Source organism: Variovorax sp. PAMC 28711, assembly GCF_001577265.1.
Lineage (GTDB): Bacteria > Pseudomonadota > Gammaproteobacteria > Burkholderiales > Burkholderiaceae_C > Variovorax.
The window spans coordinates 2,452,272-2,565,958 of sequence record NZ_CP014517.1 but is presented as its reverse complement, the minus strand read 5'-3'; the positions used below and the strand labels follow the sequence as shown (position 1 = coordinate 2,565,958).

Sequence of the window (113,687 nt, the reverse complement as noted above, 5' to 3'; positions counted from 1 at the left end):
GACCTGGTCCGGCTCGGCGTGCTGCCGTGCGCAGTGGTCGCACTGGCGCTGACCGGCTGGTTCACGCACAGCCGGCTGCGCACGCTCGAAGCGGCCTTCGACGCCGAAGGCCAGGCCGTGGCGCGCCAGGTGGCGGCGATGTCGGACCTGAGCCTGTATGCCGGCGACCTGCCGGCGCTGCAGAACGTGGCCAATGCCGCGCTGCGCGGCGGGCAGGTGACCCGCGTCGAGATCAGCAACAGCGCAGGCGTCTACGTCACCGCCGGCTCGACGCCACTGCCGGTCGACCGACTGCGCATCTTCGCGGCGTCCGTCACCGTGCGCGAGGCATCGAGCGCGACCGCGTTCGCGCCGCAGGGCTCGACCGCCGGGGGCGATGCGCCGATCGGCCTGGTGCAGACCTTTCGCGACACCAGCGCCTATGCGCGCGCACGCACCCGCTCGTTGCTGGCGGGCATCGGCATCGCGCTGGTCGCGCTGCTGGCTGCGTGGGCGTCGGTGCGGCACATGGCGCGCGCAGTGGCATTGCCGCTGCGCCGCGTGTCGGACACCGTGGCAGCGCTGGAGGCCGGCAATTTCGACGCACGCTGCGATGTGGTGGGGCGCAGCGGTGAAGGCGTGGGCGGCTCGAAGCACGAAGTCGCGGTGCTGGCGCACGACATCAACCGGCTTGCCGAACGGTTGCAACGCAATCACCAGATCAGCGAAGAGCGCGTGCGCGAAGCCACCGCCGTCGCGCTGCAGCGCATGGCCGAAGCCGAGCAGGCGGCCCTCTCGCGCGCCCGCTTTTTGGCGGCCGCGAGCCACGACCTGCGCCAGCCGCTGCACGCGATGGGCCTCTTCATCGACGGCCTGCTGCCGACTGCCACGCCGACGCAGAGGCCGGCCGTGCAACGCCTGCAGGAGAGCACCGCCTTCATGGGCGTGCTGCTCGACGACCTGCTCGAAATCTCGCGCCTCGATGCGCGCGTGTTGACGCCCGCCGTCACGAACGTGTCGCTTGAAGCCCTGTTCGACCAGCTCGCTGCACAACACGGCGCACAGGCGCGCGAGACCGGCATCCATCTTCACTGGCACGACCGCGGCTTCGCGGTACGCACCGATCCGGCGCTCATGCTGCGCATCGTCGGCAACCTGGTCGCGAACGCGATCCGACATGCGCCGCCCGACGGCACCGTGCTGGTGGTCGCGCGCCGCGCTGGCATCGGCAGCGTGCGCATCGAGGTGCGCGACAACGGCGTCGGCATCGCGCCGATCCACCAGGCGAGGATCTTCGAGGAGTTCTACCAGGTGGCCAACACCGAGCGAGACCGTCGGCAGGGCTTCGGGCTCGGCCTCGCGATCTGCGCACGCATCGCTGCGCTCCTCGGCACGCGCATCGCGTTGCGCTCGGCGCTGCAGCGGGGCAGCACCTTCGGCGTGACGCTGCCGCGCGCCGAGCTGGCCGACGTCGCGCCGCCCGCGCCCGAACCACCGGCGCCGATGGCGCTCACGCAACTGCACTGCATGGTGGTGGACGACGACCCGGCCATCCTCGAGAGCACCCGAACGCTGCTCGAGCTGTGGGGCTGTACGGTGGTGTGTGCCACGGGCGGCGCGCAAGCGATCGCCCTGCTCGGCGCATCCGGCGCGCGCTGCGATGTGCTGTTGTGCGACCTGCAACTGGCCGGCGACGAGGACGGCATGACCGTGATCGACGCTGCGCGCACATTGCAGCCCGGCGCCTTGGCGGTGCTCGTCTCGGGCGCCACCGGCCCCGAGGTGCTGCAGCGCCTGCGCAAGGGCAGCGTGATGCTGCTGACCAAACCGGTGGCGCCAGCCAAGCTGCGCGCGCTGCTGTCGACACGCGGGCGCAGCGCCTGAAACGCCCGCTGCCCATGCTCGATCCGGCCGCGCTCCCGCACATCCGGCCGTTCATCGCGACACCCGCGTACGGCGGTGCGATGAGCTCGGTCTACGTGCGCAGCCTCCTCGGGCTGGTCAACCTCGCCTGGACGCACGGCTTTTCGATGCAAACGCGCTTTCTCGACGGCGACAGCTTGGTGCCGCGCGCGCGCAACCGGCTGGTCGCGGAGTTCATGGCCGACGCGCGCTGGACGCACCTGTTCTTCATCGACGCCGACATCGGCTTCGAGCCCGAGGCAGCGCTGCGGCTCTTGCTCTCCGGTCGCGACGTGGTGGCCGGCATGTATCCGCACAAGTCCGACGGCTGGCCCGCCGCAGGGCTGGCGCAGGCACTGCCCGCGGGCAGCACGCGCGAAGATTTCGAGGCGCGCCACGCCAGCTTTCCGATGAACCTCAACGACACCGCGATCGATGCGGACGGCTTCATGGAAGTGCTCGATGCGCCGACCGGCTTCATGCTGATCGCGCGCGACGTGTTCGTGCGCATGGCCGCCGCGTTTCCCTCGCTGCGCTACACGCCCGAGCGGGTGCCGCACGGCGGCGACGCCGTGCCGCACCACCGGTTCTTCGAAATGCTGGCCGAGCCCGACAACGGGCGCCACCTGTCCGAAGACTTCGCCTTTTGCCGGCGCTGGCAAAGCCTCGGCGGCCAGGTGTTCGCCGATGCGCAATCTCGCTTGCAGCACCACGGACAGCGCACCTACACGGGCGACCTGCCGCGCGCGCTGGCCCAGCGGCACGGCGTCCAGGTCGAGCGGCGTTGAGGCTGCTGCTGCTCGACCCCGGGCTCGCACAGCGCAGCGGCCACAACGCCGCGATGCTCGAAGAGTTCGCCGTGCAGGCCGCCGCCACGCCAGGCTTCACGATCGTGTGCGCCGCCTCATGGGCCGTCGATCGAGCGGCGTTCGCCGACCTCCCGTGCGAAGTGATTTCGGCTTTTCGCGTGAACGGGTACTCCGGCTTCGTGAGCGACACCGAATCGCATGAAACGCTGCTGCAAGACCTCCTCGCGACCTGTCTCGAAGACCTTGCACGCCTCGATCTCGCCGGCATCGACGGGGTGTTGATGCCGACGGCCTACCCGGTCCATCTCGCGGCCGTCGCGCGCTGGCTTGCGCACACACCCGCCGTGCGCCTGGCTTGCGGCCTCCTCATGCCACCGCGCTTCTGGGCCGGCAACGCGCGCGCCGAAGTGTGGCTGGGCGATCTGATGCGCGACACGCTGACGGCGCTTTCCGTTCGGCCCGGCACCGTGCTGTACAGCGAGTCTTCGCGCTATCGCCTCCGCGCGACCGAATTCGACACGCCCATGCTGCTGCCACCTTGGGCCGACGCGACGCTCGACTGGGTGCGCTCGCGAACGACGGCGGACGCGCGAGCCATGGACCGCACACTGCGCTTCGGCTTCTTCGGCGCGCCGACGGTTCGCAAGGGTGTGCACCCTCTCCTCGCGGTGATCGGCGGCGGCCTGCCGCACGCCACGTCGATCGTCTTTGCACTGCCCCACGGCCATGAAACGCTCGCCGCGCAGTGGAACCATCCGGCGCGCGGTGTCGGTGCAAGCACCCTGCCGCGCGGCAATCGCGCCTACCTCGCTGCGATGAGCGAGGTCGACGTGGTGCTCGCCTTCTACGACCCCACGGCGTATGCCGATCAGATGTCTGGCATCGTGGCCGAGGCCATCGCATTGGGGAAGCCTCTGCTGGTCGCCGACGGCTGCGATGCGATCACCGGGTTCCTCGCTGCGCACGCGCATGGCAGCTTCATCGCGCTGCCGTTTGGTGAGCCGGGGTTGCGCGAGGGCATCGGCATTCCTGCGGCGCGTTGGCGCGAATGCCGCCGCGCTGCGGCGGCCGCGGCGCCGGGTGTTCAGCGCTTGAAGCACATCGGGCGCTACCTCGCGACAACGTGAGTGGCGACTTCCAATATTTTCTCGATGCCTCGACATGCGTAAAGATGTTCACCCACATCGCTATTTTGTCTCCAATGCGGGGAACAATGCGGCATGGCAAAGCGATCACGAGCACTAACGGATGAGCAGTGAAAAGGACTCCACGGGCGGCGTCCCGCAACCGCGACCTGTCCCCAAGCACACCGCCTTCCTGACCGATTCATCGCCCCTCGAGGTCAGCGAACCCCCGCGCCGGTGAAACGTCCTCCGGGCGGCGACGCTTTTTGTCGTCTTGGTCTGCGTGTTGCTCCTGGCGATCAATGCGTGGTTGATCTACCAAACGCGTCGCACGGAGCTGGCGCAAATCTCCCGTGCAAATTCAAATCTGGCGCAAGCCGTGACAGCTCAGGTCGAAGGCTCGATTGCCGAAGTCGAGCATGTACTGGACAACATTGTCTTCGCGCTGGAGCGCTCTGATCTCACAACCGACTCGCTGCAAAGAATGCAACCGATGCTGGTCAGCCAGGTCGCCGCGATCAAGCAGTTGAAGGGTTTGTTCGTCTACGACGCGGCGGGTCGCTGGATCGTGAATTCCGAAGCGTCCTGGGATCCGTCGCGGAACAACGCCGATCGAAGTTACTTCGTGCACCATCGGAACAATCCAAGCGTTCGGCCATTGATCAGCGCCCCGATCGTCAGCCGCTCCTCGGGAGAATGGATTATTCCGGTCTCTCGCCGCGTGAATGACCCCGATGGCAATTTTCAAGGCGTGGTCCTCGGCACCCTCAGCGTCCGCAATCTGGGGGAATTTTTGAACAAGTTCGCCATCGGTCAGCAGGGAGCAATCGCTGTGATCCTTGCAGGCCGGATTCTTGTGCGGCGGCCCTTCAGTGAGCAAGACCTCGGAAAGCGGCTCCCCGCTTCGCCGTTGCAGACCCTTTTCGCCACCCAGCCATCAGGCACAGCAGACGCACGCTCGACCGTCGACGGTGTTCAACGCATCATCAGCTTTGAACACATGCAGAACTATCCGGTTCTGGTGACCGTTGCAGTCGGTAAAGACGAGGCTCTCGCGGACTGGGAAAGCACTTCCATCATGCAGACGGCATGGGTCATCGTGCTGTGCATGATGGTGGCCGGGGCAGGTACTTTCGTGATTCGTGCCATCCGCCTGCGGGTCCAGGCAGAAGCGGGCCTGCGCGATGCGCGCGATGCACTCACAGAAGCGAATCAACGCCTCGCGCACCTTGCGCAATACGATGAGCTGACCGGACTGCCAAACAGGCGCTACTTCGATTCAAGGCTGCACCGTGCCTTCCGCGAGGCGCAACGCGACAAGCATTCGCTGGCGATCGTCATGATCGATGTCGATCAGTTCAAGCAGTACAACGACCGGTACGGCCATGTAGAGGGTGATCACTGCCTCCAACTTGTGGCAGATGCAGTGCAATCGGTCGCGAGACGGCCGTATGACTTTGTCGCCCGCTACGGAGGCGAAGAGATGGTCATGCTTTTGCCCAAGACGGATTCAGCAGGTGCCGAGCGCGTTGCAGAAGCCGGCAGAGTGGCTGTTTTGAATCTTCGCATTCGTCATGAGGCGTCTTCGCTGGGGATGGCGTCGATCAGTCTTGGTGTCGCTTGCTTGACGCCCCAAGCCCACGACATGCCCGAGGACCTGATCAGAGTAGCCGACGCGGCTTTGTACAAGGCCAAGCGCGAGGGCAGAAACAGGGTGTGCATCGATCCTCAGCCAGGATTCGCAGCCGGTTGAGCGCGAAGCAGACGCTCGCGCCAACCACCGCTCAGAAATCCGCGCAGCCGTTCCGTTTTTCCGTGTCCACGCAATTCAAGAGATTCGGCCGCGAGCGCACACGCGACCACTCGCGTGCCAGCAGGTCCCCGCCCTGCGAGGCGCGGTCGCCGTCGAGCGGGCCGGTCGCCAGGCAGATCGGCGCCTGGCCGATGTTGCGGTCGTAGAGCCAGGTTGTCGGCAGCTCGCGCAACACATCGGGCAAGGGCCGCGAGATGGCCGCCGAGATCTGCAGTTCTCCCGGCACGACGGTGACGCGATAGCCTTCTGCGGACGTGAAGGTGCCGTTGATCGGATAGCGCCCGGGCAAGCTGAAATTGGTGGCCGGGCTGTTCAGCGCGCCGCTGAACCCAGCACCGCTGTCGCCGAGGATCAGGCCGGCCAGCGTGTACGTGAACGGCAGGTTCGGCAACCCGTAGGGCCGCATCTGGCTGGCCACCACCACGCTCGCATCGGGCTGCTGGCGGTAGATGAAGTGGTTGGCGCCCGGCGTCACGGTCACGCCGCAGAAGCCGCCGTACGCGCAGTTGTAGAAGTTCGGCAGGGGCGCCGAGCCGACGAGGCCTGCGCGGGTTTCGCCAACCCAGGTGTCGGCCCACACGCGCCACGGCGCACCGCCGAGGGTGTGGCCGCCGATGTTCTGCAGGCGCGCCGCCGTCACCAGGTCGATACCCGCCGTGCTGCTCACGTTGGCCGCCAGCGACAGGTCGCCGATCAGATTGCGCACGAACACGTTGGTGGCCGCCATCGAGCTGGCCGAATCGGTCTGCGGCGAATTGCCGGCCGCATCGAAGGTCGTGGCCGTGACCGGGCCGATGGTGAGCGCGTCGGCATCGACGTACTGGAAGGAACCGGCCGCGGTGCCGACCACCGTGCCGACGTTGTTGCCCGCATCGGTGAGCGTCACGCTGCCGGTATTGGCACGCGCGAGCAGCGCCCCGGCCGTGATCGTCGCGCCCGCCGCCTGAGTGACGTTGCCGCCCGCGAGGAGCGCGAGCCGCGGTGTCGAGAGCGTGCCGCCAAGGTTGATGCTGCCAGCGCCGCCCTGGTTCTGCAGCGTGAGCGGCGACGTGAGGGCGAGCGGTCCGACCACGTTGATGTCGCCGACCTGCGCATTGCTGCCCGCGACCACCGTGCCTGCCGTGAGCCGCGTGAACTCGTCGGCCGACACCGAGAAGCCAGCCGCGCTGGCGCCGCCGAGCGTGATCGGGTTCAAGGCCGCATCGACCGCGTTGCCCGCCGCATCGACGCCGCCCGGACGCAGGTTGAGCACGTTGCCCGCGCGCACGGTACCGCCGACGACCAGCGCATCGGTGCGGTTGTCGTTGCTCGCCCGCAGCACGACGTTGTTGTTGCCGTCGATGCGCGCCGCCGGCAGGAGCGCATTGAGCGTTCCGCCGGAAGCAGCCGCGATGACGACGCCGGCGCCGTTGCCCGCGGACTGGCCGGTCACGTCGATGTTGCCGCTCCCCTGCGCGTTGAGAAACGCGCCGTTGTAGAGCAGCACGCCGACACCCGATTCGGTTCCGCCCGCTTGGCGCAAACCATGCACAGCGATGTCGCCGTCCACGCTACGCACCGTCGCGCCGTTGATCACCACGCCGTGGCCCGGCAGGTCGGCGCCGCTCGGCACGAAGCTGCCGATGCCGGTGATCGACACCTTGCCACTGGTCGTGAAAATGCCGGCGCCGCCCGTGCCCCCCCTGACGCCTTGCAACGTCACACCGCTCTGGTTGGTGCTGGTGCCGAGGATCGTGACGTTGCCGGTCGACGTAGAGATCGCCGTGCCATCGATCAGCACCGCCGGAAACGCGTCCGAAGAAAAATTGGTTGGGCTCGTGGTGCGGCCGGTGAGCAGCACCGCGCCGCCCGCGAGCGCTTCGTTGCCGCCGGAAAAAATGCCGGGGCCGGTCTGCACATTGCCACTGCGCGTGTCGATGGTGATGCCATCCAGGCAGATGCTGCAATCCGCGCCGGGGGCGAAGGGATCGTACGGCGCCGTCCACGCGCCGTTCATCGTGACCTTGCCACCGTTCGTGTAGATGTCTCCGCTGTAGCTCACCTGCCCGCCACCCACGCCCGCCGCCGCGCCGTTGGCATCGGCATGGAAGACCACGTTGAGCGGCCCGCCTGCGCCAGCGGATGCGATGGTCGTGCCGCCGTTCGAGCGCACGCTGCGGTGCGCATCGAGGGTCAGCGTGCGCGTGCCGGTCGCCACGTTGTAGAGGATCTGCGCATCGTCCATGAAGATGTCGCCCTGGTCGGCGGCGCCGCCGCTGCCGGTGGTGATGCGCACGTCGGTGCCGGCGTTGAGCGCGGCGCTGATGTCGCCGTCCTGAATCGTGGAGTCGGTGATCGGCGCGAACGGATCGAGCGGCGCCGTCCCGGCCGCAGCGCCGTTGACGATGGTGACGTTGTACGGATCGATGAGCCAGGTGCCCGCCGTTCCCGCGGGCGCGGCCGCGTCCACCCGCGTGCCGGCAAGATCGAAATGCGGTGCCGATGTTTCGATGGCACCGCCGTTGCCGCCCGCATTGCCGCCGCGCGCGGAATAGGTTCCATGCGAACGCAGCGTGTCGTCGGACACCACGCGGATCGTTCCGCCGTTGCCGACCGGCGACAGGGCGTCAGCCCGCAGCGCGACGCCGGGTCCGACCGCGACTGCGTTGGCCCCGAGAACCTCGATGCGCCCGCCTTGCCCCTTTCCGCTGGCATCGATCAACGGTGCGCCGGCATCGTTGCCGATGGTGCCGAGTTCGATGTTCCGACCCGTGATGCTGACGCGCCCGCCTGCACCTGTCGAATTTGCGACGTTCAGCAATGCGGCCGAGGGCGTACTGTCGTCGCTGCGATAGACCCTGACGTCACCCGCCCCGCCGACGATGCCGATGGTGCCGCCTGTCGCGCTCAGTTGCGTGGTCGCGTTGCCGTCGATCCACACGGCGTACGGCCGCTGGCCTGCTTGCGTGGGATCGTTCTTGCCGTCAGCGGTGCCGAAGCCGGCGCTGCCGGCCGTGCCGCCCAGCATGAGCGAGCGCCCTTTGCCAGCGGCGATGTTGCTGTTCAAGACGCCGACGCCATTCGATGCGTTGAACTGCGCGATATCGGTGCGGGCGAGGAGCGCCTGCATTCGCTCAAGGTCCGCTCCCGCGAGCGTCAGATCGGCGCCCTGGCCGGTGATGCGCACGTCGCCACCGGTCTGCACAATGGCCGCTTGCACCAACGTGCCGGTCGCAAAACTGAGGCCGGGATTGTTCAGCGTGGCATGGGTGGACAGGCCCACGGGTTCACCGGCCACGAAGCCTCTGCTCGAACCGTTCAGCGAAATGTTGCCTGTGGTGGATCGAAGGGTGGAGCCGAGAGCCACCAGGGTGCCGGCCGCCGCGAGCCCCCCGCGGCCTTCGAGAGTGATGGTGCCGGCGTCGGTGAGAAGCGTTGTGTCCAGGGCTGTGAACACGCCCGCGCCCGATGCGATATTGCTTTCGTCGACGAGACGCGTGATGCCCTGCCCGCGCAGGCTGATGCTGCCGCTGCCGGGTCCGCAGACACCGGCCTGATGGCCACAGGCCGACAGTGTGCTTTGCAGGATCTGGATGCCGCTCTCGGTCCAGGCGCCTCCGATCTCGAGCGCTCCGCCGTGCGTGCCTGCGTAGCCGCCCACGGCATACCCCTGTTCCGGATTGTTTTGCCCGTAGAAGCGGATGTTGCCGCCGTTGCTCAACACGTTCGCACCGACGAGGTTGATGGCGCGTGCGATGGGCTGCGTCTCGCCGCCGATCATGGGATCGGTGGCCCCGGGCAGTCCCGTGTTGCGGATGTCCGTGTTGAAGTCAACGTTCAACTTGCCGGCCGTCGACCGGATCGACGAGCCCGCGCTCATGGCGATGCTGCCTGCCGAAGCGACTGTGAGCGTGGCGTCGGGCCCGGTCGTCTTCACCACGTCCGCGCCCGCAAGGAACTGGACACCGAAATTGGGCTGCCCTTTGCCGGGTCCGCGCGCGTCGCTTTCGAGCGTGACATCGGTGCCCTTTTCCAGGGCGTGACCGATGGCCGCCGCGCTGATGCGGCTGGCGATGCCGGTCGTGGGATCGATGGTCGTGGGGGTCCCGAGCGAGGCGGGGTCGATGTACAGGTCGTGCGTGCTCTTCGCAATCCATCGCCCGTTGGCCTGCCCGGCGCCGCCAGACGCGTCGATGCGTGCGCCGCCGCTCACCTGCAGCGCTTCGGCGTCCGTGACGATCAACCCGCCAGCGCCACCGCCGGCGCCGCGGGCCGACAAGCTGCCACCGAGGTAGAAGCCCGTGCCGGAGGACGATTGACCTTCGACGTCCCCCGGCAATGCAACTTTGCCATTCGACACAAGCGCGATCGAACCGCCAGCGCCATCGGCCGTGGCATCGGCCCGCAGCGTGCTGTCCGCAGACAGCGTCAGCTGATTGGCGGCGAACTGGGCCAAGCCGGCGCCCCGCGTGGTGGCCTGGATGGTGCCCCCCCCCGCCGGGCCGCTCGCATCGAGCGTGGCACCACCGAGTTCGAGGTTCGTGCCCGTCAGCGCGATGCTTCCGCCGCGGGTGCCGGGCAGCGTGCCGGTCGCATCGAGCGTTCCGCCAACGCGCACGATGTTCGTGTCCGCCGCCGACAGCAGGATTTCGCCATTGCGCGATTCGAGCGAGCGCGCCTGCAGGGTGCCGCTCTGGTTCACGACCTGTTGCACCACTTCTGAAGCACCGACCATCACGATGCGCCCACCATCGGCGATGAGCGTGCCGGTGTTCATGAGCTGGGCCGTGGTCGAATCGTCGCCGGCCTTCGACTTCGCAATCTCGAAAGTCGTCAGTCCGCCCTCCGGGACTTTGAAAGCGGTGAGTCCGTCGCCGTCGAAATCGATCGTGACCTTGCTGGCCGAAACCATGCCGATGGAGCCGCGCGCGACATTGATGTTGCCGTCGTTGCGCACGATGGCGCCGACCAGGGCCACCGTGCCACCTGAAGCGGCAGCGATCGACGCGCCGGCCGCCACCCGCACGCTCGCGGTGCTGCCCGCATCCGCGCCCTCGAAGGCAAAGCTGCTGCCCTTGCCCAGGGGCACATCGGCGCCGCCACCCATGAAGTTGCTGTTGCTGATGGCCAGCGTCGAGGCCACCAGTCCGCCGACACTCACCTGCGAGCCGTTGGCGAACGTCACGCCTGCCGGATTGACCAGGAACACATGACCGTTGGCGGTGAGCTGCCCGGCAATGGTGGAGGCTTGCGCGCCCGTCACGCGATTGAGCAGCACGCTGGTGGCGCCAGGCTGCGCAATGTTCACCCGGTCCAGTGCACCGATGGAAAAGGTCTGCCAATTGAGGATGGCGCGATTCGACGTCTGGTCGATGCGCATGGCCAGCCCGCCGTTCGCGAGCGCAGTGGGCGCGCGCACGGTGACCGCTCCGCCGTTCAGGGGCGTGGTGGGAACGGTCGGCAGGATCTGCGCGCCGGCAGGCGCCATGCCGATGCAGGCCAGCGACAGCGCCAATGGCCGCAGCCGCCAGTGCGATCGCTGCGGCGCGGAAACGGACGACGAGGAGGCATTCATACGGAACTTTCCTGCAGCGGTAGTCGAGACCATGGTCAGAAACTCTTCTGTGCCTGCACGTAGAGGCGCGGGTTGCGGCCACCGCCGTCGCTTTGCGCGGGACGCGTGCCGTCGCGCCAGGCCACCGTGGCGTTGATCGAAAAGTTGCCGGGCCGCGACCATGACAGGCCCACGCCGTAGCCACGCAGGCTGATGCCGTTGGCCTCGTCGAACAGCGTCGGGGCGCGCGAGCGTTTGCCGCGAGAAGCGTCGTAGAACAGGAAAGGCGTGAGCTCGTTGTTGAACGACCAGCGCCACTCGACGGTGCCGATCAACCCCTGGTCGACCAGCGCCTCGCTCGACGAGTAGGCACGCACCGCGCGCGCGCCGCCGAGCGACAGCTTTTCCGACGCATCGAGGTTCTTGCTGGCCCACTGGCCGCCCAACGACAGATAGAGCGAGTGGCTCGGGACGACCGCCTGCAGGCGCGACAGCTGAAAGCTCAACTTGCTGAAGCCGCCTTCGGTGCGGTGGCCGGTGACGGCCTGGTCGAACGCAAGACTCTGGGCGTCCCGAATCGCGAGCGAGCCGTGGTACAGCGTGCCGGAGCTGGCCCAGTAGCCGCCACCGAGCAGGTCGTCGCGCCGCTCCCAGGTCCAGCCCAGACCCACGCCGTTCACCCGCTTGCGCGACTCGAAATCGACCGCGTCCATCGAGTCGGTGAGGTCCTTCGCATCGGCACTGAGCCGCAGCAAGAGGTTCTGCTGGCGCTGACGGATCAGCGGGTAGTTCAGGGAAAAATCGAGCACATTGGCCTTGCCTTGCGCGCCGAGCTCCTCGAACTCGCCCCCCAGCTCGTAGCTCACGCGCGAGATGCCGACGCCTGCGCGCAAGCCGCTGGTGCCGATGGGCGCTTCGTAAGCGAGCCGACCGAACTGCAACGCATTGCCGTTCGAGACCATCACGCGCGCATCGAGGTTGTCGCCGATGCCGAAGGGGCTGAGCCAACGCGCAGTGCCGCCGATCCGGTAGCGGCCCGACTCTTTCGTGCCGTGGTTGTCGGCCTCGGCCGCGAAGCTGAAGCGCGGCGTGGCCACGACTTCCACGGAGAGATCGGTCGTGCCCGTCTGCGTGCCTTCCTGAAGACCCGACGACACGCGCACGCCGGGCTGGTCGGACAGCAGCAGCATCGCGCGCTCGTACACCGGCGCGTTGACGGCGTCACCCCGTTGCAGCGGAGAGAGGAAGCCGCGCACACGCGCTTCACTGAGCGGGGCATCCGGCGCCACGGTCACGTCGACCTTGCCGAGCCGGCCTTCGATCACGCTGATCTCGACGATGCCATCGCGCACGGTCTGCACCGGCACGATGGCGGTCGCCAGGAAGAAGCCGCGCGCCCGGTACTGCGCGGTGATGGCCTGTGCCAGGGCTTCGAGGTCGCCGAGCGTGACGTCGCGCCCGATGTAGGGTTGCGTGATGGCTTTCAGGTCATCGCTCGGGAGCGCCTGCGCGCCGTTCAGGCGCAAGTCGTTCAGGCGAAAGGCGCTGGCCGCCAGCGCCGGTGCGACGGGCAAGGACTGGCTGGCGGCCTGTGCGATCGGGCGCCCGCAACTGTCGCAAGGGGCCTGCGTGGGCGCCAGCGTGGTGACAGGCTCCGCGGTCTGCGCGCGCGCGCCCAGGGCGAGCAGGGCAGCGGCCATGAGCGCAGCCGTGGCGGTGGGGGAAGGGGGGTGCATCTTCATGATCCGACCGTGAGGCGCCAATTGCCGATGAGGTTGAACGGGGCCCAGAAAAACGGGTGTGCCATCTTGGGGTCCTTCAGCACGGCGAGCTGCCCGGCCTGCATGGCACGCTGGATGTCGCGGCCCTTCGACAACTCGCTGTACAGCGTGCGCATGAGCGCCTCGGTGGCGTCGTCGGAAACGGGCCATAGCGACGAGATCAGGCTCGACGTGCCCGCCGATAAAAACGAGCGTGTGAAGCCCAGTACTTCGTCGCCCTGCGCGATCTTGCCGAGCCCCGATTCGCAGGCCGACAAGGTGACCAGCGCCGTGCTTTGCATCGACATGCCGATGATTTCGTGCGCCTCCAGGAAGTTCTGCTTGCCGCCTTCGTTGGCCAGCAGGATGCGCGAGTAGAGCGGGTCGATCTGGTCGGCTTCCGCATGCGCGGCGACGTGCATCAGCGGGTTGCGCGCCGCCGCTTCGCGAAACTGTGTCTTGGTGGCGGTGGCCCCCATGTAGACGGTGCTGCGCGGGAAGAGACGGGCGATCTCCTTGACCTCGGTTTCGGCGCCGGGCAGGTCGTACTTGTCCTCGATGCGCGGATTGCCGAAAGCGGTGAGCGAGCCGTCGACGCGCGGCGAGCGCTGCGCCAACTGCACCGCGATGCTCATCGACGGCGCGACCGATACCGGGTGCGTCTCGATCACATAGCGACCGTCCAGGCGCAGCGCCTGGAACGGCAGGTAATGCAGCGGGCCGTGCGGCACGATGATCAGCCGCTGGCCCGGCTGCAGCCTGAGCGGTCCGAGCAGGGCCGCACCGAGCTTGTCGGCATTGGCAATGGCGCTGCGACGGCCGCGCACCACCGAATTGCGAAAGCCCTCGACCAGCTCGTTGAGCTCGTCGCGCTTGACCGGGATGCTGTTGCTCTGGATGTCGGTCGGGCTCACGATCCACACCTGCAGGCGCTCGGGCAGCGAATGGAACTGCACCACGCGCTCGTCGGCCTTGAGCGTGCGCTGCAAGGTGGCGAGGTCGACCGTGGCGGCAGCCTCGTCGCTCACCCTGGCGCGGCCGCGAACCGCGTCGAGCAACGCGCGCGAACGGCTGCGCTCGCTCACCTCGAAAGCCTGCCGCGCATCGCCCACGTCGCTGTAGACGCCCACGCCGCGCTCGAACACCGACTGCAGATCGGAGAAGAGGCCCATCTTGAATTCTTCGCTGCGAAAGCGCGCGCGCACCGCGTCCACGCCACCGAGTGCACGGCCCACGGCTTCGGCTGCGGCCTGCTTCTGGCCCAATGCGAGTTCGCTTCGCGCGACGCCGTCCCAGGCCCAGAGCTGGTAGTAGGCGGAGTCGGTGCCGACCTGGCGCGCCGTCAGCTGGCGGTACAGGTCGCGTGCTTCTGTCGGCTTGTCTTCGGCCAGCAGCAAGCGGGCGCGCGTGCGATCGAGTTGCGCGGCGAGCGACGCATCCCTGGGCGGCGGCAGCGTGCCCATCAGCTGGCGGGCACGCGCTGCATCGCCCGACTCGATCAGCGCGTTGACGAGCGACGAGGTGACCAGCGGCGCGTAGCGCTCGGAGCTGTTCGCCAACGCCTTGTCGTAGCTGATGACGGCGCCGGAATAGTCGCCCCGCCGGGTCTGCACATCGCCGATCACCTTGTTGACCGGGCCGACCACGAGCTTCGGATCGCGCGCCGGATGGCGCAACGCCTCGCGCGCGAATTCCTCGGCCTTCTCGAGCTGGCCGGAGTAGCTGTAGACGATGGCGAGGTCGCGGTTCGCCATCGCGAGGAGATTGGGGTCGCGCGTCGCGTTGGCCAGGTGCAGCGCCTTGCTGGCCGCGCGCACGCTCTGCCGGAATTCGCCGGCTTCTGCGAGAGCCACGGCCTGGCTGCAGTACTGGTAGCCCGACAACTTGACCGTGTCCTGCGCATAGCGCACCGCGCCGTCGTTGGTGAGCGCCAGCAGCGTGTCGGTGTCGGCGAGCCGGGCCTGCTCCTGCTTGCTGGCCGCAGCTTCGGCATCGGGTGCCGGCTGCGCCGACGCATGAATGCAAACGAAAGCGACGAACCCCAGTGCGCCGGCGATCCACGGGCGCACCTTGCGCGCCCGCCCGAACCTCGAAAACCGTTCCATTCGATCCCCTCGCTGCCCGTCGGGCCCGTCTCACCGGGCCCCGACGCCGCGAACGTGCGCGCCTCTCAGACCTCGTCAGGAAAGTCTAGGAGGGGGGTATCGGCGCGGCTATTCGCAAGAAGGTCTAGCGCAAATGGTCTACGGCCGGGCGAGTGGGCCGCGCGGCGCCTTCACGGCCCAATGGCTCGGCCCATTCAGTTGGTGGTCGGAATCATCGAAGACCAGTTGGCTGAAGCCCGATCCGCCGAACTCCCGGGTTTGAAGCCGGTCAGTGCGGCGGGGTTGCGGTGGCCGGCGGGATCGGCGCTGGCGCCGTGCCATGCGGGGGCGTGACCTTCGGTCTCACCGTGGGCGAGGTTGGCCTGTGCGAACACGCTGGTGTCGCTCATGTCGTTGGCACAGGCAGCAACCAAACCGACCACCATGGACGCCGCAAAACGAGACCCCGCATAAAGATCATCTGGACGATGGGCTTCGCTCGAACACGAGTTCCGATGTGAACGGGCCGCGCGGGTCACAGCGCAGGGGAATGGTTTCCCCCTTAACGCTGGTGACGCCCGAACCTACCACCTTGCCAGGTACATCTCGCACCACATACTTCTCGTTCGGCAACACATGGTTGTCCGTCGCTCGGCGATGGATGAATTTCTTCCAGCAAAGGCTCAGGTCGTAGTTGTCGCCGTTGTCGTAGCCCGCGTTGGCGTATTGCTTCTCGGTCGTGCGAGCGGCGCAGCCACCCAGCAGGATTGCGAGCATTGCGATTGTTGCCGTCGAACGAAGCGAGCGCGGCATGGGTTGAGCGCCCGGCATCAGTAGTCCGCCTTGCCGTCCTTGCGCTCGCCCCACCATGGGCGGTTCGTTTGCTTGCCGTACGTGACCGCTCGACCGCGCCGGGCCGCGTCGGTCACCGAATAGTCAGGCGAAGGTAGCACCAGGGCGGCGCGCGCTGCCTCCGGGTCCCGGCTGGACAGATACAGCACCGGATGCTTGCGCTCGTGGCAGGCGAAGGCGGCCATCAGCAGCGAGTAGTTCACCGTCGATGCACCGAGGTCGCCTAGCAGCGAGCTCATGTCCAGCATGTTTTGCACGAGATCCAGGTTGGGCATCAGCGAATGCAGCGCGGCCGTGGTGTCCGACAAGCGTGCGGCGGCTTCACGCGAACCCCTGCCGCTGTCGCGCATCACCGTGCCGACCGTCTTCGGATCGATGCCGGCAGCGGCGCAGACCTGCTCGGCCGCTTCGCGCAGGGCGGCGATGCGCTTGCGCTCCTGGAGGTAGCTCGGCTTGGCATCGTCGTTCTTGACTGTCACGGGCGCCGTGAAGTAGGCCAGTGGCTTGCGCCCGCTTTCGTAGGCCGGATGGCCCACGATCAATTGAACGCCCGATTCGTTGGGTTGTTCATCCTTGGGTCGGCTGAGTGCATCCGAACTGGTGAGCCAGACGGCCTTGGCCTCGGGCGTGGCGATCAGGCTCCAGGCGGCTGCCAGGCCGTTCCAGCCGGACAGGCCGGGGGCGGAGGTCAGGGTGGGTTTGGAGACGTTGCCGTAGGACAGGTAGGCATAGTTCCAGATCTTTTGCACCTCCTGTGGCGTGAGGCTCTCGGGGAGGGCGGTCACGACCTGCAAGCCTTTCATCTTCACGCCGTTCCACAAGAACATGTGATAGCCCTCAACGGTCTGGTTGAAGTAGCTCACGGGCAGGGAGTAGCTTTCGGCAAGATCAGACGTATAGCGGTTCGCGTAGGTATAGAGCTTGTCAGTAGCAGGGGCCGTTGCTCGAAATGACTTCGGAGGTAAATCCTCCGGCTCAAGCGCCAGCAGTTGGTCGAGAAACCAATCCGCCGGATAACCGATGTGCCGCAGCGGCGTGATCACGTTGCCCGCGATCAGTTGCGCTGCCGCGCCTTGCGGCCAGCCCCCATTGCGCAGCAGGGGATCGGCGGCTGTTGGCGCCGGGCGCGGCCCCATGGCCGCGGCCTGCTGGTTCAGGCCCAAAAAATCAAGCAGTCCCATCGTGGCTCCCAGCATCAAAGTGCGACGTGTGTTCATCAATGAATATCCGCAATGAAATTGCTCTTTCGCTTGTCGACGATCTGAGGGGCGTTGGCGGCCATATGCTTCATGTCGTAGGTGCGGAAGAGTTGATGGCCGTTGAAGAAGCCTTTGTCTGGATACTCATTGAATCGAGGATCGAGGCCAGACTGCTCTACGTACCGCCAATCTGCAAACTGCCTGAATTTCTTGAGGTCCTCGCCCGTGATCTCCGAAGGATTGACCCACCCGATGGCCACGTCATAAGCGATGGCCTTGCGCGCATGCATGGTGTGGCCCACGATGGTCGAGTGGTCGGTGGCGTTGGGATTTTCTTCGAGGAATTTTCGAGTCTGGGTTTTCATGTCGCCCTCGTCCTTTCCGAGCCGGCCCGCCGCCCGCTCCATCTTCAGGCGCGCGTTGATCTCGTAGCGCAGCCCGGCCTCGGTGCTGGCGTCACCGCCACCGTCGATGCCGTGCTGCGCGCCGAACTCGCCGTTCTTGTTCACATAACCTTGTGCCGGGTCCTTGCCTTCGTCGAAATCGAAGTCGCGCCGGCCTTCGTAGCCGCCCGCACGGTCATTCGGGGTGGCCGCGCGCCGGCTCAGAGGCTCGAAGGGGTCTGGCAATTCCGGCGCATTGATGCCCACCGTCCAGCCCTTCTTCGGATCGTCGTTGATGCGCACATTGACCAGGCGCGTGGCCACGATCAGCAAGGGCGCCGTCACCGTCGTGATCACCTTGGAGAAGAAGCTCTGCCTCGGGTTGTATGACAGACGGTAGCGGGCCACCGGTGCCGGCGGGTTCCAGAAGCGTTTGCTGTGGTTGTCTTCCAGATAGTTGTACTGCTTCCAGTCGGCGCTGCCGACCTGGAAGCTGTCGCCCCCCGCCTTGGGCTGCGCCCACACGCGCACATGAAAGCGCTTGCCGGCATCGAGCGCGTCGCGCTGCGCCTTGCTGACGCCCTGCCACCCCATGCCCTGCACCGGCGAGACGCCGATCACCTGGTCATGCGGATTGCAGTACAGGAACACGCGGCCGCGGTTGTCGCGGTCTTCGCCCTGGACATAGGGGTAAGGCGCATCCGATGCCTCGCCCATGTCGTTGAGAACGAAGCGGGATTCTCCGGTCTCCGGGTCTTCGTTGCGTTGCCTGTCGTTGATTTCGTCGAGTGGCTGGTGCGCCTTGTTGAAGCGATCCACCACCGCCTGCAGGAAGTTCTTGAAGGTCTGCTGCCGGGCCTCGCTGGTCACCCCGCCGGCATCGCCTTCGAGGTTGAACCCTTCCGAGTTCGACAGCGCATCCATGCTGCTGGAGTCCAGGTTGTAGGGCGGATTGGCCAGGATGTAGGTGTCCGCCAGTGCGCCTTCGGCGATGCCGAGCATGGCCGCGCCCAGCGTGACCATGTTGCCCTGGCTGTGGCAAACCACGGTGATGGGGCAGTCCGGCTGCTTGTGGCGAATGGCCTTGATGAGTTCCTTGAGCCGGTGCGCCGCATGCGCGTAGTAGGTGCGTGGCGGGCAGGCGTACACGTCGCGCCCCTCCACTGGCAGCATGTTGGCGTAGATCCACCAGAAAAGGCGATCGTCCAGGCCCTTGCCCCACATGTAGGGCAGGGCGCTGGTGCCGTTCTGGAACGGCCCGCCGCCCCAGGCGTCGAGTTCGTTCAGGTAGATCTTGCCGGCGTATTCCTTTTTTTCGTCGACGGTGTCGGTGCCGTCCTCTCCAGCGGCCTTGTAGCCCCAGCGGAAGCGGATGACCGGCGAGCGGCCCGGGTCGGCGATGAAGTTCTTGCCGCTGACTCCGAAATCTATGTCGCCGTTCGTCAGCAATTCCGGCGCGTAGTCCACCTTGCGCAGCATGGCGCGGCTGGACTGCAGCGCCCGGTCGTAGCCAAGGCGCTTGTTGAGGCCATCGATCAATCCTTCTTCACACTGCTCGTACCACTCGCCATCGGAGTTCACGCCGTGCACGAAGATCACGAGCCCGGGGAGAAAGCCGACATGAACGTCGCTCGAGTCCATCCCGGGGAAAGTCGTTGGCGCCTGGGTATCGAGTTCCTGGTTGTTCATGTTCGGTCGTACAAGAGTTCGATCACCACGTTCTGAATGCCATCGGATTTGGCGAGGTTCGTTTCGCCTTTTTCATTGCTGACGCCCTCGATCACGCGGCCATCGTCCATCGTGATGCGGTACTTCTGGTGGGGAACGGGTTGGTCGTCGGTGGCACGGCGAATGACGTACTTGCGTTGGAATGGGGCGGCGTCCGGGTTGGCTGGAAGCGCGTGCTGCAGTCGCGCAGGCCCCGCCAACTTCCGCTGCGAGCTGAAGTAAGTAATCGTCCCCGGACACTCAAACGTGATGTCCCCGTTCTCCAGCGTCATGCTGGCGCCTTGCGCCGTCGCGATGCGGATCTTCTTCTTGGCAGCGATCTCCACCGTCTTCGTCGTGCTCGCCAGCTTGATCGGGTCTTTGGCCTGGATCTTCAACTCGTCGTGCTGCGCCTGGACGTCGATGTCGTCCTGACTGGCGATGACGCTCAGGCCGTCTGCGGCATCGGCCTTCTCGGCCCCGGCCAGCACCCCGATGGCCTGCCCGCTGTGCACACGCAGCACATCGGCCAGCGCCAGGTTCACATCACCCGCACTGCCCAGCGTCACCGTCTCCCCGGCCACCAGCTGCACATGCTGGCCGGCGACCATCGCGAGGCCTCCTTTGGCGGCCAGCGCCACGACCGCATCGGTGGTGTGCGGGACTTTGTCTTGACCTTGGCCTTTGCCGATGGCCGTGTTCTTGTCCGCCGCATCGGCGTACGCGTCATTCACCGCACGCCCCGCCACCATGCCGCTCACCGCGTGCAGCATCGCCGCGTGCGGGGCCCTGTCCTGGTCCAGGATCGAGTGCTCGGGCCGGGTGGTTCCTACATGCCCCGCCATCTGCACGGTGAGATGGGTCTTGGCGGCGTTGCTTAAAGCCTGGCCCAGTTGCTGGACTTGTTTCATCAACGCCATGCCGGCGGCCAAGTCGCCGGTGGGTTCCAGCTTCTGGCCACCACGGCCGCTGTAGCTCGCGTGGTAGGTGGTCAGGAGCACGCCCTTGCCGCCTCTGAGGGCACCGTAGCCGTCGGTTCTGAGCTCCATCCCCTGGCCGCGGAAGCTGCCGCGGTGGTTGTCGGCCTGGTGGACGAGGTGGCCCAGGTTGAGCTGGCTGTGCCCGGTGCTGGCGTGCAGCTGGATGCGAAGCTGGTGGTCGGAATCGTCGAAGACGAGTTGACTGAAGCCCGATCCACCGAATTCCCGGGTCTTGAAGCCGGTCAATGCGGCGGGGTTGCGGTGGCCTTGCGGGTCGGCGCTGGCGCCGTGCCAGGCGGGGGTGTGGCCTTCGGTCTGGCCGTGCACGAGGTTGGCCTGGCCGCTCGGTGCGCCATCGCGTGCTTGGGCGAAGACGCTGGTGTCCGCCTCGCTGCGTTGCTCGCCGCCCGGGCTGGGGGCGAGGCCGCCTTCTCCGCGGCCGTTGTAGAGAGCACCGACGACGACGGGCTGGTCGATGTCGCCGTCCACGAAGCGCACCAGCACTTCCTGGCCGATGCGCGGCAGCCACTGCCAGCCCATGCCGGGGCCGGCCTGGCGCTGGGCGACGCGGATCCAGCGGGTGGAGCGGTTGTCTTGGTGCGTCTCCCGCCCCTCCCCCTCTGCTTCGGGCCGCTGCCAGTGGAAGCGCACGCGCACGTCGCCGCGCGCGTTGCAGTAGAGCTCGTTCGCACCGTGGGGCGTGGTCTCGCCGGAGGGGCCGACCACGAGGGCGCTTTGCACGCCGTGCACCGTGGGTTTGGCGTGCAGGCGGGCACCGGCTGCGGCGACGATGGCGGGGCGCCAGGGGCGCTCCCGATGGACGGCACTGAAGCTGTTGGCGTAGCCGGTGGCTTGTGCGGTGGCAAGGGTCTGGGCGGCGGGGTGCAGGTCGCTCGGACCGGGAAGTGCTGTTGTCGTTTTTGTTGTGGATGCCAGTCCGAAGACATCGACTTCGGCGGTGACGCTCGGGATGGCGTGCGGTTGCGCATCGAAGACGAGGTGTGGCAGCAGGCCGCCCAGCTGCGCGGCGATGGCGGCTGCGGTGTCGCGCGGCAGGTTGTTGATGCCGATGTGTTCGATGCGGTCCAGCAGGAGGTCGGGCGCTGTCTTCAGGCCGAGTGCCGGGGCGTCGCTGATCTGCAGGCGGGTGCCTGCCCGCAGGGTGCGCGCGGTGCTGTGGCCCAGCAGGGTGTCGGCGCGGCTTTCTGCAGCTTGCATGAGGAGGCTGGCGTAGCGCTCGACGGTGCGGCTGTCGTTCCAGTTGCGGGCCTGGTCGCAGAGGCCCTGGATGTCGTCGTATTCAAGGCGTGGCGCACGCTCGCCGCCCACGGGCCAGCGCGCCGGTGCGCTGGCGCTGATCTGGCGTTTGGCATCGACGTGCCAGGTGCTCAGATGGACCTGGGCGACGCTCTGGCGCATGCGGCGCACGAGGGCCTGGACGGCGTCGCTGGTTTCTTGCGAGCTCTTGCGGTGGAAGCGGACCGGGGACGAGGGGTCGACGGGCTGGTGGTCGTTGGCCGAGAAGATGACGAGCTTGTGGCCCATGGGGGCGGCTTCGTCTTCTTCGATGCGCCAGCCCAGGCCTTCTTCGGCCAGGAGGCGTTGCAGGAAGTCGAAGTCGCTCTCGCGGTACTGCGTGCAGTGGGTGCGAACGGGGGCGTCTGCGAGGAAGGTGGCGACTTCGGGGGAGAAGGCGAAGGGGCCGGCGTCGGCATACGGCGTGAGGATTTGCGCGATGAGGTCGGCGACGCTGCGGTGCTGGAAGACCTGGCTGCGGCCTTGCTGGGTGCCCAGCCAGAGCCAGGGGACGAGGGTGAGGCGGTAGCGGGCGAGGCCGCCGTCGGCGCCGAGGGATTCGGCCGCGCGCACCATGCCGCTGCGACGGGTGGTGCGGCCGTCGGCCAGGACGGTGAGGAGGCTGAGGGGCTGGCCGATGAGGCTCTTGAGTTCGAGGCTGGCGTCCAGGCTCAGGCAGACGATGCGCAGTTCGAAGAGCTGGGAGAGGGTTTCGCGCTGGGTCCAGGCTTCGACGCGAAGGGACTGGAGGCTCGTGGTGCCTTGGGTGCCTTGAGAGGCGATGGGCTCGAGGCGATAGAGGCGGTTGGACTGGCTGAGGTCGGCCCACAGGGCGCGAAGGTCAAGGCCGGCCATGGGCGCTGGCTTCATGCATTTAGTACTCTCCCTGAGCTCGATCGGCGCTCTCCAGTGACATGGAGGTTGCGTCGGGGAGCGAGTCTAAACGCTCAATGCGGCTCGTGGGCCACCCGTTCGGTCACCCCCCTCAAAACTGACAGGGATGCGCCACGCAATGCACACAACCACTGCGCAAAGCGTCGCAATACCGACGATCAACTCAAGCGGGAACAGCGTCGATGTTCGCCCGGTCCCAATGCCGGTGTTTGGCAATGGCTGCAACGAAATCGTGCGCCACCTGCAGCGCGGCGGTGTTGTCGCCCATGTTGGTTGCCGGTGTGTTTGCGACGACCACGCCGGCCGGGGCGCCCGCGGCATCGTTGCCGATGCCCAATGTCGACAGCAGGCCGACGCCTTCGCCGACCGTGCAGATCGCCTTGCAGTGCTTGTAGGCCTCGAGCACGAAGTGCACGGCGTCGCCGTTGCGCGCGAGTGCAGCCACGTTCTCTGCACCGGCGGGCACGAGCACCGCATCGAACATCACCGACGGCGTGTTGGTGAAGGTCACGTCGACTTCGATCTGGCGCTTGCTCGCGCTCGTCACCGAACCGAGGCGCAGGCCGACCACCTTGCACTGTGCGCCGGCGGCTTCGATCGCCTCACGGATCGGCTTGAGCGATGCGGAGTCGACGCCATCGGCCACGAGGATCGCGACCTTGCGCGTCTTGATCGAACCGTCACCGGTGCCGACCATGCTGAGCGCGGGCGATTCCGACACCGCCATCGTGATGCGGTGATCGCGAAAGCCCGAACGGCCTGCCGCAGCCTTCGCATCGGGTGCGTGGATACCCAGCGGCTCGGCCACGCGGCGCGCGAGTTTCTCGTCGACGTGCGCCAGGTTGTCGACCATGCGCTGGCGAATCGCCGGCACTTCGAGCTTGGACAGCTCGAAGCGGAAGCCCGCCACGATGTGGTCTTTTTCAGCAGCGGTCTGGCTGTTGAAGAACAGGCGTGCCTGCGTGAAGTGATCGTCGAACGACGGGCTGCGCCGGCGAATTTTCGGCGGGTCGATTTCTTCAGGAAACGACTGGAAGCCGCCGTTGCCGCCGTCGACCCGGTATTCCGAGCCGTTGCCCAGCGTATTCGGCTCGTAAGCCACCTGCCCGCGCGCGATGGTCTGCCGGTGCATGCCGTCGCGCTGGAAGTTATGGAATGGGCAGACGGCCTTGTTGATCGGCAACTCGTGGAAGTTCGCACCGCCCAGCCGCGAAATTTGCGTATCGGTGTACGAGAAGAGGCGCCCCTGCAACAAGGGATCGTTCGAGAAATCGATGCCCGGCACCACGTGGCCTGGATGGAACGCGACCTGCTCGGTCTCGGCGAAGAAGTTGTCGGGGTTGCGGTTGAGCACCATGCGGCCAATCTTCACGACCGGCACCAGTTCTTCAGGGATGAGCTTGGTCGGGTCGAGCAGGTCGAAACCGAGCGCATGCTCCTTGTCCTGCGGAATCATTTGCACGCCGAGTTCCCACTCGGGGAAGTCGCCGTTGTCGATGGCTTCCCACAGATCACGCCGGTGAAAATCGGCGTCCTTGCCGGCGATCTTCTGGGCCTCGTCCCAGGCGAGGCCGTGGATGCCGAGCTTGGGTTTCCAGTGGAACTTCACGAAGTGGCTCTCGCCGCGACTGTTGATGAAGCGGAAGGTGTGGACGCCGAAGCCTTCCATCATGCGCAGGCTGCGCGGCAGCGCGCGATCGCTCATCGCCCACATCAGCATGTGCGTCGACTCGGGCATCAGCGACGCAAAATCCCAGAAGGTGTCGTGCGCACTGGCGGCCTGCGGCATCTCGTGGTGCGGCTCCGGCTTCACGGCGTGAATCAGGTCCGGAAACTTGATCGCGTCCTGAATGAAGAACACCGGGATGTTGTTGCCGACCAGGTCGTAATTGCCTTGCTGCGTGTAGAACTTGACGGCGAAACCGCGCACGTCGCGCACCGTGTCGGCCGAACCGCGCGAGCCTGCCACGGTGGAGAAGCGCACGAACACCGGCGTCTTCACGGCCGGATCTTGCAGGAACTCGGCGCAGGTGAACTGCGACATCGACTTGTAAACCTGAAAGTAACCATGCGCGGCAGACCCGCGTGCATGCACCGCGCGCTCCGGAATGCGCTCATGGTCGAAGTGCGTGATCTTTTCGCGGAGGATGAAATCCTCCAGCAGGGTCGGCCCGCGCACGCCCGCCTTGAGCGAGTTGTGGTTGTCGGGGATCTGCAGGCCCTGGTTCGTGGTCAGGGCCGAGGCGTTGTCGACAGTGGATTCCGCGAGTTGCGCCTGCTTGGCATTGGCGCCATCGCTGGCCTTCGGGCGGCGACCGGCAGCGGCCTTGTTTTGTGGGGTCATTGGGTGGGTACGTCGGCGTCCAGAAACATGTCGAGCGCATTCACCAGCGCGATCAGGGAGACAACACCTGCCGTGAGCGCAACCGCCCATACCAGCAAATCATCGAGAGAAGCCGAACCGAGACTGCTCCATAGCGACGAAATTTCCATGATGTGCTCCCGCAGGACCGCGTTGATAAATGAAGATGCGCGGCATTTCACCTGCCACCTCGTCAATTTACGGTTTGCGGCGTCCGTGGCCCGTAGTGACGGCGCGCTCTGACGCGTGGGAGCCACGAGGGAGCTTCGGTAGGAGCGCACCGACCGGCGGATGCCGGCGCCTACGAGACAACAGGCCGCCGCCTATGCCACCCGAAAATCGGGGGCGATAGGATGGCTCGACCAAAGCGGGCATCAAAGCTGCTTGCCTCCTTGACTGGTCACCCCACCTCACCCATCGAAACGCCCAACATGCTCATCAAAATCGGCTTCGACATCGAACTCGGCGTCTCCGCCCCGACGGCATTGATCTACATGTTGCAGGTGCATCCTTCGAGGGCGCACGACATACCGGCAGGCGAAAGCATCACCATCAGCCCGCCGCTGGTGACCGACCACTACCGCGACGTGTTCGACAACCAGTGCGCGCGGGTCCATGTGCCGTTCGGCGTGAGCACGGTCCGGCTGCGAAACGAGGCGGTCGTTTTCGACAGCGGCTGGGCCGACCCGGTCGATTACGGCGCCGTCGAGCACGCCCCCGCGAATCTGCCCGTCCACACGCTTCCTTTCGTGCTGCCGAGCCGCTACTGCGAAGTCGACAGCGAACTGCTTCAATTCGCCTGGGCCAATTTCGGCAACGTGTCGCCGGGCTGGCATCGGGTGCAGGCGATCTGCGATTTCGTGCATCGCCACCTGCGCTTCGACTACCAGCGCGCTCGCGCCACGCGCACCGCGCTGGAGGGCTTCCGCGAAGGGGTCGGTGTGTGTCGCGACTTCACGCACCTGGCCATCACACTGTGCCGCTGCATGAACATTCCCGCGCGCTACGTGACCGGCTATCTCGGAGACATCGGCATTCCGCCCGTGCCCTATCCGATGGACTTCAGCGCCTGGTTCGAGGTGTACCTGGGCGACCGCTGGCACACCTTCGATGCGCGCCACAACACGCCGCGCGTCGGCCGCATCGTGATTGCCCGCGGGCGGGATGCGGCCGATGTGCCGATCACCATGGTGTTCGGCGCCAACACGCTGCAGCGCTTCGAGGTAACGACCGACGAGATCGTTCAGTAACCCGAATCAGACCCGGCTCAGGCCGCGCGCCGCTTGGTAGCAGGGGGCTTTTTTGTCGCGGGCTTGGTTTTCTTCGCGGCGGCGCGTTTGCGTGGGACAGCCGGCTTTTCCTTTTCAGGGGCCGCCGACTTGTCGGGCGACGAGCCCTTGCGCAGACTGCGCTGCAGCAATTCGGTGAGATCCAGGATCTTGGCGCCCCCGCCGTCGCTCGGCTCCATCGCCTCCGGCTTTTCGACCGACTCGGTCTGCCCGGATTCGACCTTGCGATCGACCAGCTTCATGATTTCGTCCTTGAACGAATTCTTGAACGCATTCGGATCCCAGTCGGAACTCATGTCCTCGACGAGCTGCTTCGCCATCTTGAGTTCGTTGTCCGACAGCCCGGCCTGCTTCGCCCCTTCCGCGGGCAGCGGCAAGTGCTCCCACGAGCGGATGTCGGCGCCCCAGCGCAGCAGGTTCAGCACCATGCCGGCCCCCGACGGCACGAGCGCTGCGAGGTGCTGCTTGGTCTGGATCACCACCCGCGCCACGCCGATGCGACCGCTCCGTTGCAGCGTTTCGCGCAGCAGCGCATACACCTTGGCGCCGCGATTGATGGGCGCCACGTAGTACGGCCGCTCCAGGTACACGAACGGAATGCCGTCGGCGGGCACGAAGGTCTCGATCTCGATGGTCTGCGTGGTCTTGGGATAGGCGGCGGCGATTTCCGCATCGCTCAGCACCACGTATTGGCCGTCTTCGTATTCGATGCCCTTGACGATCTGCTCGCGCTGGATTTCCTTGCCGGTTTTCTTGTTGATGCGCTTGTAGCCGACCGGGTCCATCGTGCGCTTGTCGAGCCAGTCGAAATCGATGCTGCTGTCGGTCGTCGCCGAATAAAGCGCAACCGGAATGTGCACGAGGCCGAAGCTGATGGCGCCTTTCCACAGAACGCGCGGTGCAGGGGTGTGGGTGTCGGGCATGGCAGGAATCCTCCAGCCTCGGAACTTATGCCGCACGCCCCGCGGCCGCTGTAGGAACGCAGCGCGTCAGCTACAGCACGCGGTCGCTCGGCACCGCGAAGTAGAACCACTCGGTGCCGGGCAGCGCCTCCGAATTGGGAAACACGATGACCCCGTCGCACTCGGCATGCAGCACGGCGCCGTCGTCGCGCACGCCGATCGGCTCGCCCTGCGCCACCGCGTCGAAGGTGGCCCATTCGCGAACGAACTGGTCGCCCTCGTGCGCGCGATCGGTCACGCTGACCAGGCGCAGCAGTTCGGGGCGTGACGGCGGCGCCGCCTCGGGCGCTGACGCGACCATGCCGAGCAGGCGCAACGCCGCCAGAATCGCGCGGTGAGCGACTTTCGGCGCCTCCGGGTCCCGGTGCTGGCCGCACTCGAGCGTGACGCCATAGCCCCCGCGACTGCGCATGTATTCGTTGGTGCCCCAACCGAAGGCCAGCGCCGCATCGTCGACCGGCATGCCACCTGGCAGCGCGGCGCGGCGCGCGAGGCTGTCGGCGTAGATGTCGAGCCAGCCTTCGACCACGCGCGAAGTGCCGAGGTGCAAGGCCAGCCGGCCTTCTTCGGTGGCCTGCGCGAAGGGTTCGAGGGTGCCCGTGTTGTCGCGCGGGCCGATCATCGCGAACGCGTCGCCCGCGCTCTGGAAGGAGTGGAGGTCGAGCAGCACGTCGTGCCGGTCGAGCAGCGGGCACAGAAGATTGGTGATTCGGGCCTCGTAGTCGGCGGGCGCGTCGCTCGGCTGGAACAGCCGGTTCAGGTTGCGCTCGCCCTCGCGGCGCTGGCGCTGGCGAGCGAGCGGGTTGGCCACGGGCACCAGCGTGAGCGCGCCGCAGCGCAATGCGAGCGTGCCCGCATCGAGCTCGGCCACCACGCGTTCGATGCCCTCGGTGCCGCAGGTTTCGTCGCCGTGCACGCCGCCGAGCACGATCAGCTTGGGGCCGGCCACCGGGGCGGAAAAACCGTGGATTCGGAGGAGCGTCGTCATCGAGGCATCCTACAGCCAGCGGCTGGCCGGTCCTACCGCTGCAGCGCTTGCACCATGGGAGAAATTACATTCGAAAAGGAGACTTTCATGGCCACGAAAACCAACGATCCCGCGACCGACACGACCGACCCGTTGAGGGATACCGAGGGCGGCCACACGAAGGTCGAACAGGGCGGCGATTCCGCGCCGCGACTGCCGCACGAACGCGACCAGTCCTCCGAAAGCCAGGAGACGCCCGACGGCGAACCGACACGCGTCGGCAAGCAAGGCGCGGAAGACGTGAAGCGCGGCCTGGTCGATACCGACCGCGGACCCGTGACGGACCGCGTCTACAACGACAAGGTCAAGCGCTGACGGTGGCCAGATTGCCGCGCATCGCCGAGATGACGCTCGCGTAGTCTGTGTGGCCGAAAATCGCGCTGCCCGCCACGAAGGTGTCGGCACCGGCGTTCGCGACGGCCGCGATGTTGTCGATCTTGATGCCGCCGTCGACTTCGAGGCGGATGTCGCGGCCGGTCTGCTCGATGCGTTTTCTCGCCAGCTCGATCTTGCGAAGCGCCGAATCGATGAAGCTCTGGCCACCGAAGCCCGGGTTCACGCTCATGATGAGGATGAGGTCGATGTCGTCGATCGCCCAGTCGAGCGCCTCCAGACCGAGGCCGGGATTGAACACCAGACCGGCCTTGCACCCCGCCGCCTTGATGGCCTGGATGCTGCGGTGCGTGTGGGGCGACGCGTCCGGGTGGAAACTGATGTAGTCCGCCCCCGCTTCGGCGAACGAGGCGGCCAGTGCGTCCACCGGCTTGACCATCAGGTGCACGTCGATCGGAATCGCCACGCCGGCGGCCGTTTTCGCATGCGGCTTGAGCGCCTTGCAGATCATCGGACCGAAGGTCAGGTTGGGGACATAGTGGTTGTCCATCACGTCGAAATGGATCCAGTCGGCGCCGGCTGCGATCACCTGCTCGACCTCGTCACCGAGGCGTGCGAAATCGGCGGACAGGATAGAGGGGGAAATGCGGTACGTGGGGCTCGTCATGCGGCCATTGTCTCAAAGCAGATGGGCCGCTGCAGCCGGAGGCACCAGTTACCATGCGCGCCATGTCGAACAGCCCGCTGACCGTCCAGGTCGAACCCCGATTCCTCGCGGACCAATCTTCCGCCGGGGACGGCATCTACACGTTCTCTTACACGATCACCGTGACCAACACCGCCACGGTGCCAATGCAGCTGATCGCCCGTCGCTGGGTCATCAACGACGCCTCCGGCCACACGCAGGAAGTCAAGGGGCTGGGCGTGATCGGGCAGCAGCCGCTGCTGGCACCCGGCGAATCCTTCCGCTACACCAGCGGCTGCCGCCTGCAGGCGCCCAGCGGCACGATGCACGGCAGTTATTTCGTGGTGAGCGAAGAAGGCGAGCGCTTCGACGTTCCGGTTCCGATGTTCGTGCTGGAAGCCGACGCCGACGGTGCCGCCGGCACGCGCGTCCTGCATTGAGCCGGCCGCCGCTGCGCACCCCCGTCTTCCCATGCGTGCCGCCTCGCGCGATCTGACGAGCCTGCTCGCCCGCCTCGACCCGGCGGCCGACCTGGCGCATCGTCACATCTGGCTGATCGACCTGTTCGACTGGCTGCGCGGCGACCGCGCGGCCCCGCAGGCCGCGGCCGGCCGCGTCGTCTTGTTGCTCGACGCGATCGAGGCGCGGCCGGAACTGCGCGAACGCGCCCGCGAATGGTGGCGCGTGTTCACGCAGACGGTCGACCTCACTGCGCTCCTGGCCGACCACGGCTTCGCGCCGCGCAGCGCCTTCGTGAGCGAGCTGAGCGACCGACTTCGCCGCAAGATGCTCCCCGGCACGCCCGAGACCACCGACGCTTCGGAGCTGTTCCGGCTGGTGTTGCCCCGCGCCTTCGACGCGAAATGGATCGCGCTGCTGGACGATGCGCTGCTCAACCGCATCGGCGCGCTGATGGCCGACGAAACCGTCGACGGCGCGCCGCGCTGGCGCCACACCGTGATGGACGCCGTCACCTATTGCACCAGCCAGGTCGTGGCGGCCGGCTTTTCGCCCGAACTGAGGTTGCGCATGAGCGATCCGGTGCGCGAGGCCCGATCGTTCCACGCGCTCCTGGCCGACCTCGACGACCTGCGCGACGAGATGTTCCGCCAGCCCCCCGACGATGCCGCACTGCAAGCCGCCTTCCTCGCGTTTCGCGATCGGCTCGATGCCTGCCGCGCCGGCGCCGCCACCATTTACTCGCACCTGGAAGACAACGGCATTTCGGTCGGGCTGGTGTTCCGGCTGCGCCAGTTGCGCGAGCGCGTGCTGCGCATCCGGGAGCTGCTCGACTGCCTGCTGTCGCCCACGCCGGCCGCCAGCGTCGGGCGGCTGGTCGGCCGGCTCGTGGTGACGGGCGGCGAGCGCAACAGCATCCGTGCGCTGATCGCCTCGAACTCGTCGATGCTCGCTGCCAAGGTGACCGAGCGCAGCGCCGAGACCGGCGAGCACTACATCACCCGCGACCTCGCCGCCTATGGGCAGATGGTGCGCAAGGCCGCGGGCGGCGGCGCCATGACGGCCATCACGGTGATGCTCAAGTTCGGCATCCTCGCGCTCGGCCTGTCGGCGTTCTGGAGCGGCTTCTGGTCGGGCGTCATGTACGCCGCGAGCTTTGTCGCGATCCAGCTGCTGCACCTGACGCTCGCCACCAAGCAGCCGGCCATGACCGCGCCCGCCATGGCCGCCAAGCTGCGCGACCTGAAGCAGGAAGGCGCAGTCGACGCGTTCGTCGACGAGGTGACGCACCTCGTGCGCTCGCAGGTGGCGGCGGTGCTGGGCAACGTGCTGGTCGTCGTGCCGACGGTGCTCGCGCTGGCGTCGCTTGTCCAGTGGCTGGCCGCCGAGCCGATGCTCGACGCGCCGCACGCGCAGGCGGTGCTGCACTCGCTGTCGCTGGCGGGCCCGACGCTGCTGTTCGCCGCCTTCACCGGCGTGCTGCTGTTTGCGGCCAGCATCATTGCCGGCTGGGTGGAAAACGCATTTGTCCTGCACCGGCTGGACTCGGCCATGCGCTACAACCCACGCATCGGCGCCGTCCTGGGCGCAGCCCGCGCCCACCGCTGGGCGACCTTCATGCGCACCCATATTTCCGGTTTCGCGTCCAACGTGTCGCTCGGTTTCATGCTCGGGCTGGTGCCGGCGTTCGCGGCATTCTTCGGCATCGGCCTGGACGTGCGGCATGTGACGTTGTCGACCGGCCAGCTGGCCGCAGCGGTCGCGTCCATCGGCATGCCGGCGCTGCAGCAACCTGCGCTATGGTGGGCGGTCGCGGCCCTCCCTTTCATCGGGGCGCTCAATGTGAGCGTGAGCTTCTACTGCGCGTTTCGCTTGGCGCTGCGCGCGCACAGCGTCAGCGGCCTCGACCGCTCCCGCATCCGCGCCGCCACCCTGGCCCGCTGGCGAAGCCGGCCGGCCCGATTTTTTGTTCCTGCACGATGATTTCTACCCTCACCACTGAATTGATGGGCTTCTGGTCCGAATGGGCGCGGCCCTCGGCCGGGCTGCCCACCGTGCTGTGGTCGCTGCTGCTGGCCGTGGCCGCGGCCACCGGTCACCTGGTGCAGCGCTACATGGGCCTGCCGAAGGTGGTGGGCTATTCGATCGTCGGCACGATCGTGGGCTTTGCCGGCTTCGAAGGCGCGATCTGGCCGCTGCAGGGCATTCCGCTGTTCCTGCTCGAGCTCGGCGTGGCGATCGTGCTGTTCGAGGCCGGCGGCCGCCTGCCGCTGCGCTGGTTCCGCTACAACCCGCGCGTGCTGCTGCAAAGCCTGCTCGAAGCGTCGCTCACCTACTTCGGTGTGTTCTGGATGCTGCACTGGCTGGGCATTCCCGACCCGGTGGCGAACCCGATCGCCCTGATGGCGATCGTCGCCTCGCCGGCGGTGCTGAGCCGCGTCGTGATGGACACGCGCGCCTCCGGCCCGGTGACCGAACGCGCCATGACGCTCGCGACGCTCAACACGTTCTACGCGCTCGCACTGGGCTACGCGCAGGCTGGACTGATCGAACGCGCGCCGCAGGGGCTGATGGAAAAGCTCTATCCGGTGGGCGTGGTGCTCGGGCTGTCGTTCGTGGTGGGCGCGCTGATGGCGCTCGCGTTGCGCTCGGCATTGCGGGTGATGAGCCCGACCAGCGAGAACACCTCGATCCTGCTGCTCGCGATCATCGCGGCGGGCGCCGCGCTCACGGCGCACATCGGCGGTTCGGCACCGCTCGCCGCGTTGATCGGCGGCATCCTGCTGAAACAGCTCAATCCCAGACCCTGGGCCTGGCCGCGCCAGCTGGGCACCGCCGCATCGCTGCTGACCATGCTGATGTTCGTGCTGGTGTCGATCGTCGCGGCGCAGGCCGACTGGAGCTTGCCGGTGGCCAGCGTCGTACTGGCCGTGATCGGCACCCGCTTCGCCGCGAAAATCGCCGGTGTCGCCATCGCCAATCCCGGCAGCGGTGCGAGCTGGAAGCAGGCGCTGTGGGTCGGCTGTGCGATGTCGCCGCTCTCGTCGATCGCGCTGCTCATCGCCTCGGCGTTCGTCACTGCGTCGCCGCTGCTCGGCGCCATGATCACGCAGGTCGCGCTGCCCGCGATCTTGCTCATGGAGGTGCTCGGTGCGGTGCTGGCCACCATCGCCATCCACGGGGCCGGCGAAAGCTCCAGACCCTGGACGCCCGAGGCGTTCAGCGGCCACGAAGAGACACTGCGATGACCTACGACAAGAGCAAGGCGATTGCGCTCGAACCCTTCAACCAGTCCAAGGCGCTGTCGCTCGGTGTCGAGCTCGAATTGCAGCTCGTGAACACCCACGACTACGACCTCGCGCCCTATGCCGAAGACATGCTGCGGTTGATGGCCGAAACGCCGTTGCCGGGCAGCGTCGTGCCCGAAATGACGTCGAGCATGATCGAGATCTCGACCGACATCTGCCACTCGGCGCAGGACGTGATCGACCAGCTGTCGCCGATCCGCGAGGCGCTGATCCGCAATGCGGACAAGCTCAACATCGCGGTGGTCGGCGGCGGCACGCACGCGTTCCAGCAATGGCACGAGCGGCGCATCTACGACAAGCCGCGCTTTCGCGAACTGTCGGAGCTGTACGGCTACCTCTCCAAGCAATTCACCATCTTCGGCCAGCATGTGCACATCGGTTGCCCGAGCGCCGACGCCGCGCTCTTGATGCTGCACCGCATGTCGCGCTACATCCCGCACTTCATCGCGCTGTCGGCGTCTTCGCCCTTCGTGCAGGGACAGGACACGCAGTTCGATTCGGCACGGCTCAATTCGGTGTTCGCGTTCCCGCTGTCGGGCCGCGCGCCATTCACGCTGAGCTGGAAGGAGTTCGAGAACTACTTCGAGCGCATGACCCGCACCGGCGTCGTTCGCAGCATGAAAGATTTCTACTGGGACATTCGCCCCAAGCCCGAGTTCGGCACCATCGAGATCCGCGTGTTCGACACGCCGCTCACGGTGGAACGCGCCGCCGCGCTGGCCGGCTACGTGCAATCGCTTGCGGCCTGGTTCCTGCAGGAAGACCCGTTCGTGCCGACCGAAGACGACTACCTCGTCTACACCTACAACCGTTTCCAGGCCTGCCGCTTCGGGCTCGACGCGGTGTATGTCGACCCGGCCAGCGGCGAGCACATGCCGCTGCGCGACCACATCCTCATGACCATGACGCAGCTCGAGTGGCACAGCGAAGCGCTCGGCGCGACGCAGGTGCTCGGCGAGTTGCGCACCAGCGTGGAAGCCAACCGCAACGACGCGCGCTGGTTGCGCGAAAAGCAGGGCAAGGAGCGCATGCTGGCCGAGGTCGTGCGACAGGCTGCGTTGCGCTTCCGGGGACAAGCCTGATGGCGGCCCTCGGCGAATTCGACCTGATCGCGCGGTACTTCGCGCGGCCGGCCTGGCGCTCGCCGCTCGGCACCGGCGACGATTGCGCGCTGCTGGCGCCGGCCGCCGGCATGCAGCTGGCGGTGTCGACCGACATGCTGGTCGAGGGGCGGCACTTTCTGTCGACGGTGGATCCGGCGCGACTCGGCCACAAGGCGCTGGCGGTCAACCTCAGCGACCTCGCCGCGTGCGGCGCGAAGCCGCTGGCCTTCACGCTGGCACTGTCGCTTCCTGCGGTCGACGAGGGCTGGCTCGCGGGTTTCTCGCGCGGCCTGCTCGCGCTGGCCGATGCGCATGCGTGCGAACTGGTCGGCGGCGACACGACGCGCGGCCCGCTCAACATCTGCATCACGGTGTTCGGCGAAGTGCCGAGCGGCGCCGCGCTGCTGCGTTCGGGCGCGAAGCCGGGCGACGACCTCTGGGTGAGCGGCGCGCTCGGCGACGCGCGACTCGCGCTCGAAGCGTTCCGCGGCACGCTCTCCTTGCCGGCCGATGTGTTCGAGGCGGCGCGCGCCCGCATGGAAACGCCGACGCCGCGCGTGGCGCTCGGCATGGCGCTGCGCGGCATTGCAACCTCGGCGGTCGACGTGAGCGATGGGCTCATCGGCGACCTGAACCACATCCTCGGCGCCAGCCGGGTCGGCGCCCGGCTGGACGCCGATGCGGCTGTCGAACTGATCGCAGCGCGCGCTGGGTCCAATGGCGAGGCGCACCGAATCGGCCTCGACGCGTGGCGCACCTGTGCGCTCTCGGGGGGCGACGACTACGAGCTGGTCTTCACCGCGCCCGAAGCCGCGCGCGACGCCGTGCTGCAGGCCGGCCGCGACAGCGACACCGCCGTCACCCGCATCGGCCGCATCGAGGCGGCGCCGGGTCTGCGCATCGTTAACGCAGGCGGTGCCGACATCGGGCAGCGATTCACGTCGTTCGACCATTTCCAGTGAGCCCCATGTCTTCCTCGCCATCCACCCCTTTCCGTCCGACCTGGCGCTTCATGCTGTCGCACCCGGCGCATTGCATCGCGCTCGGCTTCGGCTCCGGCCTGCCGCGCTTCGCGCCGGGCACCGTCGGCACGCTGTGGGCCTGGGCCGCTTTCGTCGTGATGCAGCGCTGGCTCGCGCCGTCGACGATCGGCTGGGTCATCCTCGTGTCGCTGCCGGTCGGCTGGTGGGCTTGCTCGGTCACGGCCAGGCACATGCGCATCGCCGACCCCGGTGCCATCGTGTGGGACGAAGTGGTCGCGTTCTGGCTCGTGCTGTGGCTGGTGACGCCGGCCGGACTGCTGGCGCAGGCCATCGCCTTCGGCCTGTTCCGCTTCTTCGACGCCGCCAAGTTCGGGCCGGTGAAATGGGCGGACGGCCTGTTCAAGCAGCGCGGCGCGACGGCGCCCGACTGGTGGCGTGCCGGTTTCGGCATCCTCCTGGACGACCTGGTGGCAGCGTTCTGTACGCTGCTGGTCATCGCCGCCTGGCGCGCCTGGTAAGCAACCCTTCATGACCGATCTGCATTCGAATCCGGACCCCTCCGTGCTCGACCTCCTGCGTCTTGCGGCCGATCTGCTCCAGCAAAAGCGCTGGATGCTCGCCACGGCCGAAAGCTGCACCGGCGGGTTGATCGCCGCCGGCTGCACCGAGCTGGCTGGCTCCAGCGTCTGGTTCGAGCGCGGCTTCGTGACCTATTCGAACGAGGCCAAGAGCGAGATGCTCGGCGTCGATGCGGCCGTGATCAGCGCGCACGGTGCGGTCAGCGAAGCCGTGGTCCACGCAATGGCCGAAGGCGCGCTGGCTCGTTCGCACGCTCAGGTGTCGGTGGCCGTCACCGGCGTAGCCGGCCCCTCCGGCGGCAGCGCCGAGAAGCCGGTGGGCACTGTGTGGTTCGGCTGGTCCATCGACGGCCATGTACACGCCGAGCGCCGCCGCTTCCACGGCGATCGCACCGCGGTGCGCGCCGCCACGGTCGCGCACGCGATTCAGACCTTGCTCATGCGGCTGCAGCACGCCTGAAGAATTGCGGCAGCGGCCGACGCGGCGTGGCCGGCACCGACGCGAAGGGATAGCCGATGCGGCACATCATCTGCACCGTTGAATCGTCCACGGTGCGCGGCGCCGGCCGTTCGAGCAGCATGCGATGCACCGCCTCGAAGTGCGGCGCCATTTCGGGGAACTCCTGCAGCGCCTGGCTCATTGGGTGGATGCCCACACCCGCCGCCGTGGCCTGCAGTTGCTGCCGGACATAGGCCCGACCCGTTTCGATCTGGTCATTGCGCCCGTTGCGCGCGGTGCTCAACCAGACGAAGCCCATGGCCGTGTTGCTGTAGTCGTCGAACGTTTGAAGGGCCTGCTTGTAAGCCGCGCTGTCGGCCGTGGGCGGCCGGCTGCGGTCGAACTGACCGAGCACGGAGAAAATGCGTGCCATCCGGCTGGTGATCGAGATGCCGTCGCGGTGCTGCAGGATTTCGTCCGGACCGACACGCATCAGACGAACGCTTTCCATCGCCGTCGCGGGCGTCAGCAGTTCGACGCGCGCCGCGTCCAGGCACAGCTTGCGCAGCGGTTCGACGCGTACGGCGTCCACCGTGCCGCCACTTTGCACACCGCCACCGCGCTGCCCGCCGGCTTCGATGAGCTTCTGGAGTGCCTGCGCGGACACCGGTTGCGTCGTGTCGTAGCGCATCTTCGGCGTGTGGCGCAGCAGCACTTGCGCGAACAGCGGATCGGGTCGGGCACCGGGCGACAGCACGAGGCGCGCAACCGGTTTGCGCGACCATGCGGCGAGCGTGCGTGGCAGCTCGCCTTCGGGCCACAGCTGCACTTCGCTGCGCACGCCCTGTTCGGCCAGCGCCATCACCAGCAACTCGATGAAAGCGCCATGGCCGATCAGGATCTGCCGGCCGAATGGATCAGTCTCGGGCAGCAAGCGCTCGGTATCGCAGTACAGCGTGAGGGTGTCGGGCGTGTCGACATCCAGCAGCCAAGGCTGGCGGTTGTGCGGATTGGGCGCAGTCACTGCATAGGCGATGGCACGCTTGCGCACATCGGTCTCGTGGCCGGGCCCGCGCCAAATCTCGACCGCTGCGGCTGGATATTCGGGCGTGAGAGAGCAGGCCGCCAGCGTGCCGGCTGTGGCGACTGCGACCGCGCCACCCCCGACCAGGCGAACGAAGTTGCGACGTTGGATCATGGGATGCTCCTGGAAATGCTGTGGTGATGACGCGATTGTGGAAACGATAGAGTGTCCCCACAATTGCGTACTTTTCCATAACAGCTATTCATACTTGAATAGGAAATCAACCATGACCACCGCCACTGACTTCGACTGGCACCTGGTGCGCTCCTTCCTCGCCGTACTCGAGCGCGGCAGCTTGCTGGGTGCGGCGCGCACGATGGGGTCCAGCCAGCCGACCGTGGGGCGTCACATCGCCGAACTGGAGGCGCAGCTCGACACCGTGCTGTTCGAGCGCACCGGTCGCGGGCTCCAGCCGACCGCGATGGCGCTCCAGCTGGCCGATGCGGCCCGCGCGATGGAAGCCGCAGCCGGAGCGCTGACGCGCGGCGTGTCGGGTGCCGACGCGATGGCGAGTGGCACGGTGCGCATCAGCGCGAGCCAGCCCGTGGCCGTGCACCTGCTGCCGCCGCTGCTGGCGCAGCTGCGCCAGGCACTGCCCGGCATCCAGATCGAGCTGGTGTCGAGCAACGAGGTCACCAACCTGTTACGGCGCGAGGCCGATATTGCGTTGCGCATGGTGCAACCCGTGCAGTCGTCTCTGGTGATCCGGCGCGTCGGCAAGGTGGCTTTCACGGCCTGCGCGCATCGCGACTATCTGCGTCGCCGCGGCACGCCGCGCCAGACGGCCGACCTGTTGCAGCACGACCTGATCGGCACCGACCGGGACAACACCATCGTGCGCGGATTCGCGGCGATGGGCATGCCGATCGCACGTGAGCAATTCGCGTTCCGCAGCGACGACCTCAACGTGTACTGGCAGGCGGTGCGCGCCGGGCTCGGCATCGGCTTTGTCGCCGAGTACGTGAAGCGCACCGACAGCGAGGTCGAACGGCTGCTTCCGTCGCTGAAGATCCCGCCGCTTCCGGTCTGGCTGGTGGTGCACCGCGAAATTCGCACCAACCGCCGCATCCGCGCCGTCTATGATTTCCTCGCGCGCAGTCTTCCGGATGCGCTTTGAAAATGACGTGTACGAGAGAAATCATGCCGGCTAACGAACAAACAATCCGCCGCTTCTACGACGCCTTCGCCCGGCTCGACGCCGACACCATGGCCGCCTGCTATGCCCGCGATGCAACGTTCGACGACGAGGCGTTCTCGCTGCGCGGCGCCCGGGAGGTCGGCGGCATGTGGAAGATGCTTTGCGCCGGCACGAAGGCCAAAGGCGCCGACGTGTGGAAGCTGACCTACCGCGACGTGGCCGCCGACGGCACCAGCGGCCAGGCGCACTGGGATGCGCACTACCGCTTCAGCGCCACCGGACGCATCGTCGACAACAGCGTCGACTCGCGTTTCACCTTCACGCCGGATGGCTTGATTTCGGTTCAGCAAGACCGCTTCGCCTTCTGGCCGTGGTCACGGCAGGCGCTCGGCGCGCCGGGCCTGCTGCTCGGCTGGACGCCGATGCTGCGCGCCAAGGTCCGCACGACCGCCGCCACCCACCTCGCGGCCTTCCTGGCCCACCAGCCCTGAAAGAATCCTGTCCGTGGCCACCGACATTGTCTTCAACAACAACACGGCGCAGCACCGCTACGAAGCCACGGTCGACGGCCGGCTCGCAGGGTTCGCCGAATACAACCTGCTGACCGACGCGATCATGTTCACGCACACCGAGGTGCTGCCTGAAAACGAAGGCAAGGGTATCGGATCGGCCATCGCCCGGCACGTGCTGGACGATGCGCGGGCACAAAAGCGGCATGTGATCCCGGTGTGCCAGTTCATCGCCGGCTACATTCGCAAGCATCCGGATTACGTCGACCTGGTGCGCGACGACATCCGCCGCGCCTTCAAGATCTGATCAGTCCCTGATTTCGAGGGAGCGGTTGACCTGCAGCGCGACCAGCGTGCAGGCGGCGCCCGACAGCAGGTAGACGCTGAGGTACGCCAACCCGAAGTGGGCGGACAGGCCGAGCGCCACCAGAGGCGCAAAAGCCGCGCCGATGAGCCAGGCGAAGTCGGAGGTCAGCGCGGCGCCGGTGTAGCGGTACTTGGCCTCGAAGTTGGAGGTCACGGCACCCGCCGCCTGGCCGTACGACAGACCGAGCAGCGCAAAGCCCACCAGGATGAAGGCGTCCTCGCCGAACTCACCGGCGGTCAGCAGGGTCGGGGCGAAGCCGCTGAACACCGCGATCGCCACCGCCAGCACGCCCAGCGTCGTACGGCGGCCAAAACGGTCGGCGACCCAGCCCGAAACGATCACCCCCACGATGCAGATCGCCGCGCCGATGATCTGGATCAGCAGCACGTCGCTCACCGGCTGCGACGACTTGAGCGTGATCCACGACAGCGGGAACACCGTGACCAGGTGAAACAGCGCGTAGCTGGCGAGCGAGGCGAAAGCGCCGATGAACAGGTTGCCGCCGCGGGCTTTGAACAGCTCCCGGACCGGCACCGGCTCCAGCTCGTTCTTGTCGAGCAGTGCTTCGTATTCGTTCGTCACCACCAGGCGCAGCCGCGCGAAGAGCGCCACCACGTTGATGGCGAAGGCCACGTAGAACGGATAGCGCCAGCCCCAGTCCAGGAAGTCGCCCGACCAGAGGCTCGCATGCAAGAACATGAACAAGCCGGCGGCGATCATGAAACCGATCGGCGCGCCGAGCTGCGGAATCATGGCGTACCAGCCGCGGCGCTTTTCCGGTGCGCTGAGCGCGAGCAACGAGGGCAACCCGTCCCATGAGCCGCCGAGCGCGATGCCCTGGGCGAAGCGCAGCACCGAGAGCAGCACGATGGCCGCAGGGCCAATGCTGGCGTAGCCCGGCAGAAACGCGATGCACACGGTCGACACGCCCAGCAGAAACAACGCCGCGGTGAGCTTGACGCCGCGGCCCCAGCGCCGCTGGATCGCCATGAAGGCGACGGTGCCGATCGGGCGCGCGATGAATGCGAACGAGAAGATCACGAAGGAATAGAGCGTGCCTTCGAGCCGCGCTTCGAACGGGAAGAACACCGCCGGGAACACCAGCACCGAGGCGATGGCGTAGACGAAGAAGTCGAAATACTCGGAGGCGCGTCCGATGATCACGCCGACGGCGATCTCGCTCGGGGCGATGCCGGAGTGGTCGGCGGTGACGTTGCGGACGTCCTGTTCCATTTGCCGAGGCGACAGTTCGTTGTGGGCTTGGGGGACGCTGGACATCGTGCTCGCTTGTGATTAGGGTGTTGTCACACTGGAACTGGAGGGTCTCATTGCTCGCCCAAAGTCGCCATAGGACAAAACGTCCAATGCCCTCCGGGCGCCGTTGGACGTAGATTCTGCGCGTTCCCGCTCACGCTTTCCACCCTTAGTACGTTTGTACGGCATGCCCTCCCTCAAGACCCTCCGTGGACTGCTCCTGTTGCCCGCCGCCGCCCTGCTGGCCGGCTGCAACATGGTGCTCATGAACCCGTCCGGCGACGTGGCGGTTCAGCAACGCGACCTGATCATCCAGTCCACGGTGCTGATGCTGCTGATCGTCGTCCCGGTGATCGCACTCACCTTCGTGTTCGCCTGGCGCTATCGCAAGGCGAACACCGAGGCCGACTACCGGCCCGATTGGGACCATTCCACGCAACTCGAGCTGGTGATTTGGGCGGCCCCGCTGCTGATCATCATTGCGCTCGGCGCGTTGACCTGGATCAGCACCCACACCCTCGACCCCTACCGGCCGCTCACCCGCATCACGGCCGAGCAGAACGTGGTTCCCGGCACCGAGCCGCTGGTGGTCGAAGTCGTCGCACTCGACTGGAAGTGGCTTTTTATCTATCCCGAGCAGGGCGTCGCGACAGTCAATGAACTGGCCGCCCCGATCAACCGACCGATCATGTTCAAGATCACGGCGTCGTCGGTCATGAACTCGTTCTTCATTCCCGCGCTGGCCGGTCAGATCTATGCGATGCCGGGCATGGAGACCAAGCTGCACGCCGTCATCAACAAGCCCGGCGTGTTCGACGGCTTCTCGGCCAACTACAGCGGCGCGGGCTTTTCCAACATGCGGTTCAAGTTCCACGGCCTGAGCACCGGCGACTTCGACCAGTGGGTCGCCAATGCCAAAAAGGGCGACGGCGGGCAGCTCACGCGCGATGCCTACATGGCGCTCGAAAAGCCCAGCGAACGCAATCCGGTCCAGCGCTACGCCGCCGTGGCGCCCGACCTGTACGACGCCATCCTCAACCGCTGCGTCGACCGCAGCAAGATGTGCATGAAGGAAATGATGGCGATCGACGCAGGCGGTGGACTCGGCAAGCCGGGCGCCTACAACCTGTCCTCGCTCGACCCGGCCCTCACGGGCAAGGCGAGCCGTCCCTATGTCGCTGCCATGTGCAGCGTCAACGATCCGTCCGACGCGCTTTTGGCGCCTGTGGCCCGGCCGAACTGATAACTGGCTCTCGCATTCACGATGTTCGATCACCTCGATCTCACCAAACTCATCTTCGGCCGCCTCACCTGGGAGGCGATCCCGTACCACGAGCCGATCCTGCTCGCCACCTTCATCGCGGTGGGGCTGGGCGGCATCGCGCTGGTCGGCGCACTGACCTATTTCAAGGTTTGGGGCTACCTCTGGCGCGAGTGGTTCACCAGCATCGACCACAAGAAGATCGGGATCATGTACATCATCCTCGGTCTGGTCATGCTGCTGCGCGGCTTCTCCGACGCGATCATGATGCGCGCGCAACAGGCCATGGCCTTCGGCGGCAACGAGGGCTTCCTGCCGCCGCACCACTACGACCAGGTGTTCACGGCGCACGGCGTGATCATGATTTTCTTCGTGGCGATGCCGCTCGTCACCGGACTCATGAACTTCGCCGTGCCGCTGCAGATCGGCGCACGCGACGTGGCCTTCCCGTTTCTGAACAACTTCAGCTTCTGGATGACCACCGCGGGTGCCGGGCTGGTGATGGCGTCGCTGTTCGTCGGCGAATTCGCGCGCACCGGCTGGCTCGCTTACCCGCCGCTCTCGGGCATCGCGTACAGCCCTGACGTGGGGGTCGACTATTACATCTGGTCGTTGCAGATTGCCGGGGTCGGCACGCTGCTTTCGGGCATCAACCTGATCGCCACGATCGTGAAGATGCGCGCACCCGGCATGGGCCTGATGAAGATGCCGATCTTCACCTGGACCTCGCTGTGCACCAACGTGCTGATCGTCGCCGCGTTCCCGGTCCTGACCGCCGTGCTGGGCCTGCTCTCGCTCGACCGCTACGCGGGCACCAACTTCTTCTCGAACGACCTCGGCGGCAACGCCATGATGTACGTCAACCTGATCTGGATCTGGGGTCACCCGGAGGTCTACATCCTGATCCTGCCGCTCTTCGGCGTGTTCTCCGAAGTGGTGTCGACGTTCTCGGGCAAGCGCCTCTTCGGCTATGCCTCGATGGTCTACGCCACCATCGTGATCACGATCCTCTCCTACCTCGTGTGGCTGCACCACTTCTTCACGATGGGCTCGGGTGCCAGCGTCAATTCGTTCTTCGGCATCACGACGATGATCATCTCCATCCCGACCGGGGCGAAGATCTTCAACTGGCTGTTCACGATGTACCGCGGCCGCATCCGCTTTGAAGTGCCAATGCTGTGGACCATGGGCTTCATGGTGACCTTCACCATCGGCGGCATGACAGGCGTGCTGCTGGCCGTGCCGCCGGCCGACTTCGTGCTGCACAACAGCCTGTTCCTGATCGCCCACTTCCACAACGTGATCATCGGCGGCGTGGTGTTCGGCGCGTTTGCCGGCATCAACTACTGGTTCCCGAAGGCGACCGGCATCAAGCTCGATCCGCGCTGGGGCAAGATCTCGTTCTGGCTCTGGCTCTCGGGCTTCTGGTTCGCGTTCATGCCGCTCTACGTGTTGGGTCTGATGGGCGTGACACGCCGCATGAGCAAGTTCGACGACCCGTCGCTGCAGATCTGGTTCGTGATCGCCGCGTTCGGCGCCTTCCTGATCGCGCTCGGCATCCTGGCGATGATCATCCAGTTCGTCGTGACCTACCGCAACCGCGAAGCCCTGCGCGACCGCACCGGCGACCCGTGGGACGGCCGCACGCTCGAGTGGTCGACCTCCTCGCCGCCGCCTGCCTACAACTTCGCGTTCACGCCGCGCATCCATGACGGCGATGCCTGGCACGACATGAAGAAACGCGGCTACCAGCGCCCGCTCAGCGGCTTCATCCCGATCCACATGCCGAAGAACACGGCCGCTGGCATGGTGCTGGCCGGCCTCTCCGCGGTGTTCGGCTTCGCGACGATCTGGCACATGTGGGCGCTCGCGATCCTGTCGTTCGCCGTGCTGATCATCGCGGCCATCGCCCACACCTTCAACTACAAGCGCGACTATCACATCGCGGCCGACGACGTCGCCCGCACGGAAGCCGCGCGCACAACCTTGCTGGCTGCCGGTCATGTCTGAAGTCACTTTCACCTCCGCGCACGGCGTCGTGAACAACGCCGACACGCTGCGCTTCTACGAGACCGAAGAGCACCACCCCGAGAACGGCACGCTGCTGGGGTTCTGGCTCTACTTGATGAGCGACTGCCTCATCTTCGCGTGCCTGTTCGCGGTGTACGCGGTGCTGGGGCGCAGCTACGCGGCCGGCCCGTCGGGTGCCGATCTGTTCGACCTGCCGCTCGTCGCGCTCAACACGTCGATGCTGCTGCTGTCGTCCATCACCTACGGCTTCGCGATGCTGGAGATGCAGAAGGATCGCCTCAAGCCGATGCTGGTGTGGCTCGGCATCACCGGCCTGTTCGGCCTGGCATTCCTCGGCCTTGAACTCTACGAGTTCGCGCACCTCATCCACGAAGGCGCGGGCCCGCAGCGCAGCGCCTTCCTGTCGGCCTTCTTCACGCTGGTCGGCACGCACGGCCTGCACGTCACGTTCGGCATCATCTGGCTCGTCACGCTGATGGTGCAGGTGTCGCGCGGCGGCCTCATTCCCGAGAACAAGCGGCGGCTGATGTGCCTGTCGATGTTCTGGCACTTTCTGGACGTGGTCTGGATCGGCGTCTTCACCTTCGTTTACCTGATGGGTTCACTGCCATGAGCGCACACGACGACCACCACGCGCACGACGACGGCGCACCGCACAGCACCTTCAAGGGCTACATGACAGGCTTCGTCCTGTCGATCGTCCTCACCGCGATTCCGTTCTGGCTCGTGATGGGCAAGGTGTTCGACAAGTCGAGCACCACCGCGCTCGTGGTCCTGGCCTTCGCGGCGATACAGATCGTGGTCCACATGATCTATTTCCTGCACATGAACACCAAGTCGGAGGGCGGCTGGTCGATGCTGGCGTTGGTCTTCACGCTGGTGCTCGTCGTGATCACGCTGAGCGGATCGATCTGGGTGATGTACCACCTGAATCACAACATGATGCCGATGTCCGTTCACGACATGAAGAACATGCCTTGAAGCCCCCGATGCGGCCCGCGTTGGTCGCCTGGGCGGCCGTTGCCGTCCTGGCTTTTGCGGGCTTCATCGCGCTGGGCACTTGGCAGGTCGAGCGCCGGGCCTGGAAACTGGACCTCATCGCCCGCGTCGAAGCCCGCGTCCATGCCGCGCCCTCACCGGCGCCCGGCCCCGACCAATGGGCGGCCGTCACGCCCGCGGCCGACGAGTACCGCCACGTCGCCCTCACCGGCACTTTCCTCCACGACCGCGAGACCTTCGTCCAGGCCGTCACCACGCGCGGCAGCGGCTTTTGGGTGCTGACCCCGTTGCGCCAGGCCGACGGCAGCACCGTGCTCGTCAACCGCGGCTTCGTGCCGCCCGAAGTGCGCGAGCGCGCCGCCCGCTCCGCGACCGAGACGGCGGGCACCACCACCGTCACCGGCCTGCTGCGCCTCACCGAACCGGGCGGCGGCTTCCTGCGCAAGAACGACCCGGCCGCAGACCGCTGGTTTTCGCGCGACGTGGCCGCCATCGCCGACGCGCGTGGCCTGCGCCCGGTCGCGCCGTACTTCGTGGATGGCGACGCCACGCCGGCGGACGCGTGGCCCGTGGGCGGCCTGACCATCGTCGCCTTCCACAACAGCCACCTGGTCTACGCGATCACCTGGTACACGCTCGCGGCGATGGTGGTGGGCGCGGCCTGGCAGGTGCGCCGCGAAAGCCGGCGCCGGCGAAATGCCGAGAATCGAAGCGATGCCCAGCCCGAGTGACGGCGCCGTTCGCGTCGACGACGCCACCGGCTTCAAGAACATGCAGCAGCTGATCCAGCTGCGCTGGTTCGCGGCCGTCGGCCAGTTCTTCACCATCGAGGTCGTGCACTACGGCTTCGGCATCCACCTGCCGATCGACCAGATGCTGGTGGTGCTCGGCTGCCTGGTGGCCTTCAACGGCGCGAGCCTGCTGCGCTGGCACAGCCACCGCGAAGTCACCAACGGCGAGCTGTTCCTGGCGCTGCTGGTCGACATCGGCATGCTGACCGTGCAGCTCTACCTGAGCGGCGGCGCGACGAACCCGTTCGTGTTTCTCTACCTGCTGCAAGTGATCCTCGGCGCGGTGCTGCTCGAGGCGTGGTCGACCTGGACCATCGTCGGCGTGACGACCTGCTGCTTCGCCGGCCTCGCGCTCTTCGGCCGGCCGCTCGAGCTGCCGCTCGACCACGACCGCGGCCTGGCGAGCCCCTACGTGCAGGGCATGCTGGTGTGCTTCGCGCTCAACGCGGCGCTGCTGGTCACCTTCATCACGCGCATCAACCGCAACCTGCGCGAGCGCGATGCACGGCTCGCCGGCCTGCGCCAGCGGGCGGCCGAAGAAGAACACATCGTGCGCATGGGCCTGCTGGCATCGGGTGCGGCGCACGAGCTCGGCACGCCGCTCGCCACGCTGGCCGTGATCCTCGGCGACTGGCGCCGCCTGCCGAATTTCGCGTCCGACGCCGAGCTGCTGCAAGAGGTCGCCGAAATGGAGACGCAGGTGCAGCGCTGCAAGACGATCGTGAGCGGCATCCTGCTGTCGGCCGGCAAGGCGCGTGGCGAATCGTCGGCGCGCACGACGATCTGCACTTTCTTCGACGAGTTGGCCGCCGAGTGGCGCGCGACGCGCAGCACCATGGCGTTCGACTACGACAACCGCTTCGGCCAGGACATGCCGATGGTGTCCGACTCGGCGGTCAAGCAGATGGTGAGCAACGTGCTCGACAACGCGCTCGAAGCCTCGCCCGGGTGGGTGCACCTGGTCGTCTCGCGCGACGGCAAGACACTGAAGCTGGAAGTCAGCGACCGCGGCCGCGGTTTCGCGACGGGTGTGCTCGCCAATTTCGGCAAGCCCTACCAGTCGACCAAGGGGCGACCCGGCGGCGGGCTCGGCTTGTTCCTGGTCGTGAACGTGGCGCGCACGCTCGGCGGCACCGTCACGGCGCAGAACTTGCCTGGCGGCGGCGCACAGGTCACGATCACCCTGCCGCTGGCAGCGATCGCGCTGGCGGGGGAAGATGGCGGCCATGGAAACGACTGACCGCACGCTGCTCATCGTCGAGGACGACGCGGCCTTCGCGCGCACGCTCGGGCGCTCCTTCGAGCGGCGCGACTACACGGTGCTTCAGGCCGCCAGCTTCGACGAGGTAACGGCGGTGCTGCAGACGCAATCGCCGCACTACGCGGTGGTCGACCTGAAGCTGCACGGCGATGCATCGGGCCTGGCCTGCGTGCAGGCGCTGCACGCGCACGATGCGACCATGCTGATCGTGGTGCTCACGGGGTTCGCAAGCATCGCGACCGCGGTCGAGGCCATCAAGCTGGGCGCCTGCCACTACCTGGCCAAGCCGTCGAACACCGACGACATCGAAGCCGCCTTCGGCCGCGCGGGCGGCACCACGGAGGTGGAACTCACGAACCGCGCCACCTCGATCAAGACGCTCGAATGGGAACGCATCCACGAGGTGCTGGCCGAGACCGGCTTCAACATCTCGGAGACCGCGCGGCGCCTCGGCATGCACCGGCGCACGCTGGCGCGCAAGCTGGGCAAGCAGCAGGTCAAGTAGCGATCGTTCAGCGCGGGACAGGGCTCACGCCCCGTGGCACTTCTTGAACTTCTTCCCGCTGCCGCACGGGCACAGATCGTTTCGGCCCGGCTGAGGTTCCTTCCGGATCGTTTCCTGCCGCGGACCCATGCTTTTCCAGAGCTGGCGCAGGTCGTAGACGGCCCAGATGGCGGCGCCGAAATCGTCCAGGCGCTGCTGGCTCACGCTCGGCGGGCCGTCTTCGCTGAACATCGACACCGTCGGTTTGGCGGTGTCGTCCTCGGTCAGCGCGACGATGTTGTCAAGCGCGTCGTTGAGCATGTCGGCCGCTTCCTTGTCGCGCGGCGCGGTCCATTCGTCGGGCCAGTTCTCGACCGCGTACATGAAGCCGAGCGCCCAGACCTGCGCGAACGACGGAATCGCTTCGCCGACCATCTCGGTGCGCTCTTCTTCCGGCAGCGACGCGATCGCGCCGCGCGTGTCGAGCACTTCGGGTTGCCAGGTGCGCTCGTCGTCGAGCGACTGCACGTCGGCATCGAGCCCTTCTTCGATCTCGGCCCAGCGGCGCTTCCAGCGCCAGACGAATTCCATCTGCTGCGCAGGCACGAAGCCTTCGCCCAGCAGCACCGGCCAGTACTCGGCGGGCGGGATCGGGCGGCGCGTGCAGACCAGCGCGGCCATGAAGCCTTCGCAGAATTCCCACTGCGGGACTTCGTCGTCGTGTTCGCGCAGGGTGTCGAGCGCGTTGTCGAGCGCGTCGAAATCATCGGGGCCGAGGGGTTCGGGCGTGCCGGCCGTGGTGGACGGTGGGATGGCTGGGGTGTCGGGCAAGGTCGTCATGGTGGAGGCGGATGAGCCCTCTATGATGCCAGCAGGGCTTCCGGAGACACCTCATTTCGACATCGACAAGCACCCCTTTTCCGGCCCGCTACAGCGCATTCGCGCTTTGCGTGGTCGGCCTCGTCGCGAGTCTGGCGACCGTGCTGCTCTCGCCCGCACTCTGGGCGGCGTGGATCGCGGTGGCGGGGTTCGCGGCGCTGAGCGCCACCGGCGTGCACGACATGCGCCAGGCGCGCCACGCCATCCTGCGCAACTACCCGGTCATCGGCCACCTGCGCTTTTTGCTGGAGTACATCCGGCCGGAGATGCGCCAGTACTTCATCGAGAGCGATTCGGAAGCCGCGCCCTTCTCGCGAGCGCAGCGCTCGCTGGTGTACCAGCGCGCCAAGGGCGAGCCCGACAACCGGCCCTTCGGCACGCAGCTGAATGTGACCATCGCGGGCTACGAATGGATCAACCATTCGATGGTGCCGACGAAGATCGCGAACCACGACTTTCGCATCACCATCGGCGCCAGCTGCGCGCAGCCGTATGACGCCAGCGTGTTCAACATCTCGGCCATGAGCTTCGGCTCGCTGTCGGCCAACGCCATCCTGGCGCTCAACAAGGGCGCGAAAGCGGGCGGCTTCGCGCACGACACCGGCGAGGGGTCGATCTCGCAGCACCACCGCGTGCACGGCGGCGACCTGATCTGGGAGATCGGTTCCGGCTACTTCGGCTGTCGCAACGACGACGGCACGTTCAACGAAGAACGCTTCGTCGCCAACGCGTGCGACCCGCAAGTGAAGATGATCGAGATCAAGCTGAGCCAGGGCGCCAAGCCGGGCCACGGCGGCGTGCTGCCGGGGCCGAAGGTCACGGCCGAGATTTCGGCAGCGCGCGGTGTGCCGATCGGCGTGGACTGCATCTCGCCTTCGTCGCACAGCGCGTTCTCCACGCCCGTCGAGTTGATGCAGTTCGTGGCAAAGCTGCGTGACCTCTCGGGCGGTAAGCCGACCGGCTTCAAGTTCTGCCTCGGTCATCCGTGGGAATGGTTCGCCATCGTCAAGGCGATGCAACAGACCGGCATCACGCCCGACTTCATCGTGGTCGACGGCGCCGAGGGCGGCACCGGCGCGGCGCCGGTCGAGTTCAGCGACCACGTCGGCGCGCCGCTGCAGGAAGGGCTGCTGCTGGTGCACAACACGCTCATCGGCGTCGGCCTGCGCGACCGCATCAAGATCGGATGCGCGGGCAAGGTGATCACCGCCTTCGACCTCGCGCGGATGATGGCGCTCGGTGCCGACTGGTGCAACGCGGCGCGCGGTTTCATGATGGCGCTCGGCTGCATCCAGGCGCAGACCTGTCACACCGGGCACTGCCCGACCGGCGTGACCACGCAAGACCCGCAGCGCCAGCAGGCGCTGGTGGTGCCAGACAAGGCCGACCGCGTGCAGAACTTCCATCGCAGCACCCTGCACGCGCTGCAGGAACTGGTGCAGGCCGCCGGCCTCGACCATCCGCGCCAGATCACCGCGCACCACATCGTGCGGCGCATCTCCGACACCGAGGTCCGCTTGCTCAGCAACCTCGTGATGCAGGTGCAACCCGGCGCGCTGCTCGGCTCGCTCGACAAGCAGCACAACGTGTTCCGCACCTATTGGCCGCTGGCGACCGCGACCAGTTTCCAGCCGGTGCTGACACCGTCGTCGGCGTCACAGGAGCTCGCGCTCGCCGCATGAATCCCCGACGGTCCGGTTCATCTCGCATCCAGATGCGCAAGGGCGCGGCCTCGGCGCCTGCGCCGCTCGACGCGTCGGGCCAGGAGCCCGCGCCCGGCGACTACGCCGCATTCCTGCGCGCGACGCTGCCGCGCCAGCCAAGCAACGTCGTGAGCCACCGCCTCGGCAGCGAACGCGTGTGGCTCAAGAAAGCCGGCGCACGGCACGGCAAGCTGCGCTATCACCTGATGGCGGCCATTGCCGGCCTGCTGCGGCTCGACGTGCTCAAGCCGGTACCGAATCCGGGCGGCGAAGCGGCGATCGCGATCGAGGCCCGGCGCCTGCGCGAGCTGGGCGCAGCCGGCCTGCGCGTGCCGGTGGTGCTTGCGCAGCAACCCGATGGCCTGCTCATCTCGGATCTCGGCGAGAGCGGACGCGCCACCGTCGTCTTGCAGGAGCGGCTCGACCAAGCCGCGGCCGCCGGCCCCGCGGCATTGCTCACGGTCTGGCGCGAAGGGCTCGACGCCATCGCCGTCGTCCATGCGCGCGGCAAGTACCTGAGCCAGGCCTTCGACCGCAACCTGGTGCAGTGCCCCGACGGCGTGATCGGCTACATCGACTTCGAAGACGACCCCGGCGAAACGTTGCCGCTCGCCGAATGCCAGACGCGCGACTGGCTCAGCTACCTGCACTCCACCGCGATGCTCGTGCGCGCCGCGTCGCCGCAGGCGGCCGAAGAACACTGGCACGCCGTGCTGGCGTCGGCGACGCCCGAAGTCCACGACCGCCTCACGACGGCCGCGCGCCGCATGCGCTGGTTGCGGCATTTGCCTTCAGGGCGAAGGTGGGGAAGGGACACGCAGCGGGTGCGTGCGGTGGCGCGGCTGCTGGCGCGCTGGCACGCGGGGTGAATCAGACCGCCTGTGAAGACCAGACAGGCTGTGCCGCCACACCCAACCCCGCCAACCGCTTCCTCATCGTCAGCACCGCCCGGTCCTTGCTGAGCAACGGCGCACGGTGCGCCACGGCCAGGTCGATGAAGCATTGGTCGTCCGCATCGCTGCAGGTGACGGGCGCTTTCGGCGCGGCGTCGACGATGCGCGTGTGCCGGTCGAAAGCCGCGAGCACGTCGGCTGCGGCACGTCCGTAGAAGGCCAGCCGCGGCGCGATCTGCGGATACCCCAGCACGCGTTCGAGCTCGACGCGCATCGGCGGCGTCGCGAGCCACTCGACCGCGCCGGCTTCGAGCGCTGCACGCAGCGGCTTCGCGGCGGCATCGTCGAAAACGAACAGGTCCAGAACGATGTTGGTGTCGATGACCAGCGCGGTCACGGGGCGGTGGCGGCCGGCTTCGCGCGCGCCGACCCGGCCACCATGTCGAACTTGAAGAGCCGGCACTCGATCGGGCCGTTCCACATCGGCACGCGGCGCGATTCCTTCAGGCGCATGCGCTTGGGCAGCTGGAGGTCGGGCGTGAGCACCCAGGCGGTCCAGCCCGCGTAGTTGCGCTTCCAGTGCGTGGCGAGCTGCGGAAAGAAATCGCCGCTGGCATCGCCGCCCTGGACGTCGGCCGCCTCGCGGGCACCGAAGCGGCCCGCGCTGTCGGGGCCGGCCACGCCGCCGACCTCGATGCGCTCGCCGTACGGTGGATTGAGCACGATCACGCCGGCCCCGGCGGGCGGCATGCGCTGCAAGGCGTCGCCGCCGCGGAACTCGATCTGCGCGGCGACACCGGCGCGCTCGGCGTTGCGCTCGGCGAAGTCGACCATTCGGTGCGACACGTCGGAGCCAAAGATGAGCACGGGCGCCCCGTCGACCTCGTCGGCCGGCGCTGCGTTGGACTTGATCGCCTCCCACACGTGCGACTGGAACGGCAGCAGCTTCTCGAAGCCGAAGCGCCGCAGCCAGCCGGCCGGAATGCGGGCCGCGATCTGCGCGGCCTCGATCGCAATCGTGCCGCTGCCGCAACACGGGTCGTACAGCGGCTGGGGGGCGACCTCGCCGGTCTCGGGGTTCCACCAGCCGCTGGCGGCGAGCATCGCGGCAGCCAGCGTTTCCTTCAGCGGCGCATCGCCCTTGTCCTGCCGCCAGCCGCGCTTGAACAGCGGCTCGCCGCTGGTGTCGATGTAGAGCGTGCAGGTGTCGGTGGTCAGGTGCGCGAACACGCGGCAATCGGGCCACTGCGTCTCGATGCTCGGCCGCACGCCGTTCGCCTTGGCGCGAAAGCGGTCGGCGATCGCGTCCTTGATGCGCAGCGTGGCGAAGTTCAGGCTCTGCAGCGGACTGTGCTGGGCGGTCGTCTCGATCTTGAAAGTCTGCTGCGGCGTGAACCAGATCTCCCAGGCCACGCCGCTTGCGATGGCGTAGAGGTCGTTCTCGCTGCGGTACGGCGCCTGGGCCAGCTCGATGAGCACGCGCTGCGCGAGGCGGCTGTGCAGGTTGAGCTTGAGCGCGTCGCGCCATTCGGCAAGCACCCGGACGCCGCCCCGCAGCGTGAGCAGGTCTTGCCCGACGCGGCCAGTCAGCGCATGGACTTCCTGCGCCAGGAATTCCTCGACGCCGGCGGCGCAAGGCAAAAATAGGGAGAGATCGTTCACCCCTCGATTGTCGCGGCTACAGCGCCTTGCGCAGATTGGCCGGCGCGATGCGCAGCGCCTCGCGGTATTTGGCGACCGTGCGACGTGCGCACTCGATGCCCTGCTCTTTCAGCATCTCCGACACCTGACTGTCCGACAACGGCTTCTTGATGTCTTCGGCCGTGACGAACTGCTTGATGAGCGCCCGCACGGCCGTGCTCGACGCGTTGCCGCCGGTCTCGGTGCCGAGCGCCGAACCGAAGAAATATTTGAGCTCCACCGTGCCGTAAGGCGTCGCCATGTACTTGGCGGTCGTCACGCGGCTGATGGTCGACTCGTGCAGCCCCAGCTCGTCGGCGATCTCGCGCAGCACCAGCGGGCGCATGGCGAGTTCGCCGTGCACGAAGAAGCTTTTCTGACGCTCGACGATGGCGTTGGACACGCGAAGAATGGTGTCGAAGCGCTGCTGGATGTTCTTGATGAACCAGCGCGCTTCCTGCAGCCGCTGCGACAGCGCCTGGCTGCCCTCGCCCTTGTGCGCCTTGAGCGCGCCGGCGTAGATGTCGTGCACGCGCAGCCGCGGCATCACGTCGGGGTTGAGCATCACGCGGAACTTGAGCGTGGCGCCGCGGCCGGTGCGCGTGACGATCACGTCGGGCACCACGATGTTGCGTTCGACATCGACGAAGCGACGACCCGGCTTGGGCTCGAGCCGCGCGATCATCTGCAATGCGCTGCGCACCTCTTCCTCGTTGCTGCGGGTGAGCGTGGCGAGGCGTTTGAAGTCGCGGCGCGCGAGCAGCTCCATTGGCTGCTTGCAGATCAGGAGGGCGGTCTTGCGGACCTGCCGGGCATTTTCGCTTTCGCGGGCCGCGTTCGCAGGTGCCAGCGCGCGAAGCTGGATCGCCAGGCACTCGCCGAGGTCGCGTGCGCCGACCCCGACCGGCTCCAGGCTTTGCAGCAGGCCGAGCGCGACCTGGAAATGATGAACCAGATCGTCGAACTGGTCGTTGTCGTCGCCCGCGAGCCCCGAGGCCAGCGCCGGCAGCGAGTCTTCGAGGTAGCCGTCGTCGTTCAGCGATTCGATCAGGAAGCGCAGCGCGGCCTGGTCGTTGGCATTGAGCCGCAGGCTCAGCGCCTGGCGGTGCAGGAACGATTGCAGCGATTCCTGGCTGCGGGCCAACTCGGTGGCGTCGATGCGCTCGCTGCCGTCGTTGGGGCCGAGGTTGTTGCCGCTGGCCTGCGCGTCGCCGCCCCATTCGCCGTCGTCGGGCGTCAGCTCGACGGTGCCGTCGCCTTCCCAGTCGGGCTCGCGGTCGGCCACATCGGCGACCGGCGACTCGGTCTCGCTGCTGGCGGAAGAAGGCGTGTCGTCGGACGACGTGCTGGCGGTGCTCCCGGAAAAATCGGCGTCGCGGTCGTCTTCGCGAGGCGCCGGCGTGTCGGACGTGTCGAGCCCGAACTCCTCGCGCGCCGCTTCTTCGGCAGTGCGTTCGAGAAAAGGGTTGTCGTCAAGCATCTGCTCGACTTCCTGGCTCAGCTCGAGCGTGGAAAGCTGCAGCAGCCGGATCGACTGTTGAAGTTGGGGCGTGAGCGCCAAGTGCTGCGAAACGCGCAGCGACAGGCCTTGCTTCATGCGCCCCGCTACATCCGGAAGTGTTCGCCCAGGTACACGCGTCGTACCTCGGCGTTGTCGACGATCTCCGAAGGCGTGCCTTGTGCCAGCACTTGCCCGTCGCTGATGATGAAAGCGTGATCGCAGATGCCGAGCGTTTCGCGCACGTTGTGGTCGGTGATGAGCACGCCAATGCCGCGCTCTTTCAGAAAACTGATGATCCGCTGGATCTCGATCACGGCGATCGGGTCGATGCCGGCGAACGGTTCGTCGAGCAGGATGAAGCGCGGCTGCGTGGCGAGCGCGCGAGCGATTTCGACGCGGCGACGTTCTCCGCCCGACAGCGCGAGCGCCGGCGAATCGCGCAGATGGTCGACGCGCAGGTCGGTCAGCAATTCGGTCAGGCGCTCTTCCATGCGCGCCTTGGAGAGCGGCACGAACCGGCCGCTGCCGTCGTCCTCGCGCTGCAGCTCGAGCACGGCACGCACGTTTTCCTCCACATTGAGCTTGCGGAAGATCGAGGCTTCCTGCGGCAGGTACGAGAGCCCCATGCGCGCGCGCTTGTGGATCGGCATGTGCGCAATCGGCTCGCCGTCGATCGTGATCTCGCCGGCATCGGCGCGGACCAGGCCGACGATCATGTAGAACGAGGTCGTCTTGCCGGCGCCGTTCGGGCCGAGCAATCCGACGACTTCGCCCTTCTGGACTTCAAGCGATACGTCTTTCACCACCGTGCGGCTGCCGTAGGTCTTTTGCAGACCGCGCGCTTCGAGGCGGCTGCCCTGGCTGCCGACGTCTGCAGTGCCCGCGGTTTCGATCACTTGCGCGCGTCTCCGCCGTTCAGCGTGGTGCTCGGACGCAAGCCGGCGCCGGGTGCCGGCGAAGCGGCCGGTGCCGGTGCGCCCTTGCCGCCCGCAGCCGCCCCGGAAACCGGCTGGCGCGGCGTCAGCACGGCCCTGACACGGCCGCCCGGCGTGCCGGCTGCCACGCTGGCGTCCGGCGGCAAGGCCGAGCCGTTCACCGTGAAGGTGTCGTTGCTCTGGTCGTAGACGATCAGCGCGCCGGTGGTTTCGTCGTTGGGCTTGGCGCCGATCAGGCGGCGCATCACGGCGCGACCGATGAACTTGACGTTGTCGGCGCGGCTGTCGTATTCGATGCGGTCGGCCTCGCCCTCGGTCCACTCGTCACCGGGCGCGTCGCGCTTCTGCTTGTAGTAGGCCTGCTTGCCCGGCTCGGGCGTGACCACGCCGTACTGGTAGCCCTCCGGGTCCTGGCGCACGTCGATGCGAGCGCCGCGGATGACGATCGTGCCCTTGGTCACGAGCACCTTGCCGGTGAACACGCTCGTCTGCTTGAGGTCGTCGTAACGCAACGCGTCCGACTCGATGTTCATTGGCTTGAGGCGGTCGGCCTTTTCGGCGTGGGCCGGCAGGGCCGCCGCCAGCGCGAGGGCGCAGGCAGCGGCGGCGGTCAGGAAGCGGGGGAAGGAGATAGAGCGCAGGTTCATAGAGGCACGAAACTTGCTGCTGATTGTAGACGCCCAACTGACGCGTCCTCGACGAAAAAGCCCGCCCAGGCAGTCGAAAGGTTCAACCCTTGCGCGCCTCGATGATCAGGAAATTCGTGGTCTGCAGCGACTTCGTCATGTTGCCAGCCAGTTCGCCGTCGACATAGAAACGCCCCGCCACACCCAACGCTGGCACGCCGCTCACCTTGTAGGCCTCGGTGAGCTGCGATGCGCGCTTGGCCTTGCTCGCCACGCCGAACGAATTGAACGCTTCGGTGAACTTGGTTTTGTCGAGGCCGTTCTTTTCGGCCCACGCGATGATGGCGGCGTCGCCGTTCACGTTCTGGCGCTGCTTGTGGATCGCGTCAAACACCTTGGGCTGGTATTCGTCGAGCTTGCCCATCGCCTCGAGTGCGTAGAAAAGGCGCTGCTTGGCTTCGACGTCGTTGCCCACGAAAGGCACCGGCACGCGGCGAAACACCACATCTTTCGGCAGCGTCTTGACCCACGCTTCGAGTTCGGGCTCGAAGGAATTGCAATGCGGGCAGTTGTACGAGAAGAACTCGACCACCTCGATCTTGCCGGCCGGTGCGTCGCTGGGCGCGCGCTTGTCGAGCACCAGGTACTCGGTACCGGCCTTGGGCATGCGCGCCTGGGCATGCGACAGATTGGCAATGGCCATCAGGCCCAGCGAAGTAGCGGCCAACGAAAAATCACGACGTTTCATGTGGAAGGTTCTCCTGTGGGCAGACAGAGCCCGTTGCACCGCGCGGAGTTCCCACCCGCAGCCGGTAAAGAAAAGTCAAGCGCCGTTCAGCGCTGCACGCGGACGAGCGCGGATTCGAGACCGCCGCCGTCGAGCCGCTCCTTGAGGCGGTCAGCGTCGTCCTTCTTGTTGAAGGGACCGGCGCGCACGCGGTAGACGGTGCGACCGGCCTGCTCGCGCTCAGTGACCTTGGCTTCCACGCCCATCAGCGAGAGCTTGGCGCGCTGCGCTTCGGCGTCGTCGGTGGAGCGGAAAGCGCCGGCCTGCACGAAGTACATGAAGGGGTCGGCGCCGGCGGCGGCATTGGGCTGCGCGGTCTGTGCGGCCGAGGCCTGGACCGAGCCGCCCCCGGTGCCGGCACGTGAACGCGCCAGGTCGCCGAGCGGATCGCTCGAGGCTTCGACCGGCGCCGCCGGCTTGGGCCGGGTCGGCGCGACCACCACCGGCACCGGGCCGGACGGCGTGGTCGGCGCGTTCAGCGGCCCGACGGTCGCGGGCTGCACGGCCACGGGTGAGACGGTGGTCGGCGGCTTGGCGGCGCCGGCCTTGCCGGCCAGTGGGCCGTTCGGGTCCCAGTCGCGGTTCTTGCGGGCTTCGGCCTCGTCCTGCTCGACGCCGCCACGCTGCGTCTTGTTCATGAACGGGATCGGCACCTTGGTCACGTAGACCGCGATGCCCAGCGCCACGCCGAGACCGAGCACCAGGCCGACGATCAGCCCGATGACGATGTTGCCGCGCTGCCGGCCGAGGTTCATGCTTGTCTTCTTCATGGTGAGGTTCACATCTTGCTCGGCGCACTGACGCCGAGAATCGCGAGGCCATTGTGCAGCACCCGCGCGGTGGCGGCGACGAGCGCCAAACGGGCTTTCTTGACGCTTTCGTCGTCGACCAGAATGCGCTCGGCGTCGTAGTAGCTGTGGTAGCTGGCGGCCAGCTCGCGCAGGTAGAACGTGACGTCGTGCGGCGCGAAATCCTTGGCGGCCGCGGTCAGCATGTCGGGGTACTTGGCGAGCAGCAGCATGAGCGCCTGCGCGGCCGGGCTCTCGAGCGCCGACAGGTCGACATCTTGCAGCGTCGCCGCGTCGCCGCCCCAGCTGGCGAGCACCGAGCAGATGCGGGCATGTGCGTACTGCACGTAGTACACCGGGTTGTCGTTGTTCTTCGCCACGGCGAGGTCGACGTCGAAGGTGTATTCGGTGTCGGGCTTGCGGCTCAGCAGGAAGAAGCGGACCGCATCGGTGCTGGTCCATTCGATCAGGTCGCGCAGCGTGACGTAGCTGCCGGCGCGCTTGCTGATCTTGACCTCCTCGCCGCCCTTCATGACGCGCACCATGGTGTGCAGCACGTAGTCGGGGTAGCTTGCCGGGATGCCCTCGCCCACGCCCTGCAGGCCGGCGCGCACCCGCGCGATGGTGCCGTGGTGGTCGGTGCCCTGGATGTTGACGACCGTGTGAAAGCCGCGCTCCCACTTGGCGACGTGGTAGGCCACGTCGGGCACGAAGTAGGTGTACGTGCCATCGCCCTTTTTCATGACGCGGTCCTTGTCGTCGCCGTAGTCGGTCGACCGGAGCCACAGCGCGCCGTCCTGCTCGTACGTTTTGCCGGCGGCCACGAGCTTGGCCACGGTCGATTCGACCCGGCCGCTGGTGTACAGGCTCGACTCCAGGTAGTAGTTGTCAAAGCGCACGCGAAACGCCTGCAGGTCGAGGTCTTGCTCCCGACGCAGGTAGGCGACGGCGAATTCGCGGATCGAGTCGATGTCGTCGATGTCGCCGCTCGCGGTGAACGCGCGATCGTCCGATTTCACGGTCTTCTTCGCTTTGAAATCTTCGGCGATGTCGGCGATGTAGTCGCCGTTGTAGGCCGCGGCTTTTTCGCCGCTCGGCCAGTCGGCGTCGCCGGGCTTCAGGCCTTTGGCGCGCATCTGCACGCTGCTGGCGAGCGTCTGGATCTGCACGCCGGCGTCGTTGTAATAGAACTCGCGGTACACCGCATCGCCCTGCGAAGCGCGCAGGTTGCAGATGGCATCGCCGAGCGCGGCCTGGCGACCGTGGCCCACATGCAGCGGGCCGGTCGGGTTGGCCGAGACGAACTCGACCAGCACTTTTTCGCCCGTCACGGGCTGACGGCCGTAGGCGTCGCCGGCAACGTGGACTTCGCGCACCACCTGCTGCTTGGCGGCCGTCTTCAGGCGGATGTTGAGAAAACCCGGGCCGGCGATCTCGACCGCCTGCACCCACTGCCCGAAAGCGGGCGTGGCCAGCAGGGCCGCGCTCAGTTCTTCGGCCAGTTCGCGCGGCTTCCGGCCGAGCGGCTTGGCGAGTTGCATGGCGGCCGTGCTGGCGAAATCGCCGTGCGCTGCCACCTTGGGCGACTCGAACGCGGCTTTGGCGCCAGCGCCGGGCGAGAAGGATTCGAGCGTGTTCGCGAGCGCCGCGAGCAGCTCCTGTTTGACCAATAGCATCCGTGAATTTTACGTGGGGCCAACCCCGGCTTCGCCCGATCGGTCATCCGCGAGCCCGTCTGGACCGTTAGCATGAATGGCCCCGGCCCGGGGCTGCTGTCACCCCATCAACCTTTCGAGGACAACCACACCATGAAAAAGCTCCTTTCCCTGATCGCTCTCGGCGCCTGTCTCTCGTTCGGCGCCCACGCGCAGGACAAGATGGCCGCGCCGGCCGCCGGTGCGACCTGCGATTCCAAGGCCATGGACAAGAACGGCAAGCCGCTGGCCGGCGCCGCCAAGAACAGCTTCATGAAGAAGTGCGAGAAGGACACGATGTCGTCCGCCGCACCCGCCTGCGCCGCCAAGGCCATGGACAAGAACGGCAAGGCCCTCGCCGGTGCCGCCAAGAACAGCTTCATGAAGAAGTGCGAAGCCGACGCCAAGGGCTGATCGCCGAGCCGACGCACACGACGTCACCTGCAAAAAAGCCCGCTGCGTGCGGGCTTTTTGCTGTGCGGGGCGGGCGCGCTACTTGCCGAAACCGCGCGCGAGGAACACGGCGACCAGCGGAATCACCGCGATCAGGTGCGCCTGCACCATCACCAGCCGGCGCGTCTTCTTGATGTCGGCCTCCGCAGGCAGCGCGCCCGTCGCGCGCAGCGCCTTGCGCCATCGAAAGTAGGTCAGTGTCGGGAAGATCGATACCACGCCGATGATGATGAAAAGCGTGAGCTTCACGTGCAGCAGCGGATGGGTCCAGTACCAGGCCGTGCCCTTGATGCCCCACACTGTGCGCGCGATGCCGGTGGCGAGCACCGCGAGGGCCGCGATGCCGTAGACCATGTCGATCTTCGCGAGCCGCTCGACCACCGCCGCGTTGAGCCACTGCACGCGGCACAGCGCGGCTTCGCTCGAGATGAAGACGACCATCGTGAGGATGGCGAGGATGTGCAGGTACGCGAGGATGGCTTCGAGCGTCATCGGGGGGCTTTCTGGAAACGTCGTGGGGTCGTGCCATTCTGCCTACGCCGCCCGGATTTCCCCGCCCCAGAACTCGGGGCGACCGTACTGCGCCTTGAGAAAGTCGAGCCACAGCCGCACGCGCAGCGGCAGGTGCTTGGCGTGCGGAAACACGGCGTAGATCCCGTTTGCCGGTGCCGCGAACGCATCGAGCAACGGCACCAGCAGACCGGCGTCGATCTCGGCCTCGACCTCCCAGGTGCTCCGCCAGGCGATGCCGTGCCCGGCCAGGCACCAGTCGTGCAGCACCTGGCCGTCGGAGCAATCGAGCGGACCGCTCGGCTTGAGGTGGATCACCTCGGTGCTTGCCTCGTCGCCGTGGCGCCTGGGCACGCGAAAGGCCCAGCCGCGGGTCTGCGACGCGTCGCTAGACAGCGTCAGGCACGCAAAGCGCGCCAAGTCGCTCGGTTGCTGCGGCGCGCCGTGCCGGCGGATGAAGTCGGGCGTCGCCACGCAACGGCGCCGGTTGTCGGCCAGCCGCAGGCTCACGAGCGACGAATCGGGCATGTCGCCGACCCGCACCGCGCAGTCGTAGCCTTCGCCGGCGACGTCGATCACACGGTCGCTCAGGTTGAGCGAGATGCGCACCTCGGGATGCAGCGCGTGAAAACGCGGCACCAGCGGCGCGACGTGGCGACGGCCGAAACCCGCAGGCGCCGTCACGCGCAAATGACCGCTGGCCTTGACGCCGCCGGCACTCACGCTCGCCTCCGCGTTCGCGAACTCGACAAGGAGGCGCTGGCAATCCTCCAGGAACGCGCTGCCTTCGTGCGTCAACGTGATGCGGCGCGTGGTGCGCACCAGCAATTTCACGCCGAGCCGCTCTTCCAGCGCATCGATGCGCCGGCCCATGATGGCGGGCGCCACGCCCTCGGCCCGCGCCGCCGCCGTGAGGCTGCCGCGCGTTGCGACGGAGGCGAAGGATTCGAGTTGCGTGAGGCGGTCCATGCTCAGCCGGCGCGCGTGGCTTGCCGCGCCTTGAGCGCATCGATCTCCGCGTCGCTGTAGCCCACTTCACGCAGCAGCGCGTCGGTGTGTTCGCCCAGGAGCGGCGGCTGCAGGCGGATGCCGGGGCGCTCGCCATCGAGCGTGAACGGCGCGAGCGGCACCGTCGACGTGCTGCCGTCGTTCATGCGGATGGGCGCCAGGCCACCGGTCTCGTTGAGATGCGGGTCGTCGAACAGTTCTTGCGGCTTGACGATCGGTGCGAAGGGCAGCTCGTTGGCCTCGAACACCGCGCTGAGCTCGGCCGCGCTGCGGTCGGCCAGGTGCGACCGCAGGATCGGCATCATCCAGTCCCGCGCACGCACGCGGTCGTTGTTGGTCTTCAGGCGCGGATCGGCCTGCAGGGCTTCGAGCCCGAAGGCCTTGCAGAAGATGGCCCACTGCTTGTCGCTCACGGCCGCCAGAAAGACCTGCTCGCCGCCTTTGACGGTGAAGACGTCGTACACGCCCCAGGCTGAAATGCGACTGGGCATCGGGTCGGCGGCGCGGCCGGTGGCCGCGAACTGCATCATGTGCTGCGCGACCAGGAACACGTTGTTCTCGAACAGCGCGGACTGCACCTCGCAGCCCTTGCCCGTCCGCTCGCGCTGGCGCAACGCGGCCATCGCACCGATGGCGCCGAACATGCCGCCCATGATGTCGTTCACGCTGGTACCGGCGCGCAGCGGGTCGCCGGCACGGCCGGTCATGTAGGCGAGGCCGCCCATCATCTGCACCACCTCGTCGAGCGCGGTGCGGTGGTCGTAGGGGCCGGGCAAGAAGCCCTTGTGGCTCACGTACACGAGGCGCGGGTTCAACTTTTTCAGCGTGTCGTAGTCGAGCCCCAGCTTCTTCATCGTGCCGGGCTTGAAGTTCTCGCTCACGATGTCGGCGGTGGCAATGAGCCGGAGCGCTGCTTCCACGCCTTCGGGCTGCTTCAGGTCGAGCGCGATGCTTTTCTTGTTGCGGTTGAAGGTCGGGAAAAAGCCGGCGCCGGAGCCCAGCAGGCGCCGCGTGTCGTCGCCTGCGATCGGCTCCACCTTGATGACTTCGGCACCGAGGTCGCCGAGCAGCATGCCGCAGGTCGGCCCCATCACCATGTGGGTGAACTCAACCATCCGGATGCCGGCGTACGGCAGCGGTGAAGCCGGCTCAGACACGCAGCGCTCCTTGCACGAAACCTTTGGGCAGTCCGGCTTCCGGCGTCATGCCGTACACCGGTTCGCCGGGCAGTCCGGCCCGGAGCGGCTCGCGCGCGACCAGCAGCTTCTCGAGGTCGATGCCGGTGCGCACGCCCATCGCCTCGAACATGAACACGAGGTCTTCGGTGACGACGTTGCCCGAGGCGCCTGGCGCGTACGGACACCCGCCGAGCCCGCCGAGCGACGCATCAAAGGTGCGCACACCCTCTTCCCAGGCAGCGAGGCAGTTCGCCAGGCCGAGGCCGCGGGTGTTGTGCATGTGGGCCGCACCGGCGCGCGGGCCGAGCTCTGCGCGCAGGCGCTTGAACAGCCGGCGAACCTGCGCAGGGTTCGCGTAGCCGACCGTGTCCGAGAGCCCGGCTTCGTCGGCGCCGGCTTCGGCGCACTGCGCGGCCAGGCGGATCACTTCGTCTTCGGGCACGTCGCCCTGCAAGGTACAGCCGAACGCCGTCGAAATGCCGGCTTCGAGCTTCACGTGCGGCGCGATCGCGCGGCGCAGTTCGGAGATCGCGCGCACTTCCTCGACCATTTCTTCGCGCGTCTTTCGCACGTTGGCAAGCGAGTGCGCCGCGCTGGCCGACACCGGCATCGTGAGCTTGTGGACGCCGGCCGCGAGCGCCGCTTCGGCGCCGCGCCGGTTCGGCACCAGCGCCATCACCGTGAGGCCGGGCAGCGTGATCGCGTGCTTGACCACTTCGGCGGCGTCGGCCATCTGCGGCAGCAGCCGCGCCGGCACGAACGAGGCGACTTCGATCTCGCGCACGCCAGCCGCGTGCAGCGCGTCGATCCAGCGCAACTTGTCGGCGGTCGGCATCGTCGCCTTGACCGATTGCAGGCCATCGCGCGGGCCGACTTCACTGATAAGAATGTCGGGAACAGAACGGAAAGCAGGCGTCAAAACGGGTCTCCTCGGGGCTGGGTACATTGTGCTGCGCGCCTCGTCTCGTCTCGCGTTGATTACCCCGGTTTTTGTCAGCAATCAATCGCCTTGCGGCTTCTTAATGGCAGGCACGGTATCAAATAAAGTAGCGGCATGCGCCTCGCACGGCGCGGCTTTCCCGCATTCCATCCCTTTTCAGAGGCAAAACCCATGACTGAACGCACCACTGTCCACGGCCTGCAGGTCGCGACCGAACTCCACCGCTTCGTCGAAGACAAGGTGCTGCCCGCCACCGGCGTGGACAGCGCGACCTTCTGGAAAGGCTTCGATGCGATCGTGACCGACCTCGCACCGAAGAACATCGCGCTGCTCGCCGAGCGCGACCGCATCCAGACCGAGATGGACAGCTGGCACCAGGCCCACCCCGGCCCGATCGCCGACATGCCCGCCTACCGTGCGTTCCTCGAAAAGATCGGCTACCTGCTGCCCTCGCCCAAGGGCGCGAAAGCCACCACGACGAATGTCGACGCCGAGCTCGCACAGCAGGCCGGCCCGCAACTGGTGGTGCCGATCCTGAATGCGCGCTACGCCCTGAATGCCGCCAACGCGCGCTGGGGTTCGCTGTACGACGCGCTCTACGGCACCGACGCGATCCCCGAGACGGGCGGCGCCGACAAGGGCAAGGGCTACAACCCGGTCCGCGGCACGAAGGTCATCGAGTTCGCACGCGAAGCGCTCGACCAGGCCGCGCCGCTGGCCAACGGCTCGCACAAGATGGCGACCGGCTACAGCGTGAAAGACGGCGCCCTGCACATCGCGCTGCAGAGCAGCAGCACCGTGCTGGCCGACCCGGCGCAGTTCGTCGGCTACCAGGGCGACGCGGCGGCGCCCTCGTCGGTGCTGCTCAGGCACAACGGCATCCACATCGACATCCAGATCGACCGGAACACCGTGATCGGCAAGACCGACCCCGCCGGCATCAGCGACGTGATCATGGAAGCGGCGCTCTCGACCATCCTCGATCTGGAAGACTCGGTCGCTGTGGTCGACGCGGCCGACAAGGTGGTCGCCTATGCGAACTGGCTCGGCATCATCCAGGGCACGCTGACCGAAGAAGTCGCCAAGGGTGGCAAGACCTTCACGCGCGGCCTGAACCCCGACCGCGAATACACCGCGCCCGACGGCAGCGGCACCGTCAAGCTGCATGGCCGCTCGCTGATGTTTCTGCGCAATGTGGGCCACCTCATGACCAACCCGGCCATCCTGTACGGCGCCGGCACCGAAATTCCGGAAGGCATTCTCGATGCCGTGGTCACGACCACCATCGCCACCATCGACCTGAAGCGCAAGGGCAACTCGCGCAGCGGCAGCATCTACATCGTCAAGCCGAAGATGCACGGCCCGGCCGAAGTGGCCTTCGCGAGCGAGCTGTTCGGCCGCGTCGAACAGCTGCTCGGCCTGCCCGCGAACACGGTGAAGCTTGGCATCATGGACGAGGAGCGCCGCACCAGCGTGAACCTCAAGGCCTGCATCGCCTCCGCCGCCGCGCGCGTGGCCTTCATCAACACCGGTTTTCTCGACCGCACCGGCGACGAGATGCACACGGCCATGCAAGGCGGCCCGATGCTGCGCAAGGGCGACATCAAGGGCACGAAGTGGATCGCCGCCTACGAGAAGAACAACGTGCTGGTCGGCCTCGATTGCGGCCTGCGCGGCAAGGCGCAGATCGGCAAGGGCATGTGGGCCATGCCCGACCTGATGGCCGACATGCTCAAACAGAAGATCGCGCACCCCAAGGCCGGCGCCAACACCGCCTGGGTGCCCTCCCCCACCGCGGCGACGCTGCACGCGCTGCACTATCACCAGGTCAACGTGGCCGATGTGCAGAAGGAACTGGAAAAGATCGACGCCGACGCCGAGCGCGACGCCATCCTGAACGACCTGCTGCAGGTGCCGATCACCTCGACGCCGAACTGGGCCGCCGCCGAGAAGCAGCAGGAGCTCGACAACAACGTGCAAGGCATCCTCGGCTACGTGGTGCGCTGGATCGACCAGGGCGTCGGCTGCTCCAAGGTGCCCGACATCCACAACGTCGGCCTGATGGAAGACCGCGCGACGCTGCGCATCTCGAGCCAGCACATCGCCAACTGGCTGCTGCACGGCATCGTGACGAAGGCGCAAGTGAACGAGACCTTCGAGCGCATGGCAGCCGTGGTCGACGGCCAGAACGCGGGTGATGCGCTGTATCAGCCGATGGCCGGTCATTTCAAGACGTCGGCCGCCTACCAGGCCGCGCAGGATCTGGTGTTCAAGGGCATCGATCAACCGAGCGGCTACACCGAGCCGCTGCTGCATGCATGGCGCCTGAAAGTGAAGGGCGAAGCCTGACGGGCTGAGCGCACCTTCTAGAAACGGCACCTTCGGGTGCCGTTTTTCATTTCCGGCATTGCTTGCCGTGCATCCGGTGTTGTCCTACGAATCCAGTTGCACTTCTTGACCGTAATGCTCTCAAGCGCTTTGCGCCTCCGCGCTGTTGGCGGTTCCACAGACCTCAAAAATCAACTTTCATCCAGGAGCCTTTCCATGAAAAAACTCATGATTGCAGTCGGCGTTTCGGTTCTGCTCAGCGCGTGCGCGGGCGGCATGGGCATGAAGAACGACGGCATGGGCATGTCGGGCAGCGGCATGTCGTCGAACATGTCGAATCCGATGGTCGGCGGCGCACCGATGTACGCCAACAAGGACATCGTCGACAACGCCGTGAACTCCAAGGATCACACGACGCTGGTTGCCGCGGTGAAGGCTGCCGGTCTGGTCGACACGCTCAAGAGCCCCGGCCCGTTCACCGTGTTCGCACCGACCAACGACGCCTTCGCCGCCCTGCCGGCCGGCACGGTCGACACGCTGCTCAAGCCAGAGAACAAGCCCACGCTGACCAAGGTGCTGACGTACCACGTGGTGCCGGGCAAGATGGACGCCGCCGCGCTCAAGAGCGCGATTGCGGCCGGCGGCGGCAAGGCCATGCTCAAGACCGCGAGCGGCGGCACGCTGACCGCCACGATGAGCGGCAACAACGTCATGATCACCGACGCCAAGGGCGGCACGGCCATGGTGACGATCGCCAACGTGTACCAGTCGAACGGCGTGATCCACGTCGTGAACAAGGTGCTGCTGCCGAGCTGATCCCGACCACGCGGCGAGGGCGGCCTACCAGGGCAGCCGCTCGCCGCTGTAGGAGAAAAAACCGCCGCTCTCGTCCGGACCCGATCGGTCCATGACGCGCAGCAGGTCGGTGGCCGCGTCCGACGCGGCGCGGCCGATCTCGGCGCCGTTGAACGGCGCCGAGAGCCGCGAATCCACGGTGCCCGGATGCAGCGCCAGCACCACCGATCGCGGGTTGCGCCGCCGCATTTCGATCGATGCCGTCTTCACGAACATGTTGAGGGCGGCTTTCGACGCCCGGTAGCTGTACCAGCCACCCAGGCGGTTGTCGCCGATGCTGCCGACCTTGGCTGACAGGAGCGCGAGCACGCCGCGCTGGACGTCCAGCAAGGGACCGAAGTGCGCGAGCACCATCGCCGGGCCGAAGGCGTTGATGCGGAACACGTCCGTCATTCTTTCCACGTCCAGATCCTGCAGCCGTTTTTCCGGCGAGAAGCCGGCGCCATGCAGCACACCCGCGGCGTGGACAACGAGATGAAACGGGCCTTGTGCCGCCAGCGACGCGGCACACGCGCGAATGCTGCCCTCGTCGCAGAGGTCGAGCGAGGGCGTCGTATGGCGTCCGATGGCGATCACGCGCGAACAGCGCGCATGTTGCGCGAGATGCGCCAGCAGCGCTCCGCCGATCGCGCCGGATGCCCCGATCACGATGGCGCGAAAGCCCTCGGGGAAAGACGTCAGCGGCAGGTTTTCGAGGTCTGTCATGGGCGGCCAGTGGGGCAGTCAGCGCCGCGCTGACTATCATGGACACAAATGTTAACCGCCCAATTCGTTCGACAGCTGCGCATCCTGCACGTCGAGCCGTCCGAAACCGACCATCGCCGGGTTTGCGATGCCCTCGGGCTGGACCGTTCGGGAGGAACCCTCTCCCGCGTGGAGACGCTGGCAGCGTTCAGGGACCGGATGTCGCGCCAGGACTGCGACGTGGTCGTGTGCGCTTACCACTGCGTGGGCTTTACCGCGATGGCGGTGTGGGAGGAATTGCTGGCGCTGCCAGGCGTGCCGCCACCGCTCATTGTGTTGTCCGGCTCCGCGAGCGAGGCCGATGCGATCGATGCGGTGCGCCGTGGGGTGAGCGACTTCGTGCGCAAGGACGCGATGGAGCAGCTGCCGCGCGCCATCCTGCGGGCCCGCGACGTGAACAAGATGCGCACCGCCAAGGAACATTTGCAGGTCGAGCTGGCCGGCTCGATGCGCCGTTCGGCCGAACTCAACGAACACCTGCAGTCTTGCATCGAAGAGGAGCGCCATTCGATCGCACGCGAAGTGCACGACGAGATCGGTGGCTGGCTCGCGGCACTGAACTTCGACCTGGCCTGGATCGGCCGGCATGCCAGCGACCCTGCCGTGCTCGATCACGTCTACGGCGCCACTGAAACACTGCAGCACGCCATCGGCGCATGCCAGCGCATCGTGCAGGACCTGCGTCCGCCGATCCTCGACCAGGGCATCGTGGCCGCTGTCGACTGGCTGGCCACCGCCTTCGAGCGGCGCACCGGCGTCAAGACCGCCTTCACCGCCACGCAGGAAACCATCGATGCGCCCGACGCAGTGCAGTTGGTGGCCTACCGCACCGCGCAGGAGGCGCTGACCAACATCGCCAAGCACGCCGATTGCAGCGAAGTGCGCATCGACCTCACCGATGGCGAGAGCGTGCTCACGCTGGAGATCACCGACAACGGCCGCGGCCTGACCCGCGCCGAACTCGACAAGCCCAAGACCTTCGGCTTGAAGGGCCTCGGCGAACGTGCGCGCACCGTCGACGGCTGGCTCGACATCACCAACCACGGCGGCGTGGGCACGTCGATCATCCTGTCCGTGCCGCTGGGCGAGAAAGTTAAAGAATCATGATTCATGTGGTGCTCTGCGACGACCATGCGGTGGTGCGTCGCGGCATTCGGGACACGCTGTCGGAAGCGGTCGACATCAAGGTCACCGGCGAGGCCGGCGGCTACGCGGAACTGCGCGAACTGCTGCGTTCCACGCCCTGCGACGTGCTGCTGCTCGACCTCAGCATGCCCGGCCGCGGCGGGCTCGAAGTGATGACCGCACTGAACGAAAGCGATTCGCCGGTGAAGGTGCTCGTGGTGTCGATGTTCCCGGCCGACCAGTACGCGATCCGCTGCCTGCGCGCCGGCGCCAAAGGCTACGTGAGCAAGGCCGGCGACCCGGACGAACTCATCGCCGCCACGCGTACCGTCGCACAAGGCCGCAAGTACGTGACGGCCGAAGTGGCGCAGATGCTGGCCGACTCGGTCTCGCGCCCGTCGCTCGAGGCGCCGCACGCGGCGTTGTCGGAGCGAGAGCTCCAAACGCTCGTGAAGATCGCTTCGGGCCAGCGTCTCTCCGATATCGCCGAAGAGCTGATGCTGAGCCCCAAGACCGTGAGCGTGTACCGCACACGCGTCATGGAAAAGCTGGGGTTGCCGACGAATGCGGCGCTGACGGTTTATGCGATTCGGAACAACCTGATCTGACGCGCTGTCGAGGCCCGCGCGCTATCGACCACACCATTGCTGCTCGCAGGGAATTCCATTTCCGTCGCCGTCCATCTTCACGGCCGGGCAGTGGGCGAGAAAGTACTTTGCTTCGGCACACGACTTCATCTGCGAGCAGTACTTTCGCCCGTCGCAATTGAACGATGCCGGCCCGACGGCCACCGGAGGCGCGACCTTGTCGGCAGGTATTGAAACCACAGCCGCGCGGCGCTTCTTTTCCTCCGTATTCAATTCCTGGACCGTGGGCTGTTTTCTTCCCGCCTCCGGTGCACACGGACCCTGCTGATAAGTGATCGTGCCGTTGACGACGCACTTGCTCACCGGCGCGGCAGCAACCGCGGAGGCCGCGAACAGAAGGCCCGCAACCACGGTGAAGGCGAGTGAAGTTTTCAGCATGTCCATGGCTCCGATCAAATTCGCCCCATCATCTGCTCCATCAGCATCACCAGCGGCTGCTCCATCATCGGCAGCGTCAGCGTGATGCCGGCCAGCCCGGCCACCAGCGTGACGGGGAAGCCGATGGCGTAGATGTTCATCTGCGGAGCGACGCGCGAGATGACGCCGAGCACCAGGTTGGCGAAGAGCAGCAGGCCGATCATCGGCAGCGCGATCCACAGGGCGCTCGCGAACAGTTCGGCGCCGAGCTCGTGGATGCGCATGCGCGCCAGGGCCTGCATGAAGCTGCCGCCGATCGGGAACGCATCGAAGCTTTTCATCACCGCCATCACGATGGTGAGGTGGCCGTTGATGGCGATGAACAGCAGCATCGCCATGTTGCCGAGAAAGGTCGACACGGCGCTGGTCTGCGCGTTGCTCATCGGGTTGAAGAACGAGGCGAAGTTCAGGCCCATCTGCAGCCCGACCAGCTCGCCCGCGAGTTCCACCGCGGTGAACACCAGCCGCACGATGAAACCGATCGCCATGCCGATGCCCACCTGCTGGACCAGCGTGCCGAGCAGCGCCGGGCTGTCGAGCGGAATCACCGGCTGGCCCTGCAGCGAGGCCTGGGCGCACAGCGCGATCATGAAAGCGAGGCCGATGCGCGCGCGGATCGGGATCGCGCGCGTGGAGAAGATCGGCGCGGTGGTGAAGAGCCCGAGCACGCGCAGGAAGGGCCACAGCACCGGCATCAGCCAGCCCATGAGCTGGGCTTCGGTGAAGGTCAGCATGGCGGCGGCGCGTGGCGGCTACAGCACCATCTGCGGAATCGATTCGATCATGCGGCGGATGTAGTCGACCAATGTGTTGAGCATCCACGGCCCGGCGACGGCGAACACCGCGACGGCCGCGATGAGCTTGGGCACGAAGGCCAGCGTGGCTTCGTGGATTTGCGTGATGGCCTGGAAGATGCTCACCAGCAGGCCAACGGCCAGCACGGCGAGCAGCACCGGCAGCGACACGGTGAGCAGCAGCACCAGGGCTTCCTGGCCGAGCGTGAGGGCGGTCTGTGCGTTCATTGCACGAAGCTCGCGGCGAGCGAGCCGATCAGCAGATTCCAGCCATCGGCCAGCACGAACAGCATGAGCTTGAACGGCAGCGCCACCAGCACGGGCGACAGCATCATCATGCCGAGCGACATCAGGATGCTCGAGACCACGATGTCGATCACGAGAAACGGAATGAAGATCATGAAGCCGATCTGGAAGGCCGACTTCAGCTCGCTCGTCGCGAAGGCCGGGATCAGCACCCGCATCGGTGCGGTGTCGGCCTTGACCTCGGCGGGCAGCCTGGCGAGCCGCGCGAACAGCGCGAAGTCGGATTCGCGTGTCTGCTTGAGCATGAACTGACGCATCGGCGCCTCGGCCTTTCCGATGGCGGCCTCGAAGCTCAGGGTGTTGTTGGTGTAGGGCAGGTAGGCGTCTTCGTAGACGCGGTCGATGGTCGGCCCCATCACGAAGAAGGTGAGGAACAGCGACAGGCCGATCACCACCTGGTTGGGCGGCGCCGACTGCGTGCCCAGCGCCTGACGCAGCAGCGACAGCACGATCACGATGCGCGTGAAGCCGGTCATCATGAGCAGGATGGCGGGCAGGAACGACAGTGCGGTGAAGAACAGCAGCGTCTGCACCGGCACCGAATAGCTGTTGCCGCCCGCGCCCGTGCCGATCACCAGCGGCAACTGCCCACCGGCGGCGGTTTGCGCCAAGGCACCCAGGGGCAGCGCGGCCAGCAGCGACAACGCGGCCAGCCCGAGTCGACGAACCTTAGACATCGATGGCGCCTTCGGCGTTGGCCGGCAGCGTGTGCAGGCAGGTGATCGCCTGCCCCGTCACACCCAGCACGAGCCAGGTGCGTGCGCCCTGCGGGCCGACTTCGACCGTGACCACGCGCTGCTGCGGCCCGAGCGCCACGGTGGAGAGCAGCTTCGACGCGCTCCCGACGTCGATGCCCGCGGCGCCGAGCCGGCGCTGTTGCAAGCGGCGCAGCGTATAAGGCATCGCGCCCAGCAGCGCGATGAACAGCACGACGGTGATGAGGCTCTGCGTCATTCGACCTCGCGTACGGTTCAGGCGCGGTGGATGCGGCGCAGCCGCTCCGACGGCGTCACCACGTCGGTGAGGCGAATGCCGAACTTGTTGTTGACCACGACCACCTCGCCTTGCGCCACCAGGTAGCCGTTGACCAGCACGTCCATCGGGTCGCCGGCCAGCGCGTCGAGCTCGACGATCGAGCCCTGCGCCAGTTGCAGCACCTGCTTGATCGGCACCTTCTTGCGGCCGAGTTCGACCGACAGCTGCACCGGGATGTCGAGCACGCGCTGGATGTCGTTGAGCGGTGCCGCGTTGGCCGCGTTGCCGTTGGCACCGGGCTGCTGCGCTTCGAGTGCTTCGGCCCAATCGGCGCCGGTGGAAGACGAAATGGTTTGTTCTTCAGTGGACATGGGAGCCTCCGAGCCAGTGGGCGCTGTCGCTGCGCACACATTCGTCGATGCGCAGGGCGTAGCGCGCGTTGTGGGTGCCGTAATGGCAGGCGAAAACAGGGGTGCCGTCGACCGCCGCGACGATGCGCGAGGCGCGATCGAGCGGGATGAAGTCGCCGGGCTTCATCGCGAGCAGCTGGCCCACGGTGAGTTCGGGCTGGGCCAGTTCGGCGGTGAGCGTGACCTCGGCCGCCTGGATCTCGCGCGTGAGCTGCGTGACCCAGCGCCGGTCTTCGGCGATGGCGTCGGCCTGCTGCGCGCCGTAGAGCACATCGCGCACCGGGTCGAGCGCGGCCCACGGCTTGCAGATGCGCACCGCGCCCTGCAGGCCGCCGAAGCTCACCTGCAGCGTGGTGACCAGCACCAGATCGGCCGGGGCCGCGATGTTGACGAAGCGCGGATGGGTTTCCGAGCGCTGGAACTCCAGCTCGAGCGGGTAGATGCCTTTCCAAGCCTTGGCGTAGTCGGCGCACACGAGGCCCAGCAGGCGCTGGATCACGCGCTGCTCGGCCGGCGAAAACTCGCGGCCTTCGATCGGCGCCTGCAGCGTGCCGGCACCACCGTAGAGCGAGTCGACCAGCGCCGAGACGAGCGTCGATTCGCACACCACCAGGCCGCTGCCGCGCAACGGGCGCAAGGCCATCACGCTGAAATGGACCGGCGCCGGCAGCACGCCGAGGAATTCGGAGAAGCGCTGCACCTGCACCGGCTCGATCACCACTTCGGGGCTGCGCCGCGCGAAGTGGAACAGGCTGGTGCGGAAGTAGCGCTGCATGCGTTCGTTCACGATGTCGAGCGTCGGCATCGGCCGGCGCACCATGCGTTCCTGCGCGCCCATGTCGTACTCGCGCACGACCGCATCGGCCATGCGCTCGACGGCGTCGTCGATCGGCGCCGCTGCAGCCGCGGCGTCGGTGGGAATGTCGGTGACTTCGTCCATGGCGGGCGCGTGCGTCTTTGCTCTTACTGGACGATGAAGCTGGAGAACAGCACGCCGTTGATCGGACTCGGCTCGACCGCGCGCTTCTTCTTGCGCTTGGGTGCAGACTCTTCGGCGTCGCCATCCGCATCGGCCTTCGGCTTGGCCTTGGGTGCTGCATCGGCGACCTCGTAGCCGATGGCGCGCGAGACCTCCGTGACGATGTCGTTCGCGAGCTTTTCCTTGCCGTCGCGCCGGAGCAACTCTTCCGACGTGCGTTGCGACACCAGCATCAGCACGCTGCTGCGGATGGCCGGCATGTAGGTCTTGATCTTCTCGGCGGTCTTCTCGTTGTCGATGTCGAGCGTCACGCCGATCTGCGCGAAGCGCTCGCCACTGCCGTCGGCCAGGTTGACGACCATGCTCTCCAGCGGCAGGTAGGTCGGGGCGTGCTTCTCGGCCGGCGCGTGGGCCACGGGCTCGTCGTCGGTGGCCGCGGCCGCGCGCTTCTGCAGGAAGTACCAGGCGCCGCCCGCGCCACCGCCGAGCATCGCCACGGCGACGACGATCAGCATCAGCATTGATTTCTTGCCACCCTTCTTCGGCGCTTCGGGGGCCTGGGCAGTGGCAGTGGCAGCAGGGGCGGACACGGGATTTCCTTCGGTTGCGGCAGGAACGACCCTTGGCGCGAGGCGCGGCGGGGTCTGCATGGAACCGATTATTCGAGTCCGCCGCCTTTCCCAAGCCCCGATAAAAGGGGGGAAAGCGGCGCTTTAGCGGTGCTTCGACCGCGGCTAGACGTACAGGTCGAGCGCGCGTTCCGTCACCGTGCGAGGCCGCGCGGCTGGCGCGGCCACGGGGTCGAGACTGCCGGAGCCGCCCGGGGGTGTGCCGGAACGCAGGGCGCGCTGCGCATCGCGCGCGGCTTCCTGCTCGGATCCGCTGCCGGACTGGCCGACCGACGCGCCCGAGAGCATGAGCCCTTCGTTTCCGAACATTTCCTTCAACTGCGGCAGTGCGGCGCCCAGCCACTGGCGCGCCTCGGGCGAGTCGCTGCGAAAGGCCACATGCGCCTCGTTGCCGGTGATCTGCACGGTCACCGACACCGGCGCGCCGTCGGGCATGTCGAGCTTGAGTTCGGCGCCCTGGCTGCGGTTCGCCATCCACCAGCTGACCTGGTCGACCAGCCGCTCGGTGAAGCCGGCGCCGGCGCCTGAAGCGGTCGCGCCGGAGGCGTCGGGCGCGCTGATCAGCGGCGGCGCCGCCAGTGCCGTGTCGTTGCCGGTCGCGAGGCCGGCGTGGCCCGCACTGCCGTCCGGCGCGCGCTCCAGGCGACGCCACGGAGCGGGAATTTCATTGGCCAGCGCGGTTGCCAGGACAGGCGCTGCTACGGCGAATTCGGCAGCAGGCGCGAGCGCGCGGGTGCTGGCCGCGGCATCGGTGGCGGCCGCGGCGGCCGTCGCACTCGCGGCGGTCTGGCGCGTCGCGGAGACGGTGCCCGCCTCCTGCGTGGCGGCGGTGCGCAGCGGATCCTTGCGCCCTTCGTTCTTCCCATCGGCACGACCGAGCAGGGCCACGCCGAGCGCGGCCGAGGGCGTGTCCACCGTGCCGGTGTCGCGGGCCACACCCGGCGTGGTCACCGCGGGCCGCGGCGCCAGCGGCGGGGTCGGCAGGCCGGAGGCTTCGGGCACGCCTTGCGGATCGCCGACGCGGCCGATGCCGGCGGTCACACCGGCCATGACGGACGTATCGGACGGCGGCACGCCGGTGTCGCGCACGGGTGGCGGCATCACGCCGACAGCGCCGAGCGTGCTCTGTGCCAGCAACAAGGCAGAAGGGTCGACCGGGACCGGTGCGGCCACCACGGGTTGTGCGGCTGCAGGAAGTGCAGCATCGGTCGGCGCGCTGCCGTCGGTGGTCTTGACCGTATCTTCCAGTGTGTCGGATGCACTGCCCTTCGATACGGCCGACGTGCAGTCCGCGGGCGCCTCGTCCATCGACGCAAGCACGGCGCCGAAGGTGCCGATGGCTTCTGGCGCGGCGGACTTGCCGCGCGACGCGGTACCCGAGGCGGGGGCACTCGCTTCGCTGCTCCGTGCGATGTCGATGGCCATCAGATGCCTCCCAGCACGCCGCCGGCCAGGCGACGGTATTGAAGCGCGGCCTGCTCGTCGGAGATCTTCTGCTCGCGCCGGTCGAGTGCGCGACGCTGTGCGCTTTCGCGGCGCGCATAAACCTGCAACAGGCTTTCGCGCCGCATCTCGGCCACGCGCAACCGGTCGGCCAGCAGCGCGACCATGCCGGCCTGCTGCGCCACGGTGCCGGTCTGCAGGCCGATCGCGTGCGTCAGCCGCTCCATGAATTGATAGTGGTGGACCATGATTTCGGGCGCGCAGCGCGCGGCCTGCACGGTCCAGCGGGCCTGCGTCTCCTGCGCGTAGCTGTCGAGCTGGTCGAGCTGCACCTGCGCCGCGAGCCAGCCCTGGCGCGCCTGGGCGAGCCGCTGGGCGGCGGCGTCGCGCTCGCGCGTGGCGAGTGAGACGGCGGTCTGCAAGGCGCTCAGGTCGGACATGGTTCGGCTTTCGGGGAGTTCACTGACAACAGGGCTCAGGCGCGGTCGCCGAGCGTGCCGGCCATGGCGCCGATGCTGGCGCCGAGCGCCGCGCCTTCGTACATGTCCTGCTGGAGAAAGGCGGTCATGGCCGGCTGCAGGCGAATTGCTTCGTCCAGCGCGGGGTCGCTGCCCGCCGCGTAGGCGCCCAGACGCACCAGGTCGCGGCTCTGGCGGTAGCGCGAATAGGTTGCGCGAAAGCGGCGCGCGCAGTCGTTGTGTTCGCGCGAAACCACGTTGTGCATCACGCGCGAGGCGGACTGCTCGACGTCGATCGCCGGAAAGTGCGCTTCTTCGGCCAGCGAACGCGACAGCACGATGTGCCCGTCGAGGATGGCGCGGGCCGCGTCGGCGATCGGGTCCTGCTGGTCGTCGCCTTCCGACAGCACCGTGTAGAACGCGGTGATCGAGCCGACGCCGTTGAGCCCGTTGCCGCTGCGTTCCACCAGCTGCGGCAGCTTGGCGAAGCACGACGGCGGATAGCCCTTGGTGGCCGGCGGCTCGCCGATGGCCAGCGCGATTTCGCGCTGTGCCATCGCGTAGCGGGTGAGCGAATCCATGAGCAGCAGCACGTGCTGGCCACGGTCGCGAAAGTACTCGGCCACCGCGGTGGCGTAGGCCGCGCCCTGCATGCGCAGCAGCGGCGGCGAATCGGCCGGCGCAGCCACCACCACCGAGCGCGCACGGCCTTCGGGGCCGAGGATGTCTTCAACGAATTCCTTGACCTCGCGACCGCGCTCGCCGATCAGGCCGACCACGATCACGTCGGCTTCGGTGTAGCGGGCCATCATGCCGAGCAGCACGCTCTTGCCCACGCCCGAGCCGGCGAAGAGGCCGATGCGCTGGCCGCGGCCGACGGTGAGCAGCGCGTTGATCGCGCGCACGCCGGTGTCGAGCGGCTCGCGCACCGGGTCGCGGTCCATCGCGTTGATCGGTTGCCGGTCGAGCGGTTCGGCCGACACATCGTCGAGCGGGCCTTGATGGTCGAGCGGCGTGCCTTGCGGGTCGACCACGCGGCCGAGCAGGCCGGCGCCGAGCGGCAACCGGAGCACGCCGACGCGTGCGGTCACGTCGCGTTCGGGCTCGCCCAGCCGCGGAATCGGCACATAGGGCGGCGCCGGCATCACGCTGGCCCCGCTGGAGAGGCCGTGCACGTCGCCGGCCGGCATGAGGTAGGCGCGCTGGTCCGAAAAGCCGACGACTTCGGCCAGCACCGGCGCCTGGTTGCCCATGCGCACCAGGCACTGCGAGCCGACCGGCACGCGCAGGCCCGCTGCCTCCAGCACCAGGCCGGTCAGGCGGGTGAGCGTGCCACGCAGCGCGAGCCCCGCGTCCTGCGAGGCGCGCGCCTGCGCGTCGTCCATGAAGCGTTGCCAGACCTGGCGTTCAGGCGGCATCACCGTCCTCCTCGCGCCATGGCATCGAAAGGCCGAGGCTGGCGACGGCGCGCGACCAGCGCGACGCCACGCTGCCATCGACCACCGCACCGGCCGATTCGACCAGGCAGTCGCCCGGCTGCACGGCCGTGTCTGAAAGCACCGTCACCGCCTGGCCCGAGAACTGCGCACGCAACGCGTCGTCGAACAGATCGAAGTCGACCGGTGCGAGCCGCACCGTGGCAGCGCGGCCATCGGCCAGCAGCAGCGAAAGCGCCTCGTGCACCACCGGCTCGAGCGCGTTGGGGTCGGTCGCGAGCTCGTGCCGCAGCACCTGACGCGCAAGCGCGCAGGCGATCTCCAGCGTGCCGCGGGCGATCGACTGTTGCGCATCGGCCAGGCCCGCCTCGGCCGACTGCAGCAGCGACGCGAGCCGGCGCGCCGCGTCCTGGCCTTCGTTGATGCGGTAGATCGCGTGCCTCGCTTCGGCCTCGGCCAGCGCCTCGGCGCGGCCGGCCGCGACGCCTTCGGCATGACCTGCCGCGTGGGCGTCGCGCAGCGCTTTCGGATCGGAGATGCCGCCTTCTGGCACGGCCCCGCCGTTGCCCACCGCGCCGAACTGCCAGCGCGCGACATGCGCGATGTCTTCGCTGGCGATGAGTCGGGTGCTGCTGCTTCGCATCGCGTCAGACCATGCCGCCGCCGGCACCGCCACCCAGGACGATCTGGCCCTCGTCGGCCAGACGGCGCAGCGAGCGCAGGATTTCCTTCTGCTGCGCCTCGACCTCGGACAGCCGCATCGGGCCGCGCGATTCGAGGTCTTCGCGCAGCGCTTCGGCGGCGCGCGACGACATGTTCGACAGGAACTTGTTGCGCAGCGGCGGCGCCGCGCCCTTGAGCGCGATGATCAGCGTCTCCGAGGCCACTTCCTTCAAGAGCAGCTGGATCGACTTGTCGTCCAGCTTCATCACGTCGTCGAACACGAACATCAGCTCGGCGATCTCGGAGGCGAGGTCGGGGTCGTGGCTGCGAATGGCTTCGATCACCTGCGTGTCGACGCCGGCACCGAGCAGGTTGATCATGCCGGCCGCCGTGCGCGCGCCACCGAGCGACGGCTTCAGCACCTTGGCGCCGCCGGCCAGCACGCGGAACATCACTTCGTTCAAATCTTCGAGCGCGGCCGGCTGGATGCCTTCGAGCGTGGCCACGCGCAGCAGCACTTCGGCGCGCTGCTGTTCGGGCAGCTTCACCAGGATGGCCGAAGCCTGCTCGGGCTCCAGGTGCACCAGGATGGCGGCGACGATCTGCGGGTGCTCGACCTTGAGCAGTTCGGCGACTGAGGGCGCGTCCATCCACTTGAGGTTTTCGATGCCGGTGAGGTCGCCGTTCTGGAGAATGCGGTCGATCAGGATCGAGGCTTTTTCTTCGCCCAGCGCGTGCTTCATCACGGCGCGCACGTAGTCGCCGGTGTCGGCGGCAAAGAGGCTCTGGCCCGCGGTCGCCACCACGAAGCGGTCGGCCACGGCGCCCAGGCGCTCGCGCGAGACGGCCCGGGTCCTCGAGATGGTTTCGCCGAGCTTCTGCACCTCGCGCGGCGACAGGTGGCGCAGCACTTCGCCGGCTTCGTGTTCGCCAAGCGACATCAGCAGGATCGCTGCGTCGTTGAGGCCTTGTTCGTCCATCGCGCGTTCGCCTTGTGCGGGTCAGGCCGATGCGGCCGCGGCTTCGTCGCCGTTGACCCAGGTCTTCACGATGTTCGCGACCGCGACCGGGTTCTGGCGCGCCATCTGGCGGGCGCCTTCGAGCCGGGCCTGTTCGGGCGCGGCCGGCGGCGGCAGGGCTTCGGCGATGGAGGCGAGCGCGGGGCGCTGCGGCGTTTCGGACAGCATCGCGTCGAGCTGGCTGCCCGGCAGCTGCGGCGGCGCGGCCGCCGCCAGGGTCTTGAGGCCCGGGCGAACCAGGCCGAGCAGCACGATCGCGCCGATCAGCACCAGGCCGATCGGCCAGGCGAAGCTGCGCGCCGTGTCGAGCGTTTGCGGATTCTTCCAGATCGGGACTTCAGCGACCTCGTTGCGCTCGGCGAGGAACTGCGCGTTCATGAGGTTGACCGAATCGCCGCGGTCCTTGCTGAAGCCGATCGACTCGCGCACCAGCGCCGTCATCTGCTCGATCTGCTGGGCCGACAACGCGGTGGCCGCGCCGGGCCTGCCCTGGGCATCGACCACGCTCTGGTAGTTGATGACGACGGCCGCGCTCAGCCGCTTGATCTGGCCGGTCGCGCTGCGCACGGTCCGGGTGGTCTTGTCGACCTCGTAGTTGGTCGTGGACTCGCGCTTGCCCGGCGGCCGGGCGGCCGCTGCACCGGCGGTGGCCGTGGTGCCGGCTGGCGTGAGCGGTGCGGCACCGCCGTTGACGGGCGCCGAAGACGGGCCGGGCGGCTGGTTCGACGTGGCACCCGGCACGCCCGACGGCGCAGCGGCCACGGCAGCCGCGCCGGTGCTCTCCACCGTCTGCTGGCTGCGTACCGCGCTGGCGTCGGCCGACAGGTTGGGCTTGTGCTCTTCCGACGTGGCTTCGGTCTGCGAGAAATCGACGTCGGCCGTCACCTGCGCCTTGACGTTCTGGCGGCCGACCATGGGCTCCAGCATGTCGAGGATGCGGCGCGCATATTGCTGTTCGATCTGCTGGGTGTATTGCAGTTGCTGGGCGTCGGCGCCACTGCCGGATTCGTTGTTGTTGTTCGACAGCAGCTTGCCGGTGTCGTCGACCACGCTCACCGCGGCCGGGTTCAGCTCCGGCACGCTGGAGGCGACCAGGTGCACGATGCCGGCGATCTGGTTGCGCTCGAGCGTGCGGCCTGGATGCAGCGTCAGCAGCACCGAAGCGGTGGGTTTCTGCTGCTCGCGAAAAAAGCCGTTCTGATTGGGCAGCGCCAGGTGCACACGGGCGGCCTGCACCGAGCCGAGCGCCTGGATCGAGCGGGTGAGCTCGCCTTCGAGCCCGCGCTGGAAACTCAGCTTCTCCTGGAACTGGGTCATGCCGAAGCGGTTGTTCTCCATCAGCTCGAAGCCGGCGACCGAGCCCTTGGGCAAGCCCTGCGAGGCCAGGCGCAGGCGCAGGTCGTGCACGCGATCGGCCGGCACCATCACCGCGCCGCCGCCTTCGGAGTACTTGTAGGGCACGTTCATCTGCGCGAGCTGGGCGATGACGGCGCCGCCGTCCTTGTCGGCCAGGTTGGCGTAGAGCACGCGCCAGTCGGGCTGGCGACCGATCACGATGGCCGCGATGGCCACTCCGACCAGCAACACGACGCCGATGGCAAAACGCATGCGCTGGCGCGAGTCCAGGCTGGCAAGCTTGCGCGACCACGGGGCGGTGGTGGCGAGGGGGACGGGTATTTCGACGACGGCGGACATGGGTGTGTGTGGGCTCTGGGCGTGGCACGATTATTCGGGCCGACCCATTCCGCATAAGCCCGATAAGGCGCGCCTTTCCGGCTCAATTCCCGGCCATGCCACGGTCGACCGCCTTTAGCATCACGACCATGGACCTCCGCCTCAACCCCGTCACCGCCCCGCTCACGTCGCGTCCGGCCGGGGCTGCACGCGCCGCCACCGGTGCCGTCCAGGAAGCCGGCTTCGCCGGCGCCCTGTCCGGCGCTCTCAAGGCCGTGAGCGCCGCCCAGGGCGACGCCTCCACCCTGCAGCGCGAAGTTCAGCTCGAAAATCCGAACGTCAGCCTGGAGCAGACCATGGTCGCGCTGCAAAAAGCGCAAATCGGCTTCCAGGCCACGCTGCATGTGCGCAACCGGATGGTTCAGGCGTATACCGACATCATGAACATGCAAGTCTGACCCCGCCCATGACCGAACCCCATTCCCTCTTCCCCGAGTTCACGATGGCGTTCCAGCCGATCGTGGACGTCGTGCGCCGCGAAACCTTCGCGTACGAGGCGCTGGTGCGCGGCCTGCAAGGCGAGGGCGCGCTGGACGTGCTGGGCCGCGTCGGCCCGGACGAGCGCTACGCATTCCACGAAGCCTGCCGGACCCGGGCGATCGAGATGGCTGCGGCGCTCGGCATGGACACGCGACTCAGCCTGAACGTCACCCCGGACGATCTTTCCGGCCAGGCCGAGTGTTTTCGCACCGCCATGCGCGTCGCCTCGGCCTGCGGCTTCCCCGTGAAGTGGCTGATGTTCGAGATCACCGGGGGCGAACGCGTGGCCGACCTGCCGGGCCTCGCGGCCGCTTTTCGCACCTTCAAGCGCTACGGCTTCACGTCGACCCTCGACGATCACGACACCGGCTTTGTGCCGTTCGAGTTGCTGTCGTCGTTCCAGCCCGACGTGGTGAAGATCGACATGAGCGTCGTGCGCGACATCCAGCAGAAACCCGTCCAGCTCGACAACGTGAAAGACTTCGTCGCCACCTGCGACGAGCTCGGCATCCGGGTGATCGCCGAAGGGGTGGAAACCGCCGAAGAACTGACGGCCTTGCGCAAACTCGGCGTCACGCTGTTCCAGGGCTATTTGTTTGCAGAACCCGCCACGGGGAGGCTGCCGGTCGTGGACTGGGACGCCGTGTGACGCGATGCGCCTGACGCTCCCCACGAAGACGGCGCTCCTGACCACCGCGCTGGTCCTTTTCACCGTGGGAGCGACGGGGGCCTGGCAGTACCGCGGCCTGTCGAGCCGCTACGTCATCCTGATGCAGCAGCAACAACAGGGTTTCGCGCAACTGGCGGCCGGCGATGTGGACTACAAGATCGCCAGCCACCTGGACATCCTCGCGCGGGAAGCTCGCCACGCCAATGCTGCGACCTTCGCCTCCTCGTCGGCGCAACAGCGCTTTCTGGCCGACAGCGGGCTGCGCGCCAAGTTCGACGGCCTCGCGCTGATCGACCCCGACGGCGCCATCGTGGCCAGCGATCCCCCCAACCCGAAGGCGCTGAACATCGCCGACCGCGATTACTTCCGGCGCGCGCGCGATAGCGGCGAGCCCGCCATTTCGGCGCCGCTCCAGGCCCGCACCACCGACCAGCCCGCCATCGTGATGGTGGTTCCGGTTCACGATGGCGCAGCCGGCATGGCGGGCATGGTCGGTGGCGGCCTGAGCCTCTCCAAGGCCAATGTGCTCGGCGAGCTGTCCCGCGCGCGCGTGGGTGAAGGCGGCTATTTCCTCATCGAGACCACCGGGCCGCAGCCTGTCTACGTGGTGCATCCGGACCCGCTGCGCGTTCTCAAGCCGGCGTCGAGTCGGGAAAGCAGCGAAGTCGGCGATCTGATCGCCAGCGTTCCCATCCGAAGCACAGGCTGGGTGTTGCGCGTGGTGTTGCCGGCGGCCGCGGCCTACGCACCGCTCGCACGGGCGCGCGAGACCTTGCTTGGCCAGATGCTGCTGCTGGCCCTGCTGAGCAGCGTGCTGGTGTGGATCGGCACCGTGTGGATGATGCGGCCGCTGGGCCGGCTGCACGGTGCGATCCATGCGTTGCGCAAGGCGCCGGACCGCACGGTGCCGCTCGACGTTCATGCCGAAGACGAGCTGGGCGACCTGGCGCGCGAGTTCGATGCGCTCATGACCGAACTGCGCAACCAGCGCACCGAACTTGCGACCATCACCGACGCGTCGCCGATGGGTCTTTTCCGCTGCGACATGTCGGGGCACATGGTGTACGTGAACGACGCCTTCCTGGAAATTCAGGGCCTGCCACGGGCCGACGCCGCGCGCGGCTGGCTGAGCCTGGTCGCCGAGCCGGAGCGGGACGCGGTGTGGCGGCAGTGGCTCGCGCTCACGCAGCAGACGCAGCCGTTCCATGTGAAGCGGTGGCTGCGACGGCTGGACGGCACGGACGTGCTGGTGTCGCTGCACATGCGGCCGATCCTGACCGACGGCCAGGTCACCGGCCAGGTCGGCACGCTGTCGGACATCACCGAGCGCACGCGCGCTGAAAAGGCGATGCGCACGCTCACCGGGTTCTTCGAGGCGACCACCGACTACGTGGTGCAACTCAACAAGAGCGGGCGGCTCACCTACATGAATCCCGCGGCGCGCCGCGTCACCGGCATCGCACCGGACGCGCCCGTTTCCGATCTGACGATGGCCGACTTCTATCCGCCGGCCACGGTCGCGCACCTGAGCGTCGAGGTGGTTCCGGCGGCCGCCGCGCAGGGCGTCTGGGTCGGCGAGCTGGACCTCTGGAATGCCGAACGCGTGGTGTTTCCCGTCAGCCAGATGGTGATCGCACACCGCGATCGCAACGGCAAGATCGAGCACTTCTCGGCCATCATGCGAGACATCTCGGCCGACAAGGCCAACAAGCGCGCGCTTTTCGAAAGCGAAGCGCGGCTTCGCACCGTGGCCGATGTTCTGCCGATGCGGGTCGCCTACATCGGCGCGGACGAGCGCTACCAGTTCGCCAACCTCGCCTACGAGCCGGTGTTCGGCGTCAGCCGCAAGTCGATCGAAGGCCAGACGATCGAGCAGCTGTTCGGCAAGACGCGCTATCTCACGATCGCTCCGCATGTGCGCGCCGCCCTGGGCGGCGAGCGCGTCACGTTCGAGAGCGAAGCCGTCAATTCCAGCGGCCACGCGAGCTACGAAGTGAGCTACATCCCGCAGTGGAGCGTCGACGGACTCGCGGTCGTCGGCTTCCATGCCGTGACGCTGGACATCACCCGGCAAAAGCGCGAGGAACGGCGGCTGGCAGAGCTCGCCAGCCAGGATCCGCTCACCGGCCTCGGTAACCGGAGCGCGTTCGAGGCACGGCTCGCCGATGCGATGAACCAGTCCAGGCTGCGTGACACGGGCATGGCGCTGCTGTACGTCGACCTGGACCGCTTCAAGCAGATCAACGACCGCTGGGGCCATCCGTGCGGCGACGCGTTGCTGCGCGCCGTGGGCGCCCGGCTGTCGACGGCGACGCGCAATGTCGATTTCGTCGCCCGGCTCGGCGGTGACGAGTTCACGGTGATCCTGCAGGCGCTCGGTCATCCCGAAGACGCCGAGCGTGTCGCGCAGAAGATCCTGAAATCCCTGAACGAGCCCTTCGTGCTGGACGAACGGACGCTCAACGTCGGCGCCAGTGTCGGCGTTGCGTGCTACGAGGGCGGCCACATGACCAGCCAGGCGCTGATCCGCAAGGCCGACGAAATGCTCTACCAGGCCAAGGGTGCCGGGCGCAACAACGTGCAGGTGGCACCGGCGCACAAGGCGGCCGGGGTCTAGCTCAGACGTTGCTGGTGGCGCGCACTTCGTCGATGGTGGTGTGGCCCGCCAGCACCTTGTCGATGCCGTCTTGCCGCAGCGTGCGCATGCCCTCCAACAAGGCGGTTTCCTGCAGCTCCTCGGCCCGCGCGCCGTTCTGCACCAGGCGGCGCAGGGTGCGCGAGATCACCATCAACTCGTGGATGCCGACGCGACCTTTGAAGCCGGTGTCGTCGCATTGCTTGCAGCCCTTCGGTTCGTAGACGGGCAATTCGCCGTTGCGGCCATGGGTCGCGAGCCAGCCGCTGCGCACCGGGTCGCGCGCGGCGGGGGTGTCGTGCGGCCCGAAGGCGTGCATGTAGTCGGCCAGCAGCACCTCGACTTCTTCCGGCGTGGCCGGACGGTGGGTGGTGCAGTGGCGGCACAGCCGGCGCACCAGCCGCTGGGCGAGCACGGCCAGCAGCGAGTCCGCGAAGTTGAACGGGTCCATGCCCATGTCGAGCAGGCGCGTGACGGTCTCGGGCGCGCTGTTGGTGTGCAGCGTGGACAGCACGAGGTGGCCGGTGAGCGACGCCTCGATCGCCGTCTTCGCGGTCTCCTCGTCGCGGATCTCGCCGACCATGATCACGTCGGGGTCGGCGCGCACGAAGGCGCGCAGCGCCTTGGCAAAGGTCCAGTCGATGCGCGGATTGACCTGCACCTGCCGCAGACCCGCCTGCGTGATTTCGATCGGGTCTTCCGCGGTCCAGATCTTTCGCTCGGGCGTGTTGATGTGCATCAGCGCCGAGTGCAGCGTGGTCGTCTTGCCCGACCCCGTGGGGCCGACGCACAGCACCATGCCGTAGGGCCGCTCGATCGCCGTCTTGAACTGCGCCAGGTTGCTCGGCGAGAGCCCCAGTGCGTCGAGCGGGATCGGCTTGGCCGACGCCAGGATGCGCATCACCACGTCTTCGAGCCCGTTGTTGGTCGGGATGGTGGCAACGCGCAACTCGAGCTTGTGTTGCGGCGAGAACTTGGAGAAATTGATCTTGCCGTCCTGCGGCTTGCGCTTCTCGCTGATGTCGAGGTCGCACATGATCTTGATGCGCGCGATCAGCGCGCTGCGGTAGTTCGGCGGCAGCTCCAGATAGGTGTAGAGCCGGCCGTCGCGCCGAAAGCGGATGCGGATCTTTTCGCGGCCCGGATAGCTCTCGACGTGGATGTCCGACACGCCCTGCGCGTGCGCTTCCAGGATCATGCGGTTGATCATCCGCACCAGCGAGTTGTCCGACTGCTCGATCGGCGAATCCTCGTCGAAGCGCGAAACGCCTTCTTTCTCGAGCGTCTCCAGCAGTTCGGTGGTGCCCGCCAGATCGAACTCGATGGGTTGGCTCGGGTCGCCCGAGATCGGCTTGCCCTGGGCGGTCGCGCCGATCTTGTCGTAGGCCTTGAACAGCACGGCCGGCAGATCGCGGCACTGGCCGATGACGCCCACCACCTTCATTTGCGACACGAACTCGATCTCGTCGAGCGCCGAACGCCGGTTGGCCGGATCGTCGAGCGCGACGATCAGCCGCCCTTCGTGCAGCATGAGCGGCATGAGTTCGAGCCGGCGCGCGACCTCGTGCGGCACCTTGCGCATCGCGTCGGCCGCCACCGGGTAGGCATCGAGGTCGACCAGCGGATAGCCCATCTTGCGAGCCAGCGCGACCTGCAGGTCGGCCCGCGTCACGACGTTCATGCGCACCAGCATTTCGCCCAGCGGCACGCCGCGGTCGACCTGCTGCTTCTCCAGCGCCTCGGCGAGCTGCGCCTCGGTGACCATGCCGAGCGACTTCAATGCCTGGCCGATGCGCACGATGGGCATGCGGCTCTGGGCCGCGAGTTGCAGCAGCAGCTCTTCCGGCGTGGTCACCTCGGGCGGCATCGCGTCGAGCGGCGGCTCGGGCGGCGCGCCGCCGCGCCCGGGGTCTCCGGGCTCCGACCACGACACGCTGCGCAGGCTCACCCGCGGCACGAAGGCGCGGCGCACCGCGTCCCCGTCCTCGGTCAGCATGAACAGAAAAAGGCCGAACGGAATTTCCTGCCGGCCGAGGCTCTGGCCGCTGCTTCTGGAGCCGTCGGCCCAGACGATGTCGTACGTCAAGAGGCCGGCGGCGCCCGGCACCACCGGCAGCGACTCCGACAGCACCAGCATGCGGAAATGGTCGAAGCGCAGCGCGGTCGGGCGGCGCAACTGGTTGAGCTGGACGTGGGCGACCTGTTCGGCCGGCACGAAACGGATCAGGCGGCCCTGGGCGCGCTGGGCGTTGAGGCCGACGATCTCGCAGGTCGGCGCGTTGTCGTCCAGCGCGAGCAGTGGCGCGGCCGCACCGGGCGGAACAGGCCACACATAACCGTCATTGGCGTAGGCAAGCTTCATGAGGAACACGGCGCCCTCGGCGCCTGGTTGACTTCGAATGCTCCCTGAACCCGTGAGCAGTCTTTGTACACCCTCAATGGATCAGCTGAAGTTTCGCATCGAACATCTGCGCGAACTGGCTGAGCCAAGGCTCGGCGAGCACGCGGATTTCGGCGTCGTTGCGCAGGATGCGTTGCATGATCTTCGACTTCTCGGCGCGGTGCTCGCGCGGCAGCAGTTCGCTCTTCGAGCGGTAGCGCAGCTGCTCGATCAGCACGGCGCAGGCGCCTTCGCAGCGCACCACGTCGTCCCAGTCTTCGCGACGCGCGGCCGCGAGCATCTGAAGGCTCGAGGCTTCGATCGCCTTGTAATAGTCCAGCAGTCGGTCTTCCATCGAAAACTCCGTTCCTGCCCTCAGGCGGGCTGGCCGACAGCGGGGTGCGGCTGTCGACCGATTGCTTTCCAGCCCTCGGCCACGGGGGCGATGAGGTCGGCCACTTCAGCCAACAGCGCGCCATCGTTGCGCAGGTTGGCGAGCGTGAGCCGTTCAATGCAGTAATCGTAAAGGGAACGCAACCGTTCGGCCAGTTCGCCGCCGCGCTCGACGTCGAGCCCACCCTTGAGGCCTTCCTCCAGGAAACGCACCGCCCGCATGATCTGCGCGCACTTGACGGCCACGTCGCCCCTCTGCAAGGCGCCGCTTGCAGCCTGCACGGCCTGCTGCAGGCCTTCGAACAACAGCACCACGAGTTGGTGCGGAGTGGCGCCATCGACGCTGGATTGGACGCCGACGTTCTTGTAGGCATTGGCGGCGCGGAGACTGGGCGGTGTGTACATGATGGTGTGTTCCTTGGGTGCTTCGCGAGGGGTGCGCTGCATTCACTTCACACTCTTGTTATCGGCAGTCGACGGGCAAACTCAATGCCTGTCGTCGACTCAACCCGTCGACTTGTTCCAGGTGGCGACCTGCTGCGTCACATAGGCGCTCAGCGCATTGAGCGAGGCCATCTTGGTGTCGAGCGCGGTGTATTGCTTGCGCATGCGCTCTTCCACCAGGGTGAGGCGATCGGAGAGCTTGTCCTGACTCTTGGTGTTGAGACTTTTCTGGGTTTGCAGCGAACTGGTCTTGGTGCCGAGCACGCCCGTGCTGCCGATCGCGGACTGCAGAAATCCCGACATCCGGGTCGCGAAGCCGGCGCCGCTGTCGGAGGCGCCTGCCGCGCTGATGAAGAACTGCCTGACCGCCGACGGGTCTTTCAGGGCCGTGGCGAGCCGGGTCGAATCGACCGCCAGGTCGCCCGCTGCGTCCTTGGCGATCGACACGCCGAGGTCCGACAGCCGCTGCAGCGTGCTGCCACCGCCGGACATCGCACCGATCATGCTGCGCATGGCCGTCTGCAGGCCGGTGGTCGTGGAATCGCCTTGCAGCAGCGCGCCCGCCTTGGCGGTGGCGTCGTATTTGGTGGCCGCATTGATGAGCTGGTTCATCGCGTTGTAGGCCTTGACGAACGCGTTGATCGCGTCGGTCTGTTTCGTGGTGTCGTTGCCGACCGCCACCTCGACCGGCGAGGTCGTGACCTGCGACAACGTGAGCGTGAGGCCGGGCACCGTGTCGATCAGGGTGTTGCTCGCGGAGTCGATCGCGATGCCGTTGATCGTGGCCTGCGCATTGAGCCCGTACCGGGCCGCATTGGCCGCCATGCCGGTCGCGCCGGCCTCGGGGTCGAAGGCCAGCGCGCCGAGGCTCGGGCCGGTGGCGGCGGCATCGTCGGCGGACCGGATGCGAAAGCCGTTGGCCACGCCGGTGTTCGACGAACGGATCAGGAGGCGCTCGCCCGACAGGTCCTTCAGGACCGTCGCCGAGACGCCGGCGCCGGACGCGTTGATTTTGGAGGCGATGGTCGCCATGCTGTCGCCCTCTTCCACCGTGACCGACACCGCTGCGGCGCTGCCGGCGGTGAAGGCCGACGGGCTGCCGGTGGCCCAACTGCCGAGCTGGATCGACAGCGTGCCGGCGCCGAAGCCGCTGCCCGCGGCCACCGCGCTCGACGCCACCGACTGCGACCGCGCGAGCTGCGACACCGCCACGCTGAACGACGTGGCCTGCGCGCTGTCGCCCGACACGCTCGCGCCGACGGCGGACGGCGTCGACGAGACTACCGACTTGGCGTTCCAAGTGCCCGGCAGCTTGAGCTTGTCGACCGCATCGCTCAGTGACGCCAGTTGTCCGGTGAGCGTGCCGAAGGCCGATATCTTGCTGTCGAGCACCGCGGCCTGGGTTTTCAGCGCATTCAGCGGCTTCTTCTCGATCGCCATCAGGCTCGTGATGATGTCGTCCACCTTGAGACCGCTGCCGATGCCGGCCGATGAAATCGCTGCTGCCATGTCGTTTCTCCTTCGGCCGAATGGCCAAAAAGCGGCGGACGGGAAATCCGTCAGCCGCCTTGTGCGTGCGCCTGTGCGCTACCTGATTACTTCAGCAGGCTCAGCACCGTTTGCGGCAACTGGTTGGCCTGGGCGACCATCGCCGTGCCGGCTTGTTGCAGGATCTGGGCGCGCGACAGGTTGGCCGTTTCGGCCGCGAAGTCGGCGTCCTGGATCCGCGAACGCGACGCCGAGGTGTTTTCTGCGTTGGTTTGCAGGTTCGTGACCACCGAGGTGAAGCGGTTCTGGATCGCGCCGAGGTCAGCACGGCTGCCGTTGACTTGCGTCAGGGCGGCGTCGATGATTTCCATGGCCTTCTGGGCGCCGGCCACGGACGTGATGTCCAGGTCCTTGGCGAAGCTGAAATCGGCGTCATCGACTTCAGTCGTATCCGCTGCTTGACCTGACGCAGCTGCCGTGCCGACCGCGCCATCCGCGATCACCAAATCCTTGCCTGCCTTGATCGAGGTCAGCACGACTTGGCTGGGGTCGGTCTCGTTCTGCGTCGCGTAGACGCCGGTCTCGCCCATCTTCGCGTTGATCGCGCTGGCCAGCGCCTTACCTTGGTCTGCGCCGGTCATCCCAACGGTGACCTTGACGTCTCCAATCGTGACGCCGTTGATGGTGAACCCGCCGAGGGTCGCAGCGGCGGCAGCGTCTGTGATCGCGGCGCCGGTGACCGATGCGGCAAACTTGACATTGCCCAGCGCGCCGGCCGTTGTATTAGCGATCTTGTCGACAGCGATCGTCTGGCCTGCATTCGCACCGACTTGGAACAGCTGGCTGCTGAACGAGCCGTCGAGCAGCTTGGTGCCGTTGAAGTCGGCTTGCTTGGACACGCGGTCGATTTCCGAAACGAGCTGGGTCACTTCGGCATTGAGCGCTGCGCGGTCCGTCGTCGAATTAGTGGCATTGGCCGACTGCACGGCGAGTTCGCGGATGCGCTGCAGGTTGTTGCCGACTTCGCCCAGCGCGCCTTCAGCGGTTTGCGCCAGCGAGATGCCGTCGTTGGCATTGCGCACAGCCTGGTTCATGCCGCGAATCTGCGAGCTCATGCGCTCGGAGATGGCGAGGCCGGCGGCGTCGTCCTTGGCGCTGTTGATGCGAAGGCCTGAGGACAGACGCTGCATCGACGTGGCCAGGGACGACTGGCTCATCGAGAGGTTGCGTTGGGCGGTCAGCGAACTGATGTTGGTATTGATGATCGAGGCCATGGAAAGCTCCTTTAAAGCTGAATAAATCAGGCATTGCTGCCACTGTCACGCCAGCAAAGAGACTGGCCACCTGGCGGAACGCATTTGCGGCCCGTTGGGTTTGTTTTCGGTGCGATGCGGCCTGCGCTTGAGGCTTTTATTTTTCGTAACGCACCCTCAAGAATCCGGAAGAACTGCAGAGGTTGCGAGCACGCGATTCGTGTCTGCAACGCCACACTCGTCACAACGCCGCCAACAAGTTGAAGGTTCTGGCGAAGCGTGTGAACAGAGGAACAAGCACCCCGCTTCATGGCCTTGACTTCATAAATGAATACCTTCGACCTCGAAGGTGCCGAAAGCGTCACCGTTTTTGTAATCTGGAAGTTCACATGAACACTTTGGACGTAGGGCGCAGGACGACAAAACGGCGCAAGAAAGAGACGCTGTTAACAGTTGTTTACTTATTAAAGTTTTTGTTACGAAGATCAGAATCGGCTTTAACGCAAACGGGACGATGTCCTACGAAAGCCACCGAAATGACCAGCGAACAGATCCTTGCCGAGATTCGTGAAGCCAACCTCACCTACCTGATGCTGGCCCAGAGCCTCATCCGCGCGGACAAGGCACAGGCGTTGTTCCGTCTCGGCCTGCCGGAAGAATCGGCCGACCTGATCGAAGCGTTGTCCCCGGCGCAGATCATGAAGATCGCCTCGGGCAGCATGCTGCTGTGCCGCTTCCGCGCCGACGACGACATGGTCTGGAGCCTGTTGACGCAACACAACCTCAGCGGCCGCACGGTGAACGACGCGACGACGCGCCTGCATGCGGGCATCGTGATGGCCGGCCGTTACGCCGAGACCATCCAGCCCTGAACGAAGAAGACGCGAGCAACTGTCATGGCCACATCCAAAAGCGTCCTCGGCGATTCGCGACAGATCGGTCGCGCGGTCAGCCTGATCGGGCTCGGCGCACGCCTGCAGGTGCTCGAGAGCGAAACCGAACTCTCCTACGAGCGCCTGTTGCGCCTCTACAAGGAGGTGGCCGGCAAGTCGCCTTCCAAGGGCCAGCTGCCGTTCTCGACCGACTGGTTCCTCACCTGGCAGCCGAACATCCACGCATCGCTGTTCCAGAACATTCACAGCTATCTGGCCAAGACCAGCGACCTCGAGCCGGTCGACGTGCTCATCAAGGCCTACCAGCTCTACACCGAGCAGATCAGTTCCTGCGAGTTGGAACCCCAGTTGTCGATCACGCGGGCCTGGCGCCTGGTGCGCTTCATGGAGAACAACATGCTCGCCATGACGAAGTGTTCCCGCTGCGGCGGCCACTTCGTGACCGAGCCCTACGAGAACGCCAAGCATTACGTCTGCGGGCTGTGCGTGCCGCCGGCGCGGGCGGGCAAGGGTGCGGCGGCAGGTGGCATTCATTTGCAGTGAATTCTGCGCACCGCGCCAACGGTCAAAGACGCGATAAGGGCCCTTCTACGGGCCCTTTTCCATGGAGCGCCCAAGCCCGACCCAGCGCCCAATCGTGGCATGCGCGGTGCACTGCCTGTTGCCGCGCCCCACTGCCCTTGAACTGATCACTGCCCCATGTTCGTCATCATCGGTTACCTCGTCGCGCTGGGTTGCGTCTTCGGCGGATACATCATCCACGGCGGCAACATCGGCGTCGTGCTGCACGCGTTGCCCATCGAGATGATGGTGATCGGCGGCGGTGCCCTCGGCGCCTTCGTCGTGAACAACCAGCCCAAGGTGCTGAAGGCCACGCTCAAGGCCGTGCCCAAGGCCTTCAAGGGTTCCAAGTACACCAAGGCGCGCTACATGGAACTGATGGCGCTGCTCTACGACATCCTGCAGAAGGCGCGCAAGGAAGGCCTGATGTCGATCGAGAAGGACGTCGAGGCACCGCAGGATTCGGCGATCTTCCAGAAGTACGCGGTCGTCGGCAAGGACCACCACGTCGTGGAGTTCACCACCGACTACCTGCGCATGATGGTCTCGGGCAACCTCAACGCGCACGAGATCGAAGCGCTGATGGACAGCGAGATCGAAACGCACCACCAGGAAGAACATGCGCCAGTGGCCGCCATCGCGCGGTTGGCCGGCGGCCTGCCGGCTTTCGGCATCGTGGCGGCCGTGCTCGGCGTGGTGAACACCATGGGCTCGGTCGGCCAGCCGCCCGCCGTGCTCGGCGCCATGATCGGCTCGGCGCTGGTCGGCACCTTCCTCGGCATCCTGTTGGCGTATTGCATCGTCGAGCCCTTCGGCGGCCTGCTCGAGCAGAAGGCCGAAGACGCCTCCAAGGAGCTGCAGTGCATCAAGACCACGCTGCTCGCGAGCATGCAGGGCTACAACCCGACCACCGCGATCGAGTTCGGCCGCAAGGTGCTGTTCTCGACCGACCGCCCGAGCTTCAGCGAGCTCGAAGCCCACGTAAAGAAGAAGTAGGCAGGAACACACCATGGCCACCAGCCCCGGCACCAAGAAGCTCCAGCCGATCATCATCAAACGGGTGAAGAAGACGGCCCATGCCCACCACGGTGGCGCCTGGAAGATCGCCTACGCCGACTTCGTGACCGCCATGATGGCGTTCTTCCTTCTCATGTGGCTGCTCGGCTCGACCGCCAAGGGCGACCTGCAGGGCATCGCCTCGTACTTCAATTCGCCGCTGCAGGTGGCGATGCCGGGCGGCTCCGGCGCAGGCAACAGCTCCAGCATCATTCCCGGTGGCGGCACCGACCTCACGCGCAGCGTCGGCCAGGTGCGCAAGTCGCAGGGCCAGAACAACGACCGCGCGCGCATGAACGACGACGACATGAAGCGCGAGGCGGCCAGCCAGGACGCGCGCCGCATGGCGTCGCTGCAGCAGAAGATCGAGCGCCTCATCAACGAGAGCCCGATCCTGAAGGAATTCAGATCGCAGGTTCGCCTCGAAGTGACGCTCGACGGCCTCGAGATCCAGATCGTCGACGCGCAGAACCGCCCCATGTTCGACACCGGCGCCGCGCTGGTGAAGCCCTACATGCGCGACATCCTGCGCGCCATCGGCACCTCGCTGAACGGCGTGGAAAACCGCGTGAGCCTGGCCGGCCACACCGACGCCGCACCCTACGGCAACGGCGACCGCGGCTACGGAAACTGGGAACTCTCGGCCGACCGCGCCAACGCCTCGCGCCGCGAACTCGTGGCCTCGGGCATGCCCGACGAGAAGCTCGTGCGCGTGGTCGGGCTCGCGGCCAGCGACCTGATGGACAAGACCAACGCGCTGTCGCCGGTGAACCGCCGCATCAGCATCACGGTGCTCACGCGCGAAGCCGAATCGCGGCTGCTCGGCACCGCGCGCATGGACGCGCCCGATGCGGTGAAGGCCATCACCGACCAGGTGCAGCGCGACCGCAAGGCGGCCGACAAGGTCGCGGAGAAAGCGCCGCAAAAGATCGCCGGCACCGGCAGCACCGGGAATTGACCGGCCCTGCACCCGCTTATCGGCGCTTCGAAAGCGCCACCGCTCCGGACAATGAACGGCACACCCGAAGCCCCTCATGTCCAGCAGCCAGGATCGTCAACTCCCCGCCACGCAACGCAAGCTCGACCAGGCGCGTCGCGATGGTCAGGCCGCGCGTTCGAAAGACCTGCCGCACCTGGCCGTGCTCGGCACCGGCGGCGTCGCATTGCTGCTGCTGGCGCCCACCGCGTTCGAGCGCATGCGCGCTGGCCTGGCCCAGGCTTTTCATTTCAACGCCGCCAACGTGCAGCAACCCGCCGACATGCTCGCGCGGCTGACCGCGTACACCACGGTCGGGCTGACCGCGTGCGCGATCTTCGCGGCGATCGTGCTGTTCGCCGCCGTCGCGACCACCGTGGCTACCGGCGGCTGGGTCGCCAGCCTCAAGTCGATCACGCCCGACCTGAACCGGCTCAATCCGCTCTCGGGCATCGGCAACCTGCTCTCCAAGCAGCAACTCGTGAACGTCGCCAAGCTGGTCTTGCTGTCGGGGCTGCTCGGCACGGTCGGCTATCTGTTCGCGGCAGGCTCGCTGCACACCATCGCGCAACTCGGGATGCAGCACTCGCCGGCCGGGCTGGCCGCGATGGGCGACTGGCTGGTCACCGGCCTGAGCCTGGTGCTGCTGGTGGTGCTGGCCGCCGCACTGGTCGATGTGCCGCTGCAGAACCACTTCCACCGCGCCAAGCTGAAGATGTCGCACCAGGAAATCCAGCAGGAACACAAGGAAGCCGACGGCAACCCGCACACCAAGGGACGCCAGCGCAACAACGCGCGCGACATGGCGCAGCGCAGCAGCATCACCGCGGTGCCGCGCGCCGACTTCATCCTGATGAACCCGACCCACTTTGCCGTGGCGATGCGCTACGACGAAAAGGAAATGAGCGCGCCGCAGGTCATCTCCAAGGGAGCCGACCTGCTGGCCATGAAGATCCGCGACATCGCGAAGGAATATTCGATCCCGGTGGTGCAGTCGCCGATGCTGGCGCGTGCGCTGTATGCCCACGCCGAGATCGACCAGCCGATTCCCGCCAGCCTCTACACCGCGGTGGCGCAGGTGCTGGCCTATGTGTATCGCCTGAAGGCCGCGCTGCGCGGTGAGGCCCCGATGCCGCAGGTCGTGCCCGAGCCCTTCGTGCCGCCCGAGCTCGATCCGCTCCACAAGAAACCGTCTGCCGAAAGCACCTCCGCATGAACCCGCAAGCCATTCGTCAGTGGTTCGGCACGCAGGGCGCGATGTTCCAGCGCGCTGCCGCGCCGCTGCTGGTCGTCGCCATCCTCGCGCTGATGGTGCTGCCGATCCCGCCCTGGCTGCTCGACACCTTCTTCACCATCAACATCGCGGTCGCGCTGATGGTGATGATGGTGGCGGCCTACATGATCCGGCCGCTCGACTTCGCGGCTTTTCCGTCGGTGCTGCTGCTCACCACACTGATGCGGCTGTCGCTCAACGTGGCCTCCACGCGCGTGGTGCTGCTCGAAGGCCACACCGGCCCGGGCGCGGCCGGCGCGGTGATCGAGGCGTTCGGCCACTTTCTCATCGGCGGCAATTTCGCGGTGGGCTTGATCGTGTTCGCGATCCTGGTGGTCATCAACTTCGTGGTGGTGACCAAGGGCGCCGAGCGCATCGCCGAAGTGTCGGCCCGCTTCACGCTGGACGCGATGCCCGGCAAGCAGATGGCGGTGGACGCCGACCTCAACGCCGGCGTGATCGACGAGAAGGAAGCACGCCGCCGCCGCCTCGAAGTGGCGGAAGAAGCCAACTTCTTCGGCGCCATGGACGGTGCCTCGAAGTTCGTGCGCGGCGACGCGATCGCGGGCATCCTGATCCTCGTCATCAGCGTGATCGGCGGCTTCACCATCGGCGTGCTGCAGCACGGCCTGGCGGTCGGCAAGGCGGCAGATACCTATGTGCTGCTGGCCGTGGGCGACGCGCTGGTCGCGCAGATTCCCGGCCTGCTGATTTCGGTCGCCGCGGCGATGGTGATCTCGCGCGTGGGCAAGGAAGAAGACGTCGGCCACCAGATCGTGCAACAGCTCTTCACCTCGCCGCGCGTGCTCGGGCTCACTGCCGGCATCCTGGCCTTGCTGGGCGTGATTCCGGGCATGCCGAACGGGGTGTTCCTCGCCATGGCCGGGGTGCTCGGCTACGGCGCATGGGTGATCTCGCGGCGCCCGCCGCCCGCCGCCGATGCGCCGCCACCGCCGCCTGCAGCCGATGCCGAAGCCAGCTGGGACGACCTGCAGCCGGTCGACCTGCTCGGCCTCGAACTGGGCTACCGCCTCATCGCTCTCGTCGACAAGAACCGCGCGGGCGACCTGCTCACGCGCATCAAGGGCGTGCGCCGCAAGTTCGCGCAGGAGGTCGGCTTCTTGCCGCCGGCCGTGCATGTGCGCGACAACCTCGAACTCAAGCCGAGCGGCTACCGCGTCACGCTGCGCGGCGTGATCGTGGCCGAAGGCGAAGCCTTCCCGGGCATGCACCTGGCGATCAATCCCGGCGGCATCACCACGCCGCTGATCGGCACCCCGACCACCGACCCCGCTTTCGGCCTGCCGGCGCACTGGATCGAGGAGCGGCAGAAGGAAGCCGCGCAAATGGCCGGTTTTACCGTGGTTGATTCGCCCACCGTGATGGCCACGCATCTTTCACACTTGATGCAGGTTCAGGCAGCGCGCTTGCTGAGCCGTACCGAAACCCAACAACTGGTCGAACACGTGAGCAAGCTGGCCCCCAAGCTGATCGAGGAAGTCGTGCCCAAGCTGGTCCCGCTCGCCACGTTCCAGAAGGTGCTGCAACTGCTGCTGGAAGAATCCGTGCACATCCGCGACATCCGCACCATCGTCGAGACGCTGGCCGAACACGCCGGTCAGACCACCGACGCCGCCGAGCTGGCGCGCCGGGTGCGCGTGGCGCTGTCGCCGGCCATCGTGCAGCAGATCTACGGCGCGACCAAGGAGCTCGACGTGATCGCGATCGAGCCCGGCTTCGAGCGGCTGCTGGTGCAAGCGCTGGCCAACGCACAGGCGCCAGCGCTCGACCCCGGCGTGGCCGAACTCTTCACGCGCACCGCCGCCGAAGTGGCGAACAAGCAGGAAGAGCAGGGCGTGCCGGCCTGCCTGCTGGTGCCCGACGCGATCCGCGGCGCCATCTCGCGCCTGGTGCGCCGCGTAGCGCCGCGTCTGCAGGTGCTGGCGCACAGCGAAATTCCTGAAACCCACACGATCCGCATCGGCCCGATCCTTCGAGGTGCTTCCGCATGAACATTCAACGCTTTGTCGCACCGACCGCCCGCGAGGCACTGGCCAAGGCACGTGCCGCTTTCGGCGACGAGACCCTGATCCTGTCGAACCGCCAGGTGCCCGACGGCGTCGAGGTGATGGCCGCCACCGAAGCCGCGCTCGCGATGATCGATGGCAGCAGCACCGCGCCGCTGACCGTGTCCGCAGCGCAGCCGGCGGCGGTCGTCGTCGTCGCGCCCGTGCCGGCACCCGCACTCGACATCGGCGTGGAAGCCGACACCGAACAGCTGGCGATGAGCACGCTGTCGTTCCAGGACTATGTGCGCGAACGCATGCTGCGGCGCCAGCATGAAGCCGCGATGCCGGCAACCACCGAGCAGCCGATGCCGGCACTTGCACCCGCCCCGGCGCCGGTGCTGCGCGCTGCGCCGGTCGCCGTGCCCGTTCCCGCGGCACAAGTGGCGCCTGTTGTCGTGGCTGCCGTGGAGGCATCGCCCGCACCGCAAGCGCCCACCAGCGTGATCGCCGAATTGCAGGCGATGAAGGACATGATGGACGAGCGCTTCTCCGCGCTGGCCTGGCTCGGCTATGCCCGGCAAGACCCGATCCAGTCGAACCTGATGCTCAAGCTGGTGCGCGCCGGCTACTCGCCCGGTCTCGCCCGCTCGGTGCTCGAAGCCATGCCCGCATCGCTGGAAGCCGGCGATGCCGTGCGCTGGCTGATGCAGGCGCTCGAAGCGCGGCTCGGCAACACCGCGCCGCTGCCGTCGATTCCCGAAGAAGGCGGCGTCTTCGCGCTCATCGGCGCCACCGGCGTCGGCAAGACCACGAGCGCCGCCAAGCTGGCCGCGATGGGCGCCCAGCTGCACGGTGCGGCCGGCGTCGGCCTCATCACGCTGGACACCCAGCGCGCTGGCGCCCACGAACAGTTGCGCGCCCATGGCCGCAGCCTCGGCGTGGTGGCGCACCTCGCGCACGACCGCGCGGCGCTGCAGGATCTGCTGAATCTGTTGGCCGGCAAGAAGGTCGTGATCATCGACAGCGCCGGCGTCGCGCCGCACGATCCGCGTCGCCGCGACCTGCTCGACCTGCTGGACATCCCGAACATCAAGCGCGTGCTGGTGCTCAATGCCGGCGCCCACGGCGACACGCTGGAAGACATCGCCATCGCCTTCAAGATCGGCGGCACGCGCGAAGCCATCGTGTCCAAGCTCGACGAAGCGGCCAAGATCGGCCCGGTGCTCGACACGCTGATGCGCCACGAGTTCACGGTGCGCGGCATCAGCAACGGCCAGCGCATCCCCGACGACTGGAAGACCGGCGACGCCCGCGGCCTGGTGCGCGCCTCGATGCATGCCTCGCAGCGCTCGGCGTTCGACCCGAAGACGGCCGACCTGCCCTGCTATTTCTCGCCGGTCGGTCTCGGCGCCTGACAAACGACATCGCGCAATGCTCGCTACCGCTCCCACCGCTGCTGCCGCCGCCAACCAGATGTACAACCCGCAGGGCCGCCTCGACCGCGACGGATTGATTCGCCAGTACGTGCCGCTGGTGCAGCGCCTCGCGCACCACATGATCGCGAAGCTGCCCGCCAACGTCGAACTCGACGACCTGATCCAGGTCGGCATGATCGGCCTGGCCGACGCGCTCTCGCGCTACGAAGCCAGCCAGGGCGTGCAGTTCGAAACCTTCGCCACCCAACGCATTCGCGGCGCCATGCTCGACGAGCTGCGCGAAGGCGACTGGCTCTCGCGCGGTTCGCGCAAGAGCCAGAAGGACATCGAGCGCGCCGTGCACAAGCTGGAGCAGCGGCTGGGCCGCTCGCCGGCCGAATCCGAGATCGCCACCGAACTCAAGATGCCGCTCGCCGACTACCAGGCACTGCTGGGCCGGGTGCGCGGCACGCAGCTGGTCTACCTGGAAGACATCGGTGCCGGCAGCGACGACGACGACGGTTTTCTCGACCGCCATGCAGCCGACACCGAGGCCGATCCGCTCAGCGTGCTGAAAGACCAGCGCCTGCGCCAGGCCCTGGTGGTCGCCATCGAAGGCCTGCCCGAGCGCGAGCGTTTCATCATGGGCATGTACTACGAGCAGGACATGAACCTGAAGGAAATCGCCGCCGTGCTCGGCATCACCGAGTCACGCGTGTGCCAGTTGCACAGCCAGTCGATCGCGCGGCTGCGGGCGAAGATGCGAAGTCACTGAGTTTCGGAGTCTGGCTTTTCAGGGCGGGCGCCGAGGCCACGGGGTGTCTCCCTCCGCTCATGTCCCCCGCCTTCGGCTCCTCCTTTACTTCGCTGCGGGAGACACCCCATGCCCTCGGCACTGGACAGAGCGTGCGATCTCCGTCGATGGACCACCGCCCAGCCGGCGCACGTCGATGGCGTGCTCCCCGCAGCGAAATAAAGGAGGAGGCCGCAGGCCGGGGGACATTCGCGGAGGGGAGTACGCCGTCGGCGCGCGCCCGTCTCCGCCCCTTCGCCGACCTCAGTGCGTCGCGAACACGGGCCGTTCGCCCGGCCGTGTGTAGGTGGCATCGGCCGAGGGCCGGAAGATCGATGCCAGCGCGCGCTCGACCACCACGTTGCGGCGCGCGATGCTCTGGCGCTGGGTGACCAGGCGCTGGGCCACCGCGTCGATCCGGCGGCGGAAGGCCTGGTCGAACACTTCGGCCGACAGGGCCGCTTCGAGCACGCGCGCGAACGACACCGCCACGTCGCGCAGGTCGTTGCAGGCACCCTGCAACACGGCCGGCTCGGCGGCCAGCAGGCCGGCGTCGACCACGTCGAGCTGGCGCTCGACTTCGACCAGGAGGGATTCGGTGGAGTTGCGGGTATCGGGCATGGTCAGTTCCTCACGCGGCTCAAAATTTCCTGGGCGTTGGACAACAGCTTGTCGGCGATCGCCCCCGGGTTCACGGTGAAGGTGCCGTCGGCAATGGCGGCCTTGACCGCCGCCACCTTGGCCTCGTCGATGCCGGTGCCGGCAGACGAGACTTCCAGCGAGCGGGCCGTGGCCGACACCGTGACCGGCACGCCCGATGGCACCTTGCCGGCCGCGTCGGGCGCAGCCGTGCCGGACGGCGCGCCACCGCGCTCGGCCTTGGTGGCGAGCGAGGCGGCTGCCAGGGCAGCATCGTTCAACGCATTAATCTTCATGTTTTCACTCCAGTGCTTCCTTCGCGAAAGCATCGTCCCTGTAGTTTCGACACCCCGGAAAGGAACTTGAGCATTTTTTCGTGCCGCTCTACATCGAGAGTCGCACAGTGCGCAAATCCTGCACGATGCCGGTGGTCATCCGGCCATTGTCCATGCGCAGGCGCACCGTCTGGCCCACCACGCCCGGCGTCAGGGCCTGCGCGTCGGACGTCACTTCGAAGCCCGGGCCCTGCGCCACCACCCGCACCTGTGCGCCGGCGGCGAACACCTGGGCCGCCTTCACCATCGACTGGCGCAGCGGCTGTCCGGCGACGAGCGAGCGCGAGGCGGTCTGGCCCACCCACTGCGCTGCTTCGGCCACCACCGGCGACGCTTCCGCCGCCCAATCGGCTTCCGCCTCTACCGCATCGGCCGGCGTCAGCACCGTTCCGGCCACCACGTTGTCGCGCAGCACCCAGGCGGGCCCGAAGGCCTTGATGGTGACCGGCAAAAACACGTTCCAGCGGCCGCCGCCATCGGTGCAGCGCAGGCCGAGCCGGGTGCGGCCCCAGAGCCGCATGCCGACGGGAATGTAGGGCTCGACGTGCGTGCACGGCGCGAGCCGCAGGCGGCTGTCGAGCGAGCCAATGCTCACTTCCATGCGCAGCGGCGAGGCTGAGGCCGACTGCGCTTTGGCCACCGCGTCGTCCAGCCACTGCTGGGTGGCGCTCACGAATTCAGGCGCGACCTCGGCGCCTTGCGACGGCGCCTGCGGCACCAGTTGCTGCGCGTGCGCAGGCGCGAGCAGTGCGGCCAGCAGCACCGCGCCGGCCAGCGAAAAACCGAACCGAGAAGAGGGCATGACGCGCCTTTCCGAAGAGGCAAAGAGGGAATGGCGGCCGCATTGCCGCGATGAGAACTTTAGGCACCGCCGCGCGCCACAAAGCGCCGAACAAGCCGCGATTCCCCCCTTTACTCGGTGCTTCCCGAAGCCGCCCGGTTTCCATAATTTCCGCACGGCCCGAGGTGGGCCGCCCACCCCCATTGCCAAGACCGCGAGGCGACCATGCTGGACAAACTGACGAACTCACTGGACTTCCACACGAAGGCCCTGGTGCTGCGCGCCGACCGCCAGCGCCTGATCGCCAGCAACATTGCCAATGCCGACACGCCGGGCTACGCGGCGCGCGACATGAACTTCGCCGATGCGATGCGCAGCGCCACCGGCGAGACGACGAGCGGCAGCCCGCTCGCGATGCGCACCAGCGCCGGCACCGACTACAGCACCGCCAGTGCCGCGCGCCACATCGCGCTGGGCGCCGGCAGCGCGAGCGGCGCCGACGGTGGCGAGCGCGGCTACGTCGTGCAGACACAGCCCACCCTCGACGGCAACAGCGTGGACCTCGACCGCGAGCGCGCCGCCTTCGCCGACAACGCGGTGCGCTACGAAGCCACGCTGCGCTTCATCAACGGCCAGAGCAAGACGATGCTCGCGGCCATCCAGGGGCAATAAACCATGTCGATGTTCTCGATCTTCGGCATCTCCGGCAGCGCGGTCAGCGCGCAGTCGCAGCGGCTCAACGTGGTGGCCAGCAACCTGGCCAACGTCGATGCGGTGGCCGGCCCCGACGGCCAGGCCTACAAGGCGCGCCAGGTGGTGTTCCAGACCGTGGCCTACGGCAACGGCAGCGACGCGGGCGTGCGCATCGATGCGGTGACGGAAAACCAGACGCCGGGCCGCAAGGTGCACGAGCCCGCCAGCCCGGCTGCGGATGCCGAGGGCTACGTGACGCACTCCAACGTGAACGCCGTGGAAGAGATGGTCAACATGATCTCGGCCTCGCGTTCGTACCAGAACAACATCGAAGTGATGAACACCGCCAAGAGCCTGCTGCTGAAGACGCTGCAGCTCGGCCAGTGAACAGGAAGCCCCCATGACTGTTACCGCCGCCACCTCCTCCCTCGCCGTCACGTCCAGTGCCGATGCCAGCGCGACCAAGAAAACGGGTTCGGACGAAGCGCAGGACCGCTTCCTGAAGCTGCTGGTCGCGCAGCTGAACAACCAGGACCCGATGAACCCGATGGACAACGCGCAGATGACCACGCAGATCGCGCAGATCAACACGGTCACCGGCATCCAGCAGCTCAACGACACGATGAAGGCGATGGCCGCGCAGGCCACCGCCACGCAGATGCTGGGCGCCGGCAACCTGGTCGGGCGCAACGTGCTGACCGAAGGCAACCAGATCGCGATCGACGGCACCACGGGCGTGGGCGCGATCGAGCTCGACGGCAAGGCCACCGACGTGAAGATCCAGGTCATGACGCCCGGCGGCCAGATCGTCGACACCGTGTCGCTCGGCGCACTCGACGCCGGCCAGCACGGCTTCAGCCTCGACGCCGCCAAGTACCCGGCCGGCACGGCACTGCAGTTCAAGGTGGTGGCGACCAACGGCACCGCCGCCGTGGAGGCCACCTCGCTGATGCGCGACAAGGTGGTCGCGGTCGGCAGCGACAGCAACGGGCTCACGCTCACGCTGCTGTCGGCCGGCGTGAAGCCCTACACCGACGTCCACGCCATCCTCTGACCCCCCCGATTCGCCCCCCGCCCATCTTCCAAGGAGCACTTCCATGAGTTTCCAGCAGGCACTTTCCGGCCTCAACGCCGCCAGCCGCAGCCTCGACGTGATCGGGCACAACATCGCCAATGCCGGCACCACCGGCATGAAGTCGTCGCGCGCCGAGTTTGCCGAAATCTATGCCAGCTCGGCCGGCTCGATCGGCGGCACCAACGTCGGCCTCGGCGTGGAAGTGGGCGCGGTCGCGCAGCAGTTCACCCAGGGCACGCTGACCATCACGGGCAACGACCTGGACGTCGCGATCAACGGCAAGGGCTTCTTCCAGGTGAAGGCCACCGACGGCACCACCTCGTACACCCGCGCGGGCAACTTCAAGCTCGACAAGGACGGCAACATCGTCACCAACAACGGCTCGGCCGTGATGGGCTACCCGACCGATTCGGCCGGCGTGCGCCAGAGCTTCGACGCGCAACCGCTCAGGCTGCCCACCGGCACACCGATCCCGGCCAAGCAGACCACCAAGATGTCGGCCGAGATCACGCTGGATGCGAGCGCCGCGGTGGCCGCGACCGCCGTGCCGCCCACGCCGCTGCAGACCTATGGCACCTCGCTCACCGCGTTCGATCCGCAAGGCCTCGAGATCCCGGTCGGCATGTACTTCACCAAGACGGCCAACAACTCGTGGCAGGTGCGCACCAGCGTCAACGGCAGCGACCCGGCCGCCTCGACGCCCTTCACCGTCAACTTCCTGGCGAACGGCGCGCTCGACCCGGCCACGCCGATCCCGCCGCTCACGCTGGCCTCGCCGAACAACCCGGCCCAGACTTTCACCGTGGCGCTCGACCTGAGCAAGATGACGCAGGTCAACTCGCGCTTCGCGGTGGCCGACCTGGCGCAGGACGGCTACACCTCGGGCGCCCTCACCGGCATCAAGATCGAAGACAGCGGCATCCTGACCGCCACCTATTCCAATGGCCAGACGCAGGCCGCCGGCCAGGTCGCGCTGGTGAACTTTCGCAACGCGCAGGGCCTGGCGCCGACCGGCTCGGGCTACTGGGTCGAGACCGCGGGTTCCGGCCAGCCGGTGCGCGGCGCGCCGGGCGAAGGCACCTTCGGCCAGCTGCGCTCGGGCGCGCTGGAGGAATCGAACGTCGACCTCACGGCCGAGCTGGTGAACATGATGACCACGCAGCGCGCCTACCAGGCCAACGCCCAAACCATCAAGACGCAAGACCAGGTCATGTCGACCCTCGTCAACCTGCGCTGATCGCTGACCCCCCGAACGGAGCCGTTGCCCGATGGACCACCTGATCTACACCGCGATGAGCGGCGCCAACGCGGCGGCGCAGCGTCAGGCCGTGCTCTCGAACAACCTCGCGAACGCGTCGACGCAGGGCTTCCGCGCCGAGCTCTCGACCTTCCGCGCGGTGCCGGTGCGCGGCGACGGCGCCAGCACCCGCGTGTTCGCACTCGAAGCCACCTCGGGCCACGACAGCACGCCCGGCTCGGTGCAGCGCACCGGCCGCAGCCTCGACGTGCAGGCCCAGGGCAACGCCTGGTTCGCGGTGCAGGGCCTGGACGGTACCGAGGCGTACAGCCGCTCCGGCGCGTTGCAGGTCTCGCCCACCGGCACGCTCGTCAACAGCTCGGGCCTGATGATGATGTCGGACGGCGGTGCGCCGATCGACGTGCCGCCCGGTGCCGACATTTCCATCGGCAGCGACGGCACCGTCACCGGCAAGACCGGCGACCAGCCGGTGTCGACGCTGGGCCGCCTGAAGCTGGCCACGCCGACACCGGACGACCCGCTCAAGCGCAGCGAGGACGGCCTGTTCCGCAGCGCTTCGCAGGAGCCGGTGCCGAGCGACACCACGGCGCGCCTGGAGACCGGCGCGCTCGAAGGCTCGAACGTGAACGCCGTCGAAACGATGGTCGGCATGATCGCCGCCGCGCGCCAGTTCGACTCGCAGATGCGCTTGCTGCAATCCGCCGAGGCCTCCGACAAGTCGGCCTCGCAACTGCTTTCCGTGCAGGGCTGACGCCCTCCCCCCTCAGCCCTGACAGGACACCGCCATGATCAACTCGCTCTGGATTTCGAAGACCGGCATGGAAGCGCAGCAGACGCAGCTCGACGTCATCTCGCACAACCTGGCCAACGTCTCGACCACCGGCTTCAAGCGCGCCACCGCGGTGTTCGAAGACCTGATGTACCAGAACCTGCGCCAGGTCGGTGCCAACAGCACCGAGCAGTCGCAGCTGCCGACCGGCCTGCAACTCGGCCTGGGCGTGCGCACGGTGGCGACCAGCCGCTCGTTCACGCAGGGCAGCATGCAGCAGACGAACAACCAGCTCGACCTCGCCATCAAGGGCAACGGCTTCTTCCAGGTGACGCAGCCCGACGGCACCACCGGCTACACGCGCGACGGTTCGTTCCAGGTCGATGCGCAGGGCCGGCTCGTCACCTCGTCGGGCCTGCCGGTGGCCAACGGCATCACGGTGCCGACCGGCGCCACCAACGTGAGCATCGCCACCGACGGCACCGTGTCGGCCACGCTCTCGGGCCAGGCCGCACCGCAGACCATCGGCACGCTGGCGCTGGCCAACTTCGTGAATCCGGCCGGCCTGGAACCCAAGGGCGAGAACCTGTACGCCGAAACCGCCGCCTCCGGCCAACCCAACGGCGGCACCGCCGGCACCAACGGCCTGGGCACCGTGATGCAGGGCTTCCTCGAAACCTCGAACGTGAACGTGGTGCAGGAGCTGGTCTCGATGATCCAGACGCAGCGCGCGTACGAGATGAACTCCAAGGCGATCCAGACCAGCGACCAGATGCTGCAGAAGTTGGGCCAGCTGTGATCCTTCGCATCTTCACTCTCTTGCTGGCCGCAGCAGCCTGCGTGGTCGCCACCGGGTGCAGCACGCTGGCCAACACGCCGCAGGTCGAGATGCCATCGACCGCCGCGCCACCGCCCGTCGCGAGCGCGGCCGCCAACGCGCCGCGCCCGGTCACCGGCAGCCTGTTCCACGCGGTGCGCTACCGGCCGCTGTTCGAAGACCGGCGTGCCCGCATGGAAGGCGACACCGTCACGATCACCATCGTGGAGAACGTGAGCGCGAGCCAGAAGTCGACGTCCACGGTCGACAAGAAGAGCGGCATCGACACCAGCATCAGCGCCGTGCCGTTCTTCAAGTCGAACTCGTTCACCCGCGCCAGCGCGGCGGCCGAGTCGGAGCACAACTTCGCCGGCAAGGGCGGCACCGAGAGCGCCAACACCTTCCAGGGATCGATCACCGCGACCGTCGTCCAGGTGCTGCCGAACGGCCACCTCGTCGTGACCGGCGAGAAGCAGATCGGCGTGAACCAGAACGTGGACGTGTTGCGCTTCTCGGGCACGATCGATCCGCGCGCCATCCAGGCCGGCAGCACGGTCAGTTCGACGCAGGTGGCGAACGTGCGCATCGAGTCGCGCGGCCGCGGTGCCCAGCAGGAGGCGCAGGTGATGCCGTGGGTCGGCCGCTTTTTCATGAGCGTCTTGCCTTTCTGACCGCACGCCATGAAGCTTTCAATCTCTCATCGTCTGCTCGCGGTCGTCGCGCTCGGTGCCGCGCTGCTCGCACCCGCTCACGCCGTGCGCATCAAGGAAATCGCCGCCGTGCAAGGCGTGCGCAGCAATCAACTGACCGGCTACGGCCTGGTCGTCGGCCTCGACGGCACGGGCGACCAGACCACGCAGATGCCCTACACCACGCAGAGCGTGGCCAATTACCTGCAACAACTGGGCATCACGCTGCCGGACAACAAGGCCTCGCAGCTGCAGCTGAAGAACGTGGCGGCGGTGATCGTCACCGCGCAGCTGCCGGCTTTCGCGCAGCCGGGGCAGATGGTCGACATCAACGTGTCGTCCATGGGCAACGCCAAGTCGCTCAAGGGCGGCACGCTGATCGCCACGCCGCTGCGCGGTGCGGACGGCGAGATCTACGCGCTGGCGCAGGGCAACCTGGTGATCGGCGGTGCGGGCGCCTCGGCCGGCGGCAGCAAGGTGCAGATCAATCACCTGAGCGCCGGTCGCGTGCCGAACGGCGCGCAGGTCGAACGCGCGGTGGCGACGCCGTTGAATGAAGGCGACAGCGTCAACCTCGGCCTGAAGGCCGCCGACTTCGAGACGGCGCGCCGCGTGGCCGCCGCGATCAACAGCAAGCTGGGCGGCAGCAGCGCCCGCGCGCTCGACGGCCGCACGGTGCAGGTGCAGGCACCGACCGATGCCAACGCGCGCGTGAGCTTCATCGCCCAGTTGGAGGAGATCACGCTCGTGCAGCCCATTCCGTCGGCACGCGTGGTGATCAACGCGCGCACCGGCTCGGTGGTGCTGAACCAGGCGGTGACGCTCGGCCCCTGCGCGGTCGCGCACGGCAACCTGTCGATCACCATCAGCTCGACACCCGTCATCAGCCAGCCGGCACCGCTGTCGCGTGGCCAGACGGTGGTCGCCGAACAGGCCAGCATCCAGATCAAGCAGGAGCCGGGCATCCTGATCCAGGTCCCCAACGCGCCGTTGCTGTCGGACGTGGTGCGTGCGCTCAATGCACTCGGCGCGACGCCACAGGATCTGCTGGCGATCCTGCAGGCGATCGAAGCTTCCGGTGCGTTGCATGCCGAACTCGAAGTGATCTGACATGGCCATCTCGCTCTCCACGCCGCAGCTTCCGACCAACGCGCTCGCCGCCGATGCGCGCTCGCTCGATTCGCTCAAGCTGGCCGCGGGCACGAGCGATCCGAAGGCGATCAAGGAAGCAGCCAAGCAGTTCGAGTCGCTCTTCATGCGCGAGCTGATCAAGAGCATGCGTGAGGCGACGATGAAGTCGGGTCTGATGGACAGCGACGGCGAGAAGCTTGGCACCGATCTGCTCGACCAGCAGTTCGCAGTGCAGCTGGCCGGCATGCCGGGCGGGCTGACCGATGCGATCACGCGCCAGCTCACGCAGCAGATGACCGGCAGCGCGCGCAGCACGGTGCCGACCGTCTCGCTGGGCGCGGGCGCGACCGCGGTGAACCCGAGCGCGACACAGGGCGGCTTCGTGTCGCAGCACACCGGTGCAGCCGAACGCGTGGCGCAGGCCACTGGCATCCCGGCGGCTTTCATGATCGGCCAAGCCGGCCATGAAACCGGCTGGGGCAAGAGCGAGATCCGCAATGCGGACGGCAGCAACTCCTTCAACCTGTTCGGCATCAAGGCGACGGGCGGCTGGACCGGCAAGGTGGCCGAGATCACCACCACCGAATACATCGACGGCGAACCGAAGAAGGTGACGGCCAAGTTCCGCGCCTACAACTCGTTCGAGGACTCGTTCCGCGACTATGCGCGGCTGATCGGCGAGAGCCCGCGCTATGCGCAGGCCCGTGCGCAGACCGGCTCGGTCACGGCTTACGCCACCGAACTGCAACGCGCCGGCTATGCGACCGATCCGGCCTACGCGGCCAAGCTGAGCCGCGCCATCAACACCAGCTTGCAGCTGCAAAGGAATCAGGGATGAGCCTGCTCAACGTCGGCGCCCGCGCCCTGCTCGCGAACCAGATCGCCTTGCAGACCACCGGCAACAACATCGCCAACGCGAGCACGGTGGGCTATTCGCGCCAGACCGCGGTGATGGGTTCGGTGCCGGGCCAGTTCACCGGCAGCGGCTACATCGGCAAGGGCGTCGAGGTCGTGACCATCGAGCGCGCGCACAGCGAGTTCCTCACGCGCCAGGCCACGCTGGCCCAGTCGGTGTCGGCGATGGACAGCACGCGCGCCAACCAGCTGGCGTCGATGGAGGACATCTTCTCCGGCGGCGCGAGCGGGCTCGGCGCCTCGGTCTCGGACATGCTGAATTCGCTGTCGGACGTGGCCAGTACGCCGAGCGACATCACCGCGCGCAACGTGGTGCTCACCCGCGCCGACGAAATGGCCGCGCGCTTTCGGGACGCGCAGGGCCGGCTCGACGACCTGCAGGCCGGCGTCAATTCGCAGCTGGGCGATGCGGTCAAGAGCATCAACAGCCTCGCCACGCGCATCGCGGCGCTCAACGAACAGATCGCCCGCTCGCAAGGCAACGGCCAGGCCCCGAACGACCTGCTCGATTCGCGCGACGAAGCGCTGCGCCTGCTCAACGGACAGGTGCAGACCACCACCGTGGCCGCCGACGACGGCTCGGTGAGCGTGTTCATCGGCAGCCAGGCGCTGGTGCTGGGCAGTGCGGCCGCGCAGGCGTCGCTCACGACCGGCGACGGCGGCACGCGCAACCTGACGCTGACCCGCGGCAGCCTCACCAGCACCATCGCCGGCGAGACGCTGGGCGGCGGCGCGGTGGCCGGTCTGCTGCGCTTCCAGAACAGCGACCTGCCCGAAGCGCGCGACCTGCTCGGCCGCATGGCGCTCGCCATCACGAGCACGGTCAATGCGCAGCACCGCCTGGGCGTGGACCTCGACGGCAACGCCGGCGGCGACTTCTTTCAGCCGATCGCGCTGCCGAACGCGCTGCCCGCGGGCGCCAACACCGGCAACGCGAGCATCGGCGCCTCGGTGACCGACCCGAGCAAGCTGGCCGCGTCGTCGTACCAACTCACCTTCGGCGCCGGCGGCAGCCTTCAGGTGACGCGGCTGTCGGACGGCCAGGTCAGCAACTTCGCCGGCCCGCTGCCGGTACAGATCGACGGGCTCACGCTCGCGGTCGGCAGCGGCACGGCCAACGCGGGCGACAGCTTCACGCTGAAGCCGTATGCGGCAGCCGCCGGCCAGGTAAGCGCCGCACTGACCTCGCCGCGCGCGCTGGCCGCGGCCAGCCCGGTCGAGGCGCGCGCCGCCGCCACCAACACCGGCAACGTGACGGTCGCGGCCCTCTCGCCGACCGCCGCCAACGCCAACCTCACGGCGCCCGTCACGCTGACCTTCACCGCGGCCGGCACCTTCGATGTGACGGGCACGGGCACCGGCAACCCGACCGGCGTGGCCTACGCGGCCGGCCAGACCCTCAGCTACAACGGCTGGACACTCACGCTCAAGGGCACGCCCAAGCCGGGCGACACCGTCACCGTGCAGGCCATGACGCCGGGGCACAGCAACCTCAACGCCGGCAACGCGGGCGCGCTGCTCGGCCTGCGCGACGCCGCCGTGTTCGACGGCGCGCCGATGTCCGACGGCTACGCCTCGCTGATGGCGCAGGTCGGCGTGCGCTCGCAGAGTGCGCAGTACGCGGCCGGCATTTCGGAATCGATCGCCTCCAACCTGGAGACCCGCCGCACCAGCGTGTCGGGCGTGAACCTCGACGAGGAAGCCGCCAAGCTGCTGCAGTACCAGCAGGCCTACCAGGCCTCGGCCAAGATGATCCAGATCGCCCAGAACATCTTCGACACGCTGCTGCAAGGCATGCGCTGAATCGGAAGGAACGACGCATGTCCAGCATCTCGCGGCTCGGTTCCGCCAACACCTACGACAACGCCCTGCGGCAACTCACGACGCGGCAATCGCAGCTCTCGAAGCTGCAGGAACAGCTCACCGCCGGCAAGACCATCCTGCGCCCGAGCGACGACCCGACCGGCGCCGCGCAGGCCGAACGCGCGCGCACGCGCATGGCGCGTGTCGACACCGACCAGCGCGCGCTCGAAGTGCAGCGCAACGCCATGGCCACCGCCGAATCGACGCTGGGCGACGCGGTCAAGGCCATTCAGGATTTCCGCGCGCTCGCCGTGCAGGCCGGCAACACCGCATTGACCGCCACCGACCGCGCCAGCATCGCGCAGCAGATGACCACGCTGCGCGACCAGATCCTCGGTTACGCGAACGAGAAAGACAGCAACGGCCAGCCCCTTTTCGGCGGCCTCGGCAGCACGGCCGCGCCGTTCGTCGACCAAGGCAGCGGCGTGACTTTCGACGGCATCGCCGGCCAGACCGCGACCGGCACCGTGTCGGTGCCCGCCACGCTCGACGGCCACGCGACCTGGATGAACGTGCCGACCGGCAACGGCGTTTTCGTGATCGCGCAGGCACCGGGCACCAACACCGTCTACACCGACGCCGGCCAGGTCACCAACCCGACCGCGCTGACCGGCGACAACTACAGCATCACCTTCAGCGTGGCCGCGGGCGTCACCACTTACGACGTGATGAACACCACGACCGGCACCGCGGTGGCCAGTGCGCAACCGTACGTGGCGGGCCAGGCGATCGCGTTCGACGGCCTCTCGCTGGTCGCCAAGGGCGCGCCGGCCAACGGCGCCGCGCTGCAGATCAGCCCGAGCACGACCACCAGTTTGTTCGGCGTGCTCGACCGCGCGATCGTGGGCGTGCGCGACGCGACCACCAGCGGCGCGGTGGCGCAGAACATCGCGCAGGCGCTGGTTCAGGTCGATGCCGGCATGGCGCGGCTGGTGGCCTCGCGCGGCGTCGCGGGCGACCTGCTCAACCGCGTCGACGACATCTCGGGCCGGCAGGAGAACCGCAGCATCCAGCTGGAGGCCGACCGCTCGCGCGCGGAGGACATCGACATGGTCAAGGGGCTCTCGGACTTCAAGAACCAGGAAACCGCGTACTCGGCCGCTTTGGGTTCCTACGCCCAGATCCAGAAGCAGTCCTTGTTCAACTTCATCAGCTGATCGCCATGGCGCAATCCGTTCTTGGCAGTCTCACGCTCGGCTACCGTCCGCTCTGGGGGCGCCAGCGCACGCTCGCGGCCGTGCAGCTGTTCGTGCACGAAGACAGCGAAGGCGTCGACGGGCAGCACCTGCTGCGCACCTTGTCGGAGTTGCGCACGGCCGAATCGCCCGAGCTGCTGCTGTCGCTGCGTTCGCGCGATCTGCTCGCCGGTCTGCTCGACCACGCCTCGGCCGGCGACCCGCTGATCGAAGTCCCGCTGGACTGGCTGGGAGACGCCCGGCTGCGCGCCGGCGTTCACCACGCGCGCTCGCGCGGCGTGCGCCTGGTGGCGCGCGGCGACGCCACGCAGCCCCTGCCGCAAGACGTGGCGCGCTGCTTCGAGCGGCGCATGACGCTGCTCTCGGCGGTCGATGCCGGCAACGCACTGCGCGCCGCCCTGCGCGCGCGCGAGTCGGCCGCATTCGGGCGGCTTGCACCGCGCGCCGAAGGCAGCCCGGTGCTGCCGAACTCGGTGGTCGAGGGGGTGGCCAGCCGTGCGCTGGCCGATCACGCGCTCGACCAGCAAGGCGCCTGGGCCATCGCCGGCTGGCCGGTGGAGGACGCGGTGCATCGCCATGCGGGCCAGCCGCTGCCGCCGAGTCGGCGCGCGCTCGTGCAGATCATGAACGCGCTCGATGAGGAACCCTCGCTCGACCAGGTCGAACAGATGCTGGGCGAAGAGCCGACGCTTTCCTACCGCCTGTTGCTGTACCTCAACTCCGCCGGCCTCGGGCTGCGCAGCGGCATCGCGTCGCTGCGCCATGGTTTCATGATGCTGGGCTACCGCTCGCTCAGCGCGTGGCTCGCGGAGCAGTTGCCACAGGCCACCGACGACGCGGACCTGCGCCCGGTCAACGCGACCATGGTGCTGCGCGGCCACCTCATGGAGCACCTGATGGACGCCGGCATCGAGGACGACCTGCGCCGCGAGGTGTACCTGTGCGGGCTGTTCGCCCAGCTCGACCTGGTGCTGGACGAACCGCTGCGCACGAGCCTGGCGCGCATCCCGTTGTCGGACCGCATCGTGGCGGCCATCGTGCACCGCAGCGGACCCTACGCCCCGAGCCTGCAGGCCGCACTGGCCTTCGAATCGGACGACCCGGCCCTGTTGCGCGCGGTTCGCGACACCTGCGACTTCGCGCCCGAGGACGTGAACCGTGCCCTGCTGCGCACGTTGGCCAGTGGCAGCCTGCAGACCAGCAGGCGCCTGAATGCCAACACCGCCTGAACCTGTTTTTCTGAAATTTCTCTCTGATCCGGAACCCGATGACTGCTGAACTTGCCCCTGCCACCGATACCCCTGCCGAAGGCATTTCGGGGCTTTCGCGACAGGCGATCGTCGACGAGCGACGCGCTGTGTACGGGTACGCCTTGTTCGAACAGCCGCGCGACCGCGCGAACGATTCCGCCGTCGTGCTCGATGCGTTGTCCGACTCCGGCTCCAATGCCGTCGCCGGCGAGAAGGTGGTGTTCATCCATTGCGCGCTGGAAAACCTGGAAGCGCTGCACTTCGACCTGCTGGACCCGGAGAAGGTGGTGCTGGAAGTCGATGCGCCGGAGAACAGCAGCGCGGAAGACATCGAGCGTGGCCGCCTCATGCTGGTGAAGATACGCGAGAGCGGCTTTCGCCTGGCCTTCGGCCCGACGGTGCTCCGCCCGGCCTTCGCATCGTGGCGCCCGATGGCCGCCTTCATCAAGCTGGAGATGGACCGAATTTCCAACGAAGAGGCCGAGCGCGTCGTCAAGGCCGCTCGCGCCTCGGGCAAGGCGCAGGTGGTGGCCGAGCAGGTCGACACCGTCGAGCAGTACGAAATGATGAAGCGCTTCGGCGTGACGCTGTTCCAGGGCCAGTGGTTCTCGCAGCCCTCGACCATCACCGACAAGACGGTGCAGGCGTCGCAGGCGACCATCATCCAGCTCATCAACCTGGTGCGCCGCGAAGCCGATCTCGACGAGATCGAGGACGTGATCAAGCGCGACCCGACCCTCTCTTTCAAGCTGCTGCGCATGATCAATTCGTGCGGCTTCGGGCTGAGTTCCGAGATCACTTCGTTCCGCCACGCGGTGATGATCCTCGGCATGAACCGGCTGTTCCGCTGGGCTACCCTGCTGATGACGATCTCCCGCCCCGGCGGCGCGGCGCCGGCGGCCGGCACCACCGCCGTGGTGCGCGGCCGGCTCATGGAACTGCTCGCTGCCGAGCTGATGCCGCAGGAAGACTGCGACAACGCGTTCGTGGTGGGCGTGTTCTCGCTGCTCGATACCATGCTCGGCATGCCGCTGGCGCAGGCGCTCAGCTCGGTCACGCTGCCGGAACCGGTACTCGACGCGCTGCTGCGCAACGAGGGCCAGCTCGCGCCGTTCCTGTGCCTCACCAAGGCCTGCGAAACGGGCGACAGCGTGGCCTTCGCGAAAGCCTGCGACGAGTTGCAACTCTCGAATCACCAGGTGAACTGGGCGCACCTGCAGGCCCTGATGTGGGCCGACCAGCTCGACCGCTGAGCCTGTCACGCCCGCGACCGCCGCGGGTTGATCCGGGTTGACCCTGCCCGGGTCGCATCCAACCATCGATGCCTTCTTTCCCCAAGGACACATCGACATGGCAGAGGCATACATCGTGGCCGCGGTGCGCACCGCAGGCGGTCGCCGCGGCGGCAAGCTCGCAGGCTGGCACCCGGCCGATCTTGCGGCCGAGGTCATCAACGCGTTGATCGCGCGCAGTGGCATCGATCCGGCGGCAGTCGACGATGTGATCCTGGGCTGCGTCAGCCAGGTCGGCGAGCAGGCGACCAACATCGCGCGCAACGCAGTGCTCGCCTCGACGCTGCCCGAGTCGGTGCCCGGCACCTCGGTCGACCGGCAGTGCGGCTCGTCGCAGCAGGCGCTGCATTTCGCGGCGCAGGCCGTGATGAGCGGCGCGATGGACGCGGTGATCGCCGGCGGCGTCGAGAGCATGACCCGCGTGCCGATGTTCACGCCCAATGCGCTGCCCGCGAAGGCCGGCCTCGGCACGTACATGAGCCCCGGCATGCAGCGGCGCTATCCGGGCGTCGAGTTCAGCCAGTTCACGGGCGCGGAAATGATCGCGAAAAACTACGGCATCGACAAGGATGCGCTCGACCGCTACGCGCTCGAGAGCCACCGGCGCGCCATCGCCGCCACGCGCGAAGGCCTGTTCAACGACGAGATCGTGCCGATCGACATCCGGCGGGCCGATGGCAGCGCGAGTGACGAGAAACACACCGTC

The 113,687-nt window shown here is 67.3% G+C and carries 106 protein-coding genes (2 of these 106 cut by a window edge); 55 read left to right on the top strand and 51 right to left on the bottom strand.

The genetic code is table 11. From position 1 onward, the window contains the following. From AX767_RS12500 to AX767_RS12485, 4 genes are all read left to right on the top strand, one after another. Nucleotides 1-1,863 carry the 3' portion of a hybrid sensor histidine kinase/response regulator gene (locus AX767_RS12500; protein ID WP_082755009.1) on the top strand. The gene continues 114 nt to the left of window position 1, outside the view, so only the last 1,863 of its 1,977 coding nucleotides appear in the window; its start codon lies off the left edge, out of view; it ends in the stop codon at nt 1,861-1,863. Between the two features lie 14 nt (nt 1,864-1,877). Continuing rightward, a complete protein-coding gene (locus AX767_RS12495; protein ID WP_068631644.1) occupies nt 1,878-2,669 on the top strand; it encodes a hypothetical protein in 792 nt (263 codons plus the stop codon). After that, nucleotides 2,666-3,817: a hypothetical protein gene (locus AX767_RS12490; protein WP_068631643.1), complete on the top strand. Its 1,152-nt coding sequence runs from the start codon at nt 2,666-2,668 to the stop codon at nt 3,815-3,817. The genes AX767_RS12495 and AX767_RS12490 overlap by 4 nt, the downstream gene beginning before the upstream one ends. A gap of 280 nt (nt 3,818-4,097) precedes the next feature. Beyond that, nucleotides 4,098-5,567 (top strand): sensor domain-containing diguanylate cyclase, encoded by a 1,470-nt coding sequence (locus AX767_RS12485; protein ID WP_237288441.1) that lies wholly within the window; start codon nt 4,098-4,100, stop codon nt 5,565-5,567. A 31-nt stretch (nt 5,568-5,598) separates the two neighbouring features. Here AX767_RS12485 and AX767_RS12480 read toward each other — a convergent pair whose 3' ends face one another. From AX767_RS12480 to AX767_RS21910, 10 genes are all read right to left on the bottom strand, one after another. Further along, the gene (locus AX767_RS12480; RefSeq protein ID WP_082755008.1) at nt 5,599-11,181 is read right to left on the bottom strand and encodes a two-partner secretion domain-containing protein; all 5,583 of its coding nucleotides are present in this window, start codon (nt 11,179-11,181) and stop codon (nt 5,599-5,601) included. Nucleotides 11,182-11,216: 35 nt separating this feature from the next. After that, entirely contained in the window at nt 11,217-12,896 is a 1,680-nt protein-coding gene (locus AX767_RS12475; protein ID WP_237288439.1) for a ShlB/FhaC/HecB family hemolysin secretion/activation protein, read from the bottom strand. 2 nt (nt 12,897-12,898) lie between these two features. Further along, nucleotides 12,899-15,025 (bottom strand): CHAT domain-containing protein, encoded by a 2,127-nt coding sequence (locus AX767_RS12470; protein WP_068631639.1) that lies wholly within the window; start codon nt 15,023-15,025, stop codon nt 12,899-12,901. 194 nt (nt 15,026-15,219) lie between these two features. Further along, nucleotides 15,220-15,414: a hypothetical protein gene (locus AX767_RS21600; RefSeq protein WP_168164786.1), complete on the bottom strand. Its 195-nt coding sequence runs from the start codon at nt 15,412-15,414 to the stop codon at nt 15,220-15,222. A gap of 67 nt (nt 15,415-15,481) precedes the next feature. Continuing rightward, nucleotides 15,482-15,835 carry a hypothetical protein gene (locus AX767_RS12460; RefSeq protein WP_210392475.1) on the bottom strand — a complete coding sequence of 118 codons (354 nt, stop codon included), beginning with the start codon at nt 15,833-15,835 and terminating at the stop codon, nt 15,482-15,484. After that, nucleotides 15,835-17,073, bottom strand: a complete 1,239-nt coding sequence (locus AX767_RS12455; RefSeq protein WP_068631636.1) for a hypothetical protein — start codon at nt 17,071-17,073, stop codon at nt 15,835-15,837. Before AX767_RS12455 ends, AX767_RS12460 begins: the two co-directional genes overlap by 1 nt. After that, entirely contained in the window at nt 17,073-19,127 is a 2,055-nt protein-coding gene (locus AX767_RS12450; RefSeq protein WP_156481036.1) for a T6SS effector phospholipase Tle3 domain-containing protein, read from the bottom strand. Before AX767_RS12450 ends, AX767_RS12455 begins: the two co-directional genes overlap by 1 nt. Then, nucleotides 19,124-22,276, bottom strand: a complete 3,153-nt coding sequence (locus tag AX767_RS12445; RefSeq protein WP_068631634.1) for a type VI secretion system Vgr family protein — start codon at nt 22,274-22,276, stop codon at nt 19,124-19,126. The genes AX767_RS12450 and AX767_RS12445 overlap by 4 nt, the downstream gene beginning before the upstream one ends. Before the next feature lie 202 nt (nt 22,277-22,478). After that, a complete protein-coding gene (gene katE, locus AX767_RS12440; protein WP_068631633.1) occupies nt 22,479-24,659 on the bottom strand; it encodes a catalase HPII in 2,181 nt (726 codons plus the stop codon). Further along, complete coding sequence (locus AX767_RS21910; RefSeq protein ID WP_237288437.1) at nt 24,656-24,808, bottom strand: hypothetical protein; 153 nt, start codon at nt 24,806-24,808, stop codon at nt 24,656-24,658. Before AX767_RS21910 ends, katE begins: the two co-directional genes overlap by 4 nt. A gap of 300 nt (nt 24,809-25,108) precedes the next feature. Between AX767_RS21910 and AX767_RS12435 the strand changes: the two genes are divergently transcribed. Next, the gene (locus AX767_RS12435) at nt 25,109-25,927 is read left to right on the top strand and encodes a transglutaminase-like domain-containing protein (protein WP_068631632.1); all 819 of its coding nucleotides are present in this window, start codon (nt 25,109-25,111) and stop codon (nt 25,925-25,927) included. Between the two features lie 17 nt (nt 25,928-25,944). On the opposite strand, the gene ku is transcribed toward AX767_RS12435, so the two are convergent. Both ku and AX767_RS12425 read right to left on the bottom strand, forming a co-directional pair. Continuing rightward, nucleotides 25,945-26,889, bottom strand: a complete 945-nt coding sequence (ku, locus tag AX767_RS12430) for a non-homologous end joining protein Ku (protein ID WP_068631631.1) — start codon at nt 26,887-26,889, stop codon at nt 25,945-25,947. 70 nt (nt 26,890-26,959) lie between these two features. Then, complete coding sequence (locus AX767_RS12425; protein WP_068631630.1) at nt 26,960-27,916, bottom strand: succinylglutamate desuccinylase/aspartoacylase family protein; 957 nt, start codon at nt 27,914-27,916, stop codon at nt 26,960-26,962. An 87-nt stretch (nt 27,917-28,003) separates the two neighbouring features. Here AX767_RS12425 and AX767_RS12420 point away from each other — a divergent pair, with 87 nt between their 5' ends. Then, a complete protein-coding gene (locus AX767_RS12420; RefSeq protein ID WP_068631629.1) occupies nt 28,004-28,270 on the top strand; it encodes a hypothetical protein in 267 nt (88 codons plus the stop codon). Here AX767_RS12420 and rpe read toward each other — a convergent pair. After that, on the bottom strand, nt 28,260-28,955 hold the full coding sequence (gene rpe, locus AX767_RS12415; protein WP_068631628.1) for a ribulose-phosphate 3-epimerase: 696 nt from the start codon (nt 28,953-28,955) through the stop codon (nt 28,260-28,262). The genes AX767_RS12420 and rpe overlap by 11 nt on opposite strands. 62 nt (nt 28,956-29,017) lie before the next feature. Between rpe and apaG the strand changes: the two genes are divergently transcribed. The 7 genes from apaG to AX767_RS12380 are packed head-to-tail and all read left to right on the top strand — an operon-like array spanning nt 29,018 to nt 35,864. Further along, nucleotides 29,018-29,413, top strand: coding sequence for a Co2+/Mg2+ efflux protein ApaG (gene apaG / locus AX767_RS12410; RefSeq protein WP_068633650.1), 396 nt, complete (start codon nt 29,018-29,020; stop codon nt 29,411-29,413). 31 nt (nt 29,414-29,444) lie between these two features. Continuing rightward, nucleotides 29,445-31,415 (top strand): site-specific recombinase, encoded by a 1,971-nt coding sequence (locus tag AX767_RS12405; RefSeq protein WP_068631627.1) that lies wholly within the window; start codon nt 29,445-29,447, stop codon nt 31,413-31,415. After that, nucleotides 31,412-32,680: a cation:proton antiporter gene (locus AX767_RS12400; RefSeq protein WP_068631626.1), complete on the top strand. Its 1,269-nt coding sequence runs from the start codon at nt 31,412-31,414 to the stop codon at nt 32,678-32,680. The genes AX767_RS12405 and AX767_RS12400 overlap by 4 nt, the downstream gene beginning before the upstream one ends. A gap of 20 nt (nt 32,681-32,700) precedes the next feature. Beyond that, nucleotides 32,701-33,822, top strand: coding sequence for a YbdK family carboxylate-amine ligase (locus AX767_RS12395; RefSeq protein ID WP_068633648.1), 1,122 nt, complete (start codon nt 32,701-32,703; stop codon nt 33,820-33,822). After that, on the top strand, nt 33,822-34,805 hold the full coding sequence (gene thiL / locus AX767_RS12390; RefSeq protein WP_068631625.1) for a thiamine-phosphate kinase: 984 nt from the start codon (nt 33,822-33,824) through the stop codon (nt 34,803-34,805). Before AX767_RS12395 ends, thiL begins: the two co-directional genes overlap by 1 nt. A gap of 5 nt (nt 34,806-34,810) precedes the next feature. Then, the gene (locus AX767_RS12385) at nt 34,811-35,344 is read left to right on the top strand and encodes a phosphatidylglycerophosphatase A family protein (protein ID WP_068631624.1); all 534 of its coding nucleotides are present in this window, start codon (nt 34,811-34,813) and stop codon (nt 35,342-35,344) included. 10 nt (nt 35,345-35,354) lie between these two features. Next, a complete protein-coding gene (locus tag AX767_RS12380) occupies nt 35,355-35,864 on the top strand; it encodes a CinA family protein (RefSeq protein WP_068631623.1) in 510 nt (169 codons plus the stop codon). On the opposite strand, the gene AX767_RS12375 is transcribed toward AX767_RS12380, so the two are convergent. After that, a complete protein-coding gene (locus AX767_RS12375) occupies nt 35,842-37,041 on the bottom strand; it encodes an Acg family FMN-binding oxidoreductase (RefSeq protein ID WP_068631622.1) in 1,200 nt (399 codons plus the stop codon). The two genes, AX767_RS12380 and AX767_RS12375, sit on opposite strands and share 23 nt — an antisense overlap. Nucleotides 37,042-37,153: 112 nt before the next feature. Here AX767_RS12375 and AX767_RS12370 point away from each other — a divergent pair, with 112 nt between their 5' ends. Genes AX767_RS12370 through AX767_RS12360 form a run of 3 tightly spaced genes read left to right on the top strand, consistent with a single transcriptional unit; the run spans nt 37,154 to nt 38,881 of the window. Further along, nucleotides 37,154-38,044, top strand: a complete 891-nt coding sequence (locus tag AX767_RS12370; RefSeq protein ID WP_068631621.1) for a LysR family transcriptional regulator — start codon at nt 37,154-37,156, stop codon at nt 38,042-38,044. 23 nt (nt 38,045-38,067) lie between these two features. Further along, nucleotides 38,068-38,556, top strand: a complete 489-nt coding sequence (locus AX767_RS12365) for a nuclear transport factor 2 family protein (RefSeq protein WP_068631620.1) — start codon at nt 38,068-38,070, stop codon at nt 38,554-38,556. 13 nt (nt 38,557-38,569) lie between these two features. Next, a complete protein-coding gene (locus tag AX767_RS12360; protein ID WP_068631619.1) occupies nt 38,570-38,881 on the top strand; it encodes a GNAT family N-acetyltransferase in 312 nt (103 codons plus the stop codon). Here the strand turns inward: AX767_RS12360 and AX767_RS12355 are convergent, their stop codons facing one another. Beyond that, nucleotides 38,882-40,174: an MFS transporter gene (locus AX767_RS12355; protein WP_068631618.1), complete on the bottom strand. Its 1,293-nt coding sequence runs from the start codon at nt 40,172-40,174 to the stop codon at nt 38,882-38,884. 208 nt (nt 40,175-40,382) lie between these two features. Here AX767_RS12355 and cyoA point away from each other — a divergent pair, with 208 nt between their 5' ends. Genes cyoA through AX767_RS12320 form a run of 7 tightly spaced genes read left to right on the top strand, consistent with a single transcriptional unit; the run spans nt 40,383 to nt 47,043 of the window. Beyond that, the gene (cyoA, locus tag AX767_RS12350; protein WP_068633646.1) at nt 40,383-41,438 is read left to right on the top strand and encodes a ubiquinol oxidase subunit II; all 1,056 of its coding nucleotides are present in this window, start codon (nt 40,383-40,385) and stop codon (nt 41,436-41,438) included. Nucleotides 41,439-41,459: 21 nt separating this feature from the next. Next, nucleotides 41,460-43,466, top strand: coding sequence for a cytochrome o ubiquinol oxidase subunit I (gene cyoB, locus AX767_RS12345; protein ID WP_068631617.1), 2,007 nt, complete (start codon nt 41,460-41,462; stop codon nt 43,464-43,466). Further along, a complete protein-coding gene (cyoC, locus tag AX767_RS12340) occupies nt 43,459-44,100 on the top strand; it encodes a cytochrome o ubiquinol oxidase subunit III (protein ID WP_068631616.1) in 642 nt (213 codons plus the stop codon). Before cyoB ends, cyoC begins: the two co-directional genes overlap by 8 nt. Continuing rightward, on the top strand, nt 44,097-44,468 hold the full coding sequence (cyoD, locus tag AX767_RS12335) for a cytochrome o ubiquinol oxidase subunit IV (protein ID WP_068631615.1): 372 nt from the start codon (nt 44,097-44,099) through the stop codon (nt 44,466-44,468). The genes cyoC and cyoD overlap by 4 nt, the downstream gene beginning before the upstream one ends. Before the next feature lie 8 nt (nt 44,469-44,476). Beyond that, a complete protein-coding gene (locus AX767_RS12330; protein WP_068631614.1) occupies nt 44,477-45,217 on the top strand; it encodes an SURF1 family protein in 741 nt (246 codons plus the stop codon). Continuing rightward, complete coding sequence (locus tag AX767_RS12325; protein ID WP_237288435.1) at nt 45,201-46,517, top strand: ATP-binding protein; 1,317 nt, start codon at nt 45,201-45,203, stop codon at nt 46,515-46,517. Before AX767_RS12330 ends, AX767_RS12325 begins: the two co-directional genes overlap by 17 nt. After that, nucleotides 46,504-47,043: a response regulator transcription factor gene (locus tag AX767_RS12320; protein WP_210392473.1), complete on the top strand. Its 540-nt coding sequence runs from the start codon at nt 46,504-46,506 to the stop codon at nt 47,041-47,043. Before AX767_RS12325 ends, AX767_RS12320 begins: the two co-directional genes overlap by 14 nt. A 24-nt stretch (nt 47,044-47,067) precedes the next feature. On the opposite strand, the gene AX767_RS12315 is transcribed toward AX767_RS12320, so the two are convergent. Next, nucleotides 47,068-47,862 carry a YecA/YgfB family protein gene (locus tag AX767_RS12315; RefSeq protein WP_068631611.1) on the bottom strand — a complete coding sequence of 265 codons (795 nt, stop codon included), beginning with the start codon at nt 47,860-47,862 and terminating at the stop codon, nt 47,068-47,070. A 110-nt stretch (nt 47,863-47,972) separates the two neighbouring features. Here AX767_RS12315 and AX767_RS12310 point away from each other — a divergent pair, with 110 nt between their 5' ends. Both AX767_RS12310 and AX767_RS12305 read left to right on the top strand, forming a co-directional pair. Beyond that, the gene (locus AX767_RS12310) at nt 47,973-49,583 is read left to right on the top strand and encodes an FMN-binding glutamate synthase family protein (protein WP_237288433.1); all 1,611 of its coding nucleotides are present in this window, start codon (nt 47,973-47,975) and stop codon (nt 49,581-49,583) included. After that, complete coding sequence (locus tag AX767_RS12305) at nt 49,580-50,473, top strand: hypothetical protein (RefSeq protein ID WP_082755002.1); 894 nt, start codon at nt 49,580-49,582, stop codon at nt 50,471-50,473. The genes AX767_RS12310 and AX767_RS12305 overlap by 4 nt, the downstream gene beginning before the upstream one ends. A 1-nt stretch (nt 50,474) precedes the next feature. Here AX767_RS12305 and AX767_RS21685 read toward each other — a convergent pair whose 3' ends face one another. From AX767_RS21685 to argS, 8 genes are all read right to left on the bottom strand, one after another. Then, nucleotides 50,475-50,894: a putative toxin-antitoxin system toxin component, PIN family gene (locus AX767_RS21685; RefSeq protein WP_068631608.1), complete on the bottom strand. Its 420-nt coding sequence runs from the start codon at nt 50,892-50,894 to the stop codon at nt 50,475-50,477. Next, nucleotides 50,891-52,159: a THUMP domain-containing class I SAM-dependent RNA methyltransferase gene (locus tag AX767_RS12295; protein ID WP_068631607.1), complete on the bottom strand. Its 1,269-nt coding sequence runs from the start codon at nt 52,157-52,159 to the stop codon at nt 50,891-50,893. Before AX767_RS12295 ends, AX767_RS21685 begins: the two co-directional genes overlap by 4 nt. 16 nt (nt 52,160-52,175) lie before the next feature. Then, the gene (locus AX767_RS12290; protein WP_068631606.1) at nt 52,176-53,774 is read right to left on the bottom strand and encodes an RNA polymerase factor sigma-54; all 1,599 of its coding nucleotides are present in this window, start codon (nt 53,772-53,774) and stop codon (nt 52,176-52,178) included. Between the two features lie 8 nt (nt 53,775-53,782). Next, entirely contained in the window at nt 53,783-54,574 is a 792-nt protein-coding gene (gene lptB / locus AX767_RS12285; RefSeq protein WP_068631605.1) for an LPS export ABC transporter ATP-binding protein, read from the bottom strand. Further along, entirely contained in the window at nt 54,571-55,260 is a 690-nt protein-coding gene (gene lptA, locus AX767_RS12280; RefSeq protein WP_068631604.1) for a lipopolysaccharide transport periplasmic protein LptA, read from the bottom strand. The genes lptB and lptA overlap by 4 nt, the downstream gene beginning before the upstream one ends. A gap of 82 nt (nt 55,261-55,342) precedes the next feature. Next, nucleotides 55,343-55,987, bottom strand: coding sequence for a thiol:disulfide interchange protein DsbA/DsbL (locus tag AX767_RS12275; protein ID WP_068631603.1), 645 nt, complete (start codon nt 55,985-55,987; stop codon nt 55,343-55,345). A gap of 86 nt (nt 55,988-56,073) precedes the next feature. Beyond that, entirely contained in the window at nt 56,074-56,796 is a 723-nt protein-coding gene (locus AX767_RS12270) for an SPOR domain-containing protein (protein ID WP_068633644.1), read from the bottom strand. Between the two features lie 8 nt (nt 56,797-56,804). Continuing rightward, on the bottom strand, nt 56,805-58,490 hold the full coding sequence (gene argS, locus AX767_RS12265) for an arginine--tRNA ligase (RefSeq protein ID WP_068631602.1): 1,686 nt from the start codon (nt 58,488-58,490) through the stop codon (nt 56,805-56,807). Between the two features lie 132 nt (nt 58,491-58,622). Here argS and AX767_RS12260 point away from each other — a divergent pair, with 132 nt between their 5' ends. Then, complete coding sequence (locus tag AX767_RS12260; RefSeq protein ID WP_068631601.1) at nt 58,623-58,922, top strand: hypothetical protein; 300 nt, start codon at nt 58,623-58,625, stop codon at nt 58,920-58,922. Nucleotides 58,923-59,000: 78 nt separating this feature from the next. Here AX767_RS12260 and AX767_RS12255 read toward each other — a convergent pair whose 3' ends face one another. The 4 genes from AX767_RS12255 to AX767_RS12240 are packed head-to-tail and all read right to left on the bottom strand — an operon-like array spanning nt 59,001 to nt 62,603. After that, entirely contained in the window at nt 59,001-59,453 is a 453-nt protein-coding gene (locus AX767_RS12255; RefSeq protein ID WP_068631600.1) for a DUF2214 family protein, read from the bottom strand. A gap of 42 nt (nt 59,454-59,495) precedes the next feature. After that, entirely contained in the window at nt 59,496-60,440 is a 945-nt protein-coding gene (locus AX767_RS12250; protein ID WP_068631599.1) for a LysR family transcriptional regulator, read from the bottom strand. A 2-nt stretch (nt 60,441-60,442) separates the two neighbouring features. Then, on the bottom strand, nt 60,443-61,594 hold the full coding sequence (locus AX767_RS12245; RefSeq protein WP_335338857.1) for a CaiB/BaiF CoA transferase family protein: 1,152 nt from the start codon (nt 61,592-61,594) through the stop codon (nt 60,443-60,445). A 34-nt stretch (nt 61,595-61,628) separates the two neighbouring features. Next, nucleotides 61,629-62,603 (bottom strand): hydroxymethylglutaryl-CoA lyase, encoded by a 975-nt coding sequence (locus tag AX767_RS12240; protein ID WP_068631597.1) that lies wholly within the window; start codon nt 62,601-62,603, stop codon nt 61,629-61,631. Nucleotides 62,604-62,768: 165 nt separating this feature from the next. Here AX767_RS12240 and AX767_RS12235 point away from each other — a divergent pair, with 165 nt between their 5' ends. Then, a complete protein-coding gene (locus AX767_RS12235) occupies nt 62,769-64,946 on the top strand; it encodes a malate synthase G (RefSeq protein WP_068631596.1) in 2,178 nt (725 codons plus the stop codon). A 195-nt stretch (nt 64,947-65,141) separates the two neighbouring features. Beyond that, nucleotides 65,142-65,741 carry a fasciclin domain-containing protein gene (locus tag AX767_RS12230; protein ID WP_156481035.1) on the top strand — a complete coding sequence of 200 codons (600 nt, stop codon included), beginning with the start codon at nt 65,142-65,144 and terminating at the stop codon, nt 65,739-65,741. A gap of 24 nt (nt 65,742-65,765) precedes the next feature. Here AX767_RS12230 and AX767_RS12225 read toward each other — a convergent pair whose 3' ends face one another. Beyond that, nucleotides 65,766-66,485 (bottom strand): SDR family NAD(P)-dependent oxidoreductase, encoded by a 720-nt coding sequence (locus AX767_RS12225; protein WP_210392471.1) that lies wholly within the window; start codon nt 66,483-66,485, stop codon nt 65,766-65,768. A 48-nt stretch (nt 66,486-66,533) separates the two neighbouring features. Here AX767_RS12225 and AX767_RS12220 point away from each other — a divergent pair, with 48 nt between their 5' ends. Continuing rightward, nucleotides 66,534-67,631, top strand: a complete 1,098-nt coding sequence (locus tag AX767_RS12220) for a hybrid sensor histidine kinase/response regulator (RefSeq protein WP_068631595.1) — start codon at nt 66,534-66,536, stop codon at nt 67,629-67,631. Further along, nucleotides 67,628-68,257 (top strand): response regulator, encoded by a 630-nt coding sequence (locus tag AX767_RS12215; RefSeq protein ID WP_068631594.1) that lies wholly within the window; start codon nt 67,628-67,630, stop codon nt 68,255-68,257. The genes AX767_RS12220 and AX767_RS12215 overlap by 4 nt, the downstream gene beginning before the upstream one ends. A 21-nt stretch (nt 68,258-68,278) precedes the next feature. On the opposite strand, the gene AX767_RS12210 is transcribed toward AX767_RS12215, so the two are convergent. The 14 genes from AX767_RS12210 to fliF form a co-directional block, all read right to left on the bottom strand. Beyond that, a complete protein-coding gene (locus AX767_RS12210; RefSeq protein WP_237288429.1) occupies nt 68,279-68,680 on the bottom strand; it encodes an excalibur calcium-binding domain-containing protein in 402 nt (133 codons plus the stop codon). Between the two features lie 8 nt (nt 68,681-68,688). Further along, a complete protein-coding gene (fliR, locus tag AX767_RS12205) occupies nt 68,689-69,447 on the bottom strand; it encodes a flagellar biosynthetic protein FliR (protein WP_068631593.1) in 759 nt (252 codons plus the stop codon). 18 nt (nt 69,448-69,465) lie between these two features. Further along, nucleotides 69,466-69,735: a flagellar biosynthesis protein FliQ gene (gene fliQ / locus AX767_RS12200; RefSeq protein WP_068631592.1), complete on the bottom strand. Its 270-nt coding sequence runs from the start codon at nt 69,733-69,735 to the stop codon at nt 69,466-69,468. Next, a complete protein-coding gene (gene fliP / locus AX767_RS12195) occupies nt 69,732-70,490 on the bottom strand; it encodes a flagellar type III secretion system pore protein FliP (RefSeq protein WP_068631591.1) in 759 nt (252 codons plus the stop codon). The genes fliQ and fliP overlap by 4 nt, the downstream gene beginning before the upstream one ends. Next, nucleotides 70,483-70,767 (bottom strand): FliO/MopB family protein, encoded by a 285-nt coding sequence (locus AX767_RS12190; RefSeq protein ID WP_068631590.1) that lies wholly within the window; start codon nt 70,765-70,767, stop codon nt 70,483-70,485. The genes fliP and AX767_RS12190 overlap by 8 nt, the downstream gene beginning before the upstream one ends. A 17-nt stretch (nt 70,768-70,784) precedes the next feature. Continuing rightward, complete coding sequence (gene fliN / locus AX767_RS12185; RefSeq protein WP_068631589.1) at nt 70,785-71,159, bottom strand: flagellar motor switch protein FliN; 375 nt, start codon at nt 71,157-71,159, stop codon at nt 70,785-70,787. After that, nucleotides 71,149-72,138: a flagellar motor switch protein FliM gene (gene fliM, locus AX767_RS12180; protein ID WP_068631588.1), complete on the bottom strand. Its 990-nt coding sequence runs from the start codon at nt 72,136-72,138 to the stop codon at nt 71,149-71,151. The genes fliN and fliM overlap by 11 nt, the downstream gene beginning before the upstream one ends. A 23-nt stretch (nt 72,139-72,161) precedes the next feature. Beyond that, the gene (locus tag AX767_RS12175; protein WP_237288427.1) at nt 72,162-72,767 is read right to left on the bottom strand and encodes a flagellar basal body-associated FliL family protein; all 606 of its coding nucleotides are present in this window, start codon (nt 72,765-72,767) and stop codon (nt 72,162-72,164) included. Between the two features lie 144 nt (nt 72,768-72,911). Then, entirely contained in the window at nt 72,912-74,231 is a 1,320-nt protein-coding gene (locus tag AX767_RS12170) for a flagellar hook-length control protein FliK (RefSeq protein WP_068631586.1), read from the bottom strand. Beyond that, a complete protein-coding gene (locus AX767_RS12165) occupies nt 74,231-74,689 on the bottom strand; it encodes a flagellar export protein FliJ (RefSeq protein WP_068631585.1) in 459 nt (152 codons plus the stop codon). The genes AX767_RS12170 and AX767_RS12165 overlap by 1 nt, the downstream gene beginning before the upstream one ends. Nucleotides 74,690-74,724: 35 nt before the next feature. After that, complete coding sequence (fliI, locus tag AX767_RS12160) at nt 74,725-76,092, bottom strand: flagellar protein export ATPase FliI (RefSeq protein ID WP_210392640.1); 1,368 nt, start codon at nt 76,090-76,092, stop codon at nt 74,725-74,727. A 22-nt stretch (nt 76,093-76,114) separates the two neighbouring features. Beyond that, the gene (locus AX767_RS12155) at nt 76,115-76,786 is read right to left on the bottom strand and encodes a FliH/SctL family protein (RefSeq protein WP_082755147.1); all 672 of its coding nucleotides are present in this window, start codon (nt 76,784-76,786) and stop codon (nt 76,115-76,117) included. Nucleotides 76,787-76,790: 4 nt separating this feature from the next. Further along, on the bottom strand, nt 76,791-77,786 hold the full coding sequence (gene fliG / locus AX767_RS12150; RefSeq protein WP_068631582.1) for a flagellar motor switch protein FliG: 996 nt from the start codon (nt 77,784-77,786) through the stop codon (nt 76,791-76,793). Nucleotides 77,787-77,807: 21 nt separating this feature from the next. Beyond that, on the bottom strand, nt 77,808-79,520 hold the full coding sequence (gene fliF, locus AX767_RS12145) for a flagellar basal-body MS-ring/collar protein FliF (RefSeq protein WP_068631581.1): 1,713 nt from the start codon (nt 79,518-79,520) through the stop codon (nt 77,808-77,810). A gap of 128 nt (nt 79,521-79,648) precedes the next feature. Between fliF and fliE the strand changes: the two genes are divergently transcribed. The 3 genes from fliE to AX767_RS12130 are packed head-to-tail and all read left to right on the top strand — an operon-like array spanning nt 79,649 to nt 83,326. Further along, on the top strand, nt 79,649-79,957 hold the full coding sequence (gene fliE / locus AX767_RS12140) for a flagellar hook-basal body complex protein FliE (RefSeq protein WP_068631580.1): 309 nt from the start codon (nt 79,649-79,651) through the stop codon (nt 79,955-79,957). 8 nt (nt 79,958-79,965) lie between these two features. Beyond that, a complete protein-coding gene (locus AX767_RS12135) occupies nt 79,966-80,688 on the top strand; it encodes an EAL domain-containing protein (RefSeq protein ID WP_068631579.1) in 723 nt (240 codons plus the stop codon). 4 nt (nt 80,689-80,692) lie between these two features. Next, entirely contained in the window at nt 80,693-83,326 is a 2,634-nt protein-coding gene (locus AX767_RS12130) for a diguanylate cyclase domain-containing protein (RefSeq protein WP_068631578.1), read from the top strand. Between the two features lies 1 nt (nt 83,327). Here AX767_RS12130 and AX767_RS12125 read toward each other — a convergent pair whose 3' ends face one another. The 5 genes from AX767_RS12125 to AX767_RS12105 all read right to left on the bottom strand — a co-directional run bounded on the left by AX767_RS12125 (nt 83,328) and on the right by AX767_RS12105 (nt 89,323). Further along, nucleotides 83,328-85,211 carry a GspE/PulE family protein gene (locus AX767_RS12125; protein ID WP_068633636.1) on the bottom strand — a complete coding sequence of 628 codons (1,884 nt, stop codon included), beginning with the start codon at nt 85,209-85,211 and terminating at the stop codon, nt 83,328-83,330. Nucleotides 85,212-85,779: 568 nt separating this feature from the next. Continuing rightward, nucleotides 85,780-86,079 carry a flagellar protein FliT gene (locus tag AX767_RS12120; RefSeq protein WP_068631577.1) on the bottom strand — a complete coding sequence of 100 codons (300 nt, stop codon included), beginning with the start codon at nt 86,077-86,079 and terminating at the stop codon, nt 85,780-85,782. Between the two features lie 20 nt (nt 86,080-86,099). After that, nucleotides 86,100-86,522 carry a flagellar export chaperone FliS gene (gene fliS, locus AX767_RS12115; RefSeq protein ID WP_068633634.1) on the bottom strand — a complete coding sequence of 141 codons (423 nt, stop codon included), beginning with the start codon at nt 86,520-86,522 and terminating at the stop codon, nt 86,100-86,102. Between the two features lie 99 nt (nt 86,523-86,621). After that, on the bottom strand, nt 86,622-88,070 hold the full coding sequence (gene fliD, locus AX767_RS12110) for a flagellar filament capping protein FliD (RefSeq protein ID WP_068631576.1): 1,449 nt from the start codon (nt 88,068-88,070) through the stop codon (nt 86,622-86,624). An 86-nt stretch (nt 88,071-88,156) separates the two neighbouring features. Beyond that, complete coding sequence (locus AX767_RS12105; protein WP_068631575.1) at nt 88,157-89,323, bottom strand: flagellin; 1,167 nt, start codon at nt 89,321-89,323, stop codon at nt 88,157-88,159. A gap of 515 nt (nt 89,324-89,838) precedes the next feature. Between AX767_RS12105 and flhD the strand changes: the two genes are divergently transcribed. From flhD to AX767_RS12065, 8 genes are all read left to right on the top strand, one after another. Continuing rightward, complete coding sequence (gene flhD, locus AX767_RS12100; protein WP_068631574.1) at nt 89,839-90,174, top strand: flagellar transcriptional regulator FlhD; 336 nt, start codon at nt 89,839-89,841, stop codon at nt 90,172-90,174. Between the two features lie 24 nt (nt 90,175-90,198). Then, nucleotides 90,199-90,738, top strand: a complete 540-nt coding sequence (flhC, locus tag AX767_RS12095) for a flagellar transcriptional regulator FlhC (protein WP_068631573.1) — start codon at nt 90,199-90,201, stop codon at nt 90,736-90,738. Between the two features lie 156 nt (nt 90,739-90,894). Then, on the top strand, nt 90,895-91,752 hold the full coding sequence (gene motA, locus AX767_RS12090) for a flagellar motor stator protein MotA (RefSeq protein WP_068631572.1): 858 nt from the start codon (nt 90,895-90,897) through the stop codon (nt 91,750-91,752). 13 nt (nt 91,753-91,765) lie between these two features. After that, nucleotides 91,766-92,770 (top strand): flagellar motor protein MotB, encoded by a 1,005-nt coding sequence (gene motB, locus AX767_RS12085; RefSeq protein ID WP_082755001.1) that lies wholly within the window; start codon nt 91,766-91,768, stop codon nt 92,768-92,770. 76 nt (nt 92,771-92,846) lie between these two features. Then, a complete protein-coding gene (locus tag AX767_RS12080) occupies nt 92,847-94,004 on the top strand; it encodes an EscU/YscU/HrcU family type III secretion system export apparatus switch protein (protein ID WP_068631571.1) in 1,158 nt (385 codons plus the stop codon). Further along, entirely contained in the window at nt 94,001-96,073 is a 2,073-nt protein-coding gene (gene flhA, locus AX767_RS12075) for a flagellar biosynthesis protein FlhA (RefSeq protein ID WP_068631570.1), read from the top strand. Before AX767_RS12080 ends, flhA begins: the two co-directional genes overlap by 4 nt. Then, nucleotides 96,070-97,485 (top strand): flagellar biosynthesis protein FlhF, encoded by a 1,416-nt coding sequence (gene flhF / locus AX767_RS12070; protein WP_068631569.1) that lies wholly within the window; start codon nt 96,070-96,072, stop codon nt 97,483-97,485. Before flhA ends, flhF begins: the two co-directional genes overlap by 4 nt. Before the next feature lie 58 nt (nt 97,486-97,543). Further along, nucleotides 97,544-98,260, top strand: coding sequence for an RNA polymerase sigma factor FliA (locus AX767_RS12065; protein ID WP_068633633.1), 717 nt, complete (start codon nt 97,544-97,546; stop codon nt 98,258-98,260). A gap of 282 nt (nt 98,261-98,542) precedes the next feature. On the opposite strand, the gene AX767_RS12060 is transcribed toward AX767_RS12065, so the two are convergent. From AX767_RS12060 to flgA, 3 genes are all read right to left on the bottom strand, one after another. Then, nucleotides 98,543-98,899: a hypothetical protein gene (locus AX767_RS12060; protein WP_068631568.1), complete on the bottom strand. Its 357-nt coding sequence runs from the start codon at nt 98,897-98,899 to the stop codon at nt 98,543-98,545. A gap of 2 nt (nt 98,900-98,901) precedes the next feature. Beyond that, a complete protein-coding gene (flgM, locus tag AX767_RS12055) occupies nt 98,902-99,213 on the bottom strand; it encodes a flagellar biosynthesis anti-sigma factor FlgM (RefSeq protein ID WP_068631567.1) in 312 nt (103 codons plus the stop codon). 88 nt (nt 99,214-99,301) lie between these two features. Beyond that, complete coding sequence (flgA, locus tag AX767_RS12050; RefSeq protein ID WP_068631566.1) at nt 99,302-100,054, bottom strand: flagellar basal body P-ring formation chaperone FlgA; 753 nt, start codon at nt 100,052-100,054, stop codon at nt 99,302-99,304. 204 nt (nt 100,055-100,258) lie between these two features. Between flgA and flgB the strand changes: the two genes are divergently transcribed. From flgB to AX767_RS11980, 14 genes are all read left to right on the top strand, one after another. Continuing rightward, entirely contained in the window at nt 100,259-100,705 is a 447-nt protein-coding gene (gene flgB / locus AX767_RS12045) for a flagellar basal body rod protein FlgB (RefSeq protein ID WP_068631565.1), read from the top strand. A 3-nt stretch (nt 100,706-100,708) separates the two neighbouring features. Then, nucleotides 100,709-101,113, top strand: coding sequence for a flagellar basal body rod protein FlgC (gene flgC, locus AX767_RS12040; protein WP_068631564.1), 405 nt, complete (start codon nt 100,709-100,711; stop codon nt 101,111-101,113). 13 nt (nt 101,114-101,126) lie between these two features. After that, nucleotides 101,127-101,780 (top strand): flagellar hook assembly protein FlgD, encoded by a 654-nt coding sequence (locus AX767_RS12035; RefSeq protein ID WP_068631563.1) that lies wholly within the window; start codon nt 101,127-101,129, stop codon nt 101,778-101,780. 43 nt (nt 101,781-101,823) lie between these two features. Further along, complete coding sequence (flgE, locus tag AX767_RS12030) at nt 101,824-103,038, top strand: flagellar hook protein FlgE (protein WP_068631562.1); 1,215 nt, start codon at nt 101,824-101,826, stop codon at nt 103,036-103,038. Between the two features lie 31 nt (nt 103,039-103,069). Further along, the gene (locus AX767_RS12025) at nt 103,070-103,810 is read left to right on the top strand and encodes a flagellar basal body rod protein FlgF (RefSeq protein WP_068631561.1); all 741 of its coding nucleotides are present in this window, start codon (nt 103,070-103,072) and stop codon (nt 103,808-103,810) included. A 34-nt stretch (nt 103,811-103,844) separates the two neighbouring features. Next, nucleotides 103,845-104,627 carry a flagellar basal-body rod protein FlgG gene (gene flgG, locus AX767_RS12020; RefSeq protein ID WP_068631560.1) on the top strand — a complete coding sequence of 261 codons (783 nt, stop codon included), beginning with the start codon at nt 103,845-103,847 and terminating at the stop codon, nt 104,625-104,627. After that, nucleotides 104,624-105,316: a flagellar basal body L-ring protein FlgH gene (locus AX767_RS21390; RefSeq protein ID WP_237288425.1), complete on the top strand. Its 693-nt coding sequence runs from the start codon at nt 104,624-104,626 to the stop codon at nt 105,314-105,316. Before flgG ends, AX767_RS21390 begins: the two co-directional genes overlap by 4 nt. 9 nt (nt 105,317-105,325) lie before the next feature. Further along, nucleotides 105,326-106,444 (top strand): flagellar basal body P-ring protein FlgI, encoded by a 1,119-nt coding sequence (locus AX767_RS21385; protein ID WP_068631559.1) that lies wholly within the window; start codon nt 105,326-105,328, stop codon nt 106,442-106,444. 1 nt (nt 106,445) lies between these two features. Beyond that, nucleotides 106,446-107,303 (top strand): flagellar assembly peptidoglycan hydrolase FlgJ, encoded by an 858-nt coding sequence (gene flgJ, locus AX767_RS12005; protein WP_068631558.1) that lies wholly within the window; start codon nt 106,446-106,448, stop codon nt 107,301-107,303. Then, a complete protein-coding gene (gene flgK, locus AX767_RS12000) occupies nt 107,300-109,183 on the top strand; it encodes a flagellar hook-associated protein FlgK (RefSeq protein ID WP_068631557.1) in 1,884 nt (627 codons plus the stop codon). Before flgJ ends, flgK begins: the two co-directional genes overlap by 4 nt. A 17-nt stretch (nt 109,184-109,200) precedes the next feature. After that, nucleotides 109,201-110,400 (top strand): flagellar hook-associated protein FlgL, encoded by a 1,200-nt coding sequence (gene flgL, locus AX767_RS11995; RefSeq protein WP_068631556.1) that lies wholly within the window; start codon nt 109,201-109,203, stop codon nt 110,398-110,400. Between the two features lie 5 nt (nt 110,401-110,405). Further along, on the top strand, nt 110,406-111,668 hold the full coding sequence (locus AX767_RS11990; protein WP_068631555.1) for an HDOD domain-containing protein: 1,263 nt from the start codon (nt 110,406-110,408) through the stop codon (nt 111,666-111,668). Nucleotides 111,669-111,706: 38 nt separating this feature from the next. Next, entirely contained in the window at nt 111,707-112,942 is a 1,236-nt protein-coding gene (locus tag AX767_RS11985) for an EAL and HDOD domain-containing protein (RefSeq protein ID WP_068631554.1), read from the top strand. Between the two features lie 97 nt (nt 112,943-113,039). Further along, nucleotides 113,040-113,687 carry the 5' portion of an acetyl-CoA C-acetyltransferase gene (locus tag AX767_RS11980; RefSeq protein ID WP_068631553.1) on the top strand. Its footprint extends 537 nt past the window's final position, so only the first 648 of its 1,185 coding nucleotides appear in the window; its start codon is at nt 113,040-113,042; its stop codon lies off the right edge, out of view.

Coding starts and splice junctions, on each gene's coding strand:
- AX767_RS12495 (WP_068631644.1), top strand. CDS start 1,878: ATGCTCGATCCGGCCGCGCTCCCGCACATCCGGCCGTTCATCGCGACA.
- AX767_RS12480 (WP_082755008.1), bottom strand. CDS start 11,181: ATGAATGCCTCCTCGTCGTCCGTTTCCGCGCCGCAGCGATCGCACTGG.
- AX767_RS12475 (WP_237288439.1), bottom strand. CDS start 12,896: ATGCACCCCCCTTCCCCCACCGCCACGGCTGCGCTCATGGCCGCTGCC.
- AX767_RS12470 (WP_068631639.1), bottom strand. CDS start 15,025: ATGGAACGGTTTTCGAGGTTCGGGCGGGCGCGCAAGGTGCGCCCGTGG.
- AX767_RS21600 (WP_168164786.1), bottom strand. CDS start 15,414: ATGAGCGACACCAGCGTGTTCGCACAGGCCAACCTCGCCCACGGTGAG.
- AX767_RS12460 (WP_210392475.1), bottom strand. CDS start 15,835: ATGCCGGGCGCTCAACCCATGCCGCGCTCGCTTCGTTCGACGGCAACA.
- AX767_RS12455 (WP_068631636.1), bottom strand. CDS start 17,073: ATGAACACACGTCGCACTTTGATGCTGGGAGCCACGATGGGACTGCTT.
- AX767_RS12450 (WP_156481036.1), bottom strand. CDS start 19,127: ATGAACAACCAGGAACTCGATACCCAGGCGCCAACGACTTTCCCCGGG.
- AX767_RS12445 (WP_068631634.1), bottom strand. CDS start 22,276: ATGGCCGGCCTTGACCTTCGCGCCCTGTGGGCCGACCTCAGCCAGTCC.
- katE (WP_068631633.1), bottom strand. CDS start 24,659: ATGACCCCACAAAACAAGGCCGCTGCCGGTCGCCGCCCGAAGGCCAGC.
- AX767_RS21910 (WP_237288437.1), bottom strand. CDS start 24,808: ATGGAAATTTCGTCGCTATGGAGCAGTCTCGGTTCGGCTTCTCTCGAT.
- AX767_RS12435 (WP_068631632.1), top strand. CDS start 25,109: ATGCTCATCAAAATCGGCTTCGACATCGAACTCGGCGTCTCCGCCCCG.
- ku (WP_068631631.1), bottom strand. CDS start 26,889: ATGCCCGACACCCACACCCCTGCACCGCGCGTTCTGTGGAAAGGCGCC.
- AX767_RS12425 (WP_068631630.1), bottom strand. CDS start 27,916: ATGACGACGCTCCTCCGAATCCACGGTTTTTCCGCCCCGGTGGCCGGC.
- AX767_RS12420 (WP_068631629.1), top strand. CDS start 28,004: ATGGCCACGAAAACCAACGATCCCGCGACCGACACGACCGACCCGTTG.
- rpe (WP_068631628.1), bottom strand. CDS start 28,955: ATGACGAGCCCCACGTACCGCATTTCCCCCTCTATCCTGTCCGCCGAT.
- apaG (WP_068633650.1), top strand. CDS start 29,018: ATGTCGAACAGCCCGCTGACCGTCCAGGTCGAACCCCGATTCCTCGCG.
- AX767_RS12405 (WP_068631627.1), top strand. CDS start 29,445: ATGCGTGCCGCCTCGCGCGATCTGACGAGCCTGCTCGCCCGCCTCGAC.
- AX767_RS12400 (WP_068631626.1), top strand. CDS start 31,412: ATGATTTCTACCCTCACCACTGAATTGATGGGCTTCTGGTCCGAATGG.
- thiL (WP_068631625.1), top strand. CDS start 33,822: ATGGCGGCCCTCGGCGAATTCGACCTGATCGCGCGGTACTTCGCGCGG.
- AX767_RS12385 (WP_068631624.1), top strand. CDS start 34,811: ATGTCTTCCTCGCCATCCACCCCTTTCCGTCCGACCTGGCGCTTCATG.
- AX767_RS12380 (WP_068631623.1), top strand. CDS start 35,355: ATGACCGATCTGCATTCGAATCCGGACCCCTCCGTGCTCGACCTCCTG.
- AX767_RS12375 (WP_068631622.1), bottom strand. CDS start 37,041: ATGATCCAACGTCGCAACTTCGTTCGCCTGGTCGGGGGTGGCGCGGTC.
- AX767_RS12370 (WP_068631621.1), top strand. CDS start 37,154: ATGACCACCGCCACTGACTTCGACTGGCACCTGGTGCGCTCCTTCCTC.
- AX767_RS12365 (WP_068631620.1), top strand. CDS start 38,068: ATGCCGGCTAACGAACAAACAATCCGCCGCTTCTACGACGCCTTCGCC.
- AX767_RS12355 (WP_068631618.1), bottom strand. CDS start 40,174: ATGGAACAGGACGTCCGCAACGTCACCGCCGACCACTCCGGCATCGCC.
- cyoA (WP_068633646.1), top strand. CDS start 40,383: ATGCCCTCCCTCAAGACCCTCCGTGGACTGCTCCTGTTGCCCGCCGCC.
- cyoB (WP_068631617.1), top strand. CDS start 41,460: ATGTTCGATCACCTCGATCTCACCAAACTCATCTTCGGCCGCCTCACC.
- cyoC (WP_068631616.1), top strand. CDS start 43,459: ATGTCTGAAGTCACTTTCACCTCCGCGCACGGCGTCGTGAACAACGCC.
- cyoD (WP_068631615.1), top strand. CDS start 44,097: ATGAGCGCACACGACGACCACCACGCGCACGACGACGGCGCACCGCAC.
- AX767_RS12330 (WP_068631614.1), top strand. CDS start 44,477: ATGCGGCCCGCGTTGGTCGCCTGGGCGGCCGTTGCCGTCCTGGCTTTT.
- AX767_RS12325 (WP_237288435.1), top strand. CDS start 45,201: ATGCCCAGCCCGAGTGACGGCGCCGTTCGCGTCGACGACGCCACCGGC.
- AX767_RS12320 (WP_210392473.1), top strand. CDS start 46,504: ATGGAAACGACTGACCGCACGCTGCTCATCGTCGAGGACGACGCGGCC.
- AX767_RS12315 (WP_068631611.1), bottom strand. CDS start 47,862: ATGACGACCTTGCCCGACACCCCAGCCATCCCACCGTCCACCACGGCC.
- AX767_RS12305 (WP_082755002.1), top strand. CDS start 49,580: ATGAATCCCCGACGGTCCGGTTCATCTCGCATCCAGATGCGCAAGGGC.
- AX767_RS12290 (WP_068631606.1), bottom strand. CDS start 53,774: ATGAAGCAAGGCCTGTCGCTGCGCGTTTCGCAGCACTTGGCGCTCACG.
- lptA (WP_068631604.1), bottom strand. CDS start 55,260: ATGAACCTGCGCTCTATCTCCTTCCCCCGCTTCCTGACCGCCGCCGCT.
- AX767_RS12275 (WP_068631603.1), bottom strand. CDS start 55,987: ATGAAACGTCGTGATTTTTCGTTGGCCGCTACTTCGCTGGGCCTGATG.
- AX767_RS12270 (WP_068633644.1), bottom strand. CDS start 56,796: ATGAAGAAGACAAGCATGAACCTCGGCCGGCAGCGCGGCAACATCGTC.
- argS (WP_068631602.1), bottom strand. CDS start 58,490: ATGCTATTGGTCAAACAGGAGCTGCTCGCGGCGCTCGCGAACACGCTC.
- AX767_RS12260 (WP_068631601.1), top strand. CDS start 58,623: ATGAAAAAGCTCCTTTCCCTGATCGCTCTCGGCGCCTGTCTCTCGTTC.
- AX767_RS12255 (WP_068631600.1), bottom strand. CDS start 59,453: ATGACGCTCGAAGCCATCCTCGCGTACCTGCACATCCTCGCCATCCTC.
- AX767_RS12250 (WP_068631599.1), bottom strand. CDS start 60,440: ATGGACCGCCTCACGCAACTCGAATCCTTCGCCTCCGTCGCAACGCGC.
- AX767_RS12245 (WP_335338857.1), bottom strand. CDS start 61,594: ATGGTTGAGTTCACCCACATGGTGATGGGGCCGACCTGCGGCATGCTG.
- AX767_RS12240 (WP_068631597.1), bottom strand. CDS start 62,603: ATGTACCCAGCCCCGAGGAGACCCGTTTTGACGCCTGCTTTCCGTTCT.
- AX767_RS12235 (WP_068631596.1), top strand. CDS start 62,769: ATGACTGAACGCACCACTGTCCACGGCCTGCAGGTCGCGACCGAACTC.
- AX767_RS12230 (WP_156481035.1), top strand. CDS start 65,142: ATGAAAAAACTCATGATTGCAGTCGGCGTTTCGGTTCTGCTCAGCGCG.
- AX767_RS12225 (WP_210392471.1), bottom strand. CDS start 66,485: ATGACAGACCTCGAAAACCTGCCGCTGACGTCTTTCCCCGAGGGCTTT.
- AX767_RS12220 (WP_068631595.1), top strand. CDS start 66,534: ATGTTAACCGCCCAATTCGTTCGACAGCTGCGCATCCTGCACGTCGAG.
- AX767_RS12215 (WP_068631594.1), top strand. CDS start 67,628: ATGATTCATGTGGTGCTCTGCGACGACCATGCGGTGGTGCGTCGCGGC.
- AX767_RS12210 (WP_237288429.1), bottom strand. CDS start 68,680: ATGGACATGCTGAAAACTTCACTCGCCTTCACCGTGGTTGCGGGCCTT.
- fliR (WP_068631593.1), bottom strand. CDS start 69,447: ATGCTGACCTTCACCGAAGCCCAGCTCATGGGCTGGCTGATGCCGGTG.
- fliQ (WP_068631592.1), bottom strand. CDS start 69,735: ATGAACGCACAGACCGCCCTCACGCTCGGCCAGGAAGCCCTGGTGCTG.
- fliP (WP_068631591.1), bottom strand. CDS start 70,490: ATGTCTAAGGTTCGTCGACTCGGGCTGGCCGCGTTGTCGCTGCTGGCC.
- AX767_RS12190 (WP_068631590.1), bottom strand. CDS start 70,767: ATGACGCAGAGCCTCATCACCGTCGTGCTGTTCATCGCGCTGCTGGGC.
- fliN (WP_068631589.1), bottom strand. CDS start 71,159: ATGTCCACTGAAGAACAAACCATTTCGTCTTCCACCGGCGCCGATTGG.
- fliM (WP_068631588.1), bottom strand. CDS start 72,138: ATGGACGAAGTCACCGACATTCCCACCGACGCCGCGGCTGCAGCGGCG.
- AX767_RS12170 (WP_068631586.1), bottom strand. CDS start 74,231: ATGGCCATCGACATCGCACGGAGCAGCGAAGCGAGTGCCCCCGCCTCG.
- AX767_RS12165 (WP_068631585.1), bottom strand. CDS start 74,689: ATGTCCGACCTGAGCGCCTTGCAGACCGCCGTCTCACTCGCCACGCGC.
- fliI (WP_210392640.1), bottom strand. CDS start 76,092: ATGGACGACGCGCAGGCGCGCGCCTCGCAGGACGCGGGGCTCGCGCTG.
- AX767_RS12155 (WP_082755147.1), bottom strand. CDS start 76,786: ATGCGAAGCAGCAGCACCCGACTCATCGCCAGCGAAGACATCGCGCAT.
- fliG (WP_068631582.1), bottom strand. CDS start 77,786: ATGGACGAACAAGGCCTCAACGACGCAGCGATCCTGCTGATGTCGCTT.
- fliF (WP_068631581.1), bottom strand. CDS start 79,520: ATGTCCGCCGTCGTCGAAATACCCGTCCCCCTCGCCACCACCGCCCCG.
- fliE (WP_068631580.1), top strand. CDS start 79,649: ATGGACCTCCGCCTCAACCCCGTCACCGCCCCGCTCACGTCGCGTCCG.
- AX767_RS12135 (WP_068631579.1), top strand. CDS start 79,966: ATGACCGAACCCCATTCCCTCTTCCCCGAGTTCACGATGGCGTTCCAG.
- AX767_RS12130 (WP_068631578.1), top strand. CDS start 80,693: ATGCGCCTGACGCTCCCCACGAAGACGGCGCTCCTGACCACCGCGCTG.
- AX767_RS12125 (WP_068633636.1), bottom strand. CDS start 85,211: ATGCCGCCCGAGGTGACCACGCCGGAAGAGCTGCTGCTGCAACTCGCG.
- AX767_RS12120 (WP_068631577.1), bottom strand. CDS start 86,079: ATGGAAGACCGACTGCTGGACTATTACAAGGCGATCGAAGCCTCGAGC.
- fliS (WP_068633634.1), bottom strand. CDS start 86,522: ATGTACACACCGCCCAGTCTCCGCGCCGCCAATGCCTACAAGAACGTC.
- fliD (WP_068631576.1), bottom strand. CDS start 88,070: ATGGCAGCAGCGATTTCATCGGCCGGCATCGGCAGCGGTCTCAAGGTG.
- AX767_RS12105 (WP_068631575.1), bottom strand. CDS start 89,323: ATGGCCTCGATCATCAATACCAACATCAGTTCGCTGACCGCCCAACGC.
- flhD (WP_068631574.1), top strand. CDS start 89,839: ATGACCAGCGAACAGATCCTTGCCGAGATTCGTGAAGCCAACCTCACC.
- flhC (WP_068631573.1), top strand. CDS start 90,199: ATGGCCACATCCAAAAGCGTCCTCGGCGATTCGCGACAGATCGGTCGC.
- motA (WP_068631572.1), top strand. CDS start 90,895: ATGTTCGTCATCATCGGTTACCTCGTCGCGCTGGGTTGCGTCTTCGGC.
- motB (WP_082755001.1), top strand. CDS start 91,766: ATGGCCACCAGCCCCGGCACCAAGAAGCTCCAGCCGATCATCATCAAA.
- AX767_RS12080 (WP_068631571.1), top strand. CDS start 92,847: ATGTCCAGCAGCCAGGATCGTCAACTCCCCGCCACGCAACGCAAGCTC.
- flhA (WP_068631570.1), top strand. CDS start 94,001: ATGAACCCGCAAGCCATTCGTCAGTGGTTCGGCACGCAGGGCGCGATG.
- flhF (WP_068631569.1), top strand. CDS start 96,070: ATGAACATTCAACGCTTTGTCGCACCGACCGCCCGCGAGGCACTGGCC.
- AX767_RS12065 (WP_068633633.1), top strand. CDS start 97,544: ATGTACAACCCGCAGGGCCGCCTCGACCGCGACGGATTGATTCGCCAG.
- AX767_RS12060 (WP_068631568.1), bottom strand. CDS start 98,899: ATGCCCGATACCCGCAACTCCACCGAATCCCTCCTGGTCGAAGTCGAG.
- flgM (WP_068631567.1), bottom strand. CDS start 99,213: ATGAAGATTAATGCGTTGAACGATGCTGCCCTGGCAGCCGCCTCGCTC.
- flgA (WP_068631566.1), bottom strand. CDS start 100,054: ATGCCCTCTTCTCGGTTCGGTTTTTCGCTGGCCGGCGCGGTGCTGCTG.
- flgB (WP_068631565.1), top strand. CDS start 100,259: ATGCTGGACAAACTGACGAACTCACTGGACTTCCACACGAAGGCCCTG.
- flgC (WP_068631564.1), top strand. CDS start 100,709: ATGTCGATGTTCTCGATCTTCGGCATCTCCGGCAGCGCGGTCAGCGCG.
- AX767_RS12035 (WP_068631563.1), top strand. CDS start 101,127: ATGACTGTTACCGCCGCCACCTCCTCCCTCGCCGTCACGTCCAGTGCC.
- flgE (WP_068631562.1), top strand. CDS start 101,824: ATGAGTTTCCAGCAGGCACTTTCCGGCCTCAACGCCGCCAGCCGCAGC.
- AX767_RS12025 (WP_068631561.1), top strand. CDS start 103,070: ATGGACCACCTGATCTACACCGCGATGAGCGGCGCCAACGCGGCGGCG.
- flgG (WP_068631560.1), top strand. CDS start 103,845: ATGATCAACTCGCTCTGGATTTCGAAGACCGGCATGGAAGCGCAGCAG.
- AX767_RS21385 (WP_068631559.1), top strand. CDS start 105,326: ATGAAGCTTTCAATCTCTCATCGTCTGCTCGCGGTCGTCGCGCTCGGT.
- flgJ (WP_068631558.1), top strand. CDS start 106,446: ATGGCCATCTCGCTCTCCACGCCGCAGCTTCCGACCAACGCGCTCGCC.
- flgK (WP_068631557.1), top strand. CDS start 107,300: ATGAGCCTGCTCAACGTCGGCGCCCGCGCCCTGCTCGCGAACCAGATC.
- flgL (WP_068631556.1), top strand. CDS start 109,201: ATGTCCAGCATCTCGCGGCTCGGTTCCGCCAACACCTACGACAACGCC.
- AX767_RS11990 (WP_068631555.1), top strand. CDS start 110,406: ATGGCGCAATCCGTTCTTGGCAGTCTCACGCTCGGCTACCGTCCGCTC.
- AX767_RS11985 (WP_068631554.1), top strand. CDS start 111,707: ATGACTGCTGAACTTGCCCCTGCCACCGATACCCCTGCCGAAGGCATT.